This is a genomic window from Micromonospora sp. DT31 (assembly GCF_049841795.1).
Taxonomy (GTDB): domain Bacteria; phylum Actinomycetota; class Actinomycetes; order Mycobacteriales; family Micromonosporaceae; genus Micromonospora.
This window is the reverse complement of the sequence record NZ_JBNCKZ010000010.1, coordinates 55,964-171,306: the sequence shown is the minus strand read 5'-3', so window position 1 is coordinate 171,306 and position 115,343 is coordinate 55,964. Positions and strand designations below refer to the sequence as shown.

The 115,343-nt window shown below is 73.6% G+C and carries 101 protein-coding genes and 1 riboswitch (2 of these 102 running past the window's edge); of the genes, 28 read left to right on the top strand and 73 right to left on the bottom strand.

The annotated features are described in order from the left end of the window. The 4 genes from ACLQ2X_RS18695 to ACLQ2X_RS18680 all read right to left on the bottom strand — a co-directional run. Positions 1-776, bottom strand: partial view of a Na+/H+ antiporter subunit D gene (locus tag ACLQ2X_RS18695; RefSeq protein WP_425682319.1) — the 5' portion only. The gene continues 730 nt to the left of window position 1, outside the view; the window shows 776 of its 1,506 coding nt (coding positions 1-776); it begins with the start codon at positions 774-776; its stop codon lies off the left edge, out of view. 114 nt (positions 777-890) lie between these two features. Then, positions 891-1,370, bottom strand: coding sequence for a Na(+)/H(+) antiporter subunit C (locus ACLQ2X_RS18690; RefSeq protein ID WP_425682318.1), 480 nt, complete (start codon positions 1,368-1,370; stop codon positions 891-893). Further along, on the bottom strand, positions 1,367-4,204 hold the full coding sequence (locus ACLQ2X_RS18685) for a Na+/H+ antiporter subunit A (protein ID WP_425682317.1): 2,838 nt from the start codon (positions 4,202-4,204) through the stop codon (positions 1,367-1,369). The genes ACLQ2X_RS18690 and ACLQ2X_RS18685 overlap by 4 nt, the downstream gene beginning before the upstream one ends. Before the next feature lie 151 nt (positions 4,205-4,355). Then, positions 4,356-4,685, bottom strand: coding sequence for a hypothetical protein (locus ACLQ2X_RS18680; RefSeq protein WP_425682316.1), 330 nt, complete (start codon positions 4,683-4,685; stop codon positions 4,356-4,358). A gap of 179 nt (positions 4,686-4,864) precedes the next feature. On the opposite strand from ACLQ2X_RS18680, the gene ACLQ2X_RS18675 reads away from it, so the two are divergent. The 3 genes from ACLQ2X_RS18675 to ACLQ2X_RS18665 are packed head-to-tail and all read left to right on the top strand — an operon-like array spanning position 4,865 to position 10,865. Next, on the top strand, positions 4,865-9,667 hold the full coding sequence (locus tag ACLQ2X_RS18675) for an Lhr family helicase (RefSeq protein WP_425682315.1): 4,803 nt from the start codon (positions 4,865-4,867) through the stop codon (positions 9,665-9,667). 53 nt (positions 9,668-9,720) lie between these two features. After that, on the top strand, positions 9,721-10,008 hold the full coding sequence (locus tag ACLQ2X_RS18670) for a hypothetical protein (protein ID WP_425682314.1): 288 nt from the start codon (positions 9,721-9,723) through the stop codon (positions 10,006-10,008). Continuing rightward, positions 10,005-10,865: an SAM hydrolase/SAM-dependent halogenase family protein gene (locus ACLQ2X_RS18665; RefSeq protein ID WP_425682313.1), complete on the top strand. Its 861-nt coding sequence runs from the start codon at positions 10,005-10,007 to the stop codon at positions 10,863-10,865. Before ACLQ2X_RS18670 ends, ACLQ2X_RS18665 begins: the two co-directional genes overlap by 4 nt. 18 nt (positions 10,866-10,883) lie before the next feature. Here ACLQ2X_RS18665 and ACLQ2X_RS18660 read toward each other — a convergent pair whose 3' ends face one another. Then, positions 10,884-12,140 (bottom strand): hypothetical protein, encoded by a 1,257-nt coding sequence (locus ACLQ2X_RS18660; RefSeq protein ID WP_425682312.1) that lies wholly within the window; start codon positions 12,138-12,140, stop codon positions 10,884-10,886. 102 nt (positions 12,141-12,242) lie between these two features. Between ACLQ2X_RS18660 and ACLQ2X_RS18655 the strand changes: the two genes are divergently transcribed. Both ACLQ2X_RS18655 and ACLQ2X_RS18650 read left to right on the top strand, forming a co-directional pair. Next, positions 12,243-13,073, top strand: coding sequence for a DNA-formamidopyrimidine glycosylase family protein (locus ACLQ2X_RS18655; RefSeq protein ID WP_425682311.1), 831 nt, complete (start codon positions 12,243-12,245; stop codon positions 13,071-13,073). Between the two features lie 130 nt (positions 13,074-13,203). Further along, entirely contained in the window at positions 13,204-16,803 is a 3,600-nt protein-coding gene (locus ACLQ2X_RS18650; RefSeq protein WP_425682310.1) for a fibronectin type III domain-containing protein, read from the top strand. A gap of 92 nt (positions 16,804-16,895) precedes the next feature. Here ACLQ2X_RS18650 and pspM read toward each other — a convergent pair whose 3' ends face one another. From pspM to ACLQ2X_RS18615, 7 genes are all read right to left on the bottom strand, one after another. Beyond that, the gene (pspM, locus tag ACLQ2X_RS18645) at positions 16,896-17,660 is read right to left on the bottom strand and encodes a phage shock envelope stress response protein PspM (protein WP_425682309.1); all 765 of its coding nucleotides are present in this window, start codon (positions 17,658-17,660) and stop codon (positions 16,896-16,898) included. 16 nt (positions 17,661-17,676) lie between these two features. Further along, a complete protein-coding gene (locus tag ACLQ2X_RS18640; RefSeq protein WP_425682308.1) occupies positions 17,677-18,528 on the bottom strand; it encodes a PspA/IM30 family protein in 852 nt (283 codons plus the stop codon). A gap of 128 nt (positions 18,529-18,656) precedes the next feature. Beyond that, positions 18,657-19,091, bottom strand: coding sequence for a helix-turn-helix domain-containing protein (locus tag ACLQ2X_RS18635; RefSeq protein WP_425682307.1), 435 nt, complete (start codon positions 19,089-19,091; stop codon positions 18,657-18,659). A 205-nt stretch (positions 19,092-19,296) separates the two neighbouring features. After that, positions 19,297-19,842: a CinA family protein gene (locus ACLQ2X_RS18630; RefSeq protein ID WP_425682306.1), complete on the bottom strand. Its 546-nt coding sequence runs from the start codon at positions 19,840-19,842 to the stop codon at positions 19,297-19,299. Positions 19,843-19,892: 50 nt separating this feature from the next. Next, complete coding sequence (pgsA, locus tag ACLQ2X_RS18625; protein WP_425682305.1) at positions 19,893-20,474, bottom strand: CDP-diacylglycerol--glycerol-3-phosphate 3-phosphatidyltransferase; 582 nt, start codon at positions 20,472-20,474, stop codon at positions 19,893-19,895. Between the two features lie 47 nt (positions 20,475-20,521). Then, complete coding sequence (gene rimO / locus ACLQ2X_RS18620) at positions 20,522-22,024, bottom strand: 30S ribosomal protein S12 methylthiotransferase RimO (protein ID WP_425682304.1); 1,503 nt, start codon at positions 22,022-22,024, stop codon at positions 20,522-20,524. Between the two features lie 49 nt (positions 22,025-22,073). Next, positions 22,074-22,997 (bottom strand): ornithine cyclodeaminase family protein, encoded by a 924-nt coding sequence (locus ACLQ2X_RS18615; protein ID WP_425682303.1) that lies wholly within the window; start codon positions 22,995-22,997, stop codon positions 22,074-22,076. 101 nt (positions 22,998-23,098) lie between these two features. Beyond that, positions 23,099-23,158: riboswitch (guanidine-III (ykkC-III) riboswitch) on the top strand. 55 nt (positions 23,159-23,213) lie between these two features. Here ACLQ2X_RS18615 and ACLQ2X_RS18610 point away from each other — a divergent pair. After that, positions 23,214-23,528, top strand: coding sequence for a DMT family transporter (locus ACLQ2X_RS18610; RefSeq protein WP_425682302.1), 315 nt, complete (start codon positions 23,214-23,216; stop codon positions 23,526-23,528). An 83-nt stretch (positions 23,529-23,611) separates the two neighbouring features. Further along, the gene (locus tag ACLQ2X_RS18605) at positions 23,612-23,854 is read left to right on the top strand and encodes a hypothetical protein (protein ID WP_425682301.1); all 243 of its coding nucleotides are present in this window, start codon (positions 23,612-23,614) and stop codon (positions 23,852-23,854) included. Between the two features lie 64 nt (positions 23,855-23,918). Here ACLQ2X_RS18605 and ACLQ2X_RS18600 read toward each other — a convergent pair whose 3' ends face one another. Next, a complete protein-coding gene (locus tag ACLQ2X_RS18600; RefSeq protein ID WP_425682300.1) occupies positions 23,919-26,375 on the bottom strand; it encodes a DNA translocase FtsK in 2,457 nt (818 codons plus the stop codon). Positions 26,376-26,488: 113 nt separating this feature from the next. Between ACLQ2X_RS18600 and ACLQ2X_RS18595 the strand changes: the two genes are divergently transcribed. After that, positions 26,489-26,968 (top strand): YbjN domain-containing protein, encoded by a 480-nt coding sequence (locus tag ACLQ2X_RS18595; protein ID WP_425682299.1) that lies wholly within the window; start codon positions 26,489-26,491, stop codon positions 26,966-26,968. Next, the gene (locus tag ACLQ2X_RS18590; protein WP_425682298.1) at positions 26,965-28,545 is read left to right on the top strand and encodes a YbjN domain-containing protein; all 1,581 of its coding nucleotides are present in this window, start codon (positions 26,965-26,967) and stop codon (positions 28,543-28,545) included. The genes ACLQ2X_RS18595 and ACLQ2X_RS18590 overlap by 4 nt, the downstream gene beginning before the upstream one ends. 102 nt (positions 28,546-28,647) lie before the next feature. Here ACLQ2X_RS18590 and ACLQ2X_RS18585 read toward each other — a convergent pair whose 3' ends face one another. The 5 genes from ACLQ2X_RS18585 to ACLQ2X_RS18565 all read right to left on the bottom strand — a co-directional run bounded on the left by ACLQ2X_RS18585 (position 28,648) and on the right by ACLQ2X_RS18565 (position 34,363). Next, positions 28,648-30,336, bottom strand: coding sequence for a ribonuclease J (locus tag ACLQ2X_RS18585; protein ID WP_425682297.1), 1,689 nt, complete (start codon positions 30,334-30,336; stop codon positions 28,648-28,650). A 51-nt stretch (positions 30,337-30,387) separates the two neighbouring features. After that, positions 30,388-31,314, bottom strand: coding sequence for a 4-hydroxy-tetrahydrodipicolinate synthase (gene dapA, locus ACLQ2X_RS18580; RefSeq protein ID WP_425682296.1), 927 nt, complete (start codon positions 31,312-31,314; stop codon positions 30,388-30,390). Between the two features lie 52 nt (positions 31,315-31,366). After that, positions 31,367-32,104: an FAD-dependent thymidylate synthase gene (gene thyX / locus ACLQ2X_RS18575; RefSeq protein WP_425682374.1), complete on the bottom strand. Its 738-nt coding sequence runs from the start codon at positions 32,102-32,104 to the stop codon at positions 31,367-31,369. A gap of 380 nt (positions 32,105-32,484) precedes the next feature. Next, the gene (locus ACLQ2X_RS18570) at positions 32,485-33,144 is read right to left on the bottom strand and encodes a DUF2752 domain-containing protein (RefSeq protein WP_425682295.1); all 660 of its coding nucleotides are present in this window, start codon (positions 33,142-33,144) and stop codon (positions 32,485-32,487) included. Then, positions 33,134-34,363 (bottom strand): winged helix-turn-helix domain-containing protein, encoded by a 1,230-nt coding sequence (locus ACLQ2X_RS18565; RefSeq protein ID WP_425682294.1) that lies wholly within the window; start codon positions 34,361-34,363, stop codon positions 33,134-33,136. The genes ACLQ2X_RS18570 and ACLQ2X_RS18565 overlap by 11 nt, the downstream gene beginning before the upstream one ends. A 77-nt stretch (positions 34,364-34,440) precedes the next feature. Here ACLQ2X_RS18565 and ACLQ2X_RS18560 point away from each other — a divergent pair, with 77 nt between their 5' ends. After that, positions 34,441-34,992 (top strand): GNAT family N-acetyltransferase, encoded by a 552-nt coding sequence (locus ACLQ2X_RS18560; protein WP_425682293.1) that lies wholly within the window; start codon positions 34,441-34,443, stop codon positions 34,990-34,992. Here ACLQ2X_RS18560 and ACLQ2X_RS18555 read toward each other — a convergent pair. Then, positions 34,891-36,201: a glycosyltransferase family 87 protein gene (locus tag ACLQ2X_RS18555; RefSeq protein WP_425682292.1), complete on the bottom strand. Its 1,311-nt coding sequence runs from the start codon at positions 36,199-36,201 to the stop codon at positions 34,891-34,893. The genes ACLQ2X_RS18560 and ACLQ2X_RS18555 overlap by 102 nt on opposite strands. Before the next feature lie 35 nt (positions 36,202-36,236). On the opposite strand from ACLQ2X_RS18555, the gene ACLQ2X_RS18550 reads away from it, so the two are divergent. Further along, positions 36,237-36,821, top strand: coding sequence for a GNAT family N-acetyltransferase (locus ACLQ2X_RS18550; RefSeq protein ID WP_425682291.1), 585 nt, complete (start codon positions 36,237-36,239; stop codon positions 36,819-36,821). Positions 36,822-36,903: 82 nt separating this feature from the next. On the opposite strand, the gene ACLQ2X_RS18545 is transcribed toward ACLQ2X_RS18550, so the two are convergent. The 8 genes from ACLQ2X_RS18545 to ACLQ2X_RS18510 all read right to left on the bottom strand — a co-directional run bounded on the left by ACLQ2X_RS18545 (position 36,904) and on the right by ACLQ2X_RS18510 (position 45,122). Then, positions 36,904-37,371, bottom strand: coding sequence for a GNAT family N-acetyltransferase (locus ACLQ2X_RS18545; protein ID WP_425682290.1), 468 nt, complete (start codon positions 37,369-37,371; stop codon positions 36,904-36,906). A gap of 104 nt (positions 37,372-37,475) precedes the next feature. Continuing rightward, on the bottom strand, positions 37,476-38,258 hold the full coding sequence (gene dapB, locus ACLQ2X_RS18540) for a 4-hydroxy-tetrahydrodipicolinate reductase (protein ID WP_425682289.1): 783 nt from the start codon (positions 38,256-38,258) through the stop codon (positions 37,476-37,478). A 59-nt stretch (positions 38,259-38,317) separates the two neighbouring features. Beyond that, on the bottom strand, positions 38,318-39,655 hold the full coding sequence (locus ACLQ2X_RS18535; protein ID WP_425682288.1) for a M16 family metallopeptidase: 1,338 nt from the start codon (positions 39,653-39,655) through the stop codon (positions 38,318-38,320). Positions 39,656-39,773: 118 nt separating this feature from the next. Continuing rightward, complete coding sequence (locus ACLQ2X_RS18530; protein WP_425682287.1) at positions 39,774-42,203, bottom strand: polyribonucleotide nucleotidyltransferase; 2,430 nt, start codon at positions 42,201-42,203, stop codon at positions 39,774-39,776. Between the two features lie 219 nt (positions 42,204-42,422). Next, on the bottom strand, positions 42,423-42,692 hold the full coding sequence (gene rpsO / locus ACLQ2X_RS18525) for a 30S ribosomal protein S15 (RefSeq protein WP_184683203.1): 270 nt from the start codon (positions 42,690-42,692) through the stop codon (positions 42,423-42,425). A gap of 180 nt (positions 42,693-42,872) precedes the next feature. After that, the gene (locus ACLQ2X_RS18520) at positions 42,873-43,799 is read right to left on the bottom strand and encodes a bifunctional riboflavin kinase/FAD synthetase (RefSeq protein ID WP_425682286.1); all 927 of its coding nucleotides are present in this window, start codon (positions 43,797-43,799) and stop codon (positions 42,873-42,875) included. Between the two features lie 30 nt (positions 43,800-43,829). Next, complete coding sequence (truB, locus tag ACLQ2X_RS18515; RefSeq protein WP_425682285.1) at positions 43,830-44,798, bottom strand: tRNA pseudouridine(55) synthase TruB; 969 nt, start codon at positions 44,796-44,798, stop codon at positions 43,830-43,832. Positions 44,799-44,948: 150 nt separating this feature from the next. Then, on the bottom strand, positions 44,949-45,122 hold the full coding sequence (locus tag ACLQ2X_RS18510; RefSeq protein WP_425682284.1) for a hypothetical protein: 174 nt from the start codon (positions 45,120-45,122) through the stop codon (positions 44,949-44,951). 7 nt (positions 45,123-45,129) lie between these two features. On the opposite strand from ACLQ2X_RS18510, the gene ACLQ2X_RS18505 reads away from it, so the two are divergent. Then, positions 45,130-45,315 (top strand): hypothetical protein, encoded by a 186-nt coding sequence (locus tag ACLQ2X_RS18505; RefSeq protein WP_425682283.1) that lies wholly within the window; start codon positions 45,130-45,132, stop codon positions 45,313-45,315. 19 nt (positions 45,316-45,334) lie between these two features. Here ACLQ2X_RS18505 and ACLQ2X_RS18500 read toward each other — a convergent pair whose 3' ends face one another. The 12 genes from ACLQ2X_RS18500 to rimP form a co-directional block, all read right to left on the bottom strand. Then, a complete protein-coding gene (locus ACLQ2X_RS18500) occupies positions 45,335-46,657 on the bottom strand; it encodes an MATE family efflux transporter (RefSeq protein ID WP_425682282.1) in 1,323 nt (440 codons plus the stop codon). Between the two features lie 47 nt (positions 46,658-46,704). Then, a complete protein-coding gene (locus tag ACLQ2X_RS18495) occupies positions 46,705-47,214 on the bottom strand; it encodes an adenylate kinase (protein WP_425682281.1) in 510 nt (169 codons plus the stop codon). A gap of 578 nt (positions 47,215-47,792) precedes the next feature. Continuing rightward, positions 47,793-48,002 carry a DUF6186 family protein gene (locus ACLQ2X_RS18490; protein WP_282288781.1) on the bottom strand — a complete coding sequence of 70 codons (210 nt, stop codon included), beginning with the start codon at positions 48,000-48,002 and terminating at the stop codon, positions 47,793-47,795. After that, positions 48,002-48,409, bottom strand: coding sequence for a hypothetical protein (locus ACLQ2X_RS18485; RefSeq protein ID WP_425682280.1), 408 nt, complete (start codon positions 48,407-48,409; stop codon positions 48,002-48,004). Before ACLQ2X_RS18485 ends, ACLQ2X_RS18490 begins: the two co-directional genes overlap by 1 nt. A 163-nt stretch (positions 48,410-48,572) precedes the next feature. Beyond that, on the bottom strand, positions 48,573-49,598 hold the full coding sequence (locus tag ACLQ2X_RS18480; protein WP_425682279.1) for a DHH family phosphoesterase: 1,026 nt from the start codon (positions 49,596-49,598) through the stop codon (positions 48,573-48,575). After that, positions 49,595-50,089, bottom strand: a complete 495-nt coding sequence (rbfA, locus tag ACLQ2X_RS18475) for a 30S ribosome-binding factor RbfA (RefSeq protein WP_425682278.1) — start codon at positions 50,087-50,089, stop codon at positions 49,595-49,597. The genes ACLQ2X_RS18480 and rbfA overlap by 4 nt, the downstream gene beginning before the upstream one ends. A gap of 187 nt (positions 50,090-50,276) precedes the next feature. Further along, positions 50,277-50,570 carry a DUF503 domain-containing protein gene (locus ACLQ2X_RS18470; protein WP_425682277.1) on the bottom strand — a complete coding sequence of 98 codons (294 nt, stop codon included), beginning with the start codon at positions 50,568-50,570 and terminating at the stop codon, positions 50,277-50,279. 41 nt (positions 50,571-50,611) lie between these two features. After that, positions 50,612-51,655 (bottom strand): TRM11 family SAM-dependent methyltransferase, encoded by a 1,044-nt coding sequence (locus tag ACLQ2X_RS18465; RefSeq protein ID WP_425682276.1) that lies wholly within the window; start codon positions 51,653-51,655, stop codon positions 50,612-50,614. Positions 51,656-51,740: 85 nt separating this feature from the next. Further along, entirely contained in the window at positions 51,741-54,761 is a 3,021-nt protein-coding gene (gene infB, locus ACLQ2X_RS18460; RefSeq protein WP_425682275.1) for a translation initiation factor IF-2, read from the bottom strand. A gap of 93 nt (positions 54,762-54,854) precedes the next feature. Next, positions 54,855-55,190: a YlxR family protein gene (locus ACLQ2X_RS18455; RefSeq protein WP_425682274.1), complete on the bottom strand. Its 336-nt coding sequence runs from the start codon at positions 55,188-55,190 to the stop codon at positions 54,855-54,857. A 15-nt stretch (positions 55,191-55,205) separates the two neighbouring features. Then, entirely contained in the window at positions 55,206-56,240 is a 1,035-nt protein-coding gene (gene nusA / locus ACLQ2X_RS18450; protein ID WP_425682273.1) for a transcription termination factor NusA, read from the bottom strand. Further along, positions 56,237-56,902: a ribosome maturation factor RimP gene (gene rimP / locus ACLQ2X_RS18445; protein ID WP_425682272.1), complete on the bottom strand. Its 666-nt coding sequence runs from the start codon at positions 56,900-56,902 to the stop codon at positions 56,237-56,239. Before rimP ends, nusA begins: the two co-directional genes overlap by 4 nt. Before the next feature lie 262 nt (positions 56,903-57,164). Between rimP and ACLQ2X_RS18440 the strand changes: the two genes are divergently transcribed. The 6 genes from ACLQ2X_RS18440 to ACLQ2X_RS18415 all read left to right on the top strand — a co-directional run bounded on the left by ACLQ2X_RS18440 (position 57,165) and on the right by ACLQ2X_RS18415 (position 62,689). After that, entirely contained in the window at positions 57,165-57,620 is a 456-nt protein-coding gene (locus tag ACLQ2X_RS18440) for a hypothetical protein (RefSeq protein ID WP_425682373.1), read from the top strand. Next, positions 57,617-58,057: a ferritin-like domain-containing protein gene (locus tag ACLQ2X_RS18435; RefSeq protein ID WP_425682271.1), complete on the top strand. Its 441-nt coding sequence runs from the start codon at positions 57,617-57,619 to the stop codon at positions 58,055-58,057. Before ACLQ2X_RS18440 ends, ACLQ2X_RS18435 begins: the two co-directional genes overlap by 4 nt. Positions 58,058-58,126: 69 nt before the next feature. Beyond that, positions 58,127-58,708, top strand: coding sequence for a PadR family transcriptional regulator (locus tag ACLQ2X_RS18430; protein ID WP_425682270.1), 582 nt, complete (start codon positions 58,127-58,129; stop codon positions 58,706-58,708). Between the two features lie 19 nt (positions 58,709-58,727). Beyond that, positions 58,728-59,459, top strand: a complete 732-nt coding sequence (locus ACLQ2X_RS18425; RefSeq protein WP_425682269.1) for an ABC transporter ATP-binding protein — start codon at positions 58,728-58,730, stop codon at positions 59,457-59,459. Continuing rightward, on the top strand, positions 59,456-62,134 hold the full coding sequence (locus tag ACLQ2X_RS18420; RefSeq protein WP_425682268.1) for an FtsX-like permease family protein: 2,679 nt from the start codon (positions 59,456-59,458) through the stop codon (positions 62,132-62,134). The genes ACLQ2X_RS18425 and ACLQ2X_RS18420 overlap by 4 nt, the downstream gene beginning before the upstream one ends. Before the next feature lie 75 nt (positions 62,135-62,209). After that, positions 62,210-62,689: a nitroreductase family deazaflavin-dependent oxidoreductase gene (locus ACLQ2X_RS18415; protein WP_425682267.1), complete on the top strand. Its 480-nt coding sequence runs from the start codon at positions 62,210-62,212 to the stop codon at positions 62,687-62,689. A gap of 32 nt (positions 62,690-62,721) precedes the next feature. Here the strand turns inward: ACLQ2X_RS18415 and ACLQ2X_RS18410 are convergent, their stop codons facing one another. Both ACLQ2X_RS18410 and map read right to left on the bottom strand, forming a co-directional pair. Continuing rightward, complete coding sequence (locus ACLQ2X_RS18410) at positions 62,722-63,435, bottom strand: VIT1/CCC1 transporter family protein (protein WP_425682266.1); 714 nt, start codon at positions 63,433-63,435, stop codon at positions 62,722-62,724. Beyond that, positions 63,432-64,289, bottom strand: coding sequence for a type I methionyl aminopeptidase (gene map / locus ACLQ2X_RS18405; protein WP_425682265.1), 858 nt, complete (start codon positions 64,287-64,289; stop codon positions 63,432-63,434). Before map ends, ACLQ2X_RS18410 begins: the two co-directional genes overlap by 4 nt. Positions 64,290-64,385: 96 nt before the next feature. Here map and ACLQ2X_RS18400 point away from each other — a divergent pair, with 96 nt between their 5' ends. Then, complete coding sequence (locus ACLQ2X_RS18400) at positions 64,386-64,700, top strand: STAS domain-containing protein (RefSeq protein WP_425682264.1); 315 nt, start codon at positions 64,386-64,388, stop codon at positions 64,698-64,700. A 22-nt stretch (positions 64,701-64,722) separates the two neighbouring features. Here the strand turns inward: ACLQ2X_RS18400 and ACLQ2X_RS18395 are convergent, their stop codons facing one another. The 13 genes from ACLQ2X_RS18395 to pcaF form a co-directional block, all read right to left on the bottom strand. Then, positions 64,723-65,970: an FUSC family protein gene (locus tag ACLQ2X_RS18395; RefSeq protein ID WP_425682263.1), complete on the bottom strand. Its 1,248-nt coding sequence runs from the start codon at positions 65,968-65,970 to the stop codon at positions 64,723-64,725. Positions 65,971-66,036: 66 nt separating this feature from the next. Then, entirely contained in the window at positions 66,037-69,708 is a 3,672-nt protein-coding gene (locus ACLQ2X_RS18390) for a SpoIIE family protein phosphatase (RefSeq protein WP_425682262.1), read from the bottom strand. Between the two features lie 198 nt (positions 69,709-69,906). After that, positions 69,907-70,626 carry a gamma-glutamyl-gamma-aminobutyrate hydrolase family protein gene (locus tag ACLQ2X_RS18385; RefSeq protein WP_425682261.1) on the bottom strand — a complete coding sequence of 240 codons (720 nt, stop codon included), beginning with the start codon at positions 70,624-70,626 and terminating at the stop codon, positions 69,907-69,909. A 173-nt stretch (positions 70,627-70,799) separates the two neighbouring features. Beyond that, on the bottom strand, positions 70,800-71,567 hold the full coding sequence (locus ACLQ2X_RS18380) for a 3-oxoacyl-ACP reductase (RefSeq protein WP_425682260.1): 768 nt from the start codon (positions 71,565-71,567) through the stop codon (positions 70,800-70,802). Positions 71,568-71,572: 5 nt separating this feature from the next. Next, positions 71,573-72,928, bottom strand: a complete 1,356-nt coding sequence (locus ACLQ2X_RS18375; protein WP_425682259.1) for an aldehyde dehydrogenase family protein — start codon at positions 72,926-72,928, stop codon at positions 71,573-71,575. A gap of 50 nt (positions 72,929-72,978) precedes the next feature. After that, positions 72,979-74,343 (bottom strand): glutamine synthetase family protein, encoded by a 1,365-nt coding sequence (locus tag ACLQ2X_RS18370; RefSeq protein ID WP_425682258.1) that lies wholly within the window; start codon positions 74,341-74,343, stop codon positions 72,979-72,981. A gap of 144 nt (positions 74,344-74,487) precedes the next feature. Then, entirely contained in the window at positions 74,488-74,865 is a 378-nt protein-coding gene (locus tag ACLQ2X_RS18365) for a nuclear transport factor 2 family protein (RefSeq protein WP_425682257.1), read from the bottom strand. 31 nt (positions 74,866-74,896) lie between these two features. Then, entirely contained in the window at positions 74,897-76,471 is a 1,575-nt protein-coding gene (locus tag ACLQ2X_RS18360; RefSeq protein WP_425682256.1) for an amino acid permease, read from the bottom strand. A 328-nt stretch (positions 76,472-76,799) separates the two neighbouring features. Continuing rightward, on the bottom strand, positions 76,800-77,504 hold the full coding sequence (locus ACLQ2X_RS18355; protein WP_425682255.1) for a hypothetical protein: 705 nt from the start codon (positions 77,502-77,504) through the stop codon (positions 76,800-76,802). 44 nt (positions 77,505-77,548) lie between these two features. Beyond that, positions 77,549-78,052 (bottom strand): DUF456 domain-containing protein, encoded by a 504-nt coding sequence (locus ACLQ2X_RS18350; protein WP_425682254.1) that lies wholly within the window; start codon positions 78,050-78,052, stop codon positions 77,549-77,551. Between the two features lie 86 nt (positions 78,053-78,138). Further along, positions 78,139-80,289: a putative bifunctional diguanylate cyclase/phosphodiesterase gene (locus tag ACLQ2X_RS18345; protein ID WP_425682253.1), complete on the bottom strand. Its 2,151-nt coding sequence runs from the start codon at positions 80,287-80,289 to the stop codon at positions 78,139-78,141. Between the two features lie 4 nt (positions 80,290-80,293). Next, positions 80,294-81,112 carry an SAM-dependent methyltransferase gene (locus tag ACLQ2X_RS18340; protein ID WP_425682252.1) on the bottom strand — a complete coding sequence of 273 codons (819 nt, stop codon included), beginning with the start codon at positions 81,110-81,112 and terminating at the stop codon, positions 80,294-80,296. A gap of 115 nt (positions 81,113-81,227) precedes the next feature. Next, on the bottom strand, positions 81,228-82,433 hold the full coding sequence (gene pcaF, locus ACLQ2X_RS18335) for a 3-oxoadipyl-CoA thiolase (protein ID WP_425682251.1): 1,206 nt from the start codon (positions 82,431-82,433) through the stop codon (positions 81,228-81,230). A gap of 110 nt (positions 82,434-82,543) precedes the next feature. Between pcaF and ACLQ2X_RS18330 the strand changes: the two genes are divergently transcribed. From ACLQ2X_RS18330 to ACLQ2X_RS18315, 4 genes are all read left to right on the top strand, one after another. Then, complete coding sequence (locus tag ACLQ2X_RS18330; protein WP_425682250.1) at positions 82,544-83,509, top strand: glutathione S-transferase family protein; 966 nt, start codon at positions 82,544-82,546, stop codon at positions 83,507-83,509. Next, positions 83,502-84,200: a DUF998 domain-containing protein gene (locus ACLQ2X_RS18325; RefSeq protein WP_425682249.1), complete on the top strand. Its 699-nt coding sequence runs from the start codon at positions 83,502-83,504 to the stop codon at positions 84,198-84,200. Before ACLQ2X_RS18330 ends, ACLQ2X_RS18325 begins: the two co-directional genes overlap by 8 nt. Before the next feature lie 136 nt (positions 84,201-84,336). Further along, entirely contained in the window at positions 84,337-85,617 is a 1,281-nt protein-coding gene (locus ACLQ2X_RS18320; RefSeq protein WP_425682372.1) for a dicarboxylate/amino acid:cation symporter, read from the top strand. A gap of 64 nt (positions 85,618-85,681) precedes the next feature. Beyond that, a complete protein-coding gene (locus ACLQ2X_RS18315; RefSeq protein ID WP_425682248.1) occupies positions 85,682-86,749 on the top strand; it encodes an NADH:flavin oxidoreductase/NADH oxidase in 1,068 nt (355 codons plus the stop codon). A 17-nt stretch (positions 86,750-86,766) separates the two neighbouring features. On the opposite strand, the gene ACLQ2X_RS18310 is transcribed toward ACLQ2X_RS18315, so the two are convergent. The 5 genes from ACLQ2X_RS18310 to dxr all read right to left on the bottom strand — a co-directional run bounded on the left by ACLQ2X_RS18310 (position 86,767) and on the right by dxr (position 95,119). Beyond that, on the bottom strand, positions 86,767-90,261 hold the full coding sequence (locus tag ACLQ2X_RS18310; protein WP_425682247.1) for an ATP-binding cassette domain-containing protein: 3,495 nt from the start codon (positions 90,259-90,261) through the stop codon (positions 86,767-86,769). Between the two features lie 170 nt (positions 90,262-90,431). Beyond that, a complete protein-coding gene (locus tag ACLQ2X_RS18305) occupies positions 90,432-91,271 on the bottom strand; it encodes a GNAT family N-acetyltransferase (protein WP_425682246.1) in 840 nt (279 codons plus the stop codon). A gap of 207 nt (positions 91,272-91,478) precedes the next feature. Then, positions 91,479-92,651 (bottom strand): flavodoxin-dependent (E)-4-hydroxy-3-methylbut-2-enyl-diphosphate synthase, encoded by a 1,173-nt coding sequence (gene ispG, locus ACLQ2X_RS18300; RefSeq protein ID WP_425682245.1) that lies wholly within the window; start codon positions 92,649-92,651, stop codon positions 91,479-91,481. A 9-nt stretch (positions 92,652-92,660) separates the two neighbouring features. Next, complete coding sequence (locus ACLQ2X_RS18295; protein WP_425682244.1) at positions 92,661-93,908, bottom strand: M50 family metallopeptidase; 1,248 nt, start codon at positions 93,906-93,908, stop codon at positions 92,661-92,663. After that, a complete protein-coding gene (dxr, locus tag ACLQ2X_RS18290; RefSeq protein WP_425682243.1) occupies positions 93,905-95,119 on the bottom strand; it encodes a 1-deoxy-D-xylulose-5-phosphate reductoisomerase in 1,215 nt (404 codons plus the stop codon). Before dxr ends, ACLQ2X_RS18295 begins: the two co-directional genes overlap by 4 nt. 189 nt (positions 95,120-95,308) lie before the next feature. On the opposite strand from dxr, the gene ACLQ2X_RS18285 reads away from it, so the two are divergent. Next, positions 95,309-96,151 (top strand): YhjD/YihY/BrkB family envelope integrity protein, encoded by an 843-nt coding sequence (locus ACLQ2X_RS18285; RefSeq protein ID WP_425682242.1) that lies wholly within the window; start codon positions 95,309-95,311, stop codon positions 96,149-96,151. A gap of 12 nt (positions 96,152-96,163) precedes the next feature. Here ACLQ2X_RS18285 and ACLQ2X_RS18280 read toward each other — a convergent pair whose 3' ends face one another. Beyond that, complete coding sequence (locus tag ACLQ2X_RS18280) at positions 96,164-97,333, bottom strand: alkaline phosphatase PhoX (protein ID WP_425682241.1); 1,170 nt, start codon at positions 97,331-97,333, stop codon at positions 96,164-96,166. A 105-nt stretch (positions 97,334-97,438) separates the two neighbouring features. Continuing rightward, positions 97,439-97,864, bottom strand: a complete 426-nt coding sequence (locus ACLQ2X_RS18275) for a 50S ribosomal protein L7/L12 (protein ID WP_425682240.1) — start codon at positions 97,862-97,864, stop codon at positions 97,439-97,441. A 124-nt stretch (positions 97,865-97,988) separates the two neighbouring features. Here ACLQ2X_RS18275 and ACLQ2X_RS18270 point away from each other — a divergent pair, with 124 nt between their 5' ends. Beyond that, complete coding sequence (locus ACLQ2X_RS18270) at positions 97,989-99,605, top strand: phytoene desaturase family protein (protein ID WP_425682239.1); 1,617 nt, start codon at positions 97,989-97,991, stop codon at positions 99,603-99,605. 34 nt (positions 99,606-99,639) lie between these two features. On the opposite strand, the gene ACLQ2X_RS18265 is transcribed toward ACLQ2X_RS18270, so the two are convergent. Then, on the bottom strand, positions 99,640-101,190 hold the full coding sequence (locus ACLQ2X_RS18265) for a Rieske 2Fe-2S domain-containing protein (RefSeq protein WP_425682238.1): 1,551 nt from the start codon (positions 101,188-101,190) through the stop codon (positions 99,640-99,642). A gap of 255 nt (positions 101,191-101,445) precedes the next feature. On the opposite strand from ACLQ2X_RS18265, the gene ACLQ2X_RS18260 reads away from it, so the two are divergent. After that, the gene (locus tag ACLQ2X_RS18260) at positions 101,446-101,670 is read left to right on the top strand and encodes a hypothetical protein (protein ID WP_425682237.1); all 225 of its coding nucleotides are present in this window, start codon (positions 101,446-101,448) and stop codon (positions 101,668-101,670) included. Between the two features lie 76 nt (positions 101,671-101,746). On the opposite strand, the gene ACLQ2X_RS18255 is transcribed toward ACLQ2X_RS18260, so the two are convergent. From ACLQ2X_RS18255 to ACLQ2X_RS18205, 11 genes are all read right to left on the bottom strand, one after another. Next, positions 101,747-103,054 carry a DivIVA domain-containing protein gene (locus tag ACLQ2X_RS18255; RefSeq protein WP_425682236.1) on the bottom strand — a complete coding sequence of 436 codons (1,308 nt, stop codon included), beginning with the start codon at positions 103,052-103,054 and terminating at the stop codon, positions 101,747-101,749. Positions 103,055-103,076: 22 nt separating this feature from the next. Further along, complete coding sequence (gene rlmN / locus ACLQ2X_RS18250; protein WP_425682235.1) at positions 103,077-104,222, bottom strand: 23S rRNA (adenine(2503)-C(2))-methyltransferase RlmN; 1,146 nt, start codon at positions 104,220-104,222, stop codon at positions 103,077-103,079. Positions 104,223-104,326: 104 nt separating this feature from the next. After that, positions 104,327-105,592, bottom strand: coding sequence for a phosphatidate cytidylyltransferase (locus ACLQ2X_RS18245; protein ID WP_425682234.1), 1,266 nt, complete (start codon positions 105,590-105,592; stop codon positions 104,327-104,329). A 251-nt stretch (positions 105,593-105,843) separates the two neighbouring features. Continuing rightward, positions 105,844-106,401, bottom strand: a complete 558-nt coding sequence (frr, locus tag ACLQ2X_RS18240) for a ribosome recycling factor (protein ID WP_425682233.1) — start codon at positions 106,399-106,401, stop codon at positions 105,844-105,846. Positions 106,402-106,486: 85 nt separating this feature from the next. Further along, on the bottom strand, positions 106,487-107,254 hold the full coding sequence (gene pyrH, locus ACLQ2X_RS18235) for a UMP kinase (RefSeq protein WP_425682232.1): 768 nt from the start codon (positions 107,252-107,254) through the stop codon (positions 106,487-106,489). Between the two features lie 155 nt (positions 107,255-107,409). Further along, positions 107,410-108,237, bottom strand: coding sequence for a translation elongation factor Ts (tsf, locus tag ACLQ2X_RS18230; protein WP_425682231.1), 828 nt, complete (start codon positions 108,235-108,237; stop codon positions 107,410-107,412). A gap of 126 nt (positions 108,238-108,363) precedes the next feature. Then, entirely contained in the window at positions 108,364-109,323 is a 960-nt protein-coding gene (rpsB, locus tag ACLQ2X_RS18225) for a 30S ribosomal protein S2 (RefSeq protein ID WP_425682230.1), read from the bottom strand. Positions 109,324-109,660: 337 nt separating this feature from the next. Next, positions 109,661-110,740, bottom strand: coding sequence for a hypothetical protein (locus tag ACLQ2X_RS18220; RefSeq protein ID WP_425682229.1), 1,080 nt, complete (start codon positions 110,738-110,740; stop codon positions 109,661-109,663). Between the two features lie 340 nt (positions 110,741-111,080). Beyond that, positions 111,081-111,494, bottom strand: a complete 414-nt coding sequence (locus ACLQ2X_RS18215) for a hypothetical protein (RefSeq protein WP_425682228.1) — start codon at positions 111,492-111,494, stop codon at positions 111,081-111,083. Positions 111,495-111,711: 217 nt separating this feature from the next. Then, positions 111,712-112,158: a hypothetical protein gene (locus tag ACLQ2X_RS18210; protein ID WP_425682227.1), complete on the bottom strand. Its 447-nt coding sequence runs from the start codon at positions 112,156-112,158 to the stop codon at positions 111,712-111,714. Positions 112,159-112,286: 128 nt separating this feature from the next. After that, positions 112,287-113,078 (bottom strand): peptidoglycan DD-metalloendopeptidase family protein, encoded by a 792-nt coding sequence (locus ACLQ2X_RS18205; RefSeq protein ID WP_425682226.1) that lies wholly within the window; start codon positions 113,076-113,078, stop codon positions 112,287-112,289. 489 nt (positions 113,079-113,567) lie between these two features. Between ACLQ2X_RS18205 and ACLQ2X_RS18200 the strand changes: the two genes are divergently transcribed. After that, positions 113,568-113,927: a YraN family protein gene (locus ACLQ2X_RS18200; protein WP_425682225.1), complete on the top strand. Its 360-nt coding sequence runs from the start codon at positions 113,568-113,570 to the stop codon at positions 113,925-113,927. A 1-nt stretch (position 113,928) separates the two neighbouring features. Continuing rightward, positions 113,929-115,343: the 5' portion of a YifB family Mg chelatase-like AAA ATPase gene (locus tag ACLQ2X_RS18195; RefSeq protein ID WP_425682224.1), read on the top strand. Its footprint extends 106 nt past the window's final position; only the first 1,415 of its 1,521 coding nucleotides appear in the window; its start codon is at positions 113,929-113,931; its stop codon lies beyond the right edge, outside the window.

Below are 115,343 nucleotides of genomic sequence, written 5' to 3'. Positions count from 1 at the left end.
ATCGCGTACACGCCGACCTTGGTGAGCAGGCCGGCGAAGACCGCGGTCACCGGGGCCGGCGCCGTCGGATAACTGTCCGGCAACCAGGCCGACAACGGAAAGACCGCCGCCTTGATGCCGAACGCCAGCAGCAGCATCAGTTGCAGGGTCATCCGTACGCCGGACGGCAGCGCGTCCAGCCGGCCGGCGAGCTGCGCCATGTTCAATGTGCCGGTGGCCGCGTACACCAGACCCACCGCGGACAGGAACAGCATCGACGACAGGATGCTCACCACCACGTACGTCGAACCGGTGCGCAGCCGCACCTCGGTCCCGCCCAGCGTGATCAGCACGAAGCTCGCGGCCAGCAGGATCTCGAAACCGACGAACAGGTTGAACAGGTCCCCGGCGAGGAAGGCGTTCGTCACACCCGCGGTGAGCACCAGATAGGTGGGGTGGAAGATGCTGACCGGTGCCGTCTCCCCGGTCTCCCCCCGGCCCTGGCCGACCGAGTAGAGCAGCACGCACAGCGTCACCGCCGACGACACCACGAGCATCAGTGCCGCCAACTGGTCGGCCACCAGCACGATCCCCACCGGCGCCGGCCAGCCACCCACCTGCACCACCACCGGCCCGAACCGGTACGCCTGCACCAGCAGCACCGCCGCGACCACCAGCACGCTGCTCAGACAGAGCACGCTCACCGAACGCTGCAACCGGGGCCGGCCGGACAGCAGGAGGGTGAGCGCCGCCCCGAGCAGCGGCACCACCACCGGCAACGGCACCAGCGCACTCACTGCGTCTCCTCGGCTCGCGACTGCGGGGCTCGCAAAACCGGCTCACTCCTCGCACTCACTGCGTCTCCTCGGCTCGCGACTGCGGGGCTCGCAAAACCGGCTCACTCCTCGCACTCACTGGTCACCGTCCCGGTGGAGCCGACGCCGGGCCGGCGCCGGGTCGACCTGCTCGGGGTCGTCGTCCGGGCCCTCACCACCCAGGTCCGCGGTGGACACCTCGTTACGCTCGGCGAGCCGGACGATCTGCCGGTCCTCCAGGTCGTCCTGCACCTCGTCGTCGCCGCTGGTGAACCAACTGCGGTAGGCGACCGCCAGCAGGAACGCGGTCAGGCCGAACGTGATCACCACGGCGGTGAGCACCATCGCCTGCGGCAGCGCGTCGCTCAGCTCGTCGGTCGGCGCGGCCCCCGCCAGCGGGGCGGCGCCGGCCCGGCCGCCGAGCAGGATCAGCAGGTTCACCCCGTTGCCGAGCAGGATCACGCCGAGCAGGATGCGGGTCAGGCTGCGCTCCAGCAGCAGCGTGACGCCGGCCGCGACCAGCACCCCGACGGCCAGCACCAGCACCAGCGTCGGACCCGCCGCCCCCCGGTTCATGCGCGCCGCCCCTCGCGGCGGACGGCCAACCCGCGCCCCGGTTCCCCGGCCGCCTCCACGTGCCGGTCCACCTCGGTGCCCAGGCTGCGCAGGATGTCCAGCACCAGGCCGACCACCACCAGATAGACGCCGATGTCGAAGAACAGCGACGTGACCAGGTAGAAGTGGCCGACCAGGGGCAGCCACAGGTTCACCTTGACGCTCTGCAGCACCTCGCCGGTGAGCACCAGGCCGAGCACCCCGCTGCCGACCGCGATGCCCAGCCCCGCGCCGAGCACCGTGCCCGCGCCCACCGGCGCCGCCTCGGCCAGCTCGTACCGGCCGCCGGCCAGGTAGCGCAGCGTCAACGCCAGGCCCGCGACCAGGCCGCCGGAGAAGCCGCCGCCGGGCGCGTTGTGTCCGGAGAAGAGCAGGAACAGCGAGAAGAGCAGCATCGTGTGGAAGATCAGTCGGGTGACCACCTCGAAGACGATCGAGCGTCGCCGTTCGTGCAGGGTCGCCCCGCCGCGCAGCCACACGGTGCGCCGGTCGTCGGCGGGCCGCGCGACCGGTCGGGGCCGGCGGGGGCGCGGCCCGGTGCGGGACCGCTCGTAGATCAGGCTGGCCACCCCGGTCGCGGTCACCACCAGCACCGAGATCTCCCCCATCGTGTCCCAGGCCCGGATGTCCACCAGGGTCACGTTGACGACGTTGCGGCCGTACCCCTGGGTGACGGCGAGGTCCGGGAAGGCCGCGGAGATCGACGGCGCCCGCCGGGCCCCGGACGCGGCGAGCGCCAGGCCGGCCATCACCAGCCCGGCGGCCACCCCGACCCCACGCCGCACCCAGTGGCTGCGGCGCAGTGGCCTGGCCGAGAAGCGTTCCGGCAGCCGGCGCAGCACCAGCACGAAGACGGCGATGGTGGCGGTCTCCACCAGGAACTGGGTGAGTGCCACGTCCGGGGCGCCGTAGAGGACGAACATCATCGCGGTGCCGTAGCCGGTCACGCCCACCAGCAGCATGGCGGTCAGCCGGCGGCGCGCGCCGACCGCGAGCAGCGCGGCGACCGCGATGATCACGCAGACGACCAGTTGCGCCGGGTTGTCCCAGAGCGCCAACTCGACCCGCCAGGGCGCGGTTGACACCATCGCCGCGCCGGGCACGAACACCAGAGCGAGCAGCACGGTGCCGAGGTACTGCGGCAGCGACCCCCGCTGGGTGGCGCCGGTGACCTCGATGGCGAACCTGTCGAACTGGTGCGTGATCCACTCGTACCCCTGGTTGCCGGCCACCGGCGAGCGCAGCCGGCGGAGCACCGGGGCGAGCGGGCCGCGGGCCAGGTGCAGCCCCACACCGCCGGCCAGCACCACGGCGGACAGGCCGAGCGCCACGGTTGGCCCGTGCCACAGTGCCAGGTGCTCCTCGACCGGCCCGAACAGCTCGGCGTACGGCTCGAACAGGTCGCCCAGCCAGCCGGCCGCCGGGCCGCCGGCGAGCCCGGCGGCGGCGAGCAGCACCGGGGGTACGAGCATCACCGCGGGGGGCCGGGCCACCGCCGTGTCCGGGATGCCGGGGCGGGTGCCGAACGCACCCCACACGAAGCGGATGCTGTACGCCACGGTGAGCGCGCTGCCGGCCACCAGCACGGCGAGCACCAGCGGGTCGCCGGTGAACGCGGCGAACACCGATTCCTTCGCCACGAACCCGAGCAGTGGCGGCACACCCGCCATCGAGGCGGCGGCCAGGGCGGCGACCGTGGCCAGCATCGGGACGGACCGCCCCACCCCGGACAGTTCCCGCAGGTCCCGGGTGCCGGCCGCGTGGTCGAGGATGCCGACGACCAGGAACAGCGCCGCCTTGAACAGGGCGTGCCCGGCGAGCATCGCCGCACCGGCCAACGCCGCCGCCGGGGTGCCCGCTCCGAACACCACCGTGAGCAGGCCGAGCTGGCTGACCGTCCCGTACGCGAGCAGCAGTTTCAGGTCGGTCTGCCGCAGCGCCGCCCACCCGCCCACGACCAGCGAGACCAGCCCGGCGGTGACGGTCACCGGACGCCACGGCCCGGCCGCGGCGAGCGCCGGACCGAGCAGCCCGACCAGGAAGACGCCGGCCTTGACCATGGCGGCGGCGTGCAGATAGGCGCTGACCGGGGTGGGGGCGGCCATCGCCACCGGCAGCCAGGCGTTGAACGGGAACACCGCGGACTTGGCCAGCGCCCCGGCGAGGACGAGCAGGACCGCGCCGACCAGGTACGCGCCGCCGGGCAGCGGTGCGGCGGCCACCGCCGACCAGCGGTAGCCGCCGGCGTGGTGGCCGAGCATCAGGAACCCGACCAGCATGGCCAGGCCGCCCAGCGTGGTGACGGTCAGCGCCTGGGCGGCGGCCCACCGGCTGGAGCGGCGCTCGGCGCTGTGCCCGATCAGCAGGTAGGAGAAGACGGTGGTCAGCTCCCAGAACACGTAGAGCAGCAGCAGGTCGTCGGAGACGACGAGGCCGACCATCGCCCCGGCGAACGCGACCATGACGGCGGCGAACCGGGCCACGCCGGCCGAGTCGGACGCGAAGTAGCCGGCCGAGTAGACGAGCACCAGCGCGCCCACGCCGCCGACCAGCAACAGCATCAGCCACGGCAGCGTGGTGACGCGCAGCGCCACGTCGAGCTGCAACTGCGGGACCCAGCTGTACGTCTCGACGACCGCCCCGCCGTCGCGTACCGCCCCGGTGTGGGCCACCGCCCAGCCGGCGGTGGCGGCCGGCGCGAGCGCGAGCAGCAGGCAGGCGCGCGGACCCCACCGGCGGACCAGCAGCGGGGCGAGCAGCGCCGCCACCAGGTGCAGGATCAGCAGGACGAGCACGCGTACTCCCGGTCGAGGTGACGGCGCGCCGAGGCACGGGAACACGACCGATCACACGCCACATCAGTGTCGAACCGGGGCGTTTTCCGAAAACCCACCCATTCCACTCACCCGCGCCCGCGCCGCCCGGTCGCGACGCCGCGGACGGGGGTCAGGCCAGGGAGGCGGGGTCGGCGTGCCCGAGGCGGTGGGCCGCCCGGTCAGCCGCGCGCTGGGCGGCCGAGAGGGAACGCAACGGGAGCCGGGCGTCGCGGCTCCCGGGCCGCCTGACGAAGTAGTGCACCGCGGCCCGCACCAGCGCCCGATCAGCCGCGCTGGACCGGGCGGTGGCCACCACCATCTCGCGCAGCCGGCCGGCCAGTTCCTCGGCCAGGTCGAGGTCGGCGCCCCGCAGGCCGGTGCGCAGCGCGGCCAACCGGTTGTCGACCTGGCGGATGAGCACGTCGGTACCCAGCCCGGAGCCTCGCTCCTCGACGGCCATCCACGCCTCCCCATCACGCCACATCGTGAGTAAAGTTACTTTATGTTGCGGGTCGCAAGCAAGCAGTTAAGTAAGACTTAACGGAACAAAAACCCCAAGCACGCTCCGACCTCCCCAACCCGGGCCGCCGATCCGCCGGTGGCGGCCGGATGTCGTAGCGGCGGGGCAGGATTGGGGGCGTGACGGACGAGGCGACCCCGGCAGGCGGGGAGTCGGCAGGCGGGAAGTCGGCAGGCGGGAAGTCGGCAGGCAGGGCGCCGGCGGGCGGCGCTTCGACGGGCAAGGCGCTGACGGGCGGGGCGCTGACGGAATTCGGCGTGGCGACCCGGGAGTGGTTCACCGCGGCGTTCGCCGCGCCGACCGGCGCCCAGCAGGGAGCCTGGCGTTCGGTGGCCGCGGGGCGCAGCGCCCTGGTCGTCGCTCCGACCGGGTCCGGCAAGACGCTGGCGGCGTTCCTCTGGTCGCTCGACCGGCTGGCCAAGGATCCGGCGCCGGCCGATCCCCGGCGTCGCTGCCGGGTGCTCTATGTCAGCCCGCTCAAGGCGCTCGCCGTCGACGTGGAGCGCAACCTGCGCGCCCCGCTCACCGGCATCCGGCAGGCCGCCGCCCGGCTCGACCTGCCCCCGCCGGACATCACCGTCGGGATGCGGACCGGCGACACCCCGGCCGACGAACGTCGGGCGTTCGCCCGCACCCCGCCGGACATCCTCATCACCACCCCCGAGTCGCTGTTCCTGTTGCTCACCTCCGCCGCCCGGGAATCGCTGCGCGGCGTGGACACGGTGATCGTGGACGAGGTCCACGCGGTGGCCGGCACCAAGCGCGGCGCCCATCTGGCGCTGTCCTTGGAACGCCTCGACGCGCTGCTGGAACGGCCCGCCCAACGCATCGGGCTCTCCGCCACCGTGCGCCCGATCGACGTCTGCGCCCGCTTCCTCGGCGGCGCCCGCCCGGTCGACGTGGTGCAACCGCCGGCCGACAAGACCATCGAGGTGAGCGTCCAGGTCCCGGTGGAGGACATGACCCGCCTCGACGAGCAGGAGACGCCGGAGGACCAGCTCGGCGGGCTCGCCCCTCGCCGGCCCTCGATCTGGCCGGCGGTCGAGGAACGCGTGTTCGCGCTGATCCGCGCCCACCGGTCCACGATCGTGTTCACCAACTCCCGGCGCGGCGCCGAACGCCTCTGCGCCCGCCTCAACGAGCTCGCCGCCGAGGAGGTGGCGGCGGCGCCCGCACCGGAGGGCGGCGGCGTGGCCCGGGGCGGGGAGCCGGTGCGCGTATCCGATCTGCTGCCCGACGGCGACCGCCGGCCGGCCGGCGACGGCGGCCCGGGCGACGGGGCCGGGCCGGACGACACGGCGCGGCGGGAGGCGTTCGGTGGCCCGGCGGGGCCGGTCCGTGCCCCGCGACAGCCGTCCGAGGTGATGGCGCAGTCCGGTGCGGCGGCCGGGGCGCCGCCGGTGATCGCCCGGGCGCACCACGGCAGCGTCTCCCGGGAGGAGCGCAAGCAGACCGAAGAGGCGCTCAAGTCCGGCCGGCTGCCCGCCGTGGTGGCCACGTCCAGCCTGGAGCTGGGCATCGACATGGGCGCGGTCGATCTGGTGGTGCAGATCGAGGCGCCGCCCAGCGTCGCCGCCGGGCTGCAACGGGTCGGTCGGGCCGGGCACCAGGTCGGTGCGGTCTCCCGCGGCGTGGTCTTCCCCAAGCACCGCGGCGACCTGCTCTCCTGCACCGTCGTGGCGGAGCGGATGGGCGCCGGTGCGATCGAGGAGCTGCACTACCCGCGCAACCCCCTCGACGTGCTGGCCCAGCAGATCGTGGCGATGGTGGCGCTGGAGCCGTGGCGGCTCGGTGACCTGGCCGTGCTGGTCCGCCGCGCGGCGCCGTTCGCCGAGCTGCCCGACTCGGCGTTGCACGCGGTGCTCGACATGCTCTCCGGGCGTTACCCGTCCACCGCCTTCGCCGAGCTGCGGCCCCGCCTGGTCTGGGACCGCGCCACCGACGTGCTGACCGGCCGGCCCGGCGCGCAGCGGCTCGCGGTGACCAGCGGCGGCACCATTCCCGACCGGGGCCTGTTCGGGGTGTTCCTGGCCGGCGCGGAGCGGGCCGCCCGGGTCGGCGAGCTGGACGAGGAGATGGTCTACGAGTCCCGGGTGGGTGACGTGTTCCTGCTCGGCTCGTCGTCCTGGCGGATCGAGGAGATCACCCCCGACCGGGTGCTGGTCTCCCCCGCTCCCGGCCAGGCCGCCCGGATGCCGTTCTGGAAGGGCGACCAGCTCGGCCGTCCGGTCGAGCTGGGGCGCGCGATCGGCGCCCGGGTCCGCGCACTGGTGCGGCAGTCCGACGCCGACGCGGTGGCGACGTTGCGCGCCGGCGGGCTGGACGACTGGGCCGCCGGCAACCTGATGACCTACCTGCGGGAGCAGAAGGCGGCCACCCGCTCGCTGCCGGACGACCGGACGGTGGTGGTCGAACGGTTCCGCGACGAGCTGGGCGACTGGCGGCTCGCCGTGCACTCGGTGCTCGGCGCCCGGGTCAACGGGCCGTGGGCGCTCGCCATCGGCCGCCGCCTGGCCGAACGCTACGGCGTGGACGCCCAGGTCATGCCCTCCGACGACGGCATCGTGATCCGCCTGCCGGACACCGCCGACACCCCGCCCGGCGCCGACGTGGTGGTCTTCGAGCCGGACGAGATCACCCAACTGGTCGAGGAGTCGGTGGGCACGTCCGCGCTGTTCGCCTCCCGGTTCCGCGAGTGCGCGGCCCGGTCGCTGCTGCTGCCCCGCCGCGACCCCCGACGGCGACAGCCGCTGTGGCAGCAGCGTCAACGCGCCGCGCAGCTGCTCGACGTGGCCCGCGAGTACGCCGACTTCCCGGTCACGCTGGAAGCCGCCCGGGAGTGCCTGCAGGACGTGTTCGACCAGCCGGCCCTGGCCGGGCTGATGCGCGACCTGGCCGCCCGCAAGGTGCGCCTGGTCGAGGTGGAGTCCGAGCGCCCGTCGCCGTTCGCCAGGTCGCTGCTGTTCGGGTACGTCGGCGCGTTCCTCTACGAGGGCGACGCCCCGCTGGCCGAGCGGCGGGCCGCCGCGCTGGCCCTCGACTCCGGGCTGCTCGGCGACCTGCTCGGCCGGGTCGACCTGCGGGAACTGCTCGACCCGGCGGTGCTGGCCGAGACCACGCGTCAACTGCGCTGGCGCACCGAGCAGCGGCGACCCCGCGACCCGGAGGACGTGGTCGAGTTGCTGCGCGTGGTCGGCGACCTGAGCCCGGCCGAACTGGCCGAGCGGGGCGTGCCGGAATCCTGGACCGACGAGCTGGCGGCGGCCCGGCGGGTGCTGCGGGTCCGCGTCGCCGGGGAGGACCGCTGGGTGGTGGTCGAGGACGCCGCCCGGCTGCGCGACGCGCTCGGGGTGGCGCTGCCCGTCGGGGTGGCCGAGGCGTACCTGTCGCCGGTCGCCGACCCGCTCACCGACCTGGTGGCCCGGTACGCGCGCACGCACGGCCCGTTCGCCGCGGCCACCTGCGCGGCCCGGTTCGGGCTCGGGGTGTTCGTCGTCGAGCAGGCGCTGCGCCGGCTGGCGGCGAACGGCCGGGTGGTCTCCGGCGAGTTCGCCCCGGACACCGTGGGCACCCAATGGTGCGACGCGGAGGTGCTGCGCCTGCTGCGCCGCCGCTCGCTCGCGGCCCTGCGCCGGGAGATCGAGCCGGTGCCGCCGCGCGCGCTCGCCACGTTCCTGCCCCGCTGGCAGCAGGTCGGCTCGTCCGCCCGGGGTGTCGAGGCCGTCGCCGCCGTCGTCGAGCAGTTGCAGGGCGTGAGCGTGCCCGCGTCCGCGTTGGAACGCCTGGTGCTGCCCGCCCGGGTCGCCGACTACTCCCCCGCCCAACTCGACGAGCTGTGCGCCGGCGGCGAGGTGGTCTGGGCCGGCGCGGGTGCGATCTCCGGCGGCGACGGCTGGGTGACGCTCGCGTACGCCGACGTCGCGCCGCTTCTGCTCCCCCCACCGGACGAGGCGCTGACGCTGAGCCCGCTGCACGAGTCGGTGCTCGACGCGCTCGCCGACGGGCAGGCGCTGTTCTTCCGTTCGCTCTCCGACCGGGTCGGCGCCACCGACGACGCCGCCCTGTCGGGCGCGGTGTGGGACCTGGTGTGGGCCGGTCACCTGACCAACGACACGCTCGCCCCGCTGCGGGTCGCGCTCGGCGCGGGTGGGGCGCACCGGTCCCGGCCGTCGGCGCCACGCACCCGCTACCGCCGGCCCGGCCGGGTGGCGCTGCCCAGCCGGGGCGGCCCACCGACCATGGCCGGTCGCTGGTCCCGGCTGCCCGACCGCGACCTCGACCCCACCCGCCGCGCCGCCGCGCTTGCCGACCTGCTGCTGGAACGGCACGGCGTGGTGACCCGGGGCGCGGTCGTGGCCGAACAGATCACCGGCGGCTTCGCCGGGGTCTACCCGGTGCTGTCCGCGATGGAGGAACGCGGCGCGGCCCGGCGCGGCTACTTCGTCGAAGGGCTCGGCGCCGCCCAGTTCGCGGTGCCCGGCGCGGTCGACCGCATCCGGGCGCTCGCCGACGACAGCCAGAGCCGGGGCGGCCCGGCGGTGGTGCTCGCCGCCACCGATCCGGCGAACCCGTACGGTGCGGCGCTGCCCTGGCCCGAGCGCGTGGTCGACTCCGGCGACGGGGCCGCCCCGGCCACCGGCCACCGGGCGGGGCGCAAGGCGGGTGCCCTGGTCGTGCTGGTCGCCGGCGACCTGGTGCTCTATGTCGAGCGGGGTGGCCGGACGATCCTGTCGTTCACCGACGACACCGACACGCTGGCCGGCGCAGGCAAGGCGCTCGCCGACGCGGTGCACTCCGGGGCGCTCGGCGCGATCTCGGTGGAACGCGCCGACGGCGAGGCCGTGCACGCGTCCCCGCTGCGCGACGCGCTGACCGCCGCCGGTTTCCGCGCCACCCCGCGTGGCCTGCGGTTGCGCGGCTGACCGGCCGCCGTTGCGGTTAGGGTGTGCCGGACGCGAGCGGGGAGGAGGGGCCGGTGGCGCCGATCCGGGTGCACCAGGCGCGCGACGAGGACCGAGCCGCGCTGACGGCGTTGCACGAACGGGAGTGGGGCGGCCCGGTCGTGGTGGTCCACGACACCCGCTACGACCTGCGTGACCTGCACACGCTTGTGGCGGTCGACGACACCGGCATGTTCGCCGGGGCGCTGGCGTACCGGGTCGACGCCGACGGGCCGACGATCCCGCACGTCGGCGCCGACGGCATCCCGCTGCACGATGAGCTGCGCCTGTCGCGGCACCTGACCGGGGCGGACCAGCGATGAGCCGCCCGGACGGACCCGGCCCGGCCGCCGCCGGCGAGGGGCGCACGGCACCGGACGGCCTGCGGCCGACGGTCGGCGGGCCGCGTTGTGTCTCGCTGACCACTGACTACGGCCTGGTGGACGGGTTCGTGGCAGCGTGCCACGGGGTGCTGGCCCGGCTCGCCCCGGCGGTACGGGTGATCGATGTGACGCACCTGATCCCACCCGCCGACGTGCGCCGGGGCGCGGCGGTGCTCGCGCAGACAGTGCCGTACCTGCCGTGGGGCGTGCACGTGGCGGTGGTCGACCCGGGTGTCGGCACCGAACGGCGCGGCATCGCGCTCGCCACCCCCGGCGGGCTGCTGGTCGGGCCGGACAACGGGCTGCTGATCCCGGCCGCCGAGGCGCTCGGCGGGGTGACCGCCGCCGTGGAGCTGACAAACCCGGACCGGCTCGGCCCGGTCGTCTCCCACACGTTCCACGGGCGGGACGTGTTCGCGCCGGTGGCCGCCCGGCTGGCGCTCGGCGCGCCGCCGGCCGGGGCCGGGCCGCCGGTGGACCCGGGCACGCTGGTCCGGCTGCCGGAACCGGTGGTACGCGCCGAGCCCGGCGGCCTCACCGCCGAGGTGCTGACCGTCGACCACTTCGGCAACGTCCAGCTCGCCGCGCCGGGCACGCTGCTCGACGGGCTGCCGTCCCGGGTCCTGGTGAACGGGCGCGCGGCGGTGCACGGCCGCACGTTCGGCGACGCGCCGCCCGGCGCCCTGGTGGTCCTCGCCGACTCCGCCGGCCTGGCGGCGATCGCGGTGAACACCGGCCGCGCCGCCGACACCCTCGCCCTCGCCCCCGGGGATCTGGTCACCATCATGACCCGATGACCCCCGGGGGACGGCGGGTCAGCAGCGGGGGACCGTGCCGCCGAAGACGGAGGACAGGTACGCGTAGCTGACGTAGGTGCCGCCGACCAGGCGGTACCACCTCGTCGTGGTGCGGTACGTGCCGGCGATCCGCTGCCCGGTCACGTAGCACTGCACCGGCACCTGGGCGGTCGTGGCGGCCAGGCCCCGGCTCGCGTACGAGGTGGCGGCCCCGGCCCGCAGGTTCAGCGGCCCGGAGCCGATCACGGCCCGCGCCCCGCCACCGGTCCACAGCAGTGTCACGTTCACCCACGTGTTGTCGGTGAGTCGAAGCCCGTCCCAGAACGTCCCGTCGGCCAGGTCCAGCGCGGCGGGGTTGCGCACGGTGCGGCCGAACTGGTCGCGTCCGCCGTTGTAGTTGTCCTGGTACGCCGCCTGCGCCTCGGACCGCCCGCGCGGCAGGTCCGCCCAGTTCTCCCGTGTCGACGACGGGTTCCACCAGTCGTCGCGGGTGTTCCACGGCCCGACGTCCCAGACCGGGGCGTACTCGCAGCGGCTGCCGCCCGTGGTGCAGACCTTGACGGTGTAGTCACCGGTGTCGCGTGGGGACAGGCCGCGCCGGCTGGGCAGCGCCGCGAAGTGGTCCCGGGCGCGGACGGTGTGCCCGTTGGCGGTAACGCCGCCGACCAGCCCGATGCGGGTCGCGTACGCCCGGTAGGTGAGCGCGGCGGCCGGCCGCACGGCGGTGGTGGCGACCCGGTCCGCGCTGAGGGTCAGCGCGGACACGGTGGCCTGCGACGCGGCGCCCCGGGTGGTCAGCACGACCCGCGCCTGCACGCGGCTGACCGGTTGGTCGAAGACCGCGTCGGTGGCGTCGCGCCATTCGGTCCAGCCGTGGGACCGCCAGCCGCGGACCTGGGCCACGGCCGTGCCGCCGTCGCCGGTGCGGGCGGCGAGCCGGGCGCGTACGCGGGTGGCCGGCCGGTGCAGGGCGCGCGGCGCGGTGAGCAGGATGCCCTCGGCGATCGGGCCGGCCACGGCGGCGGGGCGGGTGCGGGCGGTGGGGCGCTGGTCGGTGAGGCGGAGGCGGCCGGAGCGCCAGGCGACGTTGACGTCGTCGCCGCCGGCCACGGTGAGGTCGGCGGACCACCGTTCGGGGTCGGGCGCGGTGGCGCGGGCCGGTGGCGCGGCGGCCGGTGGCGCGGCCGACGCGGCTGCGCCGGGCAGTCCGGTGGTCGCGCCGAGCAGGGCGGTCAGGGCGAGGACGGCACAGCGGCGGGTGCGGGTCATCGGCATTCTCCTCAGAACCCCCTGATCCTGTCTTTTATCCTGATCGGCAGGAAGTGCACTACAAATGGTGATACACACGAATTTCCTTCGATCGGGGACAATGGCGGGATGCCCGAAGGCGACACCGTCTGGAACACGGCCCGCGTGCTGCAACGCGCGTTGGGCGGGTCCCGGCTCACCGGCTCGGAGTTTCGCGTGCCGCAGCTGGCCACCACCGACCTGACCGGCTGGGCGGTACGCGAGTCGGCCAGTCGGGGCAAGCACCTGCTGCTGCGGCTGGCCGCTCCCGATGGTCGGGAGTGGACGCTGCACTCGCACCTGCGGATGGACGGTGCGTGGCGGGCGTACGCCCCGGGGGAGCGCTGGACGGCGCGGCCGGCGCACCTGATCCGGGTGGTGCTGCGCTCCCCCGCGGCGGTGGCGGTCGGCTATCACCTGCACGAGCTGGCGCTGGTGCCGACGGCCGACGAGGCGTCGCTGGTGGGGCACCTCGGCCCGGATCTGCTCGGCCCGGAATGGGACCCGCAGGAGGCGGTCCGCCGGCTGGCCGCGCATCCGGACGCCAGCATCGGCGAGGCGCTGCTCGACCAGCGCAACCTGGCCGGCGTGGGCAACCTCTACAAGTGCGAGGTGCTGTTCCTGCGTGGCGTGTCCCCGTGGACCCCGGTGGGCGCGGTGCCGGACCTGCCGGGCACGGTGGCGTTGGCGCAGCGGCTGCTCGCGGCGAACCGGGGCCGCTGGACGCAGAGCACGACCGGGGTGCTGCGCCGGGGCGGCACCAGTTACGTGTACGGCCGTCGGGCACAGCCGTGCCGGCGCTGCGGTACGGCGATCCGCAAGGAGGAGTTGGGCGAGCGGGTCACCTACTGGTGCCCGGTGTGCCAGCCCGACCGCGCCGACGTGGAACTTCCACGAACCGGGCAAGATCCCCCAAGATAGGGACGATTGGGTACTTCCGCCGCCACCCCGCGCCGTCGCATGCTGCGTGAAACCGCTCACGGATCGTCAGCAGCGCGCACGCCCGCCACGCCGGGGTGTCGGCCGGCGCGCCCCGACCCCGGGGAGAACCATGGTGCTGTTCCGCAGGCTCCGGGCCGGGCACCCGGACCCGGTCGCCGAGGCCCGACCACCCGCCGTCCCCACCGCCCGCGTCGCCGACCCCGAGCCGACCGGCCCGGCCGCGCTGGACCCGGCCGCCGCGCCACACCTGTTCGGCCAGGTGCCGAACACCGCCGCCAGCCCGCTGCCCACACCGGACGCGGACGGCCGCCCGGTGCCCGGCACCGGCATCCGCAAGTTCGTCGACCCGCTGCCGCTACCCGGGCGGGCGGCCACCGCCGGCCTCGGCGCCCGGCTGCCCGTAGCGGTGCCGGACACCATCACCTGGCCGGGCTGCGACTACTACGAGATCGGCCTCCAGGAGTACGCGCAACGCCTGCACCGGGATCTGCCCGCCACCCGGCTGCGCGGCTACCGGCAGCTCAACCTGGGCACCGACGCCGCCGGTCACAACACGGTGGGGCCACCCGAGCGGCCCTGGCACCTCGGTCCGATGATCATGGCTAGGCGGGGCCGCCCGGTGCGGATCAAGTTCATCAACCAACTTCCCACCGGACGGGCCGGTGAACTGTTCCTGCCGGTGGACGAGACAGTCGACGGGGCCGGCGTCGGGCCGCTGGACGGGCCGGCGCCGTACCCGCAGAACCGGGCGGTGCCGCACCTGGACGGGGCGCAGACCGGATGGACCAGCGCCGGCAACCCGTGGCGGTGGGTCACCCCCGCCGGTGAGATCACCCCGTACCCGACGGGGGTGGGGGTGACCCCGGTGCCGGACATGCCGCCGCCCGGCGCGGGCGCCACCACGCTCTACTTCCCGAACGAGCAGAGCGGCCGGCTGATGTGGTTGCACGACAACACCCTCGGCCTGTCCCGGCTCACCGTCTACGCCGGACAGCTCGCGCTCTACCTGCTCACCGACCCGGCCGAGGAACGGCTCGTCGACGACGGGGTGCTGCCCGCCGAACAGCTCCCGCTGGTGGTCGAGGACAAGACGTTCGTGCCCGACGACGCCCAACTCGCCGCCCAGGACCCGACCTGGGACCGGGAACGCTGGGGCGCCAAGGGCAACCTCTGGCACCCGCACGTCTACCAGCCCCGGCAGAACCCGTACCGGCTCAGCGGCGGCAACCCGACCGGCCGCTGGGACTACGGCCCGTGGACACACGACCCGGACCGCGGGGCCGACGCGTGGGTCGCCCCGGTGCCCAACCCGCACCACGACCCGGACACCGAGCCGGACGAGCCGCCGCTGGCACCCGCCGTGCCACACCCGTCGGCGGTGCCCGAGGCGTACGGGGACACCCCGCTCGTCAACGGCGTCGCCTACCCGTACCTGGAGGTCGCGCCGCGCGCGTACCGGTTCCGGATCCTGAACGCCTGCGCCGACCGGGCGCTCAACCTCCAGCTCTACCGGGCCGCCTCGGACGCGCCGATGTGGACACCGGACGGCACCCCGGCCGACCCGGACGCCGGCGAGGTCCCGATGGTCGACGCGGCGCGCGCGCCGGGGCGACCCGGGTACTGGCCGGTGGACGGACGCGACGGCGGGGTGCCCGACCCGGGGGCCGCCGGCCCCGAGCTGATCCAGATCGGCAACGAGGCCGGCCTGCTGCCCGCCCCGGTGGTGCTGACCAACCGGCCGGTGACCTACCGCTACGACAGGCAGGACCCGACCGTGCTCAACGTGGACGGACACGCGCTGCTGCTCGCCCCCGGCGAGCGGGCCGACGTGGTGGTCGACTTCTCCGCCGTGCCGCCGGGCGGCACGCTGATCCTCTACAACGACTGCCCGGCGCCGCTGCCCCGGTTCGACCCCCGCTACGACCACCACACCGGCGCACCGGACCGGACCGCCTCCGGGGGCCTGCCACCGACCCGCCCCGGCTACGGCCCGAACACCCGCACCCTGCTCCAGATCCGGGTCGCCGGCACCCCCGCCCAGCCGTACGACAGGCGTCGGCTCGCCGACCGGCTGCCCGGGGCGTACGCGGCGAGCCAACCGCCGCCGATCGTGCCCCAGCCGGCGTACGACGAGGCGTTCGGCACCCGTACCGCGCGGACCACGCTGGTGCCGGCGCGGACCGACGCGGTCACGTTCGTCCCGGCCGGCGCGGCGGCCCCGGTGACGCTGCCGTTGGCCGTGAAGTCGGTCGGGCAGGTGTTCGAGCCGCGGCACGGCCGGGCGGTGGGACGGCTCGGCGTCGGGCACCCGGTCGGCGCGCCGCCGACCCCGGCCACCCTGCCGTTGGGGCCGGCCGACCCGGCCACCGAGGTGTTGTTCGCCACCGACCCGACGGTGGCGGTGGGCGCGCCGACCGACGGCACGCAGCTCTGGCGGATCGTCGGCGACGCCCCGCGCACCCACCCGGTGCACATCGAGGGCTGCGACGTGCAGGTGGTCAACCGGGTCGGCTGGGACGGCACGCTGCGTCCCCCCGAGGCGGGCGAGTTGGGCTGGAAGGACACCGTGCGGGTCAACCCGCGCGAGGACGTGGTGGTGGCGTTGCGCCCGGTCCCGCCCACCCTGCCGTTCAAGCTGGGCGACAGCGTCCGGCTGCTCGACCCGACCCGACCGGCCGGCGCGCGCCTGGACGGCACCGGTGTCAGCCCGGTCGACGGACGACCCGCGACGGTGGTCAACCACCTGGTCGACCTGGGGTGGGAGTACCGCTGGCAGACCCGCTCGGCCGGGCTACGTGACCAGGGCATGAGCCGGCCGCTGGTGCTGCGGGTGACACCCCGGGCGCCGACCGGGCTGACCGCCGTACCGGTGCCCGGCTCGGCCACCGCACTCCCCGCCATCGCGCTCACCTGGACCGGCAACGGCGGGCGCCCGCCGGCCACCAGCCATCTGCTGCACCGCGCCACCGACAGTGCCTTCACCGCCGGGCTGACCGAGATCACCGTGGCCGCCACCGCGACCCGGTACACCGACGCGACGGTCACGCCCGGCGTCACCTACCACTACCGGATCCGGGCCGAGAACGCGGTGAGCTGCTCGGCCTGGTCGAACAGCGTGCCGGCGTCGGTGCACCTGGACGCGCCGGCCCGGTTGACCGCGGCCGTGTTGCCGGCCGCGCCGCTGCGGGTGGCGCTGCGCTGGGCCAACCACTCCTTCGCCACCGGGGTGGACGTGCAGCGGGCCACCAACCCGACGTTCACCAGCGGCCCCGGCACCACCGCGATCACCGTCGGCGAGGCCCACCTGGATGCCGCCGTCGCTCCGGACACCACCTACTACTACCGGGTCCGCACGACGTACCTGGGCGCCGCGTCACCCTGGTCGACGGTCGCCACGGTGACCACCCCGGCCCGACCGGCCGCACCGACCCGGCTGAGCGTCACCGCCGTCGCGCCGAACCCGGACACCGCCACGGTGACGCTGATCTGGTCGGCGGCGACACCGGCCGGCCCGGGGGCCGGTTTCCTGGTGCAGCGGGCCACCGATGCCGCCTTCACCCGGGAGCCGGCCACGTTCCGCGTCACCGGCCGGGGTTTCACCAACACCGGCCTGGCCCCCGGCGTCACCTACCACTACCGGGTACACGCGGCGAACGTCGTCGGCACCTCCCCGTGGACCCCCCCGATCCTCGTCACCACCCCCACCTGACCGGCACGCCGGGCGGCGTCGATCGTACGGCCGGCGGCGGGTCCGAGGCCGACGGCGCCGCCGGCCTCGTGGCCGACGCGGGGTGCGGCGGGTCAGGGGGTGCGCAGCGGGGTGCGGAGTTCGGCCAGGGCGGAGGCGACGCCGTGCAGCAGGTCGGTGGCCTCGGTGAGGCGGGTGGCGGCCGCGGGGTGCTCGATGTTCGGCCGGGTGTCCTCGGCCACGTAGCCGGCGGCGGCCACCACCAGCCGTTCGTAGGCGGACACGCCGTCCTCCAACTGGGCCACAAGCGCGGCGTGTACCTCACCGAGGGTGCTCTGCGGGGTCAGTTTCGCCGCGCGTTCCACCCCGGCGACCCGGTTCGCCAACTCCCGCAGGGAACGGTCGGCCTCGGCCGCCTCCCGCACCGCCGGCTCGGCCAGCCCGGTCAGCCGACCGGCCAGCCCCGCCAGGGTGAGCGCGGCCCGGTCCAGCCGGGCCCACGGCTCGGCCGCGGCGGTGCCGCGCAGCGCGAGGCGGGAACGGACCCGGCGCGCCTCGGCCAGCACGCCCGGCCCGATGGGCAGCCGCTCGACGGCGGCGACCATCCGGGCGCGGGAGCGGGCCGCGGCCTCCGCCGGGTCCAGCGCAGGCGGGGCCGGCACGGCCGCGAGGGCCCGGTGGTCGACCCAGCGCCAGGCGGCCACCGCGATGGCGCTGCCCGCGGCGCCGGCCCACGCCGCGTCCGGCAGGCCCAGCCCGGCGTACGGGGTGAGCACCGCGGCGGCACCGCCGAGCCCGCCGGCCAGCACGCTCCACCGCCGCGCAGAGCGGCGCAGCTTGCGCAGCCTGCGGAAGTGTCGGGCCCGATCGTCCGCCATGGTCTCTCCCCGTCCGTCAGCCGGTGGTGGTCTCCCCGGCGTCCTTCTCCCGGCTCATGCTGGCCCGCAGCTCGTCGAGCCGGGCGGTGGCGGCCGGATCGGTGGCCTGCCCCACCGCCGGACGCTCCTGCCGGTTGCCGAGCTGCTCGCCGGCCATGCTCGACCGGATCTGGTCCAGTCTCGACGAGCCGGCCGAGTCGAGGGTCGCCTTCTGGATCTCCAGCATCCGCCCCTCGACGGAGTTACCGGCCAGTTCGGCCCGACCCATCGCGGTGGCGTAGCGGCGCTCGATCCGGTCGCGCACCTCGTCCAGCGACGGGGTGTTGGCGGGCGCGGTGAGCGACGACATGGACTCCAGCGAGTGGGCCACGCTCTCCTGCATCTTGGCCTGCTCAAGCTGGCTGAGCAGCTTGGTGCGCTCGGCCAGCTTCTGCTGGAGGATCATCGAGTTGTTCTCGACCGCCTTGCGGGCCTGCGCCGCCGCACCGAGGGCCTGGTCGTGCAGGGTCTTGAGGTCCTCCAGCGCCTGCTCGCCGGAGACCAGCTGGGTGGCGAGCAACTGGGCGGACTGCTCGTAGCGCCCGGCCTCGGCCTCGTCACCCTTGCCCCGGGCCTGGTCGGCGAGCGTCAGCGCCTGCCGCGCGTTGCCCTGGAGCTGCTCCACCTCGGTCATCTGCCGGGACAGCTTCATCTCCAGTTGACGCTGGTTGCCGATCACCGCCGCCGCCTGCTGCACCAGCGCCTGGTGTTGCCGCTGGGCCTCCTCCACGGCCTGTTGGATCTGCACCTTCGGATCAGCGTGCTCGTCGATCTTCGCGCCGAAGAGCGCCATCAGGTATTTCCAACCCTTGACGAACGGGTTAGCCATTCTCCGCCTCGTCCCCTCAGTAGCGTCGCGTCTACATCGTTCCAGCCGGACGCCACTCCGGCACCCGTGCGCTCCTGATCAAGAGTACGACGCGGATGCCAGCAGCACCCACGACGCTTGTCGGCGGCTCAGGCGGCGCAGACCACGTCGCGCTCCGCGGGACGGACCCGGGTGCTGCGAAGCGTGGCCTTGAGCGGCGAGTCCTGCCGGACCTGGACCGCGACCCCGCCCTCGGTGGTGACCTGGCGCACGCCCCGGTCGGCGCCCTTGCGCCCGGCTGCCGAGGTCACCGGCTCGTCGACCACCGGCACCAGCACCTCGGGCATCTGCTCGGCCAGCGCGACCGTGTCGCTGACCTCGCGCAGCAGCTCCGACAGGCGGGCGCCGAGGGCGTCGCAGATGGCGGCCAGCAGCTCACTCGACGGCTCTTTCTGGCCGCGTTCGATCTCGGAGAGGTAGCCCAGGCTGACGTTCGCGGCGGACGAGACCTCGCGGAGGGTGCGGTGCTGCCCCTGCCGGCGTGCCCGCAGTGCGTCACCGATCACCCGGCGTAGCAGGACCATCGCACCTCCCCCTGAACGGGACCACCATCCCCGCCGGACGTGCCGCGCCGGATGCGGCGGACCGCCCCGGCGACCGCGGCGACCGCCGGAGCCTTCCCGCAACCGTACCCGTTGCCCGCCCGGACGACATCCCACCCCACCTGTCCAATCCTGTCGGACCGTCCGGTCCGGCGGGCCCGCGCCCGGGCCTGTCGGGCCGACGGGGTCACCGGCGGCCGGCCTGCGCCGGCTCGGCGGCGTCGGCCTCCTGCGCCGCCCGGATCCGGTCGGCGAGCAGGCGCAGCGCCTCGATCACCGCGGCGGAGCGGATGTGGTCCCGGCCGCCGTCGAGGTCGAGGCGGCGCACCTGCGTCCCGCCCGGGCCCGCGACCGCCACGTAGACCAGGCCGACCGGCTTGTCGTCCTGCGGTTCCGGCCCGGCGACGCCTGTGGTGGCCAGGCCCCAGTCGGCGCCGCACCGCTGCCGGCCGCCCTCGGCCAGGGCGGCGGCCACGTCCGGGTCGACCGGCCCGCGCTCGGCGAGCAGTTCCTCAGGTACGCCGGCGAGCGTCGCCTTGAGCTCGGTGGCGTAGACCACCAGGCCACCGCGGTACAGGGAGCTGACCCCGGCGATCTCCACGATCGCGGCGGCGAGCAGACCGCCGGTGAGCGACTCGACCGTGGCCAGCGTCTGGCCGCACTCGTGCAGCCGGTGCACCACGGCGGCCGCCGGGCTGCCGGCGGGCCGCTGATGTCTCGCGTCGGTGTTCATGCCCGCCTTTCCTTCCCGCGCCGTCGCGGCTTAGTCGTCGGCCGGCGGAGTCACCGGGCCGGGCGACGCAGTCGTACCGCCTGCGCGACGTAGTCGAACCCGGTGACCACGGTGACCACCACGGCGGCGCCCATGATCCACGGGCCGACCGGGGCCAGTGCGTCGGGCATCGGCCAGAGGTACCAGGTGATCGCGAGGATCTGCAACGCCGTCTTGATCTTGCCGCCCCGGCTGGCCGCGATCACCCCGTGCCGGATCACCCAGAAGCGTAGGGCGGTGATGCCCAACTCCCGCGCCAGGATCACCCCGGTCACCCACCAGGGCAGCCGGTCGTAGCAGGAGAGCAGCACCAGCGCCGCGCCGGTGAGCGCCTTGTCGGCGATCGGGTCCGCGACCTTGCCCAGCGGGGTGACCAGCTCGTAGCGCCGGGCGATCCAGCCGTCCACCAGATCCGTCGCCGAGGCCACCACGAAGATCACGCAGGCCGCCGTCCGCCACCCCGGATGCGTCATCCCCGACGCCACCACGGTGACCACGAACACCGGCACCAGCAGCAGGCGCGCCCCGGTCAGCAGGTTCGCCGCGTTGAGCAGCGGTACGGGAGCCACCACCGTCGACTCGGCCCCGGTCATGTCCGGCACCGCCCCCCGTGGCTTCCCCGCTCCGTCCGGACCCGCCGTCACCGTACCGCGCCGGGCGCCGCCGAGATCATTTCATCCGGCACGGCCACCAGGTCGACGCCCTCGGTGGCGGTCACCGTGGCCCGGACCAGGTCACCCGGGCGCAACGCGGCCAGGTCCACGCCGCCGGCAGCCGGGGCGACAAGGGTGGTCGAACCGTCGACCTCGGGCGCCTGGTGGGCGGCCCGGCCCTCCACCACGCCGTCGGCGATCGTGTCCACCAGCACCTCCACCGTCGCGCCGAGCCGCTCCTCGGCCCGCTGGGAGCAGAGTTCGTCGGCGAGCGCGCTGAGCCTGTCGTACCGCCGCTTGATCGTGGCGGCGGAGACCTTGCCGGGCAGCCCGACGGCCTCGGTGCCGTCCTCGTCGCTGTAGTCGAACATGCCGATCGCGTCCAGCCGGGCCTCGGTCAGGAAGCGGACCAGCTCGGCCACGTCCTGCTTCGTCTCGCCGGGGAAGCCGACGATGAAGTTGCTGCGCGCACCCGCCTGCGGGGCCAGCGCACGGGCCGAGGCGAGCAGGTCCAGGAACCGGTCGGTGGAGCCGAATCGACGCATCCGGCGCAGCACCGGCTCGCTGGAGTGCTGGAACGACAGGTCGAAGTACGCGGCCACGCCCGGCGTGGTGGCGATCACCTCGACCAGCCCCGGCCGGGTCTCGGCCGGCTGGAGGTAGCTGGCCCGCACCCGCACGATCCCGTCGACGGCGGCGAGCTGCGGCAACAGCTTCTCCAGCGCGCGGGGGTCGCCCAGGTCCTTGCCGTAGGACGTGGAGTTCTCGCTGACCAGCACCAGCTCCCGCACGCCGGTCTTGGCCAGCCACTCGGCCTCGGCCAGCAGTTCGTCCGGGGTACGCGAGACGAACGCCCCGCGGAACGCCGGGATGGCGCAGAACGCGCACCGCCTGTCGCAGCCGCTGGCCAGCTTCAGCGAGGCCACCGGGCCGGTGTCGAGCCGGTGCCGCAGCACCTGCCGCAGGTGGGCCGGGGTGTGCGCGTCGGTCTCCGGGGCGACCCGGGTCGGGGTGCCGTGCCCGGGCAGGGACACCGCCGCCGCCTGACGCTTCACCGGGGTCAGCGGGAGTAGCTCACGCCGGTCACGCGGGGTGTGCGCGTCGACCGCCTCACCGGCCAGCACCGCGTCCAGGCGGGCCGCGATGTCCGGGTAGTCGTCGAAGCTGAGCACCGCCTGCGCCTCGGGCAGGCTGTCGGCGAGTTCCCGGCCGTACCGCTCGGCCATGCACCCGGCGGCGACCACCTTGGCGCCGGTGTCGGCGGCGGCCAGCAGCGTCTGGATCGAGTCCTGCTTGGCCTTCTCGACGAACCCGCAGGTGTTCACCACCACCACGTCGGCGCCCTCGCCGTCGGTGGTCACCTGCCACCCGTCGGCGTGCAGCCGGGCGGCCAGTTCCTCCGAGTCGACCTCGTTGCGGGCGCAGCCCAGGGTCAGCAGGGCGACGCGGCGCCCGTCGGACGGTGGGGTGGAGGAGGTCGCAGACACCATCCGAGGGTACCGGGCCGTCGTGCGCCCGCCGCGCACCCGTCCGGCCCGGTCAGCGGGCGGGCGCGGCCACCCGGGCCAGGCGGTCCAGGAGGAACACCTCGGTGCCCGCCAGACCGGTCGAGCAGAACACCGAGATCTGGTCCGCGCCGGTGCGGCCGGGGACCGCGCCGGCCAGCACCGCGCCCAGGTCACGCAACCGTCCGGCGTACGGCTCGACGGCGGCGAGCATCGGCGGGACGTACGCGGCGGCCTGCCCGGGTGAGTCGGTGACCAGCAGGTCGGCGGCGTCGAGCAGGTCGGGGCCGAACTCGTGCCGGTCGGCCTGCTTGAAGCCGACCGTGTTGACGTGGGTGCCGGCGGACAGGTCGGCGGCGGCGAGCACCGGGACCGTGCTGGTGGTGGCGAGCACCACGACGTCGCGGTCGCGCACCGCGGCGGCGGCCGAGCCGACGGCCCGGGCCGGCACGTCCAGCTCGGCGCGGACCCGCGCGGCGAACGCCTCCCGCCGGGCGGCGGAGCGGCTGTGCACGGTGACCTCGCGCAGCGGCCGGACCGCCGCCGCGGCCCAGACCTGGGTCCACGCCTGCCGGCCCGAGCCCACCACGCCGAGCGTGGCGGCGTCCGCGCGGGCCAGCGCGTCCACGGCCACGCCACCGAGCCCCCCGGTACGCCGCGAGCCCAGTTCCTCGCCGACGGCGATGGCGCGCACCGCGCCTGTGGTGGCGTCGTGCAGCACGACGAGTTGTTCGCTCTGCGGGTGCCCGAACGTGTCGTACGAGCGGAAGCCGTACCACTCGCCGGTGAGGTGCCCGGCGGTGAGCACCATCCGACCCCCGCCGAGCGCGGCGGACGCCCGGGGCGGCGCGACGAGCCGGCCGGAGTGCGCGGCCAGCAGCGCGTCCCGCATGGCCGTGACGGTGAGCGGGGCGTCCACGGCGGCCGCGACGTCGTCGTCGGAGAAGAGCAGGGTCATACCCCGATCCTGCAACCTGAAGTTGACGTCAACTCCAGCGATGGTGGCGTTTCTCACCACGACGACGCGGCGACCCGCCCGGTGCTAGCGTCGGCCACGGCGGCCCGCGGACCGCCCCGGACGAGTGGTGGGCGTACCCGGTCAGGCCAAGACGCCCCGCGTGAACCGACCGCCGCCCGGCCGACCGCGCCGGGCCCGCCCGTCAGAGGTGACGTCATGGCCTGGATCGTGCTGGTGCTCTCCGGACTGCTGGAAACCGTGTGGGCGATCGCCCTGGACCGCAGCGCCGGCTTCACCCGGCCACTTCCCTCCACCGTCTTCGGCGTCTCACTCGTGGCCAGCATGGCCGGCCTGGCGTACGCGCTGCGCGACATCCCGGTCGGCACCGGTTACGCGGTATGGGTGGGTATCGGCGCGGTGGGCACCGCGCTCGTCGGCATGCTCGCCCTCGGCGAACCGGTGAACCTGCCCCGCGTCATCTGCCTGCTGCTGGTGGTGGCCGGCGTGATCGGGCTCAAACTGTTCGGCTGATCGACGATCTCCGGTTTGGACCCAGGGACGGCGGGGGTATCCGAGCTGCCGTTGACCGACACAGATCACATACGGAGGACCCCATGGCTGACATGCACGCCACCGCCCGTCCGCGCAGCAGCGCCGCCCGGATCTGCACCATCGTCGCGTTCGTCTTCGCGGTTCTCGCGATCTTCGTGTCCCCGCTGATCTTCGGCCTGCTCGGCGTGATCCTCGGCATCGTCGGCGCCGTCCTCGGCGACAAGCCGCTGGGCTGGTACGCCGCCATCGCCAGCGTCGTCGGCGCGGTGATCGGCGCCGTGCTCGTCGCCGCCCTGCTCAACTGAGCCCCGCAGCCCCGACGGCGGCTCCCACCACCACGGTGGGAGCCGCCGTCGCCCGTTTCCGGGGTCAGTCCCCGCCGCCGCGCAGGCCGGCCAGGACCTCCTCCAACTCGTCCGGCTTGACCAGCACGTCGCGGGCCTTGGAACCCTCCGAGGGGCCGACCACGCCCCGGGTCTCCATCAGGTCCATCAGCCGGCCCGCCTTGGCGAAACCGACCCGCAGCTTGCGCTGCAACATCGAGGTCGAGCCGAACTGCGAGGTGACCACCAGCTCGACCGCCTGCACCAGCAGGTCCAGGTCGTCGCCGATGTCCTCGTCGATCTTCTTCTTGCTGTCCTGCGCGGGGGCGAGCACGTCCGGGCGGAACTCCGGCTCTCGCTGGTCCTTGCAGAACTTGACCACGTCGGCGATCTCGCGCTCGGTGACCCACGCGCCCTGGATGCGCTGCGGCTTCGACGCGCCCATCGGCAGGAACAGGCCGTCGCCGCGACCGAGCAGCTTCTCCGCACCGGGCTGGTCCAGGATGACCCGGGAGTCGGCCAGCGACGAGGTGGCGAACGCCAGCCGGGACGGCACGTTCGCCTTGATCAGGCCGGTGACCACGTCGACCGAGGGCCGCTGGGTGGCCAGCACCAGGTGGATGCCGGCGGCCCGGGCCAACTGGGTGATCCGGACGATCGAGTCCTCCACGTCGCGCGGGGCGACCATCATCAGGTCGGCCAGCTCGTCCACGATCACCAGCAGGTACGGGTACGGCCGCATCTCCCGCTCACTGCCCGGCGGCGCGGTGATCTCGCCGTTGCGCACCTTGCGGTTGAAGTCGTCGATGTGCCGGACCCCGTTGGCCGCGAGGTCGTCGTACCGCATGTCCATCTCGCGCACGACCCACTCCAGCGAGTCGGCCGCCTTCTTCGGGTTGGTCACGATCGGCGTGACCAGGTGCGGGATGCCCTCGTAGCCGGTCATCTCGACCCGCTTCGGGTCGATCAGGAGCAGCCGCACCTCGTCCGGCGTGGCCCGGGTCAGGATGGACACCAGCAACGAGTTGAGGCAGGAACTCTTGCCCGCGCCGGTGGCCCCCGCGATCAGGATGTGCGGCATCTTCGCGAGGTTGGCCACCACGAAGCCGCCCTCGATGTCCTTGCCCAGCGCCGCCACCATCGGATGGTGGTCGCTGGTCGCCGCCCGCGAGCGCAGCACGTCGCCGAGCGACACGTTCTCCGGGTCGGTGTTCGGGATCTCCACGCCGACCGCGCTCTTGCCCGGGATCGGGCTGAGGATGCGTACGTCCGGCGACTTCACCGCGTACGCGATGTTGCGGGACAGCTGCGTGATCCGCTCCACCTTGACGCCCGGCCCCAGCTCCACCTCGTAGCGGGTGACGGTCGGGCCCCGGGTGAAGCCGGTGACCGCGGCGTCCACGTCGAACTGCTCGAAGACGCCGGTCAGCGCGGCGATCACCTCGTCGTTGGCCTTGCTCCGGGTCTTCGGCGCGGCGCCGCCGCTGAGCAGGTTCGCCGGCGGCAACGTGTAGTCACCGGCCAGCCCTGTCAACGCCAACTGCTCGGCGCGGGTGGGCAACGGTGAGTGCTCCGGCGGCTCGACAGGCTTGCGGTTCGCCGGCACCTTCGGCATCTTGCGCGGCAGCACGATGGTGTCCTGCAGGTCGACGCCGGCCAGCTCGTCGTCCGGGTCCAGCGGCTCCAGCGGCGGCGGGAGCCGCTTCGCCGGCCGCTTCCGGGCCGGCTTGACCGGCACCTCCACGACCTCCACCGCGTCGAGCTCCTCGTCGACGTCGGGCACGAGCCGGTCCGCGCGCAGGCCCAGCCGCTCCGGAATCCTGTTGATCGGCGTCGCGGTGACCACCAGCAGGCCGAACACCAGCAGCAGGAGCAGCAGCGGCATCGCCACCCACGCGGTCACCGCCGACTTCAACAGGTCGCCCACGCCGGCGCCGAGCAGACCACCGGCGAAGTCACGTTGCACGTCGTCGACCGGGTTCTGCCCGATGTGCAGCATCGCGGCCGTGGCCAGCAGCATCGAACCCCACCCGACCAGACCCCGGCCCCGATGCTCCGGATCGGCAGGGGTGCGCATCAACCGCCACGCGCCGACCATGAACAGCACCGGCAGCACGATGGAGATCGCGCCGACGAACAGGCGCACGGTGTCCGCCAGGTGCCGGCCCACCGGCCCCGCCCCACCGCCCCAGATGCCCACCGCGCTGAGGATGGCCAGGCCGAACAGCAGCAGGCCCCCGCCGTCGCGGCGGTGCTCCGGATCCAGGTCCCGGGTGGACGCGCCGGCGGCCCGGAACGACCAGCCGACGGTGTGCGCCAAACCCATCCACACCGCGTTGACGGCGCGGCCGACGAACGCGGCCGGGCTCGGCCCGGCCGCCGACCGCCGCCGCGCCGGTCTGCGCGCCGCGGCCTTCTTCGCCGGCTTGCGGGCGCGGTTGTTCGTGGTGCCACGCGGCGACGCGCCGCGCCGCCGGCTCGCCTGAGAGGTACGGCCCGCCATAGAGTCACGGTAACGGCGGTACGCAGCGGAACGCCGCTTTTCGGGGTCGTGTCCGCGCGTCGCAGCGCGGATCGGACCGTCGTTTGTGTTATTCGCCTCAGAAGGGATGCCCGATGGCGTCGCCGGAGATCGAGGACGGTCCGGACGGTCCCCTGGCCGGGCACCCGCAGGAACTACGCCCGTTGACCGGGGAGCTGATCGCCGCCGTGCTCACCCACCGGGGGTACGCGGTGGCCGAGGAACCCGACGGCGCGCTCGTGGGCCGCTGGGAACGGAACCTGATCTGGTTCCACCGCCGGGGCGCGGCCGGTGAACTGCTCCAGGTACGCACCGTCGTGGCATACCGCTTCGGCATCGAACAGGTGCCCGAGCTGCACGCCTTCTGCAACACCTGGAACCACGACCGGCTCTGGCCGAAGGCGTACGTGCACGTCGCCGACGACGGCACCGCGCAGGTCTGCGGCGAGGTCACCACCGACCTGGAACGCGGCGTCACCCCGCACCAGCTCGACCTGCTCGTCGACTGTGGCGTCACCACCGGCTGCCAACTCGCCGCCGCGGTCGCCGACCTGGCCGGCGGGCCGCTCCGGTGACCACCTCCCGCGACCAGGGGCTGGCCGCCGCGCTCGCCGACGCCCGGGACCGGCCCGACGACGCGCAGCGCTGCGCCGAACTGGAACGGATCGCCGGCCGGGCCGACGCCACCGACGACCCCCGGGTTGCCCTGGCGGCGCGGTTCGCGCTCGTCGAGACGTACCTGCACGGGGGCGAGCGCTGGCGGATCGTGGAGCCGGTCCGCCGGATGAGGGCCACGCTGGCCGGGCACCCGGAGCTGCTCGACGCCCGCCCCGACGAGCTGGCCCGGCTGCACCGGCACCAGCGGCAGGCCGTGGAGGCGCTGTTCGGCACCCCACGGATCGGGCTGGACCAGGTCGGGCCCCTGCTGGAGACGCTCGCCGGGGAACTGGGCGACGACGCCGGCCCGGTCGCCGAGCTGCGCTGCCGGCTCGCCGACCACCTGGGCGACGAGTCGGCCGCCCGGCAGGCGTACGAGCGGTGGTCGGCCGAAGACACCACGGTGGGCGGCTGCCCCGGCTGCGCGCCGGCGCGCCGGGCCGAACTGCTGGCCGGCTGGGGTGAGCCGGACGCCGCCCTCGGGGCGCTCGCGCCCGCGCTGACCGGTCCACCCGGCTGCACCGACCAGCCGGAACGGGCCCTCGCCGCCGGGCTGCTGCCGTGGCTGCGCACCGGCGCGGTCACCGAGGCCGCCCAGGCGCACGTACGCGCGTACCGCCGGCACCGCCGGGAACGGACCGCGTTCCCGCTGCTCGCCGCGCACCTGCGCTTCTGCGCGGTGGGCGGCTACCTGCACCGAGGGCTGGAGGTGCTGGGCGAGCAGCTGCCCCGGCTCGACCAGCCGGCCGACGACCTGTCCGCGATGGAGTTCGCCGCGGCCGGCGCGCTGCTGTGCGGGCTGGCCGCCGACGCCGGGCTCGGCGGCCGCCGGATCCACCGCCCCGGGCACGGTTCCCGGCCGGCCGCCGAGGTGGACGTGGCGACGCTCGGCGCGCAGCTCCAAGCGCTGGCCACCGCGCTGGCCGGCAGCTTCGACGCCCGCAACGGCACCGGGCACCAGTCCGGGCGGATCGCCTCCTGGCTGGCCGAACGGCCGATCGCCGCGCCGGTGCCGCTGACTGTCGAGAGCGAACTGGACCGGGAACCGGAAGCCGATCCCGCCGAACCCGGCCCGCCCGGGCCGGAGGAACCGGCGCCCCTCGACGCGACGCTGCTCGCCGCCGCGCTCGACGCCCACGGTGCGGCGTACACGGTGGAGCCGGACGGCACGCTCGTCGGCAGGTGGGGCGCGGCGACGATCCAGTTCCGCCGGCTCGGCCGGCGGGGCGAGGTGTTGCACGCGCGGATGGTGGCCGAGCGTCGACTGCCGACCGACCGGCGCGTCGAGGCGTACGCCTTCTGCAACGCCTGGAACCACGACCGGCTGTTGCCCGCCGCGTACGTGCACGAACCCGGCGACGGGACACTGGTGCTGGCCGCCGGGATCTCCACGGACCTGTCCTGCGGGGTGGCCCCGGCCCAACTGGCGGTGCTGGTGGCCGCCGCGGTCCGCACCGGGACGGCGTACGCCGACGCGGCCGACGCGCTCGCCTGAGCAGGCGGCACGGCCGGTGGCACGGGCGGCGCGCCGGGCCGTACCCGGAACGCGACGACGCCGGCCCACCGCGGACGGTGGACCGGCGTGCGGCGCCCGCTGTCAGACCTCGACGACGGTCGGGACGATCATCGGACGACGGCGGTACGCGTCGTTCACCCACCGTCCCACGGTGCGGCGGACGATCTGCTGGAGCTGGTGCGGGTCGGTGATGCCGTCCGCGGCGGCCCGGTTCAGCGCCTCGGTGACCAGCGGAATTACCGGGTTGAACGCGGCCGGGTCCTCGGAGAAGCCCTTCGCCGAGAGGGTCGGCCCGGCCACCACCTTGCCGGTGACCGAGTCGACCACCACGGTGGTCGCGATGAAACCGCCGTCGCCGAGGATCCGGCGCTCGGTGAGCAGCGACTCGCTGACGTCGCCGACGGCGAGACCGTCGACGTAGACGTACCGGCTCTTCACCCGCCCGACCAGGCTGGCCCGGCCCTCCACCAGGTCGACCACGTCGCCGTCCTCGCAGAGCACCACCCGGTCCGGCGCGACGCCGGACTCGATGCCGAGCCGGGCGTGCGCCCGCAGGTGCCGCCACTCGCCGTGCACCGGCATCAGGTTGCTCGGGCGGACGACGTTGAGCAGGTAGAGCAGCTCGCCGGCCGGGGCGTGGCCCGAGACGTGGACCTTGGCCACGTCCTTGTGCACCACCACGGCGCCGGCACGGGCCAGCCGGTTGATCACCCGGTAGACCGACGTCTCGTTGCCGGGTACCAGCGAGGACGCCAGCACCACGGTGTCGCCGGGGGCGATGGTGATGTGCCGGTGGTCGCCGCTTGCCATCCGGCCCAGCGCGCTCATCGGCTCGCCCTGCGAACCTGTGGACATCAGCACGATCTGCTCGGGCGGCAGGTTGGTGGCCTCCTCGATCCCGACCACCAGGCCGGGCGGGATGTTGAGCAGGCCCAGGTCCCGGGCGATGCCCATGTTGCGAACCATGGACCGGCCGATCAGCGCCACCTTGCGGCCGTGCTCGGCCGCGGAGTCGAAGACCTGCTGCACCCGGTGCACGTGCGAGGCGAACGAGGCGACGATGATCCGCCCCTTGGCCTTCGCGAAGATCGAGTCGAGGACCGGGCCGATCTCCCGTTCCGGGGTGACGAAGCCGGGGATCTCCGCGTTCGTGGAGTCCGACAGCAGCAGGTCGACGCCCTCGGCGCCGAGCCGGGCGAACCCGGCCAGGTCGGTGATCCGACCGTCCAGCGGAAGCTGGTCCATCTTGAAGTCGCCGGTGTGCAGCACCAGACCGGCCGGGGTGCGGATGGCCACCGCCAGCGCGTCGGGAATCGAGTGGTTCACCGCGAAGAACTCGCACTCGAACGGGCCGAGTCGTTCCCGGCCGCCCTCCCGCACGGTGAGCGTGTACGGCTGGATCCGCCGCTCGGCCAGCTTCGCCTCCACCAGGGCCAGCGTGAACTGGGAGCCGACCAGCGGAATGTCCGGTTTGTGGGCGAGCAGGTACGGCACCGCGCCGATGTGGTCCTCGTGGCCGTGGGTGAGCACGATCGCCTGCACGTCGGCCAGCCGGTCCAGGATCGGACCGAAATCGGGCAGGATCAGATCCACACCCGGCTGCTCGACGTCGGGGAAGAGCACCCCGCAGTCGACGACGAGCAGCTTGCCGTCGTACTCGAAGACGGTCATGTTCCGGCCGATGGCGCCGAGTCCGCCGAGCGGGATGATCCGCAGGCCGCCCTCCGGCAGCGGCGGGGGGAGCTCAGCCTCGATGTGCGCCTCGGTCACACGTCACCTCATTCTGCGACGCCGTCGCGCGGCGTCTGTCGTATCGTCGAATCATTCGGGCAGGGGCAGGCCCGCCGCCGCGCAGTCGGCGCGCAGCTGGACCAGTTCGTCGCCGGTCGCGTCGACCAGCGGCGGTCGCACCGGGCCGGCCGGCAGGCCCTGGGCGGTCAGCCCGGCCTTGACCAGGATCGTGCCCTGGGTGCGGAAGATACCGGTGTAGAGCGGCAGCAGCCGCCGGTGCAGCGCGAGCGCGGCGGCGTTGTCGCCGGACTCGAACGCCTCGATCATCTGCTTGGTCTGCACACCGGTGAAGTGGGTGGAGGTGCCGACCACGCCGGCCGCGCCGACCGACAGCAGTGGAAGGGTGAGCGCGTCCTCGCCGCTGTAGTAGGCCAGGTCGGTGCGGCTGAGCACCTCGGAGGTCGCGAGCACGTCGCCCTTGGCGTCCTTGACCGCGACGATCCGGCCGTGTTCGGCGAGCTTCACCAGCGTCTCGGTGGCGATCGCGACCCCGGACCGGTGCGGGATGTCGTAGAGCATCACCGGCAGGCCGGTGGCGTCCGCGACGGTGGTGAAGTGGCGCAGCAGCCCGGCCTGCGGCGGCTTGTTGTAGTAGGGCGTCACCACGAGCAGCCCGTGCGCGCCGGCCTTCTCCGCCTGCGCGGCCAGTTCGACGGTGTGCCGGGTGTCGTTGGTGCCCACTCCGGCGATGATCCGGGCCCGGTCGCCGACCGCCTCGACGACGGTGCGGATCAACGCCTCCTTCTCCTCGTCCGTGGTGGTCGGGGACTCACCCGTGGTGCCGTTGAGCACCAGCGCGTCGTTGCCCTGCTCGTCCACGAGGTGTCGGGCCAGTTGGGCGGCGCCGTCGGAGTCGAGCCCGCCGTCCGGGGCGAACGGGGTCACCATGGCCGTGATCAGTCGCCCGAACGGGCGCGAGGGGCCCCGGTTCGGCGCGGCAGGGTGGTCGTGCGTCATGTTCACAACCTAGCGGACGGCCACCGGGCGCCCGGCGGCGAAGGGCGACGAGTCACTCGGGATGCGGCGACGCCGCCACCTCGGTGCCGTCGGGCAGGGTGGAGACGACGAAGTCGGCGAAGACGTTCGGCGCGACGCCGCGCAACTGCCGGAGGCACTCCACGGCCAGCTCGCGGATCTCGACGTCGGCGTGCTCGGTGGCGCGCATCTTGATGAAGTGCCGCCAGGCCCGGTAGTTGCCTGTCACCACGATGCGCGTCTCGGTGGCGTTGGGCAGCACCGCCCGGGCCGCCTGGCGGGCCTGCTTGCGGCGCAGCGTCGGGTTGGGCTCGTCGGTGAAGCGGGCCTCCAGCCCCTCCAACAACTCGGTGTACGCCCGGACCGCCGCGTCGGTGGCCTCGACGAACTTCTTGTGCAGTTCCGGGTCGTCGGCGATCACCGACGGCGCGACCATGGCCGCGTCCCGCTCCGGCACGTACCGCTGGGACAGCTGCGAGTAGGAGAAGTGCCGGTGCCGGATCAGCTCGTGCGTGAACGACCGGGACACGCCGCTGAAGTAGAAGCTCACCGAACCGTGCTCCAGCACGCTGAGGTGGCCGACCTCAAGGATGTGCGCCAGATAGCCGGCATTCGTCGCGGTGGCCGGGTTGGGCTTCTTCCAGCTCTGGTAGCAGGCCCGACCGGCGAACTCGGCGAGCGCCTGGCCGCCCTCGGCGTCGGTGGACCACGGCACCTCGTCGGGGGCCTGGAACTGGGTCCACGCGATCAGCTTGACCTGGGGCTGCACCATCTCCGGCATTCCTGGGACTGTAGTTGGCCCCGCCGGGCGGGGGAAATCGGGCACGCGGCCGACCAGGGGCGTCGTACCCGCACGTGTCATACGTCTCGCCGCCCCCGGGTTGCCCGCTGAGCGCCTGTCGAGCTGAGTCGCCGGTGAGATCACCGGCAGGCGCGCCCGGGGCGCGCTCGCACGACACGTGCGCCGGGCACGCCCAGCCCGGCGGGGTACCGCCACGAGTGGCGCCGATGGTCGCGAGAGCATCGGCGACTCAGCTCGACAGCGTCACCGGGAGTGGGCCGTCCACCCGCCGGGCAGGGACAGCGGGCACCGCGCGGCCACGGCGACGACGCTGATGAGCCGGGTGGGCATGCGCCCTTCAGAGGTGACCGTCAGACGTAGAGCGAGGTGAACGGCGCCCAGGGCAGGTTGCGGGCCACCGAGAAGACCAGCCATGCGGCCAGGAACCAGCCGATCACCTTCGGGCTGAACTGCAGCTCCGGCAGCTTCCAACCGAACGCCTGCCGGCCGGCCCAGACGACGAAGAGCCAGGTCAGGAACGGCAGCGCGAAGATGAACAGGAAGTGGTGCCGGGCGGCGGCCGGCAGGTCGCCGTGCAGCACATACCAGAGCGCGCGGGTGCCCCCGCAACCCGGGCAGTCCAGGCCGGTGGTCAGCTTGAGCAGGCAGCTCGGCGCGGCGTCCGGGTCGCTGCGGGTCGGGTCGCTGATCAGCGCGTACGCGATGCCCAGGCCGACGCAGCCGAGGGCGGCCAGCGGCACCGCCCAGCGCGGGGCGCGGGCGTGCAGACGCAGCACCATCCGGGTGAAGCGATCGGTTTCGACCGGCTGGTAGGCCACCTGACCCGGCCACGGCGCCCCGGGCGCACCCGGATACGGCTCTGCGTGCACATGGGGGCCGGCGTGGGCGTCTGGGCCGGCGTGGGCGTCGGGGCCGGCGTACACATGCGGGTCGGCGTGTGGGGCCGGCTCGGCGTGCGGGTCGGGCGCGGTGGCAGGCCGGTCAACGCTCGTCACGCGCTCACCGTACACCCGCCACGCCCACGAGCGCGGCGGCCAGCGGGGCCGCCAGGTCGCCGGCGGCCGGCGGGGCGACCGAGTCCAGACCCAGCCAGCCGGCGAGCCGGTACAGCTCGGCGGCGAGCGCCACCGCGGTCTCCCCCGGGTCGGCGCCGGGCTCGACCCAGGCGGCCGGCACCAGCAGCACCCCGGCCTTCCGGTCGGCCTTGAGGTCGACCCGGGCGGTGAAGCGCTCGCCCTGCCGGAACGGCAGGACGTAGTAGCCGTACACCCGCTGGGGCGCGGGCACGTAGATCTCGATCCGGTAGGTGAAGCCGAACAGCCGCTCGGTGCGCGCCCGCTCCCACACCAGCGGGTCGAACGGGCTGACCAGGGTGTTGCCGCGCACCCAGCGGGGCAGCCGCGCGCCGGCGTGCAGGTAGGCCGGTTGCCGCCAGCCCTGCACGGTGACCGGGATCAGGTCCCCCGCCTCGACCAGCTCGGCCACCGCCTGCCGCGCCCCGGCCACCGGCAGCCGGAAGTAGTCGCGCAGCTCCTGCTCGGCGGCGACCCCGAGGGACCGGGCGGAGATCGCCACCAGGGCCCGGTGCGCCTCGGCCTCGGCCGGGGTGGGTGCGTCGAGCACGGCGGCCGGCAGCACCCGCTCGGGCAGGTCGTAGCGGCGGGCGAACGAGTTGGTGCGCTCGGCGGCGGTGACCTCGCCGGCCCAGAACAGAAACTCCAGCGCCCGTTTCACCGCCGACCAGTTCCAGCCCCAGTTGCCGGTCTCCCGGGGCGCGTCGTGCTCGAACTCCGCCGCGGTCAGCGGCCCTCGGGCGGCAAGCTCGTCGCGGACCCAGGCCACCAGGCCGGGGTGCTCCTCGGCGATGCGACGCATCCCGCCCCACGCCTCGTCGCGGGCCCGCGCCATCCGCCACCGCAACATCGGGTGCAGCCCCACCGGGACCAGCGACGCCTCGTGCGCCCAGTATTCGAACAGCTCGCGGGGGCGGCGGTAGGCGGCGGCGTCGAGCAGGGCCGTCGGGTAGGGCCCGAGCCGGCTGTAGAGCGGCATGTAGTGCGCCCGCTGGAGCACGTTCACCGAGTCCATCTGGATCAACCCGACCCGGTCCAGCACCCGTCGCAGGTGCCGCCGGGTGGGCACGCCGGTGGGCGCCGGGTCGGCGAAGCCCTGGGCCGCCAGCGCAACCCGCCGGGCCTGGGCGAGGGAGAGAGATTCCGGTACGGCCATAGCGGGCGACCCTATTGCACGGGTACGACAAGGAGTGGCGGCTGGACCGAACGCCCGGCGGGGCATAGAACGGACAGGTGCTCACCATCCGCCGGGAGGAGCCCGACGACGCCGACGCGATCGCCCGGGTGCACGTCCACGGTTGGCAGGCCGGGTACGCCGGGATCATGCCGGACGAGGTGCTGCGTCGACTGAATCCGCTCGCCTGGGCGCAGCGCCGCCGCGACCTGGGCACCGCCGACCCCGAGCACCCGTTCACCACCCTGGTCGCCGAGGACGGCGGGGCGATCGTCGGCTTCACCACGTTCGGGCCGTACCGGAACAACCAGGACCGCGGCGACCTCGACCCCGCGCACGGCGAGCTGGTGGCCATCTACCTGGAGCCGGCGCGCTGGGGCTCGGGCGCCGGGGCGGCGCTGCTCGCGGCCGCCCGGGCCGGCCTGGCCGAACGCGGCTGGACCGGCTACCGGCTGTGGGTGCTCGCCGACAACACCCGCGCCCGCCGGTTCTACGAGCGGGCCGGGCACTCACCGGACGGCGAGGAGTCCACCTATCCGGTGCCGCTGTCCGGCGGGCAGGCCCCGCTGCTGCTCCGTGAGCTGCGCTACACCGCCCGTCTCGACCGCTGACCCGGCCGGGCCGTCCCCACCTGAGCGACCCGCGCCGGTGGGTGCGGCCCACCGGCGGACCGGCAACCCGAGCAGCAACGCCAGGCTGATCCACACGTACGTGTTGCTGCCCAGGAACCCGCCCACGCCGGTGAAGTCCTTCTCCCAGGACCAGACGATCCGGCTGCACAGCAGCGCGTACCCGACCAGCGCGGCGGCCAGCAGCAGACGGCGTCGCCGGCTGCGTGCGGGCGCCGCCATGCCGTTGTCGACGAGCAGGATCAGCCCCGGCAGCAGCCAGACCAGGTGGTGCACCCAGGTGACCGGGCTGACCAGGCACATCACCGCACCGGTCAGGGCCAGGCCGGTGGCCTCGTCGCCGGCCGCCACCGCGGCCCGGGACCGCCACCCCCAGATCACGAGCGTGACGACCACGAGCAGCAGCCAGACGACCGTGCTCGGGTGTTGCGGGTCGAACCGGGCCACCACCCCGCGCAGCGACTGGTTGGAGACGAACGCCAGCTCGCCCACCCGGTCGGTGTTCCACAGCGCCTCGGTCCAGAACTCCCGGGAGGCGTCCGGGAACAGCGCGGCGGCCACCAGCGTGGCGACGGCCGTGGTGCCGACCGCGGTGAGCGCGGCCCGCCAACGGCCGGTGACCAGCAGGTAGACGATGAAGATGCCCGGGGTCAGCTTGATCGCGGTGGCCAGGCCGATGCCCACGCCCGCCCACCGGCTGCGCGCCGGCAGCAACCACAGCAGGTCCACCGCCACCAGGAAGAGCAGCAGCATGTTGACCTGGCCGAAGTTGACCGTCTCACGCATCGGCTCGTACGCGGCGGCCAGGCAGAGCGCGACGGCCAGGGTGAACCAGCGACTCCAGCCGCAGCGGCGGGCGACCGGGTCCAGCAGCCACCAGATCACCACCGCGCTTGTCACCACCGTCGCGGTCACGCTCACCACGATCGCCGCGTTCCACGGCAGGTACGCCATCGGCAGCATGACCAGCGCGGCGAACGGCGGGTAGGTGAAGCCGTACTGGGTGCCGGGCCGCAGGAAGTCGTAGATCTCCCCGCCGTCACGCGCCCAGTAGGTGAGCGCCCCGTAGTAGACCTGAAGGTCGAAGAAGCCGTGCCGGACCGCCGCCACGGACAGGAACACGGTGACCGCCGCGGCCAGCGCCGCCACGGCGACGACCCGCGTGATCGTCCGCCCGGCACCCTGCGCCACCGTCACCCTCCTCGCCCTGCGTAGGCTCACGTGCCATGGCTGCAGGCTACGTCCGGCCCGCGCGTCCCGAGGACGCCGGCGAGATCGCACGCATCCAACTCGCGACCTGGCGGGCTGCGTACCGCCGGATCCTGCCCCGACACGTGCTCGACAACCTGGACGAGGCGTACCTCGCCCGGCGGTGGGGCGCGGCGGTGCAGGAACCGCCCTCGGGCGCGCACCGGGTGCTGGTCGCCGTCGAACAGGCGGCGCAATCCTATCTGGTGGGGTTCGTCGCATCCGGGCCGGCCGACGAAGACGCGCTGGCTCCAGGCGAGCCCGCCGAGGCGCTCGCGACCGGGGTGGCCGCGGTGACGGACCTGCTCGTCGAGCCCCGCTGGGGCCGGCGCGGGCACGGCAGCCGGCTGCTCACCGCGGCGGTCGACCACTGGCGGACCGACGGTCTGACCCGGGCGGTGGCGTGGGCGTTCGACGCCGACGCCGCGACCCGCGCCTTCCTCGGCTCGACCGGCTGGGAGCCGGACGGCGCGACCCGCGCCCTGGACGTGGACGACATGCTGGTCCCCCAGCTCCGCCTGCACGTGGCCGTCCCGGAGGAGAACGTTCCGCCGCAGCGATGAGTTCCCCCCGGTTCGCCGGTCCACCCTCCGTGGGTGGGCCGGCGGTCCCGGCACGGGGCAGGACCGCCTCCACCCCCGGCCGTCAGGCCGGAGAGAGTTCGGCCACCAGCTCGTCGTCCTCGACGGCGCCCGTGGGGCGGAAGCCCAGGGAGGTGTAGAGGGCCGCGGCGGGCTCGTTGTCGGGGTGGTAGCTGAGGCGGATCGGCTGGCCCGCCCCGGCCAGCCAGTCGGTGAGCGTGCGCACCGTGGCGCGGCCCAGGCCCCGGCCCTGCTCGGCGGCGTCGATCACCATGCCGCCGATCCAGCGCGACCCGTCGTCGTCCACACCCCACATGACGTGCCCCACCACCGTCTCGTCGGCGTGCACGGCCAACGAGGTCCAGACGTCCGAGCGCGTGGTGAGCAGCAGGTAGCGGGCGGCCAACGCGGCCACGAAGGCACGCTGGTCGTCGCGGGGCGCCACGTCCGCCACCGCCCGCCAGTTGTCATCGTCCACCGGGCGCAGCGTCACCCGACGGCCGGTCCGGTCGGAGTGTCCGAAATCGATCATGAAGGACAGCGTAGGTCGGTGCCGGCGACCAGGCCAACGGTTTACCGCCGCCGCCGGCCGGCGCTCGGCGCCCGATCGGGTTCAGTCCAGCAGCCCGATCGGGTTCAGTCCAGCAGGGCGTCCAGGCCGACGGTGAGGCCCGGACGGCGGCCCACCTCGCGGACCGCCAGCAGCACGCCGGGCATGAACGACACCCGGTCGTACGAGTCGTGCCGGATGGTGAGCGTCTCCCCCGTGGTGCCGAACAGCACCTCCTGGTGCGCGACCAGGCCGGTGGCGCGCACCGCGTGCACGCGTACCCCGTCGATGTCGGCGCCGCGGGCCCCGGCCACCTCGTCGCGGGTGGCGTCCGGCGCGGGGCCCAGACCGGCGTCCGCGCGGGCGGTGGCGACCAGCCGGGCGGTGTGCGTGGCGGTGCCGCTGGGCGCGTCCAGCTTGCGCGGATGGTGCTGCTCGATGATCTCGACCGACTCGAAGTGGCGGGCGGCCCGCGCCGCGAACTGCATCATCAGCACCGCGCCGATGCCGAAGTTCGGGGCGATCACCACGCCCACCTCGGGACGGTCGGCGAGCCAGCCACGGACCTCGGCGAGCCGCTGCTCGGTGAAGCCTGTGGTGCCCACCACCGCGTGGATGCCGTGCTCGACGCACCAGCGCAGGTTGCCCATGACCGCGTCGGGCGTGGTGAAGTCGACGACCACCCGGGCGCCCGCGTCGGCGACCACGTCCAGGGCGTCGCCCTGGTCGACGGCCGCGACCAGAGCCAGGTCCGCGGCGGACTCCACCGCCCGGCAGACCTCCGCGCCCATCCGGCCCCGGGCACCCAGCACGCCGACCCGGGCCGACTCGGCCGGGCCCCTCTCCCGCACGTCAGTCACGGGGCACAACCTATCCCAATCAGGACGCCCGCCAACCGGCGGATCGGAGATCGGGAGGCGGCGGAACCTCAGCGCGCGATGTCGAACGCGCCGGAGTCGAACGGGCCCACCACGGCCAGCGACATGGGCCGGCCGAGCAGTTCGGCGGCGAGCTTGTTCACCTCCGCCAGGGTCACCGCGTCCACCCGGGCCAGCAGTTCGTCCACAGGCATCAGGTTGCCGTAGAGCAGCTCCCCCTTGCCCAGCCGGCTCATCCGCGAACCGGTGTCCTCCAGACCCAGCACGAACGAGCCCTTGCTCATGCCCCGGCCCCGCACCAGCTCCGCCTCGGTGATCCCGTCGGCGGCCACCCGGGCCAGTTCCGCCCGGATCAGGTCCAGCACCTCGTCCACCTTGCCCGGCGCGCAACCGGCGTAGACGGCGAACACACCGCTGTCGGCGTACTGACCGGCGTAGGAGTAGACCGAGTACGCCAGCCCGCGCTGCTCCCGGATCTCCTGGAACAGCCGGCTGGACATGCCGCCGCCGAGCACGTTGTTGAGCACGCCGAGGGCGAACCGCCGCTCGTCGGTCCGGCCGATGCCGGGGCAGCCGAGGACGACGTGCGCCTGCTCGGTCTCCTTCGGCTCGACAAGTGTGGTGGCCGGCTTCGTGCGGACCCGCGGGGTGACCGGGCGGTGCGGCGCCGGCGCCGCCGGGTCGGTGTCCAGCGGGGTGCCCCGCAGCGCCTGCCGGACCAGCTTGACCACCGTGGTGTGGTCGAGGTTCCCGGCGGCGGCGATCACGATCTGCGGCGCGGTGTAGCGGCGGCGGTAGAAGTTCTGGATCTGCCGCCGGGTCATCGCCGTGACCGTCTCCTCGGTGCCGGAGATGAGCCGGCCCAGCGGGTGGTCGCCGTAGACGGCGCCGGTGAACAGGTCGTGCACCTCGTCGCCGGGCTCGTCGTCGTGCATGGCGATCTCTTCGAGGATGACGCCGCGTTCGGTCTCCACGTCGGCGGCGGTCAGCACCGAGTCGGCGACCGCGTCGCACATCACGTCGATGGCCAGCGGGAGGTCCTCGTCCAGCACCCGGGCGTAGTAGCAGGTGTATTCCTTGGTGGTGAAGGCGTTCGTCTCGCCGCCCACCGCCTCGATCTCGGCGGAGATCTCCAACGCGCTGCGCTTGTTGGTGCCTTTGAAGAGCAGGTGTTCCAGGAAGTGCGCGGCACCGGCCTGCGAACCGGTCTCGTCGCGCGACCCGACCGCCACCCAGATGCCGAACGAGACGCTGCGCATCGCCGGGATCGCCTCGGTGAGCACCCGCAGCCCGTTGGGAAGCACGGTGCGGCGGATGGTGCCGCCGAGCGGGTCGTCGCTGAGGGTGCGGGTGACCGCGCGTCCCGACGCAGGGGAAGACGAACTCACAGGGGACCTGCTCTCCGTACGGCGAAGGGTGGAACGAACGACGGCCCCAGCGCGCGGGCGCGACTGGAGCCGTGGGCCGGCCCGGGCGACGCGCACGTCACCCGGGCCGGTCGGTGGATCAGCTGTGCCGGGTCCGGCGACGCGGGCGGGAATCGCCGCCGCCCTCGCCGCCCTCGCCACCCTCGGGGCGGCGCTCGCCACCCTCGGCGCGGCGCTCGCCACCCTCGGCGCGGCGCTCGCCACCCTCGGCGCGGCGCTCGCCGCGGTCCCGGTCACCGCGGTCCCGGTCGCCGCCGCGGTCACGCGGGCCACGGTCGCCGCCGCGGTCCCGGCCGGCCGGCCGCTCGTCACCGGCGGCCGGCGCCTCGGCGCCCTCCGGACGGATCTTGTCCAGGTAGATCTTGCCGCGGGCGTCGATGTCCGCGATCTCCACCTCGACCTTGTCACCGACGTTGAGGAAGTCCTCGACCTTGTCGACCCGCTTGCCGTCGCCCACCTTGGAGATGTGCAGCAGGCCGTCACGGCCCGGCAGCAGCGAGATGAAGGCGCCGAACGCGGCGGTCTTCACCACCGTGCCGAGGAACCGCTCCCCGGTCTTGGGCAGCGTCGGGTTGGCGATCCCGTTGATCCGGTCCACCGCGGCCTGGGCCGACGGCCCGTTGGTCGCGCCGACGTAGATCGTGCCGTCGTCCTCGATGGAGATCTCGGCGCCGGTCTCGTCCTGGATCGCGTTGATGGTCTGCCCCTTCGGGCCGATCACCATGCCGATCTTGTCGACCGGGATCTTGACGGTGGTGACCCGCGGCGCGTAGTCCGACATCTCGGCCGGCGCCTCGATGGCCCGCTGCATCACGTCGAGGATGGTCTGCCGGGCCTCGTGCGCCTGCTGGAGCGCGGCGGCCAGCACGTCCGACGGGATGCCGTCCAGCTTGGTGTCGAGCTGGAGCGCGGTGACGAAGTCCCGGGTGCCGGCGACCTTGAAGTCCATGTCGCCGAACGCGTCCTCGGCGCCGAGGATGTCGGTCAGCGTCACGTACTGGGTCTTGCCGTCGACCTCGTCGGAGATCAGACCCATGGCGATGCCGGCGACCGGCGCCTTCAGCGGCACACCGGCCGAGAGCAGGCCCAGCGTCGAGGCGCAGACCGAACCCATCGAGGTGGAGCCGTTGGAGCTGAGCGCCTCGGAGACCTGCCGGATGGCGTAGGGGAACTCCTCGCGCGGGGGCAGCACCGGGATCAGCGCCCGCTCGGCGAGCGCGCCGTGGCCGATCTCGCGCCGCTTCGGCGAACCGACCCGGCCGGTCTCACCGGTCGAGTACGGCGGGAAGTTGTAGTTGTGCATGTAGCGCTTGCGGTTCTCCGGGGACAGCGTGTCCACCATCTGCTCCATGCGCAGCATGTTCAGCGTGGTGACACCCAGGATCTGGGTCTCGCCGCGCTCGAACAGCGCCGAGCCGTGCACCCGCGGCAGCACGCCGACCTCGGCGGACAGCGGACGGATGTCACGCGGGCCGCGGCCGTCGATGCGGACCTGCTCGCGCAGCACCCGGTTGCGGACCTCGGACTTGGTCAGCGACCGGAACGCCGCGGACAGCTCCTTCTCGCGGCCCTCGAAGCGGCCGGACAGCTCCTCGGCGACCTTGGCCTTGATCCGGTCCAGGGCCTCCTCGCGGTCGGCCTTGCCGGCGATCTTCAGCGCCTCGGCGACGTCGGCGCGGGCCACCCCGGCCACCGCCTCGTAGGCGTCGTCGGAGTAGTCCAGGAAGACCGGGAACTCGGCGACCGGCTTGGCGGCGACCTCGGCCAGCTCGCTCTGCGCCCGGCACAGCTCGCGGATGGCCGGCTTGGCGGCCTCCAGGCCGCTGGCCACGATCTCCTCGGTCGGCGCGGTGGCGCCGTCGGAGATCAGGGCCACCGCGTTCGGGGTGGCCTCGGCCTCGACCATCATGATGGCCACCTCGCCGTCGGCCAGGGTGCGGCCGGCCACGACCATGTCGAAGGTGGCCCGGGCCAGCTCCTCCAGGGTCGGGAAGGCGACCCACTGGCCGTCGACGTGCGCGACCCGGGTCGCCCCGATCGGGCCGGAGAACGGCAGGCCGGAGAGCTTGGTCGACATCGAGGCGGCGTTGATCGCCACCACGTCGTACGGGTGCTGCGGGTCGAGCGCGAGGATGGTCTCGACGACCTGCACCTCGTTGCGCAGGCCCTTGACGAACGACGGGCGCAGCGGCCGGTCGATGAGCCGGCAGGTGAGGATGGCGTCCTCGCTGGGCCGACCCTCACGGCGGAAGAACGAGCCGGGGATGCGGCCCGCGGCGTACATCCGCTCCTCGACGTCGACGGTCAGCGGGAAGAAGTCGAACGACTCCCGGGGCTGCTTGCCGGCCGTGGTGGCGGACAGGACGACCGTCTCGCCCAGTTGGGCGACGACGGAACCGGCGGCCTGACGGGCCAGCCGGCCGGTGGAGAAGGTGATCTCCCGGGTGCCGAAGGCCCCGTTGTCGATCACGGCGGTGCGGGATTCGGTGCCGAGTCTGGTCTCGGTCATGTGCTGTGGTGCTCCTTCGCGTCGTCGGCCGACGACACGGGAACTGCTCAGGCGGCCGGTCTTCGATCGAAGCGCCCGGGATGGCCGGCATCATGCCGGGATTCCCGGGGGCCACTACCGGAGACCGGTGCTGACCGGCTCCCTCTCGGGTGTCGCGCGGCCGGGTTCTTCGGTGGTACCGGAACGGGGGAGCGGCCGAGTGGCCACTCCCCCGTCAGGTCATCGGCGCAGGCCGAGCCGCTCGATGAGCGACCGGTAACGACTGATGTCCTTCTTCTGGACGTAGTTGAGCAGCCGGCGGCGCCGGCCGACCAGCAGCAGCAGCCCACGGCGGCTGTGGTGGTCGTGCTTGTGCACCTTCAGGTGCTCGGTGAGCTCCGCGATCCGCTTGGTCAGGACCGCGACCTGCACCTCGGGCGAACCGGTGTCGCCCTCCGCGGTCGCGTACTCCTGGCGGATCTTGGCCTTTGCTTCCTGGTCGAGCGCCATGTTCTCCCTGTTTCGTGGGTCATTCGATGAGGTCCGGAGCGGTCGTGGTGACCGGTGCAACGGACCGGTTCCTCGCACCCGCGGCGTCGTGCAGGCACGCGAGGCCCCCGTCGGTCAGCCGACGTCTCCGCCAGACTACCAGCCTCCGGCCGGGTCGGCCGGGCAAGGTCGCCGAGGTGGTCAGGACACCGCCCGCCGGGTGCGCTCCACGTCCTCGGCCATCTGCGCCAACAACGGCTCGACCGCGTCGTACGTCCGCTGTTCCCGCAGGTGCGCCACGAAGTCCAGGGCCAGCCGCTCGCCGTACAGGTCGCCGGTGAAGTCCAGCGCGTACGCCTCCACCCGGCGCTCCCGGCCGGAGAACGTCGGGTTGGTGCCGATCGACACCGCCGCCGCCAACGGCTCCCCGTCGCGGCGCACCATGCGGGCCGCGTACACGCCGTCGGCGGGCACCGCCGCGTACCTGTGGGTGAGCAGGTTCGCGGTGGGGTAGCCCAGCTCACGCCCCCGCTGGTCGCCCCGGACCACCACGCCCTCGAGCCGGTGCGGTCGGCCCAGCGCCGCGGCCGCCGCCCGCACGTCCCCGGCGTCGACGCAGGACCGGATGTAGGTGGAGGAGAACACCGTGCCCGCCTCGGACACCAGCGGGGCGTCCTCCACGGCGAAGCCGAAGGTGCGGCCGAGCCGCTCCAGCAGGGGCACGTCACCGGCCGCCCGGTGCCCGAAGCGGAAGTTGTCGCCGACCACCACGAGCGCGGCGTGCAGGTGCGCGACCAGCACGTCGTGCACGAACGCCTCGGCCGGCAGCCGGGAGAACTCGGCGGTGAACGGCACCACGCAGAGCACGTCCGCGCCGAGCGCCTCGATCAACTCGGCCTTGCGGGCCGGCTCGGTGAGCACCGCCGGGTGCGAGCCCGGGCGCACCACCTCGGCCGGGTGCGGGTCGAACGTCACCACCACCGACGCGACGCCCAGCTCGCGGGCGCGTGCCACGGCGTGGCCGATGGTGGCCTGGTGCCCCTTGTGCACGCCGTCGAAGACGCCGATGGTGACGACGGACCGCCCCCAGCCGCCGGGCGCCGCCTCGTACCCCCGCCACCGCTGCATGCGCTACCTCCCTTGTCCGTCGGCGCCCGGTCAGGCCGGGGCCAGCACGATCTCCGCGCGGGCCCGCCCGTCCCGCTCGCTGACGATAGCGATCAGCCCGCCCGTCGGGTCGAACACCGCGTACGGTCCGGCGATCCCGGCCGGGGCCAGCGGCCCGCCGTGGGAGAGCACCCGGGCCTCGTCGCCGGTGACCTCCCGGCGCGGGAAGAACCGGTCGGCGGCGGCGTCGAGGGGCAGCGTCACCACGTCCGGCGCGCGCTGTTCGAGCTGGTCCAGCGTCGCGGCCTCGGCCAGGGTGAAGCCGCCGACCGCGGTACGGCGCAGCGCGGTGAGATGCCCACCGACCCCGAGCACCGCGCCCGCGTCCCGGGCGATCGCCCGGATGTACGTCCCGGAGGAGCAGGTCACGTCCACGTCCACGTCCACCACGTCCGGGGTGTCCCGGCGGACGGCCCGCACGTCCAGCCGGGACACGGTCACCCGACGGGCGGGCAGCTCGACCGCCTCCCCGTCGCGGACCCGCTTGTACGCCCGCTGTCCGTTGATCTTGATGGCGCTGACCGCGCTCGGCACCTGGTCGATCTCGCCGGTGAGCGCGGCCAGCGCGGCGCGTACCGCGTCGTCGGTCACCGTGCCGGTCGGCGCGCTCGCCACCACGTCGCCCTCGGCGTCGTCGGTGACGGTGGACTGGCCAAGCCGAATCGTCGCGGCGTAGCCCTTGCCGGCCCCGATCACGTAGGTGAGCAGCCGGGTCGCCCGTCCCACCCCGATCACCAGCACACCGGTGGCCATCGGGTCCAGCGTGCCGCCGTGCCCGACCCGGCGGGTGCGGGCCAGCCGCCGGATGCGCGCCACCACGTCGTGCGACGTCATGCCGCCGGGCTTGTCGACCACGATCAGACCGTCTGCGCTCACGACCGCCAAGCCTGCCAGACGGCGGTGCTCGGCCCCGCGGGGGATACCGCCCGGCTTCGGCCGGGTGTCAAGATCGCGCCCCATCGCTGCGTCTGCCCGGGAAGTCCGATGACCGATCACCGTCCCACGCCCGCCCACCACGTCACCGACCGCCCGTCGGAGGACACCCTGGGACAGGTGCCCGAGTGGCTGCGCGAGCCCGCGCGCCAGATCCCGCCCGGTCGCGCCGAGCGCCTACGGATCGCACTCGGCGCGCACTCCGGCAAGCTGCTCGGCGCCGTGGCCGCGCTGCTGGTGCTCGGCTTCTTCGGGCTCGTCGCAGGCGTCGGTTACCAGGGCTTCCAGCGCTGGGGCGAGCCGGCGGCGCCCCAGCACACCGTCGGCCTGCCGCCCGGCGAACAGGCACACCTCCGACGTGACCCGCGCGTCCCGGGGGCTCTGGATCGAGAAGTCGAACTCGTACGCCTACAACATCGACTGTGCCGCCTTCACCAAGGGGCTGCTCGCGCTCGGCGGGCCGGCGGTCGGCGGGCCCGCCGGGCCGGACCCGGAGGCCGTCTTCGATCCGGACAAGCCGGTGGACCTGCCGGACACCTGCTGACCCACCCCGCCGACAGGCGTCAGCGCACCGCGCCGACCACCGCCCATGCCCCGGAGCGCATCCGCAGCAGCAGCCCGACCAGCCGCAGCACCACGAACAGCGTCAGCCCCGCCCAGATGCCGCCCAGCCCGAGGTCGAGCCCGTAGGCCAGCCAGATCGCCGGCAGGAACCCGCCGAACGCGGCCACGATGGTGAGGTTGCGCAGGTAGCGCACGTCACCGGCACCGATCAGCACCCCGTCGAGGGCGAACACCACGCCCCCGATCGGCTGGAGCGCGACGAACCAGGGCCAGGCGGTCATGGCCTGCTCGCGTACCTGCGGATCGGAGCTGAACCAGGACGGCACCAGGCCGGCGCCCGCGGCGATCAGCACCGCGAACGCCACGCCGCACAGCCCGCCGAGCAGCGCGACGCGACGGGCCAGGAACCGGGCGCCGGCCGCGTCACCGGCGCCGAGCGCGGCGCCGACGAGCGACTGCGCGGCGATGGCCAGCGCGTCGAGCACCAGCACGGTGAAGAACCACAGTTGCAGGGCGATCTGGTGGGCGCCGACCGCGGCGGCGCCGAAGCGGGCCGCGACCGCGGTCGCGGACAGGAAGCTGGCCTGGAACGCCACGCCCCGCACCAGCAGGTCCCGGCTGAGCACGAGCTGCTGCCCGATCACCCGGGGTCGGGGCCGCAGCGAGACCCGTTCCCGCACCAGCGCCGCCGCGAACAGGACCCCGGAGAGCGTCTGCGCCACCGCGTTCGCCACCGCGGAGCCGACCAGGCCGAGCCCGGCCGGATAGACGAGCAGCGGGCAGAGCAGCGCGGAGAGCAGGTTGGGGCCGAGCACGAACAGCAGCGGCCGGCGGGTGTCCTGGATGCCGCGCAGCCAGCCGTTGCCGGCGGCGGCCAGCAGCAGGCCTGGTGCGCCGAGCGCCGCGATCCGCAGCCATCCGGCGGCGGCGTCGGCGACCTCGCCGGGGCCGCCGACGAGGGTACGCGCCAACGCGCCCGCGCCGATGCCGAGAGCGACCGCCACCAGCACCCCGGTGGCCAGCGCGAGCCAGGACGCCTGGACGCCCTCGGCCACGGCGGCGGCCCGGTCCCCCGCCCCGAAGCGGCGGGCCGACCGTCCCGTGGTGCCGTACGCGACGACGGTGCCGATCCAGGCGGTGAGCGTCATGACCGTGCCGCCGACGGCGAGCGCGGCCAGCGGCACCCGGCCGAGGTGCCCCACCACGGCGGTGTCGACCAGGATGTAGAGCGGCTCGGCGGCCAGCACCACCAAGGCGGGCAGCGCGAGCGCGGCGATCCGCCGGGGTGAGGCGGCGCCGGTGGGGGTGACGGTCGTGCTCATCGCCGCCGATCCTGGCACGCGCCCGGTAAGGCACGCAAACGCAGCGACTACTTACCGAGCTCGGCCAGGAACCGGGCGGTGTCACGCCACCCCCGCAGCCGGCGCACCGGCAGCGCCGGGGTGTACGTGGCGTGCGCGGCCAACACCCGTGGGCGGGAGGCACGCGGGTGACGCCAGACGAGAGACACGAAGTCGAGATCGAGCCGCTCCGGGCAGCCCTCGGGCAGATCCGGTCGGGGCGCGCCCCGGTGCGCCCACCGGCGGCGGACGACGCGGACCAGACAGCGTGTTCGGGGGGTGTCGCAGAGCACCAGCAGGTCGGCGCGGGGCAGCCGCAGATCGAGGGTGCTGGCGTAGTTGCCGTCCATGACCCAGGCCGGGCCGGCGGCGAGCGCGGCCACCTCGGCGCGGAAGTCGTCCGCCGTGGGGGCGGACCAGCCGGGGCGCCAGTAGTGCCGGTCGAGGTGGATCAGCGGCAGGTCGAGCCGCCGGGCCACCTCACCGGCGAGGGTGCTCTTGCCGGCGCCGGAGCCGCCGACGACCAGGATGCGACGCACCGGACGACGGTAGCGCCGCCGGGCGCACCGTGCGGAGCCCGGTCACCCGTGGCGGTGCCGGCGCAGGGTGGTGCCGGCGCTGCGGCACGCGCCCCGGCCGGCGTCACCGCCGGACGGCCCGGATCACTGCCGGGTGTCCATGGAGGTCTGCAGCGCGCGACGCATCTGCTCACGCGCCTCGTCGGTGGTGTTCTCGGTCCGCGGCTTGCGCTTGCTCGACATGGGATGTCCTTCCAGGGTGCGGGCCACCGGACACGGCGGCCCTACGGGCGCCCGGCGCTCGGGGCCGGGCGCGACGAGGGTCGCGCCGCGACCGGAGTCGTCGGCGGCTGAGCGCCGGCAGCGGTCCGGGATCACCGGAGCGGCTCGCCTGGCAGCGTGAGCCCGGGTCGGTCTGACCCTGGAGGGAGGCGAAGCCGGGTGTGGCACCACCGCCCGTGACCAGCACCACGAAAGCGCCGGTCCACACCCAAATTAACGTTCACTTTCCAGATGTTGCTCGCGGTTCCCGACATGCGGACACCTGACGTCGACGCCGGGCCGGCCGACCGGGTCCGCCGGCGCCTCGGGCGGGACCGTCAACGGGCCAGGAAGTGCCAGCCCAGCCACCACCAGAAACCGAACAACCCGATCCGGCCGACCGGCACCGGCCCCACCTCGTACCGCATCACGAAGGCGCAGACGTCGGCCAGGGACGGGATCCGGGAGCCCTCCCGGCGCGCGGCCCACTCGACGACCGCGAACAGCAGCAGCGCGGCCAGGAAACCGCCGATGGCAAGTGCGCGCATCATCGACGCACCAGCCCCCAGAACGCGGCCAGCCAGGCTAACCAGGCCGTCGAACGGAGCAGGTGCTCCTCCAACAGCGGATCGGCCAGCCGGGACAGCGTCGGGAACTCGTCGCCCATGGAGAGCACGAAGGTCGCCCCCTCGAAGACCACGAAGATCGTCGCCGGCAGCAGCCACCACAGCGCCGCCCGGTGCAGCCGGCGCGGCGCCGGGCGCCGGGGCACCCGGTTGCTCAGGCCGACCCAGATCAACCCGCCGCCGGTGGTCAGGATGTAGAGGTTGGCCGCGGTCGAGAAGGACGGCAGTTGACCGCCGACCAGAGACAGGCAGATCAGCACCGGCACGGAGACGACCGGGCGGTCCCAGACCCGGGGCGCCTCGACGGTGAGCTCACGGGGGTGATCCATCACCTGATTGTCCCCAGCGCCACGCACGGCGGAAAGGCCGCCGCGCGCCGGGAACCTGGGAAAAGCCGCCGATCAGCTCACACTCGCGGCCACCCGCGCACCGGGCAAACCGACATATCGCCCGGCAGGGCTTTTCCCGTCGGGACGCGGCGGCAACGGATGGTCACACCGGCGCGGCGACGGTGGCGAGTTCGGCGCGGATCTGACCGACCACCTCGTCGATGGCTCCCCGCCCGGTGAAGCCGGCCGCGAACCGGTGCCCGCCACCACCCAGCGCCACCGCTACCCGGCTCACGTCGACCGCGCCCTTGCTGCGCAGGGAGACCGCCCACTCGGCCTCACCCGCCTGCTTCACCACGCAGCTCACGTCCGCCTCGGCGGTGCAGCGCACCGAGTCGATGAGCGCCTCCAGCACGTACGCCGGCTGGTCGTGGCGAGCCAGGTCGGCCCAGGTGGCGTACGTCCAGACGAGGCCGTTGCCGGCGGCGGCCGCCGGCTCCAGCGTGGCCCGGCCCAGCACCTCGCCGAAGAGCCGGACGGCGCCGAACGGGCGGGTGTCGAAGACCCGGCGGGAGATGTCACCCGGGCGCAGGCCGGTGGCCAGCAGGCGGGCCGCCGTCTCGTGCACGGCCGGGGTGGTCGCCTCGAAGCGGAACGAGCCGGTGTCCGTGGTCAACGCCACGTACAGGCCGGCGGCGATCGACGCGTCCAACGGCACGCCGAGGCGGTCCAGCAGGCGCAACGCGACCACGGAGGTGGCAGCGGCGTGCGGGTCGACCAGGTTGACGTCGGCGAAGCCGACGTTGGAGGCGTGATGGTCGAGCATCAGCGACCTGCCCGCCCGGTCCAGCCGGTCGGCCAGCTCCCCGAGCCGGGACGCGCTCGCCGCGTCGAAACAGATCACCAGCTCCGGATCGGGGTACGCGTCATCCGGTGGCACCAGCAGGTCCATCCCGGGCAACCAGGCCAGCGGCTCGGGCACCACCGGCGGGCCGGGAAAGGTGGCCTGGAGCCGGCGCACGCCGAGCCGGCGCAGACCCAGCCCGAAACCGAGCATGCTGCCCAGCGCGTCCCCGTCCGGATTCACGTGGCAGATCATCAGCACCCGAGCGTCGGGCGGCAGGTCGCGTACCGCCGCGACGGCCGCCGCCCACTGGGCCTCGGTGGGACCCGCGGCGACCGCGCTCACGGCCGGTCGCCGCCGCGCGGCTCCTCGTCGGTGTCCGAGCCGCCGTCGGCCGGGGAGTCCTCGTCCTCGTCGTCCTCGTCGACGCGGTACGGCTGGGCCTCGCCTGCGTACGCGGCCTGCGCGGCCAGCCGCTGCACCTCCGCGTCGGCGTTGCGGGCCGCCGCGAGCAGATCGTCGATGTGCTTGACCTGGTCCTGCACGTCGTCGAGGACGAACGTCAGGGTCGGCGAGTGTCGCAGCCCGAGGGCCTTGCCGACGGTGCTGCGCAGCATCCCGTTGGCGCTCTCCAGCGCGGCCGCGGTGCTCGCCTGGGCCGTCGCGTCACCGAGCACCGTGTAGAAGACGGTGGCGTCCCGCAGATCGGCGGTGATCCGGGCGTCCGTGATCGTGATCATGCCGAGCCGGGGATCCTTGATCTGGCTCCGCACCACCGACGCGACCAGTTCCCGGACACGCTCCGCGTGCCGGCGTACCTTGGCCGGATCCGTCATGTCCCCCCACCTCCAGGATCACCCTGCGCCCACCACGGCGCCGGATCCACACGCGAACCGGCACCGCCGGCCGGAGACGGCGCGCCGGCGCCGCCGGACCCGACCGCCCAACGCTGAAGAACACTACCCGCGCCGCACCGGCCGCCGCGCGGCACCGCCGGTGTGCCGCACGACGCGCCGGCACCGGTCAGTCGTCCTCCCCGTGCAGGCGACGGCGTACCGACAGCAGTTCGGTCTCCGGGCGGGCGGCGACCACCCGCTCGCACGAGTCGAGCACCTCACGGACGTGGGCCGGTTCGGCGGCCACCACGGCCACCCCGATCTCCGCCCGGCCGTGCAGGTCGAGCGCCCCCACCTCGGCGGCGGAGACCTCGAACTTGCGCAGCGCGGCGACGATCGGGCGGACGTAGGACCGCTTGGCCTTCAGGGACCGGGAGTCACCCGGCAGCAACAGGTCGAACAGCGCGGTTCCGGTATACACGGCGAGCAACGGTACGCCGACGGCCGGCGCGCGGCATCCGGTTATGGGGCGACCGCCACCAGCACGTCCCGTTCGATGGCCTGGTCGACCCGGTGGGCGAGATCACCCCAGCCCGGCCCGTCGAGGACCCGCAGCCCGGCGCCGGTGAGCACCGCCCCGGCCGCCGCCCGCGGGGCGACGTGGGTGTTCCAGGACAGGCCGAGCGCCCCGCCCGGACGCAGCAGTTCCCGCCACACCGGTACGGCGGCGGTGAGCAGCTCCAGCGGGCTGCGGGACAGGCCCTGCCCGGTGCGGCTGCCGTGCGCCACCCCGTACGGGGCGTCGGTGACGATCACGTCGGCGCACCGGGCGCGCAACGCCTCCCGGGCCCGGGTGGTGTCGGTGTTCAGCACCGTGACCCGCTGCGTGGCGCCGGCCCGGTGCTCGTCCCGTGACGGTGCCACAACGGCCTCGAAGCGGCGGGCGACCAACTTGCGGTCCCGGCGCACCGACGTGGTCTCCGCGGTGTGTTTGAGCCGCTTGCGGCGCAGCCAGGTACGCAGGAACGCCGCGTACGCCTCCACGTCCTGACTGTCGCGTTCGACGCCGATGCCGTCGTAGCCGTACATGAGCGCCTGGTTGAGCGTGGTGCCCCGGCCGCAGAGCGGGTCCAGCACCACGACCGGCCCGTCGAGCATCCGCGGCGCGGCCGCGGAGGCGAGCACTGTGACGTTGAGCAGCAGACGGGTGAACTGTTCGTTGGTCTTGCCGGCGTACTTCGGGATGGTGATCAGATCCGAGTCGTAGCGGGCCAGCGGGCTCAGCGCGACCGGCCGGAGCAGGTCGCCACCGACCCGTTCGAAGAGGGCGTACGCCGCCGACAGGTTCGCCAGGTGCGCCAGGTCCCGGGCGCCGAGCCCGGGTTCCGGGGCGGTGAACGTGAGGTAGTCCACCCCGGCGATCCGGGTCGTCCCCGCGTCGGCCGGTACGACGCCGAGCACCCCCGAGCCGGCGAACGCGGCCAGTTCGGCGCGGGCCAGCCGGGGCGCCGCGTCGGCGTAGACGCGGTTGGCGGAGGGGGCGAGGAGCAGCGCGTACCCGATCACGTCGCAGATTGTCGCAGCCCGCGCGGACGGCGACGGCCGGGGCCCGAAGGCCCCGGCCGTCAACCGGTCACACACGTGACATCGCTCAGGCGCGGGGCTTCTCCCGCATCTCGAACGTCTCGATGACGTCGCCGACCTGGACGTTGTTGTAGCCGCTCAGCGTCAGACCACACTCGAAGCCCTCGCGGACCTCGGTGGCGTCGTCCTTGAACCGCTTCAGGGAGCTGATCGTGAGGTTGTCCGCCACGACCGCCCCGTCCCGCAGCAGCCGCGCCTTGGCGTTGCGGCGGATGAGGCCGGACCGGACGATACAGCCGGAGATGTTGCCGATCTTGGACGAGCGGAAGACGTCGCGGATCTCCGCGGTGCCCAGCTCGACCTCCTCGTACTCCGGCTTGAGCAGACCCTTGAGCGCGGCGTCGATCTCCTCGATGGCCTGGTAGATGACGGCGTAGTACCGGATCTCCACACCCTCGCGGTCGGCCATCTCGCGGACCTTGTTGGAGGCCCGCACGTTGAAGCCGATGATCGTGACCGCCTCGGACGAGGCGCTCGCGAGCATGACGTCGCTCTCGGTGATCGCACCCACGCCCCGGTGGATGATCCGAAGCTGGACCTCCTCCGGGATGTCCAGGTTGAACAGCGCGTCCTCGAGCGCCTCCACGGAACCGGAGACGTCGCCCTTGAGCACCAGGTTGAGCGAGGTCTTCTCGCCCTCCTTGAGCTGCTCCATGAGCGTTTCGAGGGTGGCCCGGCCACGGGAGTTGGCGAAGGACGCCGCCCGTCGCCGCGCCTGACGCTGCTCGGCGATCTGCCGCACGGTCCGGTCGTCCGCGGCGGCCAGGAAGGTGTCACCCGCACCCGGCACCGTGGTCAGACCCAGCACCATGACCGGACGCGCCGGACCGGCCGAATCGACCGGCTTGCCGTTCTCGTCCAGCATGGCCCGGACCCGGCCGTGCGCCCCACCGGCGACGATCGAGTCGCCGGCCCGCAGGGTGCCCTTCTGCACCAGCACGGTCGCCACCGCGCCACGGCCCTTGTCCAGGTGCGCCTCGATGGCCACACCCTGCGCCGGCCCGTCGATCGCAGCGGTCAGCTCCAGCGACGCGTCGGCGGTCAGCAGCACGGCCTCGAGCAGTTCCTCGATGCCGATACCGGGCTTGGCCGCCACGTTGACGAACATGGTCTCGCCGCCGTACTCCTCGGCGACCAGGCCGTACTCGGTCAGCTGCTGGCGGACCTTGTCCGGGTTCGCCTCGGGCTTGTCGACCTTGTTCACCGCGACCACGATCGGCACGTCCGCCGCCTTGGCGTGGTTGAGCGCCTCGATGGTCTGCGGCATCACGCCGTCGTCCGCCGCCACGACCAGGATCACGATGTCCGTGACCTGGGCGCCACGGGCACGCATGGCGGTGAACGCCTCGTGACCCGGAGTGTCGATGAACGTCACCGCGCGGTCTACGCCCTCGTGCGGGACGTGGACCTGATAGGCGCCGATGTGCTGGGTGATGCCACCCGCCTCGCCGGCCACCACGTTCGCCTTGCGGATCGCGTCGAGCAGCTTGGTCTTACCGTGGTCGACGTGACCCATGACGGTCACCACCGGCGCACGGCTGACCAGGCGGTCGGCCGCGACCGCGGCGTCGAGGTCGATGTTGAACTGCGCGAGCAGCTCACGGTCCTCGTCCTCCGGGCTGACGATCTGCACGTCGAAGCCGAGGTGCTCACCCAGCAGCTGCAGGGTCTCGTCGGAACACGACTGGGTCGCGGTCACCATCTCGCCCAGGTTGAACATCTCCTGGACCAGCGAACCCGGGTTGGCGTTGATCCGGTCGGCGAAGTCCGACAGCGAGGCGCCACGGGACAACCGGACGACCTGACCCTGACCGCGGGGGGCACCCGAGGACATGGTCGGGGCCGACAGGTTGTCGAACTCCTGTCTGCGCTGCTTCTTGGACTTGCGACCGCGGGTCGGCCGGCCACCCGGACGCCCGAAGGCACCCGCGGCGCCGCCGCCACGGCCACGACCGCCACCACCCGGACGGCCACCGCCGACCGGGCCACCCGGGCGGAAACCACCGCCGGGTGCGCCGCCGCCACCACCGGGACCACCGCGGTAGCCACCGCCACCGCCGGCGCCACCACCGGGACCACCGCGGTAGCCACCGCCACCGCCGGCGCCACCACCGGGACCGCCGCGGTAGCCACCGCCACCGCCGGCGCCACCACCGGGGCGACCCGCGCCGCCACCGGGGCCGCCACGACCGCCACCGGGGCCGCCTGGGCGGCCGGTGGTCGGGCGCTGGCTCGGCATGGACGCCGGGCTGGGCCGCGGCGGCATGGACGCCGGGCTGGGCCGCGGCGGCATGCCGGCCGGGCTGGGCCGGGGACCGGCCGCACCGGCGGCCGGCGGCCGCTGCTGACCGCCCTGGATACCGAACGGGTTGTTACCGGCGCCGCGCGCCGGCGGACGACCGCCGGGACGGGCACCGGGGCCCTGGCCCTGACCCGGACCGCCGGGCCGACCGGCGGCCGGGGAACCCGGACGCGGCGGCATGGCGTTGGGGCCGGGACGCGGACCGGGACGGGCACCGCCCTCGGCCGGAGGTTCCCGGCGGGGCGCCTCCCGCTGCTGCTGGCGGGCGGCCTGGGCGGCCTTGACCGCGGCCTCCTGCTCAGCCTTCAGCGCGGCGGCGCGCGCCTCGGCGGCCGCCACTTCGATGTCGTGCGCGCTCGCCGGCTTGGCGACCGGGGTCGCCGGCTGCGGCGGGCCGGGGACCGGGCCCTTGGGCTTCGGTCCAGGGGTCGGGCCGGACGGACGCCGCGGCGGCATCGGCCTGGCCGAGACCCGGGGTGCGCCCGGGGTCGGGTTGGGCGTCGGGGTCGGTGCCGGGCCGCTGGGAGCGGCTGCCGGCGGGGCGGCGGGCGCCGGGGAACCGGCGGACGCCACGAACGCGTTACGCAGCCGTCGGGCGACAGGCGCCTCGACGGTGCTGGACGCGGACTTCACGAACTCGCCCATCTCCTTGAGCTTGGCGAGAACGGTCTTGCTTTCGACCCCGAGCTCTTTGGCAAGCTCGTGTACGCGGGCCTTTCCTGCCACTGCACTCCTCACTCCGAGGTCGTGCGGGCAGCACCCGCAGCGACCTCACTCGTGCACTTGAAGCCTGGTCATTTCTGCGACTTCATCGTGTGCTCATGTCGGTCGTCCTACCTTGCTAGCGACCCTCGACCGGTCGGGTTGACCGGTCGTCGGGGGTTGCGCGTCGACGTGCTCCGCGAGCGCGCCGTGGTCCGGGACCGCGGTGATGCGCAGAGCTCGCCCGAAGGCGCGGCGCCGCACCGCCTGCGCGAAGCAGGCCGGATCAGGGTGCATGTTCGCTCCCCGACCCGGCAGTCTGCGGGCCGGATCCGGCCGAAGGCTGGTCTGACCAGCCTCGTCATCGACCGCGACAACCCGCAACAACTCGCTGGCCGGCGCTCGTTTCCGGCAGCCCACACAGGTGCGCTCCGGTAGCGCGCGTCGTACCACTGAGAAAGTCTACCCCTAGCTGCCCGAGATCGCTCCGCCCGGCTCGGGTACGTGATCAGATCCGCCCCGGCCGGCGGTCTCCGCGTCCGACCGGATATCGATCCGCCAACCGGTCAACCGGGCGGCGAGCCGGGCGTTCTGCCCCTCCCGGCCGATCGCCAGGGAGAGCTGGAAGTCCGGCACGGTGACCCGGGCGGCGCGGGTGGCCAGGTCGACCACATCGACCCGCAGGGCCTTGGCCGGCGAGAGCGCGTTGCCGACGAAGGTGGCCGGATCGTCCGACCAGTCGATGATGTCGATCTTCTCGCCGTGCAGCTCGCTCATCACGGCCCGGACCCGCTGCCCCATCGGCCCGATGCAGGCGCCCTTGGCGTTGACGCCGGGCACCGTCGAACGCACGGCGATCTTCGTGCGGTGACCTGCCTCACGCGCGATGGCACCGATCTCCACGGTGCCGTCGGCGATCTCCGGCACCTCCAGCGCGAACAACTTCTTCACCAGCGCCGGATGCGACCGGGACAACGTGATCTGCGGCCCGCGCATGCCCTTGGCCACGTGCACCACCACGCAGCGGATCCGCTCGCCGTGCTGCGGATCCTCACCCGGGACCTGCTCGGACTGGGGCAGGACGCCCTCCAGCTTGCCCAGGTCGACGGTGATGATGCCCTTCTCCCGGCGGGCCTCGTGGGCCTGCACCACGCCGGTGACCAGGTCACCGTCGCGCCCGGCGTACTCGCCGAAGTGCACCTCGTCGGTGGCCTCCCGCAGCCGCTGGAGGATGACCTGCTTGGCGGTCATCGCGGCGATCCGCCCGAAGTCGTGGGGGGTGTCGTCCCACTCCCGGGCCACCGTGCCGTCGGCGTCCATCTCCTGCGCGTAGACCGAGGCGGTCCCGCTCTTACGGTCGATCTCCACCCGGGCGTGCGGCTCGGCGCCGTCGGTGTGCCGGTAGGCGGTCAGCAACGCGGTCTCGATCGCCGCGAGGATCGTGTCGAACGGGATCTCCCGCTCGCGCTCCAGGGCGCGCAGCGCCGCGAGGTCGATGTTCACCTCTCCTCGTCCTCCAGATCTTCGTCGTCAGTTTCGGTGTCGGTGTCGGTGTCGTCACCGAAGTCCTCGTCGGCCAGGTCGTCCAGGCGGTTGAACTCCACCTGGACGCGGCCGGGGCCGAGGTCGGCATACGGGTGTGCGGCGGGGCCGGCGTCGGTCTCCAGCACCACACGCTCGTCGTCGGCGGCCGTGATCCGGCCGGTGAGCTGGCGGTCGCCGGCCTCCCCGCGAACGGTGACCTTGACCAGTCGGCCCGCGTTACGTCGCCAGTGCCGGGGCAGCGTGAGCGGACGGTCCACGCCTGGCGAGCTGACCTCCAACTGGTACTCGCCGGCCACGATGTCCCCGCCGGCCTCCTCGGCCGCGTCCAGCGCCGCCGAGACCGCCCGGGAGATGTCCGCCACGGCGTCCAGGTTGATCCCGCCGTCGGCGTCCACGACCACGCGGACCACGTGTCGCCGCCCGGCCCGGGAGACGGAAAGGTCCTCCAGGTCGTAGCCGGCGGCGGCGACCACCGGGTCGATCACCTCGCGCAGCCGGGCACGGCGGTTGGCGAGATCGCCGCGGGGTGCGCCGCCCCGGTCTGCGCCGCCGGGGCCGTCGGACCGGCGAGGCCGCCCCGCGGGCCCCGACGACCGGGTGGTACGGCCACGCTGCGTCATGGGGCGCACCTCTCCTGCTGTTGCCACGGTCGGTGACCGTGTCGTCCACTCCCGGCGTGGGCGGCGGACCGCCATGCCGGCACGCCCCCGGGGCGTCCGCGCCCGGTGGCTGCGCAGAGCGTAACGCTTGCCGTCGTGGGCGGCCCCGGCGGCGCACCGACGACCCTGCCCCACGAGGGGGCGCCGATGGTGTTGACTCTGTCGGGTGGGGACCGGCAGAACACCATCCGACCAGGCCAGAGCGGGGCATTCCCGGCGCCGGCTGCTGCGCGCCGGGGCGCTCGCGGCACTCGGCGGCGCGACCGCGCCGTTGACCGGGTGTGACCTTCTCGATCGGGACGACGAACCGCCGACGCCGGACGCGCTGGAGCCGCTGGTGGCCGAGGCGCTGGCGTTGGAGGCCCGCCACCGGGCGGCGGCCACCGCCGCGCCGACGCTGGCCGGCCGGTTGACCCCGATCGCCGACGCGCACCGGGCGCACGCCGAGGAGTTGCGCCGGGTCATCGGCCGGCCCGCGCCCTCCGGCACACCGACCGTCGACCCGACCACCGCCCCGCCCGCCACCGCACCGGCCGCGGTGCTGACCGAGCTGCGCCGGGTGGAGCAACAGGGCCGGACGAACGCGGCGAAGGCCTGCGCCGCCGCACCGGCCGAGCGTGCCGCGCTGCTCGGCTCCATCGCCGCGGCCCGGGCCACCCACGTGGAGGCACTGAAGTGAACCCGAGCAGCGGCCCGGCCGACGCGCTCGCCGACGTGCTCGCGGCCGAGTACGCGGCGGTCTGGGCGTACGGGGTGATCGGCGTGCACCTGACCGACGCGGCCCGCACCGCCGCCCGCGCCGCCGAGGCGGCTCACCGGTCCCGGCGTGACGCGTTGCTGGTCCAACTCGCGCAGGGCTCCGGGCAGGTGCCGGCCGACCGGGCCGGTTATGCGCTGCCCTACCCGGTGACCGACCGGGCCAGCGCGTTGCGACTGGCGGTGGAGATCGAGGAGCGCACCGCCGGCCACTGGCGGGCCGCGCTGCCGCACAGCACCGGAACCGACCGGAACACCGCGCTCGCCGCGCTCACCGACTGCGCGTTGCGCGCCACCCGCTGGCGGCGGACGGCCGGGGCGAACCCGGTCACCGTGCCGTTCCCGGGCCGCCCCGCCTGACCGTGGCAGCGGTCACCGGGTGGAGCGCTGCGGTTGCGCAGCGCATACCAGGTATGCATACTCGTCCCCATGTCCATCCGCCACGGTCTCCTCGCGCTGCTCGAACGCGGCCAGATGTACGGCTACCAGCTGCGTGCCGCGTTCGAGGAGTCCACCGGGTCCACCTGGCCGCTGAACATCGGACAGGTCTACACCACGCTGGCCCGGCTGGAACGCGACGGGCTGGTGCGCCCGCTGCCGGAGAACGAGAGCGGGCAGCGGCCGTACGAGATCACCGACACCGGGCGGGCGGACCTGGCGCTGTGGTTCGCCACCCCGATCAGCCGCGGCGACCGCCCCCGCGACGAGTTGGCGATCAAGTTGGCGCTGGCGTTGACCACCCCGGGCGTCGACGTACGCGCGGTGGTGCAGAACCAGCGCACCGCCACCATGCGGGCCCTGCAGGAGTACACCCGCCTGAAATACTCCAGCGACAAGCCGGAGGACCTGCCCTGGCGGCTGGTGCTGGACGCGATGATCTTCCAGGCCGAGGCCGAGGTCCGATGGCTCGACCACTGCGAGACGAGCCTGGTTCGACACCGCCCGCCGCCGGCCCGGCCGGTCGAGCACCCCGAGGCGGTGGACCGGGCCGGCGACGAGGCCCGCCGGTGACCCGGCACGGGAGGCACGGATGAACCCCACCGACGCGGTGCTGGAACTGCGGGACGTGCGCCGGACCCACGGCGCCGGTGCGGCCGCCGTGCACGCGCTGCGTGGCGTGAGCCTGACCGTGCGGGCCGGCGAGCTGATCGCGGTGATGGGTCCCTCCGGGTCCGGCAAGTCCACCCTGCTGGCCCTGGCCGGCGGGCTGGACCGGCCCAGCGGCGGCGAGGTGCTGGTCGAGGGCGAGGCGCTCGGCGGACGGTCGGCCCGCGAGCTGGCCCGACTGCGCCGCCGCCGCATCGGGTACGTCTTCCAGGACCTCAACCTGCTCAGCAGCCTCACCGCGGTGGAGAACGTGGCACTGCCCCTGGAACTGGACGGCACCGGGGTGCGCGCGGCCCGCCAACTGGCCATGGCCGCACTGCGCGAGGTGGAGGTCGCCGACCTGGCCGACCGGTTCCCCGACCAGATGTCCGGCGGCCAGCAGCAGCGGGTGGCGATCGCCCGGGCGCTCGTCGGCGAGCGGCGGCTGGTCCTCGCCGACGAGCCGACCGGCGCGCTCGACTCCCAGGCCGGCGAGGCGGTGCTGCACCTGCTGCGCCGCCGGGTGGACGAGGGCGCGGCCGGGGTGCTGGTCACCCACGAGGCCCGGCACGCCGGCTGGGCCGACCGGGTGGTCTTCCTGCGCGACGGGGTGATGGTCGACTCGACCGCCCCGCTGGTCGGCGTCGAGCACCTGCTCAGCGGCAGCGGGCGGTGAGCGGCGGCCGCCTCGCCACCGCCTACGGGTCGTGGCGGACCGCGCTGCGGATCGCCCGCCGGGAGGCCGGGCGGTCCCGCCGACGCACCCTGCTCGTGCTGGCGCTCATCGCGCTGCCGGTGCTCGGCCTGAGCTTCGTCGCGGTCAGCTACGACATGGGCAGGCTGTCCCCCGCGGAACGCGTCGAACGCCGGCTCGGCGGCGCCGACATCGAGCTGCGCTGGAACAGCCTCGCGCCGGTGACGCAGGACGCCTGGGGTGAGGGGGCCTGGCCGGCCGGCGGCAACGACATCCCCCGGACCCGTCCGGCCACCGCCGAGGATCTGCGCCCGCTGCTGCCGGCCGGCAGCCGGCTCACCCGGGTCCGGTGGTGGATGCCGTTCGAGGCGCGGATCGACCGCCGCACCACCACCTTCGACGCGCGCGCCCTCGACCTGACCGACCCGCTGGTCCGGCCGCTGGCCAACATACGCGAGGGCCGGCCGCCCACCCGCCCCGACGAGATCGGCGTCAGCCCGGCCGCGCTGCGAAAGCTGGGCACCCGCATCGATGCGCCGGTACGCAGCGTGGACGGCTCCACGTACCGGGTGGTCGGGGTGATCGAGTATCCGGACAACCTGGGTGAGGTCGTGACGCTGGCCGCGACCGCCGCGGAGCGGGACGGCGCCGAGCAGCGCTGGCTGGTGGACCTGCCCGGGCCACTGGAACCGGCGCTCGCCGACCGGCTGAACCAGCAGGGCATCCAGGTCACCAGCCGTGACCAGCTGCCCGGCCGGGAGGTGTTCCCGCACGGCGTGGCGATGCCCGACGCCGAGGGGGCCGGCATCGGACTGCTGGTCGGCGGGCTGGGGCTGCTGGAGGTGGTGCTGCTGGTCGGCCCGGCCTTCGCGGTCGGCGTGCGCCGCCGTCGGCGGGACCTCGCACTCGTCGCGGTCGCCGGTGGCGACGCCGCGCACCTGCGCCGGATCGTCCTCGCCGACGGGGTGGTGCTCGGCGCCGCCGGGGCCGCCGCCGGGGTGCTGCTCGGTATCGCCACGGCGTTCGCCGGCCGGCCGCTGGCCGAGCAGTATCTGGTCGAGGAGCGCTTCGGCGCGTACCGGGTCTTCCCGGCCGCGCTGGCGGCGATCGCCGCCACCGCCGTGCTGGCCGGGGTCCTGGCCGCCCTCACGCCGGCCTGGACGGTGGCCCGGCAGGACGTGGTGGCCGGACTGGCCGGCAGGCGGGAGGCGGCCCGGCCGCGCCGACGCTGGCCGCTACTCGGGGTGCTGCTCATTATGGCCGGCATCGCGCTCGCCGCGTTCGCCGCCGACCGCACCTCGCCGACCGGGGTGCTGGCCGGCGTCGTCCTGGGCGAACTCGGCCTGGTGTTCTGCACGCCGACGCTCGTGGCCGGGCTGGCCCGGACCGGACGGCTGCTGCCGCTGACACCCCGGCTGGCGTTGCGCGACGCCAGCCGCAACCGGTCCGCCACGGCACCGGCCATCTCCGCGGTCATGGCCGCGGTCGCCGGCAGCGTCGCGATCGGCGTCTACGTGGCGAGCGACGACGCCCGCGCCCGCGCGATGTGGCAGCCAGGGCTGCCGCCGGGGAACATGCTGCTGCTGGACGCCGGCCCGGCCGGCAAGGGCCTGCCGGCGGCGGAGGTGGTCGCCGAGCGGGTGCGCGCGGTGCTGCCGGGCGCGACCGTGGCGGCGGTCGCCACGCCCGACTGCGCCCGCCCCGCCGGCCCGGACGAATCCTGCGCCCCGGTCGCGGTGCGCCCGCCCGAGGAGCGCTGCCCGTACGACCTGTTCGACACCGGTCCCGTCTCGGCCCGGCAGGACCCCCGCTGCGTGCGCCCGTTCCGGAACCCGGTCGACGTCTCCGTGCCGACACTCGTCGACGACGGCAGCGCTCTGCCGGCGCTCACCGGCGCCCCCGCCGACGAACTGGCCGCCGCACGTCGGACGCTCGCCGCAGGCGGCGTGGTCGTCACCGACCCCCGGGAGATGGTCGACGGGCACGTCCGGGTGGAGATCAACGACGGCTCCGGCATCCCGAGCCGGACGCGGCTGCTGCCCGGCCACGTCCTGCGCGGCGGCCTCGCGGTGGACCGACTGGTCCTCTCCCCCGCCGCCGCCGACGCGCTCGGCCTGGCGCCGGTGCCGTTGGGCTACCTGGTGGACAACCCGGGCACACCCACCGACCGGCAGGGTGAACTGCTCACCGACGAGCTGCACGAGATCGGGCCGCTGACGGTGCGGACGGCCAGCGCCGCACCGCCGTCGGACCAGCGCCCGCTACTGATCCTGCTGGCCGCCGCCTCGGCGGTGATCACGCTGGGCGCCGCCGCGGTCGCCACCGGCCTCGCCGCCGCCGAGGGCCGCCGGGACATGTCCACCCTCGCCGCGGTCGGCGCCGACCCCCGGGTGCGCCGACTGCTGTCACTCTCGCAGGCGGGGGTCATCGCGGTGCTCGGCTCGGTGCTCGGCATCGCCGCCGGGCTCGGCTCCGCGGTGGTCATCCTCGCCTCGCTCAACCAGCGGTACGCGCAGTCCTGGCCGGTGCAGCCGCCGTACCCGGTGACCGTGCCCGGCCTGACGCTCGTCGTGCTGGTGGTGGTGCCCCTGGTGGCGATGGGCGGCGCGGCCCTGCTCACCCGCTCCCGCCTGCCGGTCGAGCGCCGGCTCGACTGACCCGGGGCGGGCGACCTGCGGTCGACTGGCCGTCCGGCGGGTGACGGGACGCGGCACGGGCGGCACACTTGGCGGATGTCCGCCCTGGGATCCCTCACCCGCCGCCTCGGTCACCAACAGTGGTTCGGCGCCGCCATGCGCCTGCTCGTCCCCGCCGACCGGCTCGTCGGCCGGTTGACGAAGGGCCGGGTGGTCGCCTTCGGGCTGGTGCCCACGCTGGTGCTCACCTCCACCGGTCGCCGGTCCGGCAAGCCCCGCAGCAATCCGCTGGTCTACGTCCCCGACGGCGACGCCTACGTGGTGATCGGCTCCAACTGGGGGCAGAAGCAGCAGCCCTCCTGGACGTTCAACCTGATGGCCCACCCGGACGCCGAGGTGGACGTGAAGGGACGCCGGATCCCGGTCAACGCCGCGCAGGTCACCGGCGAGGAACGGGAGCGGCTGTTCCGCCGCCTGGTCGAGGAGTGGCCGGCCTACCGCACGTACGTCGAGCGGGCCGGCGGGCGCGAGATCCGGGTGTTCCGGCTGGCCCCGAACGGCGACCGGGGCACCTGAGTCACCGCGGCGCACGCCTCGACGGCCGACGGTCAGCCGATGCCGCCGACACCGATCAGCGCGCCGATCAGGTAGGTGGCGCCGGCCGCCAGCGCGCCGAGCAGCAGTTGCCGCAGGCCGCTGCTCCACCAGGCGCGGCGGGTGAACCGGGCCACGATCACCCCGGCGAGGAACAGGCCCACCCCGCCCACGGCGAGCGCCAGCCACAGGCTGGTGAATCCGAGCAGGTACGGCAGCAGCGGCACCAACGCGCCGACCGAGAAGCAGACGAACGAGGAGATGGCGGCCGCCCACGGGCTGGGCTGGTCGTCGGGGTCGACGCCCAACTCCTCCCGCACGTGCACCCGCAGCGCCTCCTCCGGGTTGGCGCGCACCGCCTCGGCGACCTGGGTCGCCAGGTCACGGGGCAGCCCGCGGGCCACCCACGCGTCGGCCAGCTCGCGGGCCTCGGCCTCCGGGTGGCGTTCCAGCTCGCGCCGTTCCTTGGCCACCTCCGCGGCGACCTGCTCGTTTGCCGACCGGACGCTTGTGTACTCGCCGAGGCCCATCGAGATGGCGCCGGCCACCAGGCCGGCCGTGCCGGTGAGCACCACGTTGCGCGGGGACACCCCGCCGCCGCCCACGCCGGCGATCAGCGCGATGTTGGTGACCAGCCCGTCCATCGCGCCGAAGACCGCCGGCCGCAGCCAGCCGCCGGACACGTCCGCGTGGTGCGCCTCCCGCAGCGCCGCCGGGGTGTCGGTCACGGCAGCGTCAGGATCTCGTAGCCGTCGTCGGTCACCAGCACGGTGTGCTCGAACTGCGCCGTCCAGCGGCGGTCCTTGGTGACCACCGTCCAGCCGTCGTCCCACATGTCGTACTGGTAGGTGCCCAGGGTGATCATCGGCTCGACCGTGAACGTCATCCCGGGCTCCATCACGTCGGTGGGGCGCGGGCTGTCGTAGTGCGGCACGTACAGGCCACTGTGGAACGCCTCGCCGATGCCGTGGCCGGTGAAGTCGCGCACCACGCCGTAGCCGAACCGCTTGGCGTACGACTCGATGACCCGGCCGATGACGTTGATCTGCCGGCCCGGGACGATCGCCTTGATGCCCCGCATCATCGCCGTGTGGGTCCGCTCGACCAGCAGGCGGGCCTCCTCGCTCACCTCGCCCACGCAGAAGGTGGCGTCGGTGTCGCCGTGCACGCCGTTCAGGTACGCGGTGACGTCGACGTTGATGATGTCGCCGGCGGCGAGCACTGTGGAGTCGGGGATGCCGTGGCAGATCACCTCGTTGATGCTGGTGCAGCAGGACTTGGGGAAGCCCCGGTAGCCCAGCGTCGACGGGTAGGCGCCGTGGTCGCAGAGGAACTCGTGCACCACCCGGTCGATCTCGTCCGTGGTCACACCAGGCTTGCAGTGCTCACCGGCGAGCTGGGTGGCCTGCGCGGCGAGACGGCTGGCCACCCGCATCTTCTCGATGGTCTCCGGTGTCTGCACGTGCGAGCCGCGCCACTGTCGGGGCTGCTTCTTGCCCACGTACTCCGGGCGCGGGATGTGGGCGGGGACCGCTCGCCACGGGGAGAGCGTGCCGGGGGTCAGCGGCGCACGGACGGTCATGCGCTCAGCCTATCGCCGCAGGCCGGTGTGCTCCCCGCCACAGCCACGCCCTGGGAGGTTGTTGCCGTGCCGCAAACGCTGTGCCATTGTTGCTGCGTGGATCAAGGGGGCGCACCGCCCGTCTTCTCCGTGACGGCGGAGGGCGACGACGACCGGGTACACGTAGCGGTCACCGGCGAGGTCGACATGGCCACCGCGGACACCATGTTCCAGACCGCGCTCCGCGAGCCCACCCGGGCGCTCACGCTCGACCTGCGGGCGGTCACCTTTTTCGACTCGGCCGCCATCCACGCGGTGGTGCGGCTGTCCCAGCGGTTCCCGGCGACGTTGACCGTGCTGCCGTCCGCGCAGGTCCGGCGGGTGCTGGAAGTGTCCGGCCTGGGCGAGCAGGACTGGCTGGCCGGCCGCTGACCCCACCCCGGCGGCACCCGCCCTAGCCGGAATCCCCGAGGGACGGCGGCATGGGCGGATCGGGTTCCCGATGTCCGCGCTCCGGCTCGTGGCGCCGGTCCGTCGGCTCCCCGGCGGTGTCCGGGGCGAGGCTGCGACGCAACGACTCCGCGTCGCGCTTGCTGACCCCGCCGGCCCGGATCGTGTTCACCGCGATGATGGTGACGTCGTTCGCCACGTTGATGCCGCTGACGCGCAGGCCGCTGCTCAACGCCGCCTGGGCCAGGCGCAGCGCCGACATCGCGGCCCGCTGGGAACGGGTCGGCCCGCCTGTGGAGAGCCCTCGGCCCGTACCGACGTAGCGCACGGCGTCGGCGAGACACTGCGCGGCCTCGGCGAGCGGCTGCGGAACGGGCTCGTCGGCCCGGATCGCCCGTTCGAGGTTCAGCGCCACGTCGCGGTTCTGCAGCAGGGACCGCATCATCAACCGGGCACCGCGCTGCCAGCCCTCCACCGAGCTGCGGTGGTGCCACCGCAGCGGCGAGATCTGCACGACCTCGACAGCCGCCGACATCGCGGTCTCCACGTCCGACGTGTCGAGGTGGCGCAGCGTGTCGAGGACCTGCTTGGCCAGGTCGGCGTCGCGCCGCCGGGCCGCGTCGGCGACCCGCTCCAGCTGGGTGGCCGTCTGGTTGAGCAGGGGCCGGCCGGCCCGCCGGATGCGGTAGACCGGGTTCAGGGGCAGCACCACGACCGCGACCAGGACGCCCACCGCCCCGCCGACGACGCCGTCGACGAAGCGGGGCAGCGCGACGTGGCTGCTGGCGGGGAACAGGACCGCGATCACCATCGCGCTGCCGCCGACCTGGGTGATGAACGAGCCCTCACCGCTGAGGAAGACGGCGAAGAGGATGGAGACGGCCACCACGACGCCGATCTGCACGTACCCCTGCCCGAGCCAGGAGACCAGCAGGTCACCCAGGGTGATACCGACCGCCACGCCGGCGATCAGCAGCAGCGTGCGGCGGAAGCGCTGGTTCACCGAACTGGCGATGGTGCCGACCGCGACGGCGGGCGCGAACAGCGGCTGCGGGTTGTTGATCAGATCCTTCGCGACCCACCACGCCAGGGCGGCGGCCACCCCGCACTGCACCGCCACGAGCACGCTCAACCGCAGTCGCAGCAGCCGCTGGCGGACAGTGGCTTGGCCGGTGCGGCGCATCGCCGCCCACGCCGTACCGACGGGATCGCGGTCGCTGCGCCGAGAGCCGCGAAACGACTCACGGTCCATGAGGCGATCCTACTGGCCTTGCCCCATTTGCGAAGCTTTACCGCCGGCAACCCGGACCGGTCGGCCTCAGTCCGGGTCCACCAGCCGGCGACGCAGGGTCAGCTCGGTGCCCTCCGCGGTGCGGTTCACGCTCATCTCCCCGAGCGCCTGGATCAACGCCAGGCCACGCCCCCGGAAACTGGACCCGTTCGACTCCCGCCAGCGTCCGCTGTCCCGGACCGTCGCGGTCACCGTACGGTCGGCGATGGTGACCTCGACCTCGATCGTCGGGTCGACCGGGTCGACCGGGTGCTCGATCGCGTTCGCCGCCGCCTCGGAGATCGCCACGGTCAGGTCGAACAGGTCGGTCTCACCTACCTGGTGGGCGACGAGAAAGGCCTCCAGCCGCTTACGCAACACGCTGAGCCGGGTCGGATCGGCCGGCAGACGCAACGCGAAGCGGTTCGGCTGGGCCGCCTCCAGCGCGAGCACCGCCACGTCGTCGTGCCGGGACCGGCCGGCGACCCGGGCCATCACGGCGTCGACCAGATCCGCGACGTGCCCGCGGCTGCCCGCCGCGTCCGCCCGCAACTGGCCGAGCCCGGCGTCGATGCCCGCCGACCGGTCCTCGATCAGACCGTCGGTGTAGAGCAGCAGCCGGCCGCCGGGGCTCAGTGCACCCTCGGCGGTCGGGTAGCCGGCGCCCGGGATGGCCCCGATCGGCGGTCCGAGGGCCCGATCGTGCAGGAACGCCACATCGTCTCCTCGGATCAGCAGCGGTGACGGGTGACCCGCGCTGGCGTACCGGATACGGCCGGTGCGCGGGGAGAAGCCGAGGCAGACCACGGTGGCGAAGGAACCACTGCCGACGGAATGGACCAGCCGGTTCAGCCGGGTCAGCGACTCGCCGGGGTCGTAGCCCTCCAGGACGTACGCCCGCAGCGCGTTGCGGAGCTGACCCATCGCCGCGGCGGCCCGCACACCCTTGCCGACCACGTCGCCGATGACCAGCACCAGATCGTCGTCGCTCGTGCCCATCACGTCGTACCAGTCGCCGCCGACCTCCACCTCGGCGCTGCCGGGCAGGTAGCGGCTGGCCACCACCGCGCCGGGCAACTGCGGCAGGGTACGCGGCAGCAGGCTGTGCTGGAGCGTGGTGGCGATCCGCTGCTCGGCCTCGTACAGCCGGGCGTTCTCCAGCCGCACGCCGACCAGCCGCGCCAACTCGGTCAGGGCCGCCTGTTCGGCGCCGCCGTCCTCGCGACGCCACACCCGCAACTCGCCGAGCTGCTCGCCTGTGGTGCCGGTGAGCGGCAGCACCGCGGACGGCTCGGCGGGCAGGTCACCGCCGGCGTCCTCCTCGTGGCGGGCCCCGGCCGTGGTGACCAGGACCCGGCCGGCCTCGGCGAGGCGCAGCGCGTGCTCGGCGGCCACCCGCACCACCTCGGCGGTGGACCGGGCCGTGTTGATCGCCACGGCGGCGTCGGCGAGCGTCCGCAGCCGGCGGATGATCTGCCCACGCAACTGACCCAGCTCCACGTTGGCCCGGACCCGGGCCACGAGTTCCTGACTGGAGAAGGGCTTGGTCAGGTAGTCGTCCGCCCCGGCGGACAGGCCCTCCACCTCCTCGGCCGCGCCCGCGCGGGCGGAGAGCAGCACGATCGGCACGTGCCGCGTCACCGGGTCGGCGCGCAGCGCGGCGACCAACCCGAAGCCGTCCAGCTGCGGCATCATCACGTCGGCCAGCACCAGGTCGAAGGGGGTGTCGGCGGCCAGTCGCAGCGCCTCCGCGCCGTCCGACACCGCCACCACCTCGTACGCCGGGGAGAGCAGCCGGCTGACGTGCTCCCGCAGGTCCGCGTTGTCGTCGGCGAGCAGGATGCGCCCGGCGCCGCCGGGCGTGCCGGACGCCTCCGGGAGCCCGGTGGGGCGGGCCACCTCGTCGGTCCACAGCGCCGTCTCGGCGACGTAGAGGCGGGCCTGCTCCGACTCGGTCAGCGGCACCGGGGAGAGCGCGGCGACCCGGTCGGCGGGCAGGTGGGCGTACCCGAACGGCACGGTCACGGCGAAGGTGGTGCCCCCCTCGACGACGCTGCGCGCGGTCACCGTGCCGCCGTGCATCTCGACCAGCTCGCGGACCAGCGCGAGGCCGATGCCGGTGCCCTCGTGGGTACGCGAGCGGGCCCCCGGCACCCGGTGGAACCGCTCGAAGACCTGCGGCAACTCGTCGGCCGCGATGCCGACACCCGTGTCGCTCACCTCCAGCACGGCGCCGCCGTCACCATCACGCACCCGCACCCGGATCTCGCCGTCGAAGGTGAACTTGACCGCGTTCGAGATCAGGTTGAGCACGATCTTCTCCCACATGTCCCGGTCGACGTAGACCGGCGCGGGCAGCGGCGGACAGTCCACCACCAGGCGCAACCCGGCCCGCTCGGTGGCGGATCGGAACGTGCTGGCCAGCCGTGCGGTGTAGTCGGACAGGTCGGTGGGCTGGTGGCGGGCCGCCAGCCGGCCGGACTCCAGGCGGGAGAAGTCGAGCACCGTGTTGACCAGTTTCAGTAACCGCAGGGCGTTGCGATGCGTGACGGTCAGCCGCTCCAGGTAGCGCTCCGGCAGCTCCCGGTCGGCGAGCATTTCCTCCAGCGGCCCGAGGACCAGGGTGAGCGGGGTGCGGAACTCGTGACTCACGTTGGCGAAGAAGTTGGTCTTGGCGCGGTCGAGCGCGGCCAGCTCGGCGGCGCGGGCGCGCTCCTGCTCGTACGCCCGCTGCTTGGCCGCCGCCCGGGACACCTGCGCCGCGACCAGGTCGACGAAGTCGCGGTAGTCGTCGGTGAACGTCAGCCGGCGGGACACGCCCACCAGCAGCACGCCGGCCGGCTCGTTGGTGGCGGACAGCGGCAGCAGCAGCGCCCGACCGGCGGCATCCGACGGCACCGCCCCGGGCAGCTCGGCGGTGGCGATCCAGCGCGCCCCGGTCAGCGGCCCGCCCTCGGGCAGCCCCGGCGGCGGGCCGGCCACCGTGGCCGGGTCCACCCCCGTGCAGCCGGCCGGCACCAGGGCCCCGTCGTCGTCGTAGAGCCAGATCGCGCTGAACGGCACGTCGGCGCGGTAGGCGTCGAGGACCCGGGCGACGGCCCGGCCCAGCTCCACGGTGCTCGGCACGTCGCCCAGCTCGTTGCCCAACTCGGCCAGGGCACGCAGCCGGCGCTCGCCCAACACCCGGCCGGTGGTCTCGTTGACGAAGCAGAACACGCCGCTGACGGTGCCGTCGACGTCCCGGATCGGGTCGTAGGAGACGTCGAAGTAGACGTCCTCCAGGTAGCCGTGCCGGTTGAGCACGAAGGGGTGGTTCTCCCCCCGGTAGGGCACGCCGCTGCCGCGTACCCCGTCGAGCAGCGGGCCGAGCGCGTCCCAGGTCTCCGCCCAGTGCAGCCGGGCGGACTGCCCGATCACCGCCGGGTGCTTGGCGCCGATCGTCGGCCGGTAGGCGTCGTTGTAGAAGGCCAGGTGCTCCTCGCCCCAGAAGACGACGATCTGCGCGCGGGACGCCAGCATCGTGCTCAACGTGTGGCAGAGCGCGGTGGGCCAGCGGTCCGGCGTGCCGATCGGAGTGGTCGACCAGTCGAAGCCGCGCAGCCGCTCACCCATCTCGCCGCCGGCGGTGAACGCCGCGGCCAACAACGGTGGGAGTGACGTCGCGTCGGCTGCCGCCGGAGACGACCGGCCGTCGCCCCCGCCCCCCTGGGCCGAGCCCATGCAGCCTCCCGCTCCGGCCATGTCCACGACGGCCGGCGCCATTACGCCGACCGTCCCCGCCTACTACCCGGGCGGAGGAGCAACGTAACGCACCCGCTCACGTCGACGCTGGTTACCTCCACCTCATCCTCGCGTAACCGGCGCGCCAGGGCGACCCGGGCGATCATCCACCGTTCGCCGACGGGCCCCAGGCCGCTGTCACCTGTCGGCACACGTGGCGGTGTGATCCTGACTACATGCCGCCCGCACCAGCGCGGCGACCGGCCGCGGATCGTCGTCGTTCTCCGGATGCCACTGCACCCCGAGCACGAACCGGCGCGCCGGGTCCTCCACCGCCTCCACCACCCCGTCGTCGGCCCAGCCGGTCACCGCCAGGCCGCCGGGGTCGGCCACCGCCTGATGGTGGTAAGAGTTGACCCGCTCCACCCCGGCCATCACCCGTCCGGCCAGACTGCCTGCGGCGAAGCGCACCGGATGCGACCCGTACACGCCCGGCGCCGGCCGGTGCCCGTCGTGCCCGACCACGTCCGGCACGTGCTGGTGCAGCCGCCCGCCGTACGCCACCGCCAGCAACTGCATGCCCCGGCACACACCAAGCACCGGCAGGTCGACCGCGAGCGCGGCGGTCAGCAGGGTCAACTCCCCGGCGTCGCGCTCCGGCCGACTCTCGGTACGCGGATCCGGCGGCTCGCCGTACCGTTCCGGGCCGAGGTCCGCCCCGCCGGCCAGCACCAGCCCGTCCAGCAGCCCCAGCACGTCGGCGTCGACGTCGTCCGGGGGCAGCACCACGGCCCGCCCGCCGGCCGCGGTCACCGACCGGACGTACGCGTGCGGCACCAGGGTCGCCGGCACGTCCCGCCACACCGCCCAGCCGGCCGGCTCGACGTACGCGGTGATGCCGATGACCGGCCTTCTCACGGTGCCACTCCGGTTCGCGACTGCGGGGCTCGCAAAACCGGCTCACTCCTCGCGCTCACAGTGCCACTCCGGTTCGCGACTGCGGGGCTCGCAAAACCGGCTCACTCCTCGCGCTCACAGTGCCACTCCGGTTCGCGACTGCGGGGCTCGCAAAACCGGCTCACTCCTCGCGCTCACAGGGGAGTCACGTAGGCGCCGGTGATGCCGCCGTCCACCACGAACTGCGCGGCCGTCATGAACGAGGCGTCGTCGCTGGCCAGGAACGCCACCGCGGCGGCGATCTCGGTCGGGTCGCCGAACCGGCCCATCGGCACGTGCACCAGCCGGCGGGCCGCCCGCTCCGGGTCCTTGGCGAACAACTCCAGCAGCAGCGGGGTGGCCACCGGCCCGGGGCACAGCGCGTTGACCCGGATGCCCTCGCGGGCGAACTGCACGCCCAACTCCCGGGTCATCGCCAGCACCCCGCCCTTGCTCGCCGTGTACGCGATCTGCGACGTGGCCGCCCCCATCAGCGCCACGAACGAGGCGGTGTTGATGATCGAGCCCTTGCCCTGTCGGCGCATGTGCGGGATGACGTGCTTGCAGCACAGGTAGACGCTCGTGGTGTTGACCCGCAGCACCCGCTCCCAGGCGTCCAGCCCCGTCTCCAGGATCGAGTCGTCGTCCGGCGGCGAGATCCCGGCGTTGTGGAACGACACGTCGACCCGGCCGTGGCGTGCCACCACCCCGTCGAACAGGTCGCGGACCGCCGCCTCGTCGGCCACGTCGGCGGCGACGAACTCCCCGCCGACCTCCCGCGCCGCCCGGTCACCGGCGTCGGCGTCGATGTCGACGCACACCACCCGCGCCCCCTCGGCGGCGAAGCGCCGCACGGTCGCCAGCCCGATGCCACTGCCCGCGCCGGTCACCACGGCGACCCGGTCGGAAAGCCGTCCCTGCACTGCGATCACTCCTCGGTGCCGATGAACACGTTCTTGACGTCGGTGAAGGCGTGCAGCGCGTCCGGACCCAACTCCCGGCCCAGGCCGGAACGTTTCATCCCGCCGAACGGGGTCCAGTACCGCACCGAGGAGTGCGAGTTGACGCTCAGGTTGCCCGCCTCGACCGCCCGGGCCACCCGCACCGCCCGCCCCACGTCCCGGGTCCAGATCGAGCCGGACAGGCCGTACTCGGTGTCGTTGGCCAGCCGGACCGCGTCCGCCTCGTCGTCGAACGGCAACACCGAGACGACCGGGCCGAACACCTCCTCCCGCCAGTGCCGGTCCGCCGGGGAGTCGGCGAGCAGCACCGTCGGGGCGTACCAGAAACCGGGGCCGTCCGGGCGGGAGCCGGTGAAGGCCACGTCCGCGCCGTCGACGTACCCGGCGACCCGGTCGCGGTGCGCGGCGGAGATCAGGGGGCCCATCTCGGCGGTCTCCCGGGCGGGGTCCTCCACCCGCAACGCCCGCACGGCCGGTTCGAGCAGTTCCAGGAAGCGGTCGTACACCCGGCGTTGGACCAGGACGCGGGAGCGGGCGCAGCAGTCCTGGCCGGCGTTGTCGAAGACCGCGTACGGCGCGGTGGCCGCCGCCCGGTCCAGGTCGGCGTCGGCGAAGACGATGTTCGCCGACTTGCCGCCCAGCTCCAGCGTCACCCGTTTCACCTGGGCCGCGCAGCCGGCCATGATCCGGGTGCCGACCTCGGTGGAGCCGGTGAAGCAGACCTTGCGGACCGCCGGGTGGGTGACGAACCGTTCGCCGACCACGTCGCCGCGGCCGGGCAGCACGGTGAACACGCCCTCCGGCAGGCCGGCGTCGCGCGCCAACTCCGCCAGGCGCAGCGCGGTCAGCGGGGTCAGCTCGGCCGGTTTGAGCACCACCGTGTTGCCGGCGGCGAGCGCCGGGGCGAACCCCCAGCCGGCGATCGGCATCGGGAAGTTCCACGGCACGATCACCCCGACCACGCCCAGCGGTTCGTGGAACGTGACGTCCAGGCCGCCGGGCACCGGGATCTGCCGCCCGGTGAGCCGTTCCGGCGCGCCCGCGTAGTAGTCGAGCACGTCCCGGACGTTGCCCGCCTCCCAACGCGCGTTGCCGATGGTGTGCCCGGCGTTGCGCACCTCCAGCTGCGCCAGCTCCTCCAGGTGCGTGTCGACCTCGGCGGCGAACCGGCGCAGCAGCCGCGCCCGGTCCCCCGGCGCCACGTCCCGCCAGGTCCGGAACGCCGCGTCCGCCCGCTCGACGGCGGCGTCCACGTCCGCCGCCGAGCAGCCCGCCACGACGCCGATCCCCCGCCCGTCGACCGGCGAGATCACCTCACCCACGCGCGTCTCCCTTCCCGTCCCCCGCCCCGAGGGTTGCGTCGCGCCGAGCGTCAGAGGCGCTCGAAACCACGGGTCAGCTCCCAGTCCGTCACCGCGGCGTCGAAGGCCGTCAGCTCGACCCGGGCCTGGTTGGCGTAGTGGGCGACCACCTCGTCGCCGAACGCCTCGGGGGCGACACCGGAGCCCTGCCAGAGGTCGAGCGCCTCACGCAGCGTCGTCGGAACCCGCTCGGCCTGCGGGTCGTCGTACGCGCTGCCGGTGCACTCGTCCGCCAACTCCAGCTCGTTCTCGATGCCGTGCACCGCCCCGGCCACCAGCGCGGCGATCGCCAGGTACGGGTTGACGTCCGCCCCCGGCACCCGGTTCTCCACCCGCATCCCCTGCCCGTGCCCGACCAGCCGCAGCGCGCAGGTGCGGTTGTCGGTGCCCCACCGCAACGCGGTCGGCGCGAACGAGCCGGGTTGGTAACGCTTGTAGGAGTTGATGTTCGGCGCGAAGAACAGGCTGAACTCGCGCATGGTGGCCAGCAGCCCGGCCAGCACCCGCTGCCCGGTCACGCTCAGGTGCGCCGGCCCGTCGCCGAGCATCGCCGACGAGCCGGAGGCGTCGCGCAGCGAGAAGTGGATGTGGCAGGAGTTGCCCTCCCGCTCGTTCGGCTTGGCCATGAACGTGATCGCCATGCCCTCCTGGGCGGCGATCTCCTTGGTCCCGTTCTTGTAGATGACGTGGTGGTCGGCGCACCGCACCGCCTCGTCGTAGCGGAAGGCGATCTCGTGTTGGCCGAGGTTGCACTCGCCCTTCGCGCTCTCCGGGGTGAGCCCGGCACCGGCCATCTCGGTGCGGATGCGGCGCAGCAGCGGCTCCACCCGTGCGGTGCCGAGCAGCGAGTAGTCCACGTTGTACTGGTTTGCCGGGGTCAGGTCCCGGTAGCCACGCGACCAGGCCTGCTCGTACGAGTCGCGGTAGAGCACGAACTCCAGCTCCGTGCCCGCGTACGCGGTCAGCCCGTGCGCGGCGAGCCGGTCGAGCTGCCGGCGCAGGATCTGCCGGGGCGAGGCGACCACCGGCCCGGAGCCGTCCAGCCACTCCAGGTCGGCCAGCAGCAGCGCCGACCCGGGCTGCCACGGCGTCCGGCGCAGCGTGTCCAGGTCGGGGCGCATGGCGAAGTCGCCGTAGCCGCGCTCCCAGCTCGACATCGCATAGCCGTCGACGGTGTTCATGTCCACGTCGACGGCGAGCAGGTAGTTGCAGCCCTCACTGCCGTTGTCGACGACCTGGTCGAGGAAGTAGGGCGCGTGGAAACGCTTGCCCTGGAGGCGACCCTGCATGTCGGTGAGGGCGAGCACCACCGTGTCGATCTCACCCTCGTTGACCGCGACGCGCAGCTGTTCCAGCGTGAGCGGCGTTCGTTTCATCGGGGGGCCTCCATCACCAAGGTCTACTGGCAAACCGGACCACCGTCAATGCCCCGTGGAGGCCGGCCGCGAAACCGTGCGGGGCACATGGGTCGTCGGACCGGCGCGCCGGTCGGAGCCGCCCGCTGACCGGACGCCGTGGCGTCACATCGGCTGGACGTAGGCGGACCGCCACGGCGGGGACGGGTCCGCGCCGAGGCTCGTCCAGTATTCACGGCCGTCGACGATCTTCCCGTCACGCACGGTCCAGAACGACGCCACCCGGAACACGCCCATCGTCTCGTGCGGCACCTCCACCTCGGAGACCACCGCCTCCCCGGCCACCACGACCCGCAGCACGCGGATGGACCAGCCGTCCGGATATTCGGCGTTGACCGCCACGTAGTTGTCGCGGCCCACGATCCGCTCGGCGCTCACCGGCCACTCCACCACCACGTCGTCGGCCAGCAACGCGCCCACCCCGGCCCAGTCGCGAGCCTGCACCCGATCCCACAACGCGCGAACCACAATCCCGTTCTCCATGCCGGTGATCATGGCAGGACCCACCGACACGTCAGGACGGCTCGACGGACTCGGACTCGGACTCGGACTGGTCGACCGTGCGGCGCGGGCCGGTGAACCACGTGCGGGCCGAGGCGTACCACCAGATCGCCACGCCGAGCAGCACGCCGCCGACGGCGAGCGGCGCGTAGTTCACCGCCGTCCAACTGAAGTCGGGGTTGCCCGGCACACCCGCCGGGACGATGGGCAGCACGAAGTAGACCGCGATGACGGCGATCTCCACCACCGCGATCCAGCCGAGCAGCCGGTAGCGACGGCCCAGCGTCCACGGCCCCGGGGTGAACCGGTCGCCCATCCGCAGCCGCAGGAAGATCGGGATGATGAAGGACAGGTAGAGCCCGATCACCGCCACCGACACCACCGCGTAGAACGCGACCGGGATGCCGCCGCGCTGGTAGAGCGCCGGCAGGGTGAGCACCAGCCCGGCCAGCGTGGCCCCGATGATCGCGTTGACCGGGGTGCCGTTACGGTCCACCCGGGACCACAGCCGCCAGCCGGGGACCGCCCGGTCGCGGCTGAACGCGTACGCCATCCGCGACATCGAGGTCACACAGCTCATCCCGCAGAAGAACTGCCCGATGGTGGAGATGATGATGACGGCCTTGAAGAAGAACGGCGTCAGCGCGGTCTCGAAGATCGCCCCGGAGAAGCCGCCCGCCTCGTTTATCGCGTCCACGTCGGTGGCCGCGAACAGGAACGCCAGCAGCAGGATCCAGCCGCCGACCGCCGAATAGAAGATCGACCGCCACAGCCCCTGCGCGGCGGCCTTGGACGCGCCCCGGGTCTCCTCCGAGACGTGCGCGCAGGCGTCGAAGCCGGTGATCGTGTACTGCGTGAGCAGGAAACCCAGCGGCAGCACGTAGAACCAGAACGCCAACCCGCCGGTGTCACCGTCACCGAAGCCGGAGTTGTTGAACCGTTCGGTGAAGACGAACCGGAAGCTCTGGTGGTCGTCCGGGACCAGGACCAGGATCAGCACCACGACGGCCGCGCCGGCCACGTGCCACCACACCGAGACGTTCTGGAGTACGTCGATGACGCGGTGGCCGTAGATGTTGATCAGACCGTGCAGGGCGAGGATCACCACGAACAGGCCGAACGTCTGGTGCCCGGTGCCGGCCCAGCCGTCGACGAGCGCGGACAGCGTCAGGTTGAGGAAGGTGGCGCAGCCGTAGTCGACCGAGGCGGTCACCGCGACCAGCCCGATCAGGTTGAGCCAGCCGGTGAACCAGCCGTGCACCGGCCGGCCCATGGTCGCCGCCCACCAGTAGATCCCGCCCGCCGTCGGGTATGCCGACACCAGCTCGGCCAGGCAGAACCCGATGATCAGGATGAACAGCGAGATCAGCGGCCAGCCCCAGGACACCGCCACCGGGCCGCCGTTGTTCCACGCCTGGCCGAACGTGGTGAAGCAGCCGGCCAGGATCGAGATGATGGAGAACGAGATGGCGAAGTTGGAGAAGCCGCTCCACTTGCGACGCAGCTCCTGCTTGTAGCCGAGTTCGGCGAGTCGTCGGGCGTCGTCGTCCATCGGCTGCTCGGCGGTCGGCGCGGGCGTGGTGGCCACTGCACACCTCCTCGAGGAGGACCTCGTACGAGTGCTCGCAGTCTCCTCCCGGCCGATCAAGGTGGTCAATACGTGTCCCGGTAATTGCGTTGTCCCCAGGTCCCGCCGGGGGCATCCTTGAAGCCGTGACCAGGCCCGACCCGACGGGCCGGTGCCGGGCGCTCGGCAACGCCCGGTCCGCGGCGACGCGCGGCGTCCACCTCTCTCTCACTGATGTACGGCTTCGGCCGTACCCTCCGGACGCCCCGCGTCGCCGCACCCCACCCGCGCTCGCCGCACCCCGCCTGAGGCCGCTCTGCCGATCTTTGACGCGGACAGCCCGTGGCAGCTACGGACAATCGACGCCGAGCACGTTCGCTTCACGGCGGTAGGCGGCGAGAACGGCCCTCAGAAACAGTGCGAGGACCTCATCGGCGGGCCGAGGGCTGTCGAGCCCGAGCCGGAACCAGCCGATGTCACAGGCCTCGGCATAGCGGACGCCGGCCTCGGCCTCCAGGATCCCGCCGACCCAGGCGTCGAAGTCGTTCCAGTCCACGCCGTGCGTCCACGTCGACTCCTCGGGCCAGGACAGATGCCACGTCGGGACGAGGCGGCCCTCCGAGCCGAGGTCGGGTGCGCCGTCCGGCGTGAACTCCGCGAGGCCGACCTCCAGGCCGACAGTGCCGTCCGCCAGCAGGGCCTCGCGCAGACGCGCGGGCGGCCGGTCCGCATCAGCAGGCCGGGACCGTTCAGCGCCGGGAAGGACGGGTAGGGACTCGGGTATCGCGGCCAGCGCCTCCGCGACGAGCGGCCGTCGGGCCAGGTCGCGAACGGCATAGCTGAACCGGTCGTCGTCGATGCTGACCGGCGGTGGGCCGGGAACCAGGCATGCCAGCAGCCACGCTCGCCGCAGCGGTTCCTCGTGCGCGCGTTCGCGGTCGGCTGCGGCAAGGCTCCAGGCGAGCGTCTCCCGGACCGCCGCCGCGCGGGCCGTCGGATCGTGCTCGGCGTTCTCCCACGCCGCGAGGATCTCGGGCAACCGCGGGTCGGCCATGGGCCACATGGTAACGACCGTCGAGGCGGGCGGCGCTAGCCGTGTCAGGAGCCGACGAGCAGGCCGCCGACCCAGAGCGCGGCGATCATCAGGCCGGCCGTGAACTCCAGGACCATCGACAGCCCGGCCGCCTTGAGCGCCTGCACGGTGGCCGGCCAGGCCAGGCGGGTGTCGCCCAGCCGCAGCCGTTCCGCGCCGAAGATGCCGCCGACGAAACCGATCGGCAGCCCGACCACCGGGATGACGAAGAAGCCGACCACGCCGAGCAGCCCGCCGGCCAGCAGCGACGTGGCGGGCACCCCGGTCCGTTTCAGGTTCCGCCCCGGCCACAGGTACTTCACCACGGTGCCCGTGACGGCGATCGCGGTGGCGGCGGCGAGCACCGCCCAGCGGACCGGCCCGGCGTCGCCGAACAGCGCCCACACCAGCACGCCGCCCCAGCACAGTGGCAGCGCCGGCAGACCGGGCACCACCACCCCGGCCAGGCCGGCCACGATCGCCAGCGCGGTGACCACGGACACGACCGCCTGCGAATCGGTCAGGTTCACCGTTCTCCTTTCTTGCCCGCCGCACGAGCGGGAGGTGTTAAGCAGGGGCCCCTTCTCTACCGGAGACGTTAATAAGGGGCCCTTCCTTACCCGCCCAGGCGGGTGCGGATGGCGTCGGCGGGCATGGGCGCGCCGAACAGGCGGCCCTGGCCGGTGTCGCAGCGCAACGCGCGCAGCCGCTCGGCCTGCACCTCGGTCTCCACCGCCTCGGCCGTCACCGACAGCCCCAGCGCGTGCGCCAACCGGACCAGCGCGTCCACGATTTGCTCGTCCCGGTGGTCGGCGACCTCGTCCCCGCCGTCGCCCCGGATCCCCTCCACGAACGGGCCGGCCAGCTTCACACAGTGGATCGGCAGCCGACGCAGGTACGCCAGGTTCGAGTAGCCGGTGCCGAAGTCGTCGATGGCCAGCCGCGGCCCCAGCTCGGCGAGTTGGTGCAGCGTACGCAGCGGCTCCCCGGCGCTGCCCATCACCGCGCTCTCGGTCAGCTCCAACTGCAGCAGCTCGGCGGGCAGGCCGGTGTGCTGCAACGCCTCGGCCACCGTCTCCACGATCGCCGGGTCGTCGGCCTGCCGCGCGGCCAGGTTGACGCTGACCACAGGCGTCGTGTCCGGGTACGCCCGCCGCCACGACTCGCCGTCCCGGCACGCCTGGCGCAACACCCAGGCGCCGAGCCGGACGATCAGCCCGGTCTCCTCGGCCAGCCCGATGAACCGGTCCGGCCCGAGCAGACCCAGCTCCGGGTGCTGCCAGCGCACCAACGCCTCCACCGCCACCATCGTGCCGTCCACAAGCGACACGATCGGCTGGTAGTGCAGCACGAACTCGCCCCGGTCCAGCGCGGCGGGCAGGTTGGCGGCCAGCGCGGACCGGGCGATGTCGGCGGCGCTGCGTTCCGGGTCGTACACCGCCCAGCGGCCACGCCCCTCGGCCTTGGCCCAGTAGAGCGTGGTGTCGGCGGCCTTCATCAGGTCGGCCACGCTGGTCTCCGCCGCCGGGCACTCCACGACGCCGATGCTCGCCGACACGGCGAGTTGCTGGTCACCGACGTGCACCGGCGCGGAGACGGCGGCAAGCGCCAGCTCCGCCACCTCCACCGCGTCGTCGATGCCGCCGTCGGAGTCGACCAGGATGACGAACTCGTCGCCGCCCATCCGGGCCACCAGGTGACCCCGCCCGGCCACGCAGTCGCTCAGCCGGCGGGCGATCACCTGGAGCAGCCGGTCGCCCAGGTCGTGGCCGAGGCTGTCGTTCACCGACTTGAAGCCGTCCAGGTCGATGAAGCAGAGCCCGAGACGCTGCTCCGGGCCGGCGACGGCGAAGACCTCGCCGAGCGTCTCGAAGAACAGCGTCCGGTTGGGCAGGTCGGTCAGCGGGTCGTGCAGCGCCTGGAAGCGCAGTCGCTGCTGCAACTCGTAGCGTTGGGTGATGTCCTCGACCATGGCGACGGTGAACCGGGGCCGACCGTCGTCGTGCCGGATCAGCGAGACGGCCAGGTCGGTCCGGACCGTGCTGCCGTCCCTGCGGTAGTAGCGCTTCTCCACCCGCGCGCTGTCCCGCTTGCCCTCGATCAGCTCCTGGTACAGCTCCCACATGCCGGCCGCGTCGTCCGCGTGGAACAACGCGGTCACGTTCAACCGCCGCATCTCGGCCACCGAATAGCCGAGCATGTCCGCGAAGGACTGGTTGACCTCCATGATCTGCCCGTCCACCCCGGCGATGCCGATGCCGATCACCGCACTACTGAAGACCGCCCGGAAGCGCGCCTCGCTGTCGCGCAGCGCCTGCTCGACGGTGTCGCGGGCCTGCCAGGCGGACCTGGCGATCCGCTCCTGCTGGCTGAACACCCGGTCGCGCAGGGCCCGGGTGAACCCGCCGGCGAACGCGCCCTGGAGCGCGGCGACCCGCTCGCGCAACTCGGGTGACTCCGCCCGGCCCGGCAGCACCCACGGCAGGAACCGGTCGCCGAGCGCCTGGACCGACCAGTCCAGCACACCCGGCTCGGTGAGGTGCGCCGCCACCAGGGCGCGCCCCACCACCTCCGCCGGCCGGGCGGAGAAGGTGGGGGCCAGCAGGGCCCGACCGAGGCGCTCGACGTACGGCATCAGCAGGCGTTCGGTCTCGGTCGCGCTCATCGGCACGAAACCGAGGCGGCGTACCGCCCGGGCCCACTCGGCGGCGTACGTGGCGGCGCCGGGCCGGCTCACGTCTCCCCCGTCGGCCTCCGGGGCGCGCATGGGCTCAGCCGGCTGCGCGGTCGTGCCGGGCGACGCCGCCGAAGGCACCGAACCGTTCCGGGTGTTCGTCCACGTCCGACGGGGAGTCGGGCCGCCACAGCGGCATGTGCACCACGCCCGGTTCGAGGATCGTCCAGTCGCCGAAGAATCCGGTGATCTCGGCCCGGGAACGCAGCGTGATCTCGGTGGCGGTACGCGCCGACAACCGCTGTGCGTCAAGCATCTCCTGCGGCTGGTCCTCGAACGTGGAGTGGGAGATGACCAGGAAGCTTCCGGGCGCGGCGGCGGCCCGCAGGGTGGCCAGGATGTCCGCCGGCCGGTCGGTGTCCGGCACGAAGTGCACCACGCCGGCGAGCAGGATGCCCAACGGCCGGTCGAAGTCGATCAGGCCGCTGGACCGGGCGTGCTCCAGGATCAGCTTCGGCTCGCGCAGGTCGGCCAGGACCGCGGTGGCCCGGTCGTTGCCGGCGAGCAGCTCGTGGCTGTGCGCCACGGCGACCGGGTCGATGTCGACGTACACGATGCGGGCCTGCGGGTCGGCGGCCTGGGCGACCTCGTGCACGTTGCCGACGGTGGGGATGCCGGAGCCGATGTCGAGGAACTGGTCGATGCCGGCGTCGAGCAGCACCCGGACGGCCCGGCGCAGGAACTCCCGCCCGGAACGCATGGTGGCCGCCAGGTTGGGCGTCATGGCGGCGATCTGCTCGGCGAGCTGCCGGTCGATCTCGAAGTTGTGCGCGCCGCCGAGGAAGTAGTCGTAGACCCGGGCGGCGCTCGGCCGGCTCAGGTCGATCTCGGTGGGCAGGCCGTCCGGCGTCTGCATCGCTCGGTCCCCCCAGGTCGTCGCCCGCCGTGTGGCGGGATCATGTGGTCCAGCCCACTCTATGCGGGGACGGCCGGGTACGGGAGATCCACCGGAGGCGATGCCAGCCCAGGTGTCAGGCAGCCGACTCCAGCAGCAGCGAGATGCCCTGCCCGACGCCGATGCACATGGTGGCGAGCGCCCGCCGGCCGCCCCGGCGGCGCAACTCCAGCGCGGCGGTCAACGCCAGTCGGGCGCCGCTGGCGCCGAGCGGATGGCCGAGCGCGATCGCGCCGCCGTTCGGGTTGACGTGCTCGGCGTCCTCCGGCAGGCCCAGCTCCCGCAGCACCGCCACGGACTGCGCGGCGAACGCCTCGTTCAGCTCGATCACGTCGACGTCGGCCAGCGCCACCGCCTGGCGGTCCAGCAGCTTCCGGGTGGCCGGCACCGGCCCGATACCCATGATCCGTGGCGGCACCCCGGCCGACGCCGCGCCGCGTACCCGGGCCAGCGGGGTGAGGCCGTAACGGTCGACGGCGGCCGCGGAGGCCACCAGCAGCGCCACCGCGCCGTCGTTGACGCCGGAGGAGTTGCCGGCGGTCACCGTGCCGCCGTCGCGGAACGGGGTGGGCAGCGCGGCCAGCTTCTCCAGCGACGTCTCCCGGGGGTGCTCGTCGGCCTCCACGAGCTTCGTCTCGCGCCGGCCCGCCGGCGCGGTCACCGGCACGATCTCCTCGGCCAGCCGGCCGTCGGCCTGTGCCTTGGCGGCCCGCTGCTGCGACCGGTACGCGAAGGCGTCCTGCGCGGCCCGGTCCACCCCGAACTCGGCGGCCACGTTCTCCGCCGTCTCCGGCATCGAGTCGACGCCCCACCCGTTCTTCATCAGCGGGTTGACCAGCCGCCACCCGATGGTGGTGTCGTGCACCTCGGCGGTGCGGGCGAACGGCGTGGCCGCCTTCGGCATGACGAACGGCGCGCGGCTCATGCTCTCCACCCCGCCGGCCACCATGAGGTCGGCCTCCCCGGCGACGATGGCGCGGGCGGCACCGGCGAGCGCGTCCAGGCCGGAGCCGCAGAGCCGGTTGACGGTGCTGCCGGGCACCTCCTGCGGCAGGCCGGCGAGCAGCGCGGCCATCCGCGCCACGTTGCGGTTGTCCTCGCCGGCCTGGTTGGCGCAGCCGAGGATCACGTCGTCGGTGCGGGCCCAGTCGACCGACGGGTGGCGCGTGACGAGTTCCCGGACGACGTGCGCGGCCAGGTCGTCGGGGCGCACCCCGGCGAGGGCGCCGGCGTACCGGCCGATCGGGGTGCGGACTCCGGCAACGAGGTAGGCCACGGTCATCGCGCGCACGTCCTTCGGGGGTGGAAGGGGTCGGTCGGCGGGTCACCCACCGGATCGGCGGGGGCACCCGGCGCCAGGATATCCGCGCACCGACCGGATAGGTTTGCCGCATGTCCGGGGCCCAGTTCAGCGCAGAAACCAGCGGGGGCGGCGCGTTCGTCCGCCAGCCCAACCGGTTCACCGGTCGGGTCACCGCCGACTCCACCGCCCCGGCCGGCGCCGGACCGGACGAGCAGGGCCGCTGGCCGCTGGAGGCGGGCCGCTACCGGCTGGTCTGGTGCCGGGCCTGCCCGTGGGCGCACCGGGCGCGGATCGTGCGCGGCCTGCTCGGCCTCGACGAGGTGATCTCGTTAGGCACCGTCGACCCGATCCGCGACGAGCGGGGCTGGCGGTTCGCGCTCGACCCGGACGGCGTGGACCCGGTGCTGGGCATCGGCTTCCTCTCCGAGGCGTACCTGGCCACCGACGACGACTACACCGGGCGGATGACCGTGCCGGCGCTCGTCGACACGGTCACCGGCCGGGTGGTCACCAACGACTACCCGCAGCTCACCCTCGACCTGTCCACGCAGTGGCGGCGGTTCCACGCACCGGACGCGCCGGACCTCTACCCGGTGCGGCTGCGCCCCGAGATGGACGCGTTGATGGCGGAGATCCACCGGGACGTGAACAACGGCGTCTACCGGTGCGGCTTCGCCACCTCCCAGGTCGCCTACGACGAGGCGTACCGGGCGCTGTTCGCCCGGCTGGACGCGCTCGGCGAGCGACTGGCCGGTCGGCGCTACCTGATGGGCGACTCGATCACCGAGGCGGACGTGCGGCTGTTCACCACGCTGGTCCGCTTCGACGTCGCCTACCACGGGCACTTCAAGTGCAACGAGCGCAAGCTGACCGAGATGCCGGTGCTGTGGGCGTACGCGCGGGACCTGTTCCAGACGCCCGGCTTCGGCGAGACGGTGGACTTCGACCACATCAAACGGCACTACTACGCCACCCACGACATGATCAACCCGTCCCGGATCGTGCCGCTCGGCCCCGACGAGTCCGGCTGGACCACCCCGCACGGGCGTGGCTGAGCGCGAGCCCCGCCGGATCGCCGCCGCGGCCGCCGCCGTCTGCCTGAGCGCCGGTGTGACCGCGGTGACCGTCGCCGTGGTCGCCGGTCCCGGTCCCGGCCTGACCGGGTACGTCAGCGAGGCCGGCATCACGGACAGCGGGTACGCCGGGGCGTACCGGATGGGAATCTTCGCGTTGGCGGCGGCGCTGCTGCTGCTCGCCGGGGCGCTGCCACCGGGGCTGCGCGCGGCCTCCCGGCTGCTCGCCGCCGGTTGCGCCGCCACCGTGCTCTCCGGGGCGGTGACGTGCAGCGCCGGCTGCCCGCTGCCGCCGTTCGAGGCCACCACGGTGGCCGACCTGGTGCACGGCGGGGCCAGCATCGCGGCGACCGGCGCGGTGGTCCTCGCCATGGTGGTGGTGCTGTTATCCCCGGCGGCGGACGGGGCGCTGCGGCGCGTCGCGGCGGGCGGGGCGACGCTGGCGCTGCCGTTGTCCGGCGCGGTCGCGTTCGCCCTGCTGCTGGTGGGCCGGGGCACCCTGCTCGGGGTGCTGGAGCGGCTGCTGCTGGCGGTGGCCGTCGGGTGGGGGTTGGCGACCGCGGTGTGCCTGGCGGTGGGGCGGGGCGCTCGCCGACCATCGGGGTGTAAGGAGCTTCACCGGCGGCGGTCCTTCCGTCGGGCAGGGCGCGAGAGTATCGTCGACCGACGATGACCAATGTCTGGTGCCTCACCGAACGCCTGTACGTCGATCTGCGACGGCAGGCCAGCGGCGTCTGTCCGGCATAGCTCCACCGCCCGCGCCCGCCTTCCCTCCCCAGACGCTTGGACCCGTCACCATGACCTCAGCCCTGCGCAGAGTCCCCTTCTCCGTCCAGATCCTGCTCGGCCTCGTCCTCGGCGTGGCGTTGGGTTTCCTCGCCCGCGCCAACGACCTGGCCTGGCTGACCAGCACCCTCGACACCGTCGGGGGTCTCTTCGTCCAACTGCTCAAGCTGGCCGTGCCGCCGCTGGTCTTCACCGCCATCGTGGTCAGCGTGGTCAGCCTGCGCGGCGTCGCCAACGCGGCCCGGCTGGCCGTCAAGACGCTGCTCTGGTTCGGCCTCACCGCCCTGATCGCGGTCACCATCGGCATCGGCCTCGGCCTGCTCACCGACCCCGGCCGAGGGGTCGACCTGAACCCGGCCGGGGCCACCGCGCCGAAGAACACCGGATCCTGGATCGACTTCCTCACCGGCATCGTGCCGACCAACCCGGTGGGCGCCTTCGTCGAGGGCAACGTCCTGCAGATCGTCTTCCTCGCCCTGGTGGTGGGTGCCGCCGCGTTGCTGGTCGGCGAGGCCGCCGAACCGTTCGTCGAGTTGAACCGCTCGCTGCTGTCGATCGTGCAGAAGGCGCTCTGGTGGGTCATCCGGCTCGCCCCGATCGGCACACTCGGCCTGATCGGCAACGCCGTCGCCTCCTACGGCTGGGACCTGCTGGCCCCGCTGGCCAAGTTCACCACCGCCGTGTACGTCGGCTGCGCGCTGGTGCTGTTCGTGGTCTACCCGACGCTGCTGGCCGTGGCCGGCAAGCTCAACCCGCTGCGCTTCTTCGCCGGCGCCTGGCCCGCCATCGAGCTGGCGTTCGTGTCCCGCTCCTCGGTGGGCACCATGCCGGTGACCCAGCGCTCGGTGGAGCGCCTCGGCGTCCCCCGCGAGTACGCCTCCTTCGCCGTCCCGTTCGGCGCCACCACCAAGATGGACGGCTGCGCCGCCGTCTACCCGGCACTGGCCGCGATCTTCGTGGCGCAGGTGTTCGGCGTGCACCTCGGCGTCACCGACTACCTGCTCATCGCGTTCGTCTCGGTGGTCGGCTCGGCCGCCACCGCCGGCCTCACCGGCGCGATCGTGATGCTGACGCTGACCCTGAGCACGCTCGGCCTGCCGCTTGCCGGCGCCGGCCTGCTGCTGGCCATCGACCCGATCCTGGACATGATCCGCACCGCGACCAACGTGGCCGGGCAGGCCGTGGTCCCGACAATCGTGGCCGCCCGGGAGGGCACCCTCGACCGGGCCGCGTACGACTCGGCCGGCAAGCGCGACCTGATCGACCCGGTCGAGACCGAGCGGCTCGACCCCGTACCCGCCTGATACACGCCCTTCGGGTGCGTCTCCCACCGGAGGCGCACCCGAAGTCATGACCGGAGGACCCCGAATGAGCGCCCTGTTCACCCCGCTCTCCCTGCGCGGCGTCACCCTGCCCAACCGGATCGCGCTGGCACCCATGTGCCAGTACAGCGCCGGACCCGACGGCCTGCCCACGGACTGGCACCGGGTACACCTGGGCGCCCGTGCCGTCGGCGGGGTGGGGCTGGTGCTCACCGAGGCGACCGCCGTGGTGCCCGAGGGCCGGATCAGCCCGCAGGACACCGGGCTCTGGTCCGACGCGCACGTGGACGCGTGGCGACCGATCACCGCGTTCGTCGCCGGCCAGGGCGCGGTGCCGGCCGTGCAGCTCGCCCACGCCGGGTTCAAGGCCTCCACCTACCGGCCGTGGGCGCCCCACCGCGGCGGCGTGCCGGACGCGGAGGGCGGCTGGACCCCGGTCGGCCCGGGTGACCAGCCGTTCGTCCCCGACTACCGCACCCCGACGGCACTGGACTCCACGGGCATCGCGGCGGTGGTGGACGCCTTCGCCACAGGTGCGGCCCGGGCACTGGACGCCGGCTTCGCCGCCGTGGAGATCCACGCCGCGCACGGCTACCTGCTGCACGAGTTCCTGTCTCCGCTGACCAACAGGCGCACCGACGCCTACGGCGGCGACCGGGCCGCCCGGATGCGGCTCACCCTGGAGGTGGCCCGCGCGGTCCGCGCCGCGGTCGGCGAGACCGTGCCGGTGCTGACCCGGATCTCCGCCACCGACTGGGCCGACGGCGGCTGGACCGTCGAGGACAGCGTGGTGCTCGCCGGGGAACTGGCCGCCGCCGGGGTGGACCTGGTCGACGCCTCCTCCGGCGGCGCGGCCGTCCGGGCGTCCATCCCGGTCGGCCCCGGCTACCAGGTGCCGCTGGCCGCCCGGATCCGCCGCGACGCCGGGGTGCCCACCGGCGCGGTCGGCCTGATCGTGGAACCCGAGCAGGCCGAGCAGATCGTGGCCGGCGGCGAGGCGGACCTGGTGCTGCTGGGCCGGGAACTGCTGCGCGACCCGTACTGGCCGCGCCGCGCCGCCGCCAAGCTCGGCGCCGACCCCTCCTGGCCCCACCAGTACGCCCGCGCGTCCTGACCGGAGGGCGGGCGGCGTCAGCCGGCCAGGTGGTTCCAGCGGGGCTCCAGATCGGCCCAGGTGCCCTGGTCGGCGACCGTACCGTCGATCAGCACCACCACCTTGTCGGCGCGCACCAGCGCGGCCCGCTTCGCGGTCGAGCCGACCACGGTGACCCCGTGCTCGCGCAACGCCGCCCACAACGCCAGCTCGGTGCTGACGTCCAGCGCCGAGGACACGTCGTCGGCGACAAGCAGCTCGGTACGCGGGGCGAGCGCCCGGGCCAGCGCCAGCCGCTGGAGCTGGCCGCCGGACAGTCGGGTGCCCTTGTGCCCGATCACCAGCCCGAGCCCGCCACCGGCGGCCGACAGGTCGTGATCGAGCTGGGCGGTGGAGACCGCACCGACGGCGTCGACCTGGTGGCCGAGCGCGATGTTCTCGGCCACCGTGCCGGAGAGCACCCGGGGCAGCTGCCCCACGTACCCGACCTGGTTGGGGCGCAGGAACAGCTCCGGTTCGGTGACCGGCTCACCGTTCCAGCGCAGCGCGCCGACGTGGTGCACGATGCCGGCGAGCGCACGCAGCAGCGACGACTTGCCGGACCCCACCGGCCCGACCACAAGCACCAGTTGGCCGCGTTCGACCACCAGGTCGACGTCGCGTGCGGCAAGCGTGCCGTCGGAGTGCAGCGCGCCGAACCCGGCCAGTTCGAGGCGGCGCAGCGGGCGGCGGGGCGGCGGCTCGGGCGCGGGCGCGGTGCCGGCGGCCAGATCCAGCCCGGGCACCGACGCGGAGTAGGCGGCCACCCCCGCCATCGCCACGGTCCGCCGGGTCCACACCCGGGCCGACGGGTACTGCGACACCAGTGACGCGGTGGTCCAGGCGAACCAGCGGGCCGCGCCCAGGGTGGACACGGCAACCAGGGTGGCGCCGGCGGACAGCCCGCCGGACAGGTAGAGCGCCCACGCCCCGATCGGCAACAGGCCACTGGCGACCGACGGGGTGGACCGGGCCCACACCTGCATGGCGATCTCCCGCCGCTGCCGTTCGCTGCGCACCTCGTCGAGACGGGCGAGGTGGCGCAGCACCGGGCGGGTGGCGCCGGCCAGCTTGACCGTGCGGGCGGCGGACAACGACGAGACGAGCGCGGTGGCGAACGCGGCGCGAGCCCTGACGGTGCCCGCCGCGGTGCGTTCCAGCCGCGGCCCGAACAGGGTGGCGGCCAGGCCGGAGACCACCATCGTGCCGACGAAGAACAGCCCCGGTACGACGCTGCCGGTGACGAGCGTCATGGTGAGCACGATCGCCAGCGAGATGAGGTGGTCCATCAGGTTGTCGGCGAGGTGCACCACCCGGTCGGTGTCGCCGCCCTGGGCCACCACCTCGGCCGGGGTGTGCGTGCTGACCCGGCGCGCGCCGGTCTGCCCGTGCACCAACCGGGCGCTGATCCGCAGCATCTGCCGGATCCACCACTGCGGGAACCACAGGTTGGTCAGATAGGGCAGGGGCAGCACCAGCAGCAGCGCGACCGAGATGCCCAGCGCCGGCAGCCACGGGTCGCCGCCGGAGACCAGGCCGGCCCAGAGCCAGGGCAGCACCGCGCCGTCCAGCCCGAGCAGCGCCAGCACGATGAACAGCGCGATCGAGACCAGGCCGTACCGCGGGTCGTTGAGGCCCAGCCGCAGGATCTCCCGCATGGTCCGTACCGGTGGGGTCGCGGGCGCCGGTGGCGGGTCGTGGCGCGGCACGGCGACCGGACGCGACGCGACGGCCGGATCGGGATCCACGGCGGCCGGCTCGTCGGCCCAGCCGGGCGCGTCGAGCAGTTCCACCCCGCCGCGACGGGCACCGGACCCGGCGTACGCCCCCGCGTGGCTGGTGGCGAGCAGCTCGGCGAAGCGGGCCGACTCGCGCAGCGGGCCGGCCTCCAGCACCGCGCCGTCGGCCATGACCACGACCTCGTCGCAGCGGCGCACCGAGGAGAGCCGGTGCGCGATGACGATGCCGATCCGGTCGGTGAGCAGGCGTTCGGTGGCCTGGCGTACCCGGTTCTCGGTGACCGGGTCGAGTCGGGCGGTGGCCTCGTCGAGGATCACCACCCGGGGGTCACGGACCAGGATGCGGGCGAACGCGACGAGCTGCTCCTGCCCGGCGGAGAGCACGTGCCCGCCCTCGCCGAGCCGGGTGTGCACCCCGTCGGGCAGCTCGGCGATCCAACCGGCCAGGCCCAGCTCGGTGAGCGCCCGTTCGGCGGCGTCGACCAGCGCCGGGTCGAACAGCGCCACGTTCTCGGCGAGCGTGCCGGCGAGGATCTCGGTGCGTTGGGGCACCACGGCGACCCACCGGCGCAGCTCCTCGACGTCCAGGTCGACCAGGTCCACCTCGCCGAGGAACACCGTGCCGCGTGGCACGTCCACCGCCCGGGTGAGCACCTTGGTCAACGTGGACTTTCCCGAGCCGGTGCGCCCGACAAGCGCGTACGAGCGACCGCGGTGGAAGTCCAGGCACACGTCGCGCAGCGCCGGGCCGCGGCCCTCGCCGGCGGCCGGGTAGCGGTAGGTGAGCCCGCGCACGGCGAGGTCACCGTCGCTGGGGGCGACGCCGCCCTCGGGTTCCTGCGCGGCGTCGGCCAGCAACTGCACCCGCCCCCACGCGCCGAACGCCTGTTGCAGGTGCGGCACCCACCGCGCGATGTGTTCGACGGTGGCGCCGAACGCGATGACGAGCAGCCAGATCGCGGTGAGCCGGGCGGCGTCCACCCGCCCGGTGGTCAGCGCCCACGCGCCGGCCAGCACGACACCGACGATGCCGACCCGCACCCCGCCGGTGGCGACCGCGGTGACCCGCGCGGAGAGGCGGAACACCCGGCCGCCGGTGGCGATCACCTGGGCGGCGCGGCGGGCGTAGAGGCGCAGCACGTACGGTCGGGCGAGGCTCGTGCGGACGTCGTCCTGTCCGTGCACCGCCTCCTCCATCACGGCCGCGAGGTCGGACCACGCCTCCTCCTCCACCATCCGGGCCGGGGCGATGCGGGCGGTGGGGCGGCGCAGCGCCGCCGTGAGCAGGGCGGTCAGCACCACCATCGCGAGCCCGGCCGGCCACCACACGATCAAGGCGCTGACCGTGGCGAGCACGCAGACGGCCAGGCCCTGCGCCACCCGTACGCCTGTGTTCCGCATCTCGGCGGCGACCTGGTAGACGTCGTTGTCGATCCGGTCGAGCAGCTCACCCACAGGCGTGGTCTCCAGGGTGGGCAGGTCCTGCCCGAGCGCGACCCGGCAGAGCCGGCGGCGCACGTCGGCGGACCAGTCGGCGGTGAGCCGGGCCATCAGCAGACCGATGAGCAGGTCGGTGACGACGGCCGCGACGAGCGCCGCGGCCAGCGCGACGAACAGGCTGGACGAGCGGTGCACGAGCACCGGTCCGGCCAGCGCCGAGGCGGCGGCCTGACCGCCCGCCCCGAGCACGATCAGCAGCAGCACCGTCGCCATCCGCCGGGGTGCCGTCGTCCAGAGGTCACGGAGCAGGCGCATGGAAGTCCTCCGGACTCGGATCGGTGGGGGCGGTACCTCCACCCTTGCCGCCGCGGGCGACGGGCTCAAACGAATTACCGCGCCGGCGGGGTCGGCCGGGGCTCAGGTCCGGGCCCCCGGGCGGACGACGCCGGACCGGCGGTACGTCAGGCAGGTGGGCGCGAGGATGCTCAGAACAGCACGGTGGCCAGCGTGCCGACCGCGCGGAAGCCGCAGCGTTCGTAGACCCGGCGGGCGGGCTGGTTGAAGTCGTTGACGTAGAGGCTGACGGTGGGGGCGACCCGGGCAAGCGCGTCGCGGACCACCGCGGCCATGGCGGCGGTCGCGATCCCCCGGCCCCGCCACTCCGGCGCCACCCACACGCCCTGCACCTGCGCGGTACGCCGGGTCACCACCGCCAACTCCGCCTTGAACACCACCCGGCCGTCGACGAAGCGGGCGTAGGCCCGGCCGGCGCGGACCAGGTCGGTCACCCGCCTGCGGTAACCACGCCCACCGTCCTCGGCCAGCGGCGACGCGCCGACCTCCTCGGTGTACATCGCCACCGCCGCCGGGAAGAGCATGTCGACCTCACCGGCGCGGACCCGCCGCACGTGCGGGTCGGGTACCACCGGCGGCTCGGCGTCCGTGGCCAGCAACGGCTGGTTCGGGCGAACGTCGCGAGCCGGCCCCCAGTGCGCGCCGAGGTGCTCCCAGAGCCCCAGCACCGCGTCGGCCCGGCCGACGATCGAGGAGCAGAGCCGGTCCTCGCCGCTCAACTGCTCGGCGAACGCGGTCACCGCGTGCCCGGAGGCGAGCACCGGGGTCAGATTGCCGCCCAGCCAGCAGATCGACTCCAGGTTGCGGCGGGTGCCGTAGCCGAGGATCCGCGCCTCGGCCCGCCACCACGCCAGTCCCCGCGCGGCCACCCGCTCGGCGACCTGCGCACCGGCGTACGGGTCGAGGTCGAGCAACCGCTCGACCGCGCGGCGCTCCGACTCTCCCAGTTGGCGTACGGGCATGGTGAGCACGGGTACCAGCCTGCCAGATCCCCCCGGGCACGCGCGGGCCGACCGGGGAGCACGGCCCCGCCGGGAGACACCCCCTCGGCACCGCCGCGGCGCATCGTCGTGCCGCCGTCGACAGCACAACCGGGTGGCCGGGAAGGCACGCCCCCCGCAGACGAACGTGCGGCCGTCCCCGGGGTGGGGACGGCCGCACGTGCGACACGGGATCGGTCAGTGCACGGTGACCGTGGCGCCCGGCACCAGGTCGCGCAGCTCCTCGGGAATCTCGGCGCCCATCTCGTCGGCGATCCGCAGCGCCTCCTCGATCAGCGTCTCCACGATCTGCGCCTCCGGCACGGTCTTGACGACCTTGCCCTTGACGAAGATCTGGCCCTTGCCGTTGCCGGAGGCGACGCCCAGGTCGGCCTCGCGGGCCTCGCCGGGGCCGTTCACCACGCAGCCCATGACCGCCACTCGCAGCGGCACCGGCAGCCCTTCCAGGCCGGCGGTGACCTCCTCGGCGAGCTTGTAGACGTCGACCTGGGCCCGGCCGCAGGACGGGCAGGAGACGATCTCCAGACCGCGCTCGCGCAGCCCGAGTGACTCCAGGATCTGGTTGCCGACCTTGATCTCCTCCACCGGCGGGGCCGACAGGGACACCCGGATCGTGTCGCCGATCCCCTCGGCCAGCAGCGCGCCGAAGGCGACCGCCGACTTGATCGTGCCCTGGAACGCCGGCCCGGCCTCGGTGACACCCAGGTGCAGTGGGTAGTCGCACTGCTCCGCGAGCTGCCGGTAGGCGCGGACCATCACCACCGGGTCGTTGTGCTTGACCGAGATCTTGATGTCCCGGAAGCCGTGCTCCTCGAACAGCGAGCACTCCCACAACGCCGACTCGACGAGCGCCTCGGCGGTGGCCCTGCCGTATTTGGCCAGGAGCCGCTTGTCCAGCGAACCTGCGTTCACGCCGATCCGGATCGGCACGCCCGCGTCGCCGGCGGCCCGGGCGATCTCCTTGACCTTGTCGTCGAACTGCCGGATGTTGCCCGGGTTCACCCGCACCGCCGCGCAGCCGGCGTCGATCGCCGCGAAGACGTACTTCGGCTGGAAGTGGATGTCGGCGATCACCGGGATCTGCGACTTGCGGGCGATCGCGGGGAGCGCCTCCACGTCGTCCTGCGACGGCACCGCGACCCGGACGATCTGACAGCCGGACGCGGTCAGCTCGGCGATCTGCTGGAGCGTGGCGTTGACGTCGGCGGTGAGGGTGGTGGTCATGGACTGCACCGAGACCGGTGCGCCGCCGCCGACCGGCACCGACCCGACCATGATCTGGCGGCTGGCCCGGCGCGGGGCCAGCGGCGGCGGCGGTACGGGGGGCATACCGAGACTGACAGCGGTCACTTCAGGCACTCACCTTGAGAAGAGCGTGATGGGGTTGACGACGTCCGCGGTGACGGTCAGCAGCGTGAACGCGCCACCGATCAGGATCACCGCGTACGTGAAGGGCATGAGCTTGAGATAGTCGACGCGGCCGGGGTCGGCGCGGCCGATGCGTGCGTAGACCCAGGACCGGGCCCGCTCGAACCAGGCGATGGCGATGTGGCCGCCGTCCAGCGGGAGCAGCGGCAACAGGTTGAACACGCCGATGAAGAAGTTCAGCGACACGAAGAGCATGAAGAACACCAGCCAGGCGTTGTTCTCCACGGCCTCGCCACCGAGGCGGGTGGCGCCGACCACGCTGATCGGGGTGTCCATGTCCCGCTCGCTGCCGGTGATCGCGCTCCACAGCGCGGGCACCTTCTGCGGGATGCGCTTCATCGCCTCCGCGGTCTGCACGGCCATGGTGCCGGTGAAGTCGGCGGTGGCGCCGAACGCAGCCACCGGCCCGTACTCCACCCGCGGTGGGGTGCTGGGTTGCAACGCCACACCCAGCGCGGAGACCGACGAGGTCGCACCCTTCGGGTCGCCCAGTGGCGGGCGCTGCACCGCGGCCAGGTCGACCCTGGCCTCCTGCGACCTGTCGTCGCGCACGTAGGTGACGGTGGCGGTGCCGGGCGGGGTGGCGCGGACCACGTCGAGCATGTCGCCCCAGGTGGACACCGGCCGGCCGTTCACCGCGGTGATCCGGTCGCCGTCCTGGAGCTGGGCCTTGGCGGCCGGGCTGGCCGGGTCGTCGGCCTGGCAGGCGCGGGCCGCGTTCTCCACCACCACGCACGGGGCCAGCGCGATCACGGCCGGCTCCGCCTTGAATCCCGCCTCCGTGGAGGGGAACTTCGGGTTGGGCAGGCCGGCGCTGACCGCGATGATCCAGAGCGCGATCAGGGCCAGCGCGAAGTGGGTGATCGAGCCGGCGGACATCACGATCGTCCGCTTCCAGACCGGGTAGCGCCACATGGCGCGCTTCTCGTCCTCGGGCTCGACGTCGTCGTCCTGCGGGGTCATCCCGACGATCTTGCAGAAGCCGCCGAGCGGGATGCCCTTGACGCCGTATTCGGTCTCACCCCGCTTGAACGACCACAGGGTCGGGCCGAAGCCGACGAAGTAGCGGGTCACCTTCATCCCGAACGCCTTGGCGGTCAGCATGTGACCGGCCTCGTGCAGGCTCACCGAGATGAGAATTGCCAGGGCGAACAGCACCACCCCGAGCAGATAGCTCATCGAGCTCCTTCCACCGACCCGACGATGATCTCCTGGGCGTGCGCCCGTGCCCACGACTCGGCGGCGAGCACGTCCTCGACGGTACCTGGTTCGTCGAAGTCGGGAGCGTCCTCCAGCACCCGCTGGAGGGTGTCGACGATGCCGAGGAACGGCAGCCGTCCGGCGACGAACGCGGCCACGCACTCCTCGTTCGCCGCGTTGTAGATCGCCGGCCGGCACCGCCCGGCCTCGCCGGCCGCCTTGGCCAGCGCGACCGCCGGGAACGCCGCGTCGTCCAGCGGGAGGAACTCCCAGGTGTGCGCGCTGGTCCAGTCGACCGCGCCGGCCGCCCCGGGCACCCGGTCCGGCCAGCCGATCCCCAGCGCGATGGGCAGCCGCATGTCCGGCGGGCTGGCCTGTGCCAGCGTGGAGCCGTCGACGAACTCGACCATCGAGTGGATGACCGACTGCGGGTGGACCGTCACCTCGATGTCGGCGTACGGCACGTCGAACAGCTCGTGCGCCTCGATCACCTCCAGCGCCTTGTTCACCATCGTGGCGGAGTTGATCGTGACCACCGGGCCCATGTTCCAGGTCGGGTGCGCCAGCGCCTGCTCCGGGGTGACCTCGGTCAACTCGTCGCGCCGCCGACCCCGGAACGGGCCGCCGCTGGCGGTGACCACGAGCCGCCGCACCTCGCCCCGGGCGCCGCCGCGCAGGCACTGCGCCAGCGCCGAGTGCTCGGAGTCCACCGGCACGATCTGCTCCGGGCGGGCGAGCGCGGCCCGGACCAGCGGGCCGCCGGCCACCAGGGACTCCTTGTTGGCAAGCGCGAGGGTGTGCCCGGCGCGCAGCGCGGCAAGCGTCGGCGGCAGGCCCAGCGAACCGACCACGCCGTTGAGCACCACGTCGCACGGCCACTGCGCCAGCTCGGCCATCGCGTCCGGCCCGGCCACGATCCTGGGGAGCTTGAAGTCGCCGGTGGCCCACCCGCGCCGGCTCGCCTCAGCGTAGAACGCGAGCTGGAGGTCCTGCGCGGCGGACGCCCGCGCCACCCCGACCGCCGCCACGCCCAACTCCAGCGCCTGCGTGGCGAGCAGCTGGACGTTGCCGCCACCCGCGCCGAGGGCGACCACCCGGAACCGGTCCGGGTTGCGCTTGACGATGTCGACGGCCTGGGTGCCGATCGAGCCTGTCGAACCGAGCAGCACGAGGTCTCGGGGTGAGGTCACCGACCCATTGTTCCCCAGCGCCCCCTACCGCCCCGCCCCGGCGTCCCCCCTCGCCGCCGACCTCGTGATCGCGGGCGGGACCGGTCACCCGGGGCGTTCCAGCCGGAGCACCGATCGCCGCGTGGTGGCGATGGTCCTGACGCCGGATCGTAATGCGTGCCGAACGGTCGGACGGGGAACGACAGGGCGATGGGCCACGGGTGGGAACGGACGAGGCGGATCACGGCTGCGGCGTTCCGGCCAGTCCGGGGTCGGGACCTGTCCCTGCACGCCGCCGCGATCACGTTCTACGGCGCGATCGCCGTGGTGCCGGTGGCGCTGCTGGCGATCTGGCTGACCGGCCTGCTCACCGGGGCGGACCGGGTACGCCGGCTCACCGGGTACGCCGTCGACACCCTGCCCACCGAGATCGGCGCGCACCGGGCGGTGGCCGCGCTTGTCGAGGCCGGCCTGGGGCTGACCCCGCTGCTGGCCCTGGCCTCGCTGCTGCCCGCCTCGCTGTACGGCGAAGGGCTGCGCCGCGCGTTCGTCTCGGTGGCCGAACCGCGGGCCGAGTCCGGTGCGCTGGTCGGCTGGCGGGGCCGGTTGCTGCTGCTTCCGCTGCTCGCCCCCGCCCCGGCACTGCTGCTGTCGATCCTGCTGGCGCTGCCGCTGACCACCCGGCTGGTACGCCAGGGCGGCTGGATCGGCGCGCTCGGCATCGTACTGTCGTTCCTGGCGGTGTGGCTGGTGCTCACGCCGGTGCTGGTGTGGGTGTTCCGCGTGGTCGGCCCGGCCTCCCCGGACTGGCTGGTCACCGTGGGCATGGGCTCGTTCACCGCGGCGAACCTGTCCGGTTTCCTGCACGGCTTCGTGCTGTTCTGCTCGCTGCCGCTGGACCTGGGCGTGCCGTTCGGCGGCTTCGACGAGATCGGCGCCGGCGTGGCGGTGCTGCTCTGGCTCTACCTGTTCCACGTGATCGTGCTGTCCGGCTATTCGGCCACGCTGGCGGCGAGCCGGTGGCGGGCCACCCGGGTGGCGGCCCGCGCCTGACGGCTGCGGGGGTCAGCGCCGGAAGGGACCACGCACCTCGTACGTGACGCCGCCGGTGCCGGTTCGGGCGCCGCTGGTGCCGCGTTGCGAGGAGAAGTAGAGCCGGCTGCCGTCCGGCGAGAACGCCGGTCCGGTGATCTCCGAGGCGGACTGCCCGAGCAGCCGGGCGAACGGGGTCACCACACCGGCCGGGGTGATCATGTTGATCTCCATGTCGCCGCCGTCCTCGGCCACGTAGAGGTCACCGCCCGCGGTGCCGGTGATGTTGTCGACGCCGGTCAGCGGCGCGGCCCCGGCCGGCACCAACGAGTCGTCGTAGGCGAGGTCGAGCCGCTGGTTGACCGCGTCGTACGCCCATACCCGGTTGTCCCCCTTCGTGGTGAACCAGCAGGTGTCCTCTGCGTACCAGCAGCCCTCGCCGCCGTCGAACGTCTGCGCGGCGCCCACCTGGTAGCGGGTGGGCACCGGGAACCCGTCGCGGTCCGGCAGGTCCCGCCAGGTGACCGGCCCGGTCACCTGGCCGTCCGGGGCGCAGAGCACCTGCACCCGGCCGGTGCGCAGGTCACCCCAGGTGTCCGGGACGAACCGGTAGAAGCAGCCGTCGCTCTCGTCCTCGGTCAGGTAGACCACCCGCCGCCGCGGGTCGCACGCCGCCGCCTCGTGCTTGAAGCGACCCATCCGGGTCCGTTCCTCGCCGGACCGGCCGCCCTCGGGCCAGGTCTCGAACACCCGGCCCAGCGGCACCTCCTCGCAGGACAGCCAGGTCCCCCACGGGGTGGGCCCACCGGCGCAGTTGACGTTCGTGCCGCCGAGGATCCGGTAGGCCGCGGCGATCGTCCCGCCGGCGGCGAACCGCACCGCCGAGGCGCCGCCGACGAGCGGGACCTCCGAGTTGGAGACGTAGATCCAGCCGTCGCCGGCCGCGAAGCAGGCGCCGCCGTCCGGCGCCGGGTGCCAGGTGTACGAGGTGCCGGCGACCCGCTGCCCGGAACGTGCGATCACCCGGCTGGTGAAGCCGGCCGGCAACCTCAGCCCGTTGGCGTCGGCGTCCAGCAGGTCGCCGTACGGGCCGGGGCCGGGCTGGGCGGGCCTGGCGGGTGCGGCGGCGGCGGCCCAGAGACCGCCGGCGACGGCCGCGGCGCCACCGGCGGCGGTGGCGCGCAGGACGGTACGACGATCCATCGGGGGTGACCTTCCCGGAGGCGGTGGGTGTCCCTTCGACGGTAGGCCACAAAACCATCGACCGCTGCCGCTGTCCGGTGAACGCCGGGTGACCGCCGGCCCGTGTCAGAGGCGGTCGACGTACCGCTTGGCGTCGGCCAGCGACCAGTGGGTGTGCTCCCGCACCACCTTGACCGCCTCGATCTTCCTGCCCCGGTGCAGCAGCCGCGCGGCTTCGGCACGTACCGCGTCGTCGACGCCGGTGATCGTGCCCGGCGCCGGGACGCCGGGCGACCACGTTCCGCCGGCCGCCAACAGGTCGATTACCCGCTTCGCGTCCAGCAGCGACAGCCCGGTCTGCTCGCGCAGTACCTTGATCGCCTCGACCGTACGCCCCGCGCGGGCCAGCCGGAGCACCTCGGCCTGCCCGTCGCCGGCCGGGCGGTCCGGGGCGACCAGGTCCTGGGGCCGGTCGCGCCGCAGCACGAGCAGGAGAAGGACCAACACCACGACGAGCGCCACCGCGAGCGCGATCTGGACAGCCGGGGACATGCCGGGAACGGTAGCGCCCCGCCGCGAACCCTCCCGCCGCGCACCCGCCACGGCTAGGCTCCGCTGGCATGAGCGAACGCACCGAGCGCAGCGAGGGCCGTGAGCACATGCCCGGCGGCACCGCATGAGCGACGCGGGTGAGCTGCCGGCCCGCGCGGACGTCGTGGTGGTCGGCGCCGGGCACAACGGCCTGGTCTCGGCGACCCTGCTGGCCGCCGCCGGCCGCGACGTGCTGGTGCTGGAGGCGGCCGGGGTGGTCGGCGGGGCGGCGCGCACCGAGAGCCCGTTCCCGCGGGTGCCCGGCCTGCGCCACTCCACCGGGTCGTACCTGCTCGGACTGATGCCGCCGGAACTGCTGGCCACGCTCGACGTGACCATCCCGGTGCTGCGCCGCGACCCGCACTACTTCCTGCCCACTCCGGGCGGGCCCGGCTCGCCGTACCTGCTGGCCGGCAGCGACGCCGCGGCGACACGGCGGCAGCTCACGGAGATGTTCTCCCCCGCCGACGTGGCCGCCGACGACGCGCTCCAGGCCGAACTGGCCCAGCTGCGGGAGGATCTCGCCCCGGCGTGGCTGGCCGAGCCACTGCCGGTCGAGGAGACCGCCGAGCGCTACATCCGGCCGGCGCTGCGGCAGGTCTTCGTCGACCTGGTCCGCGGCTCGGTCGCCGACCACCTGGCCCGCTTCGAGTTCCGCTCCGAGCTGCTGGTCAGCATGTACGCGGTCACCGACGGCCTGTCCGGGCTCAACGCCGGCCCGGACGACCCGGGCACCGGGCACAACTTCCTGGCGCACAACATGTGCCGGCTGCCCGGCGCGGACGGCACCTGGATGATCGTCCAGGGTGGGATGGGCACGGTGTCGCGCACGTTCGCCGAGGCCGCCCGCGGTGCGGGGGCACGGATCGTCACGGACGCGCCGGTCACCGCGATCACCGTGGCCGGGGGCGCCGCGGCCGGCGTGGTGCTGGCCGACGGCCGGGAGGTCGCCGCGTCCGTGGTGTTGGGCGCCTGCGACCCGTACCGGCTGATGGAGCTGGTGCCCGACGGCGCGCTCCCGGCGGAGCTGGCCGCGCGGATGACGGCGGTCCGCCGCCCCGGCACCACGCTGAAGGTCAACCTGGCGCTGACCGGGCTGCCCCGCTTTTCCTGCCTGCCGGCGGACGCGCCGAGCCCGTTCGGCTCGACCATCCACCTGCTGCCCGGCTCGGCCTCGCTGGTCGGCGCGGGCGGCGAACCGCCGATGGCGGCGCTGCGCGGCATGTGGGCGGACGTGCGGGCCGGGCGGCTGCCGGACGAGCCGACAATCGAGTGGTACCTGCACACCACAGTCGACCCGTCGCTGTCCGACGCCGCCGGACACCACTCGTCGGCGCTGTTCGTGCAGTCGGTGCCCTACGAGGTGGCCGGCACCACCTGGGACGCGGCGCTGCCCGGCTACGTCGAGCGGCTGATCGCGATCTGCGAGCGGTACGCCCCGGGCACCGGCGACCTGGTCGCGGACGCGGTGCCGCTGCCGCCGCCCCGCATCGAGGCCCACTTCGGCATCACCGGCGGGCACATCCACCACGTCGACAACACGGTGTCGTTCACCGACCGGATGCCGTATGCCACAGGCATCGACGGCGTGTACGCCGGCAGCGCCGGCTGCCACCCGGCCGGCAGCGTCATCGGCGCCGCCGGGCACAACGCCGCCCGCCGCATCCTCGCCGACCTCGGGCGGGGTGGGCCCCCCGCCTGACCCGTCCGGTCGCGGCGGGCGGTGCCCACAGCCGTCAGCCCGCCTCCGCCCGGTGGGCGCGGACCTTGTGGCCGACGCTGGTCAGGCACCGGCCGCTGGGCAGGTCGAACTTCCAGCCGTGCAGCTGGCAGGTGAGCTGGTCGCCGTCGACGATGCCGAACCGGCTCAGGTCCGCCTTCAGGTGCGGGCAGCGCCGCTGCACCACCCAGCCGTCGAGCGTGATGTCCTCGGCGTCGACCGCCCGCTCGTGCTCGTCGTACCAGCCCTCGGCGTACTGGAGGCGCTCCTGGGAGAGGCACTTGAAGAACGCGTAGACGAACTCGTTGTACTGGCCGATGCGGGCCGCCGAGAAACGGCAGGACAGGAAGAGCGAGTTGACCCAGTCCACCTCGCCGATGTGCAGCAGGTGCTCGATCAGCGCCCGCTCGGTGCGGAACCGGTAGCGCACCTTCTCGTCCGCGTACGGCCGGACCTGCTTGCCCGGGAAGTCCACCACGATGGATTCGACACCCACCCCGTCGTAGCCGACCAGGTCGAAGCGGACCGGGCCGCCCACGCCCTTCGCCAGGTAGATCGACTCGTCGAGCAGCGGTTCGATCCGGCGCTTCAACTCCGCCAGCACGTCGATCTCCGGGTGCCGCCAGGACGCCTTCTCGGCCTCGATGACGCCGCGCTTGCGCTCCCGCATCTCCTCCAGGTGGGCGACCTTGTTCGCGAAGAACTCCTCGATCGGCTGCGGGTGCGTGGTGGTCGCCCCGGAGGTGGTCACCTCGGTGACGCTGCCCGGCAGCAGCACGATGCCGTTGGTGCCGCCGACCTTGGCGTACTCGGCCAGGAAGACCGACTGGTCGGGGAAGATGTTGCCCTCGTCGCCGAAGATGTCGTTGAACTGCCACAGCTCGTCGTCGAGGAAGCACGGCGGGCCGGCGATCGGGAAGACGTGGTCGGCCTTCAGGTCGTCGATGTAACGCCAGGTGCGGTCGAACTGCCGGTCCCGCTTCTGCTTGCCGAACGCGGTCTTCGCCGCCTGCGGCAGCTCGTAGACCATCGGGTACCAGATCGCGCCGGAGAACTGGAGCATGTGCGCGTGCACGTGACCCAGCTCGGCGAAGACGGTCAGGTCGGTCGGGCGCGCGTCGTTCTGGTTGAGCAGCCGCACCCCGTCGTACTCGACCCAGAGCGACGAGTCGCCGATCGGGCCGTCGGTCGGACTGGTCAACGCCTGAATCATGATCTTCAGGCCGCCGGGCAGCTCCACCACCTGCTCGTTCGGGGCCTTGAGGAACTTGGTGAAGCCCAACTCCCGGAACTCGTCCTCCATCTCCGAGGTGGGGAACTCGGGCAGCAGGACGGTGGCGTCCTTCGACACGAAGTCACGCAGGTGCTTGGCGTCGAAGTGGTCGCGGTGCAGGTGCGACACGTACAGGTAGTCGACCTGCCCGAGGGTGTTCCAGTCGAGTTGGGAGTTGTCCGGGAAGGGGAACCACGAGGCGAAGTAGGCCGGGTTGACCCACGGGTCGCACAGGATGCTGCCCGCAGCCGTGTCGATCCGCATGCTGGCGTGGCCCGTACCGGTCACTCGCACCGCAGTCCCCCTCGAAAAGGCATCAGGTGTACGTCAAGACGCTACCGGAGGCAGTGTGCTCGCCGTCCCGCGACGCCGGTAGTGCCCATCCGCCCCGACCGGGACGGTCCAACGACCCGGGCCGGCCGGCGGGCGACGCACCGGCCCCCGTCGCCCACCCGGGTCATCCCAGGCCGGGAGGTCGGACCCTGCGCCGAGCACGGTTCGTGACATGCCAGACTGAGCGGAGATCCGATCGCGAGGGAAGGACCGACAGTGGCAGGAGACGAGCCGGTAACCGCGCCAGATCAGCACAAGCCCGGGCACCGCAAGTCCGGACGGATCGGTGCGGTGGTGTCGGCGCTGGCTTTGGTGTTGATGGCGTTCTGCGGCATCGAGGAGGGCCGGGTGGAGCACCTCTGGCTGTTCGGTATCGCCGGGCTGCTGATCGCCATCGTCATCGGCGACGCCGTGCTGCGCCGCAACGGTCTGCGGTCCTGACGCACGGCGCCCACGGCACCGTCAAGAGCCCGCCCCCACGCCGGGGGCGGGCTCTTGACCGTCGTACGCCTGCCGGTCAGCGACCGAGCACGATGTCCTGCACGTCCTTGAGCGCGGCGTCGACCTCCGCCTCGAAGTAGCCGCCGGGAACCAGCCCGAAGCGCAGCGTGTCGAGGTCCTTCGGGTTCACCGGCATCGGGTTGCGTCCCTGCATCCCGCCGAGCAGCGCCTCGAAGAACCGGTCGACCTGATCGGGGTCGTATCCGCTGCCGAACCGGCGGACCTGGAAGCCCCGCCGGATCTGGTCGATCCGGTGCAGGTCGCTTCCGGGCGGGCCGGCCATCGGCGGCCCCACCATCGGCGGCCCGGCGGCCGGCTGGCTCACCAGCGGCGGCCCGGTCATCGACGGACCCGGGCCGTAGCCGTCGTCCGGCCGCCCGTAACCGCCACGGTCCGGTGGGCCGTAGCCCGGTTCCGGGGCGCCGTAGCCGGGCTCCGGGGCGCCGAAGCCACGGTCCGGGGCGCCGTAGCCGGGCTCCGGGGCGCCGTAGCCGGGGTCCGGAGGGCCGTAGCCGCGGTCCGGAGGGCCGTAACCGGGGTCCGGAGGGCCGTAACCGGGGTCCGGGCCACCGTAGCCGGGCTCCGGGCCGCCGTAGGCCGGCTGCTGCGGAAGCGCGGGCGGCCCGGCCGGGCCACGACCGCGTGGCTCCCGGTCGGGCATCCGGATCTCGGCGGTCATGTCGGTGCGACCGTGCCGGCCGGCCTCGAACCCGTCGAAGCGCTCCTCCGGGCCGAACCCACTGTCCGGGCCGGGGCCGTAACCACTCGGGCCCGCGGGCAGCCCACGCGGCGGCGGGCCGCCGTGCCCGATCGGCGCCCCCGGCCCCATCGGGCCGGGACCCGCCGGGCCGCGGGGCGCGTCGTAGCCGCCGCGAGAGTTGTCGTAGCCGCCGGCGAACGCGCCTGTCGGCTCGTCGTAACCCCGGCTGTAGCGGTCCGCCGGCGGACCGGGTTGGGCCGGCATCGGCCGGGGCGGCATCGGGGGCTGCGGCACCGGCGACAGGCCACGGTCGTCGCGCGCCGGCGGGCCGAGCCGGTCGGCCGTCCGGGGTTCACCGCCCCGACCGGCCGGTACGCCGCCGCGCTCCTCCAACTCGGCGAGCTGCCGCTCGACCCGGTCGAGGTGCAGGTCGACCTGCCACTCGTCGTAGCCGTTGAACCGGACCCGGAAGACGACGTCGTGGACCTCCTGGGACGCCACGGGAGCGCCCACCGGCTGGCCGTCCAGGGTCGCCTCGACCCGGTCCAGGAAGGCGTCGACCTCGTCGACCTTGTATCCCCGGCGGAGCGCCTTACGCCGGAAACGCTGACCCTGACTCGCCACTATGTCTCCTGGTCTCGTACCGCTACGGCGTTGCCGCGCGTGAGTCGCCGTCCGTGTCCTCGGCGGCGGCCAGCTGCCCACATGCCCCGTCGATCTCGCGCCCCCGGGTGTCCCGCACCGTGGTGGACACACCGGCGTCGCGCAACCGCCGGACGAACTCCCGCTCCACCGGCTTCGGGCTGGCGTCCCAGCGACTGCCCGGGGTCGGGTTGAGCGGGATCAGGTTCACGTGGACCAACTTGCCGGCCAACAACCGCCCGAGCAGATCGGCCCTCCACGGCTGGTCGTTCACGTCCCTGATCATGGCGTATTCGATGGACACGCGCCGCCCCGTCGTGGCCGCGTAGTCCCACACCGCGTCCAGCACCTCGGACACCTTCCAGCGCTGGTTGACCGGGACGAGTTCGTCGCGCAGCTCATCATCGGGGGCGTGCAGCGACAACGCAAGGGTCACCGAGAGGTCCTCGCTGGCCAGCCTGCGGATCGCCGGGACCAGCCCGACCGTGGACACGGTGATGTGCCGCTGGGACAGGCCCAGCCCTTCCGGTGCCGGCGCGACCAGCCGCCGGATCGCCGCCACCACCCGCGAGTAGTTGGCCAGGGGCTCGCCCATGCCCATGAACACCACGTGCGACAACCGCGGCGGCGAACCGGCCACCGCCCCGGAGGCGGCCACCCCGGCCAGGTAGACGGCCTGGTCGACGATCTCGGCGGTGGACAGGTTCCGGGTCAGCCCGGCCTGGCCGGTGGCGCAGAACGGGCAGGCCATGCCGCAGCCGGCCTGGCTGGAGATGCACACGGTCACCCGGTCCGGGTAGCCCATCAGCACGCTCTCCACCAGCGAGCCGTCGTGCAGTCGCCAGAGCGCCTTGCGGGTGGCGCCGTCGTCGCAGGCCATCTCGCGTACCGGGGTGAGCAGGGTGGGCAGCAGCGTGCCGGCCAGCCGCTCCCGGGTCGCCGCCGGCAGGTCGGTCATCTGCTCCGGGTCACGCACGAGGCGCCCGAAGTAGTGGTTCGAGACCTGCTTGGCACGGAACGCGGGCTCACCCAGCTCGGTGACGAGCGACTGCCGGCCCGGCAGGTCCAGGTCGGCGAGGTGGCGGGGCGGCATCGAGGGCCGGCGGCCGCGGGCGTCGGGGTCTACGGAGATCAGTGGCAGGCTCGTCATGGCGCGTCCAGTCTGACACGCGTCGGGCCGGACACACCCGTCCGGCCGTGTCGAATCGCCCCCGGACGGCTGGCCCGACGCGGGTCGCCGCCGTGATTCATCCCTCAGCCCACCACCGGAACGAACACTGCCAGCAGCAGATAGGCCGTCGGCACCGCGAACAGGACCGAGTCCAGCCGGTCCATCAGGCCGCCGTGCCCGGGCAGCAGGTTGCTCATGTCCTTGACGCCCAGATCCCGCTTGATCATCGACTCGGCGAGGTCGCCGAGCACCGCCGTGCAGGAGATCGCCATCCCGAACAGCGCCCCCCACCAGGGAGCCACGTCGAGCAGCGCCCACAGCAGCACGGCGCTGCCCACCGCCGCGGCCGTGACCGAGCCGACGAAGCCCTCCCAGGACTTCTTCGGGCTGATCATGGGCGCCATCGGGTGCTTTCCGAAGTGCACCCCGGCGGCGTACCCACCGGTGTCGGAGAGCACCACCGCCACGAGCGTGACCAGCACCCGCAGGCGCCCGTCGCCGGGTGCCGCCGCGAGCATGGCGGCGAAGCCGGCGAGGAACGGCACGTAGACGGCGATCAGGGTGGCCGCGGTCAGGTCACGCTGGTAGTCGCCGGGCCCGTCGCCCAGCCGCCAGATCATCATGCCCAGCACGGTCACCAGCAGCCCGAGGCACAGCGCGTCCGGGCCGGCGAACCAGCCCAGCCCCACCATGAGCACCCCACCGGCGACAAGCGGCACCAGCGGCGGGTGTGCGCCGCTGCGGCGCACCGCGCGGGCCATCTCCCAGCAGCCGATCGCCACCGCGACGGCCAGCACCGCGAGGAACGCCGGCAGGAAGAAGAACAGCGGCACCACGACCGCGGCGCCCAACGCCACACCGACACCGATCGCGGCCGGCAGGTTGCGTCCCGCCCGGGAGGTCCTCGGCGCGGCGTTCGGGGGGCGTCCGGCTCCGGCCCGGCGGCGACCCCGGCCCCGGCGGCCGGACGGCGGCGCGGGCTCGTCGGCCGGCACGAGGACGTGGTCGGTGGGCTCGTCGCGCACCGGCGCGATCTGCGCGGTCGGGTACTCGTCGTCCCCCCGCGGGCCGCCGCCGGTGTCGGCCCCGAAGTCGTCGCGCGGCCCGTCCGGCCGGCGGGCGGGGTACGGCTCGACCGCTGGCGAGGTGTACGTCGGCGGGGGCGCAGCCGGCGGCGCGTACGTCTCCGACGCGGCGTATCCCTCACGGTCGGCGGGGTGCGCTCCGGCGTCCGGACCGGTGTGCCGCCACGGGCCGGGTTCCAGGTCGGCGTCCGGCCAGGGCAGGGCGGCGGGTTGGCGCTCCCAGCCGCGCGGCTCGGCGTTGCCGTAGGGGTCGGGGTGGGACATCACGCACCGGCAGACGGTGCGGGAGTCACCACATGACACAAGAACAAAACCATCCCCTACGGCGTGAGACTCTTCCTGTTGACCGGCCGAGGGCCGGACGACTCCCGCCGTTCACCCCGTGGTGGCCGGAATCGTGCCGAGCCTACTGCACCCGCCGCAGCGCCGAGGGCGTGCGCCGCCGGGCACGACGACGGCACCGGCCGCCGCCCGGGTGGGTGGCAGCGCGGTGCCGTGACGGGTGCGTCCGCGGCTCAGACTTCGAGCAGCTCGCTCTCCTTGTGCTTGACCAGTTCGTCGACGCCGGCGACGAAGCGCTGGGTCAGGTCGTCCAGTTCCTTCTCCGCGCGCCGGCCCTCGTCCTCGCCGACCTCGCCGTCCTTGACCAGGCGGTCCAGCTCCTCCTTGGCCTTGCGGCGGATGTTGCGGACGGCGACCTTGGCCTCCTCGCCCTTCTGCCGGGCGACCTTGATCATGTCGCGGCGCCGCTCCTCGGTCATCTGCGGCAGGACGATGCGCAGCTGGTTGCCCTCGTTGTTCGGGTTGGCCCCGAGGTCCGAGTCGCGGATCGCCTTTTCCATGGCGGCCAGTTGCGAGTTGTCGTACGGCTTGATGATCACCATGCGCGGCTCGGGTACCGCGATGGATGCCATCTGCGGCAGCGGGGTCGGGCTGCCGTAGTAATCGATCATGATGCGGGAGAACATGGCGGCGTTGGCGCGACCGGTACGGATCCCGCCGAACTCCTCCTTGGCGTGCTCGGTGGCACGCTCCATCTTCTCCTCCGCCTCGAGGAGGGTGTCGTCGATCACCGGTCTCCTCGCCTCCTTCTGTCGCTCGTCATGGGTGGTGCGGATGCTGCTGGGCAGAGGGGCCGCTGCCGGTGGCGGCGGGCCGTCAGGCGGTGATCAGCGTGCCGATCTTCTCACCGCCGACGGCGCGGACGATGGTGTCGTCACCCTGGGCGCCGAAGACCAGCATCGGCAGCCCGTTCTCCATGCAGAGACTGAACGCGGCGGCGTCGGCCACCCGCAGGTTACGACGCAGCACCTCGGAGAAGGTGATCGAGTCGAGCTTGTTCGCGGTCGGGTCGATCCGGGGGTCGGCGGTGTAGACCGCGTCCACGCCGTTCTTGCTCATCAGCACCACGTCCGCGCGGATCTCCAGCGCCCGCTGGGCGGCCACGGTGTCGGTGGAGAAGTACGGCATGCCGGCGCCCGCACCGAAGATGACCACGCGGCCCTTCTCCAGGTGCCGGATCGCCCGCAGCGGAATGTACGGCTCGGCGACCTGCGCCATCGTGATGGCGGTCTGCACCCGGGTCTCGATGCCCTCCTTCTCCAGGAAGTCCTGGAGGGCGAGGCAGTTCATCACGGTGCCCAGCATGCCCATGTAGTCGGCGCGGGCCCGGTCCATGCCGCGCTTCTGCAACTCGGCGCCGCGGAAGAAGTTGCCGCCGCCGACCACCACGGAGACCTGCACGCCGAGACGCACCACGGTGGCGATCTGCCGGGCGATGCCCTGCACGACGTCGGGGTCGACGCCGATCGCGCCGCCGCCGAAGACCTCACCGGAGAGCTTCAGCACCACCCGGCGGGCCCGACCGGACGGAGGGGCGGTCGGATCATCCGCCGCCAGGCTCCGGTCACTCACAACCTGCGTCATCCGCCCCGCCCCTTCTCCTCGCGCACCGCGCGAGCGTCGCATACCTGCCCTTGCCGACCCTATGTGACGAGGAGGCCGCGGTGCCTGTCACGTACACCGGCGGCCTCCTCGTCGACGTTCCCCTACGCCCGGACGCGACGTCCCGGCGCGGCGGCTCAGGCCTGGCCGACCTCGAACCGCAGGAAGTCGGTCACCTCGATGCCGGCGTTGGCCAGCACCTGCTTGACGGTCTTCTTGTTGTCGGCGACCGACGACTGCTCCAGCAGGACGAAGTCCTTGAAGAAGGAGTTCACCCGGCCCTCGACGATCTTCGGCAGCGCCGCCTCGGGCTTGTTCTCCTCCCGGGCGGTCTGCTCGGCGATGCGCCGCTCCGACTCGACGATCTCCGCCGGGACCTGGTCCCGGGTGAGGTACTTCGGCCGCATCGCGGCGATCTGCATGGCGACACCACGGGCGTCGGCGTCCGCCGCCTCGTCGGTCTTGCCGGTGTACCGCACCAGCACGCCGACCGCGGGGGGCAGATCCTGGCTCTTGCGGTGCAGGTAGACCGCGGTGGTGCCGTCCAGCTTGGCGAAGCGGTTCAGCACCAGCTTCTCGCCGATCTTGGCGGACTGCTCCTGGATCAGGTCGGCCACGGTCTTGCCGTCGACGGTGCTGGCGAGCAGCTCCTCGGCGTTGCCGGCGCCGCTGGCCACGCCGTGCTCGACGAGCTGCTGGGCCAGCGTGATGAAGGCGTCGTTCTTGGCGACGAAGTCGGTCTCGCAGTTGAGCTCGAGCAGCGCCTGGCCGGAGTGGGCGACGAGGCCGTTGGCGGCGGTGCGGCCGGCCCGCTTGCCGACGTCCTTGGCGCCCTTGACGCGCAGGATCTCGACGGCCTTGTCGAAGTCGCCCTCGGCCTCGGTCAGCGCCTTCTTGGAGTCCATCATGCCGGCGCCGGTGAGGTCGCGGAGCTTCTTGACGTCCGCGGCGGTGAAGTTGGACATGACTCTCTCTTCGGTGTCAGTGAGACGGTCTGGTTGCCGGTTACCCGGATCCGGGCCGGTTCTGCCCGGCGTACCCGTCGCGCCCCACCGACCGGGAAACCGGACGGTGGGGACGCGACGGCGAGATCACTCCGCGGCGGCAGTCGCCGGCTGCTCGGCCCCGGTGGCGGCGGCCGGCTGCTCGACCGGAGCGGTCGCCGGCTGCTCGGTGGCGGCCGGCTGCTCGGCAGCGGCGGCGGCCGGCTGCTCGGTGGTGGCGGTGGTGGCGGTGGGGGCGGTCGGCTGCTCGTCGGCCTTCTTCGGCTCCTCGAGCAGCTCCCGCTCCCACTCGGCCAGCGGCTCGTCGGCGCCGACCTGGCCGGCCTCCGGCTTGTCGTCGGCCCCCCGGTTACGGCCGGAGCGGGCGATCAGACCGTCGGCGACGGCGGCGGCGACGACCCGGGTCAGCAGCTCGGCCGAGCGAATGGCGTCGTCGTTGCCCGGGATCGGGAAGTCGACCTCGTCCGGGTCGCAGTTGGTGTCGAGGACGGCGATCACCGGGATGCCCAGCTTGCGGGCCTCGTCGACCGCGATGTGCTCCTTCTTGGTGTCCACGATCCAGACCGCGGCCGGGAGCTTCTGCATGTCCCGCAGACCACCGAGGGTCTTGGTCAGCTTGATCTTCTCGCGGGAGAGCTGGAGCGTCTCCTTCTTGGTGTAACCGGCGGCGGTGCCGCTCAGGTCACCCAGGGCCTCCAGCTCCTTCATCCGCTGCAGCCGCTTGTACACGGTCTGGAAGTTGGTCAGCATGCCACCGAGCCAGCGGTGGTTGACGTACGGCTGGCCGACCCGGGTCGCCTGCTCGGCGATGGCCTCCTGAGCCTGCTTCTTGGTGCCGACGAACAGGATGCTGCCGCCACCGGCGACGGTGGTGCGGATGAACTCGTACGCCTTCTCGATGTAGTCGAGCGTCTGGCGCAGGTCGATGATGTAGATGCCATTGCGCTCGGTGAAGATGAAGCGCTTCATCTTCGGGTTCCAGCGCCGGGTCTGGTGCCCGAAGTGCACACCGCTTTCCAGCAGCTGACGCATGGTCACGACGGCCATGGTGGGTACTCCTACTTTTGTCCCTGGTTGTCCATCCGGCCGGCGGCCGGACGCCTGGTGCCCGATCGCCGGCCAGGGTGGGCCCGGCATTCAGGACCGGGACCAGGGAGGCCGTCGCTCCACGGCAACGACCGTGGAGAGGGCACGCGAGGTCGACCGCGCGAGGCGGTCGCCAGTCGACAAGTGTACGCGCCTGCCCCGCCCCCCGGCCCCGGGGTGCGGGACACCCGCCTTTCGCGCTCCCGCGCTCGATCGACTCGATGACGGCGACGTGGCGGCATCAACCTTTCGGTGACACCGCCACGCCGGCGTACGGGATCAGTGGAGGCTCACCCGCTCAGCGGGCCGCGAGGGCGGCGGCGAGGAAGAGGACCAGCCCGACGGTCAGGTAGGCCGTCGGCGGGCGCAGCCAGCCCCGGCCGCCGTCGGCGAGCGCCAGGCCACCGGTACGCAGCCCGTACAGGCCGGTGCCGAAGATCGGCAGCCCGACCACCAGGAACATGCCCACCACGACGTGCGAGGTCGACACCGGGTCGCCGAACAGGCCGTGCAGCAACACCCGTACCGCGGGCACCTCCAGCACCAACACCATCAGCGCCAGCAGCACCGCGAGCGCCGGCCGCCGGGTCCGGTAGACACCGTCACCGGGCGGCGGACCCTCCGGTCGGGGCATGAGCGCCGGCATCGGGCCGGTCGGCATCTCCAGCGGGTTCGGGCCCACCGCCGGTCCCGGCGGACCGCCCGGACGCTCGCCGATCCGCAGCGGCGTCGCCTCGCCCGGGTTCAGCCGTCCCGCCGCCGACGGGTCGACCCCGCCCGCCGCCGGCGGCTCGGCCCCCCGGCCGGCATCGACGACCGGGTAGCCGCCGAGCGGACCCGGACGGGACTGGTCGACCGCGCCGAGGGCGAGGGCGTTACCGCCGCTGTGGGCCTCGCCGCCGTGGGCCGCGAGGCCGTACGGATCGCCGCCAGCACGGGACGTACCGGCCAGCGGGTCCGGTGCCGGGGCCCCGAGCGGGCCCGCCGGGGCGGCGCCGAGCGGGTTGCCGTGCGCGGCGGTGCCGAGCGCGTCGACACCGCTGCGGGACACCGCGCTCAGCGGGTCGTCGCCGTGCGCGCCCGCCGACTCACGCGCCGCCCGCCGGGCCGCCCGTCCGGGCAGCTCGCCGGAGACCTCCGGGTCGTCCGGACGCTGGGACCGCCAGCCGCTGGTGTCGTCCACCAGGGGGTCGGCGGCGGGGTACCGGCCCGGCTCGGCGTACCGGCTCTCACCGGCGCGTTGCTCCGGCGTGCGGTAGTCGTCGTCGCGGTAGCGGGACTCACCCGCTGCGCGCCAGTCCGACTCGTATCCGCGGTCGCCCCATCGCGACCCCTGTTCATCCTCGGGATAGCTCCGTCGTCCGTCCACGACCGGCACGGTATGCGACCGGCCCCAGCCGCGCCATCCGGGCCCGCCAGGGACGTTGCCCCAGCTCGGACGGACTTTGTCAGGTCATCAACCGATCACTTTCGGTGACGCCGACGGCTTCGGCCACCGGGGCCGTCCGTCGCGGGACCCGACGCAGACGAGCTCCGAGGGCACCCGCACGGCCGACTGTGCCGGTGCCCTGCCCGCCGCCCTCGGACGCAGAAACAGGGAAAGAGGTGCTGTCCGAGGCGGAATAGCCCCTCTTTCCCGGAAGCTGACGGGCAGAGCGCGGCGGGGGAACGTTTCGGTGTCCCGGTTCGCCGGAGGGCGAACCGGGACACCGACCCGGTCAGTAGTAGATCCGGGCGCGGATCGCTCGGTGAGAGGAGTAGTGCAGGTCAGCGTTATCGGTGCCGGTGTAGTAGTCGTCGGCCGCGTCAGCCTCGTTGAACGTGACGGTGTGCTCGTAGCCCATGTTGGCCGGGCCGGCCGGGCGCCGGGCGAAGAGGTAGTCGAACCGGTGGTCGCCGCCACTGTGCGTCCAGTGCTTGCTCAGCGTGCAGTCGAAGATGGTGCCCGGCTGCCCGGGCTCCTCACAGTCGTCGTACGCGGCGTCGCTGTAGCCGTGTCCGTCGGCTGCGGTGGAACGCATGGTGCCGTACCAGCCCCGCCACGAGCCACCGTCGCGGTCCTGCTGGTTGGTGTCGCCGCCGATGATGGAGAGCGCGGTGCCGGTGAACGCCTTCATCTTGTTGGCCGTCATCGCCGCGTTCTGCTTCGGACACGTGGCGGTGGTGTTGCCGGATCCGTGCCACGGCCAGTGGATGGAGCTGACCGCGATCTCCTTACCGGAGATCTGGTCGTAGAGGCGCTGCGCGACGTTGATCGAGCGGGACAGCTTCGCCAGGCCGGTGCAGTTGGTGGAATTCGGTTGGTAGGACTGCCAGATTGACTTGGCCCCGCGCAGATCGAACCGGCCCTCACGGTAGATGATGGCGTTGGTCTGGTAGCCCTTCTCGATGGTGCCCGCCGCCGTGCACGGGGGTCGCGTCGAAGACGGGGTTGGTCTCCGCCACCACGGCCTTGAACACCCCGGCGAGCTCGGTGTTCATCTTCTCCAACAGCTTGGGAAGCTCCCGCTGCGGATCGATCTGCTGGACCAGGAAGAGATCCGGGCTGAATTCCTGCCGCTTCATGTAGTAGACGAGGTCCTGCCAGTCACCTGGGCACTTCTCGCCCGACGTCAGCAGATTCTCCACGTTGTTGACGTAGACCTGGACGAAGTTGGTGTTGGTGTTGGTGTTGACCGACGATGCCGAGGCGGGGGCGGGGTTGACCACAGCACCGGTGACGACGGCCAGCAGCGTGACGGCTGCCGCCGACCACCGCCGCCGGGCACCTGCCCGGTGGATGTTGAGTGTCTTCAAGGTCTTCCTTTCGTGCATGCTGTCGGAAGGGCGGAACGTTATGAGTCCCCGTGTGGTGCGACGGGAATCGGGTGGCACGCGAATCGACGCTAATCAATCAGTTTATTAAGGGGTGGGATGGGGATGGCTCAGCAGCGGGGTACGCCGGGGATGAAGCCGTCGGAGCCGGTGTAGACGTAGGCGTCGGAGATGAACCGGCCGGCGCCGATGCGGTCCCAGATGGTGCTGGTGCCGTAGGTGCCGGTGACGCTGGTGCCTGTGGTCTGGCAGGAGATGGTGACTCGGGTGCCGTCGGTGACGGTGCCGACGGAGGTGTAGCCGGTGCCGGGTCCGGAGCGGACGGTCAGGGGTGCGCTGGCGGTGTTGACGGTGCCGGTGGCGGTGCCGGGCTCGGTGGGGGTGGAGCAGCCGTTGTCGCTGGTGTAGGTGCGGGTGCCCCAGTAGAGGGCGAGGGTGCCGTTGAAGCGGACCTTGATGTCGCTGCCGTTGAGGCGCTGTTCATAGTGCAGGTGCGCGCCGGAGGAGTTGCCGCTGGTGCCGACGTAGCCGATGACCTGCCCGTGCTGCACGCTCTGGCCGACGGAGACGTTGAAGCCGCTGAGGTGTGCGTAGTAGGTGGTGTAGCCGCCGCCGTGGTTGATCCGTACGTAGCGGCCGTAGCTGGTGTCACCCAGGTTCTTCACCACGTCGACCGTGCCGGGCGCACTCGCGACGACCGGGTCGCCGGCGTCGTCGGTGCGGTTGAAGTCGACCGCGTTCGCGGGGCTGTGGTTGGTGCGGGTCTGCCCGGACCAGGCCTGCCCACAGGGGAACGGCACCTTGAACGTGGGCGCGGCCAACGCTGGCGAGCTGGGAGCGGCGAGCCCACCGAATGTGGCAAGGAGCGTGGCGACGAGAATGCGCAGTGCACGTGCCCTCATGTGACTCCCTCCAACTCCGTGCGGGTCGGTCAACTGCGAGCTCAATTGACTGAATCGACGGGCGTCTTACAGGAGTCAATGCAGCTAGCGAAAGTGGGCGCGGAATGTGCTCATAATGTTCGCTTGAAAACGGCAGGCGACAGTTTTCTCCGCCACGAGACGCCGCGCCGCCGGAGCCGGTTCAGCTGATGTGGTGCACAGGGCCCCGGCAAAGTCCTCAGGTGATGCCGAGTAGGGCCAGGGGGCCGGGTGCTGTCGCGGGCGTGATGCCGGTTCGCTGCGGCGATGTTGGTGACGTCGGCGATGCGGAGTGCGCCGATCGCGGCGTTGCCGAGTGCGGCCATGACTCCACCCGGTGTCGTGGCTGGCGGTCAGCATCTCTACCACGCCGACCCGATGATCGCGACCTCGTCCACAATCGCCTGTCCATCCACAGGCAGCCACCTCTGCCCCGCCGCCCTGGGCCACCCCGGGCGCATCCTGGCCGGCATGACGAACCGGAACCGAGCCGTCGGGGCGTACGGCGAGCGGTGCGCGCTGCGGCACCTGATCGAGACCGGCCTGCGCCCGGTCGCCCGCAACTGGCGCTGTCGCGAGGGCGAGATCGACATCATCGCCTGGGAGGGCCCCGTCCTGGCCATCTGCGAGGTCAAGACCCGCCGTACCGAGGAGTTCGGCTCCCCGGCCGAGGCCGTCGTCCGGGCCAAGGCCCGCCGGCTGCGCGGCCTGGCCGCGCGCTGGCTCGCCGAGACCGGCACCACCGCGGACGAGATCCGCTTCGACGTCCTCTCCGTCCGGCTCCCGGTCACCGGCAGGGCCCGGGTCGAGCACCTCCGCGGCGCGTTCTGACATGGGATACGCGAAAGTGCTCAGCGTCGGCCTGGCCGGGGTCGCCGGGCACCTGGTCGAGGTCGAGGCCGACCTCGCCCCCGGACTGCCCGCCGTGGTCATTTCCGGGCTGCCGGACACCGCACTGCACGAGGCCCGCGACCGGGTCCGCGCCGCGATCGTCAACTCGGGTCAGAAGTGGCCGAACCGGCGCATCACCCTCAACCTGCTGCCCGCCACCCTGCCGAAGTACGGCTCGGCGTTCGACCTCGCCATCGCCGTCGCCGTCCTGGCCGGCTCCGGTGAGCTGCCACCGGTCGCGCTCGACGCCGTCGTCGTGCTCGGCGAACTCGGCCTCGACGGTGCCGTACGCCCGGTCCGGGGCACCCTGCCGATGGTCGCCGCCGCGGCCCGCGCCGGCCACACCCGGGTCGTCGTGCCGGCCGGCAACGCCGCCGAGGCGGCCGTCATCCCCGGCATCCGGGTGCACGCGGTCGACACCCTGCACCGGCTCGTCGCCCACATCCGCGACGGCACCCCACTGCTCACCCCGCCCGCCCAGGTCCCGGCCGACGGCCCGGCCGGGCCCGACCTCGCCGACGTGGCCGGCCAGCCACTGGGCCGCCGCGCCGTGGAGATCGCCGCCGCCGGCGGTCACCACCTCGCGCTGCTCGGCCCGCCCGGAGCCGGCAAGACGATGCTGGCCGAGCGACTGCCGTCGGTGCTGCCCGAACTGGACGACGAAGCCGCCCTGGAGGTGACCGCGCTGCACTCGATCGCCGGCCTGCTGCCGCCCGGTGGCGGGCTGCTGCGCCGCCCCCCGTTCCAGTCGCCGCACCACACCGCCACCGTGCCGGCCCTCGTCGGAGGCGGCTCCGGCCTGGCCCGGCCGGGCGCGGTGTCCCTGGCCCACCGTGGGGTGTTGTTCCTGGACGAGGCACCCGAGTTCAGCAAGGGCGCCCTGGAGGCGTTGCGGCAGCCGCTGGAGAGCGGCCGGGTCCGGCTGGCGCGCTCCCGGGGCGCCACCGAATACCCGGCCCGCACCCAACTGGTGCTGGCCGCCAACCCCTGCCCCTGCGCGAAGCCGTCCGGTGACGTCGACTGCGAGTGCACACCGCTGGCCCGGCGGCGTTACCTCGGGCGGTTGTCGGGGCCGCTGCTCGACCGGGTGGACGTGCAGGTCGGGCTGACGGCGCTACGCGCTGCGGAACTGCTGCGCACCGACGCCGGGCACGAGTCCTCGGCCACGGTGGCCGCCCGGGTCGTCGCCGCGCGGCAGGCGGCCGCCGGGCGCTGGGCGGCCACCGGGCACCGGGTGAACGCCGACGTGCCCGGCCCCTACCTGCGCCGGCCGCCGTGGCACCTGCCGGCGGCCGTCACCCGGGATCTGCGCCACCGGCTCGACGCCGGTTCGCTGTCGGCGCGCGGCTACGACCG

Excerpts from the sequence above, each read along its gene's own strand:
- ACLQ2X_RS18690 (WP_425682318.1), bottom strand. The coding sequence starts at position 1,370 with ATGAACCGGGGGGCGGCGGGTCCGACGCTGGTGCTGGTGCTGGCCGTC.
- ACLQ2X_RS18680 (WP_425682316.1), bottom strand. The coding sequence starts at position 4,685 with ATGGCCGTCGAGGAGCGAGGCTCCGGGCTGGGTACCGACGTGCTCATC.
- ACLQ2X_RS18665 (WP_425682313.1), top strand. The coding sequence starts at position 10,005 with ATGAGCCGCCCGGACGGACCCGGCCCGGCCGCCGCCGGCGAGGGGCGC.
- ACLQ2X_RS18660 (WP_425682312.1), bottom strand. The coding sequence starts at position 12,140 with ATGCCGATGACCCGCACCCGCCGCTGTGCCGTCCTCGCCCTGACCGCC.
- ACLQ2X_RS18655 (WP_425682311.1), top strand. The coding sequence starts at position 12,243 with ATGCCCGAAGGCGACACCGTCTGGAACACGGCCCGCGTGCTGCAACGC.
- ACLQ2X_RS18650 (WP_425682310.1), top strand. The coding sequence starts at position 13,204 with ATGGTGCTGTTCCGCAGGCTCCGGGCCGGGCACCCGGACCCGGTCGCC.
- pspM (WP_425682309.1), bottom strand. The coding sequence starts at position 17,660 with ATGGCGGACGATCGGGCCCGACACTTCCGCAGGCTGCGCAAGCTGCGC.
- ACLQ2X_RS18640 (WP_425682308.1), bottom strand. The coding sequence starts at position 18,528 with ATGGCTAACCCGTTCGTCAAGGGTTGGAAATACCTGATGGCGCTCTTC.
- ACLQ2X_RS18635 (WP_425682307.1), bottom strand. The coding sequence starts at position 19,091 with ATGGTCCTGCTACGCCGGGTGATCGGTGACGCACTGCGGGCACGCCGG.
- ACLQ2X_RS18630 (WP_425682306.1), bottom strand. The coding sequence starts at position 19,842 with ATGAACACCGACGCGAGACATCAGCGGCCCGCCGGCAGCCCGGCGGCC.
- pgsA (WP_425682305.1), bottom strand. The coding sequence starts at position 20,474 with ATGACCGGGGCCGAGTCGACGGTGGTGGCTCCCGTACCGCTGCTCAAC.
- rimO (WP_425682304.1), bottom strand. The coding sequence starts at position 22,024 with ATGGTGTCTGCGACCTCCTCCACCCCACCGTCCGACGGGCGCCGCGTC.
- ACLQ2X_RS18615 (WP_425682303.1), bottom strand. The coding sequence starts at position 22,997 with ATGACCCTGCTCTTCTCCGACGACGACGTCGCGGCCGCCGTGGACGCC.
- ACLQ2X_RS18610 (WP_425682302.1), top strand. The coding sequence starts at position 23,214 with ATGGCCTGGATCGTGCTGGTGCTCTCCGGACTGCTGGAAACCGTGTGG.
- ACLQ2X_RS18605 (WP_425682301.1), top strand. The coding sequence starts at position 23,612 with ATGGCTGACATGCACGCCACCGCCCGTCCGCGCAGCAGCGCCGCCCGG.
- ACLQ2X_RS18600 (WP_425682300.1), bottom strand. The coding sequence starts at position 26,375 with ATGGCGGGCCGTACCTCTCAGGCGAGCCGGCGGCGCGGCGCGTCGCCG.
- ACLQ2X_RS18595 (WP_425682299.1), top strand. The coding sequence starts at position 26,489 with ATGGCGTCGCCGGAGATCGAGGACGGTCCGGACGGTCCCCTGGCCGGG.
- dapA (WP_425682296.1), bottom strand. The coding sequence starts at position 31,314 with ATGACGCACGACCACCCTGCCGCGCCGAACCGGGGCCCCTCGCGCCCG.
- thyX (WP_425682374.1), bottom strand. The coding sequence starts at position 32,104 with ATGGTGCAGCCCCAGGTCAAGCTGATCGCGTGGACCCAGTTCCAGGCC.
- ACLQ2X_RS18565 (WP_425682294.1), bottom strand. The coding sequence starts at position 34,363 with ATGGCCGTACCGGAATCTCTCTCCCTCGCCCAGGCCCGGCGGGTTGCG.
- ACLQ2X_RS18550 (WP_425682291.1), top strand. The coding sequence starts at position 36,237 with ATGGCTGCAGGCTACGTCCGGCCCGCGCGTCCCGAGGACGCCGGCGAG.
- ACLQ2X_RS18545 (WP_425682290.1), bottom strand. The coding sequence starts at position 37,371 with ATGATCGATTTCGGACACTCCGACCGGACCGGCCGTCGGGTGACGCTG.
- ACLQ2X_RS18530 (WP_425682287.1), bottom strand. The coding sequence starts at position 42,203 with ATGACCGAGACCAGACTCGGCACCGAATCCCGCACCGCCGTGATCGAC.
- rpsO (WP_184683203.1), bottom strand. The coding sequence starts at position 42,692 with ATGGCGCTCGACCAGGAAGCAAAGGCCAAGATCCGCCAGGAGTACGCG.
- ACLQ2X_RS18520 (WP_425682286.1), bottom strand. The coding sequence starts at position 43,799 with ATGCAGCGGTGGCGGGGGTACGAGGCGGCGCCCGGCGGCTGGGGGCGG.
- truB (WP_425682285.1), bottom strand. The coding sequence starts at position 44,798 with ATGGGGCGCGATCTTGACACCCGGCCGAAGCCGGGCGGTATCCCCCGC.
- ACLQ2X_RS18500 (WP_425682282.1), bottom strand. The coding sequence starts at position 46,657 with ATGAGCACGACCGTCACCCCCACCGGCGCCGCCTCACCCCGGCGGATC.
- ACLQ2X_RS18490 (WP_282288781.1), bottom strand. The coding sequence starts at position 48,002 with ATGCGCGCACTTGCCATCGGCGGTTTCCTGGCCGCGCTGCTGCTGTTC.
- ACLQ2X_RS18485 (WP_425682280.1), bottom strand. The coding sequence starts at position 48,409 with ATGGATCACCCCCGTGAGCTCACCGTCGAGGCGCCCCGGGTCTGGGAC.
- rbfA (WP_425682278.1), bottom strand. The coding sequence starts at position 50,089 with ATGACGGATCCGGCCAAGGTACGCCGGCACGCGGAGCGTGTCCGGGAA.
- rimP (WP_425682272.1), bottom strand. The coding sequence starts at position 56,902 with ATGACGCAGCGTGGCCGTACCACCCGGTCGTCGGGGCCCGCGGGGCGG.
- ACLQ2X_RS18430 (WP_425682270.1), top strand. The coding sequence starts at position 58,127 with ATGTCCATCCGCCACGGTCTCCTCGCGCTGCTCGAACGCGGCCAGATG.
- ACLQ2X_RS18425 (WP_425682269.1), top strand. The coding sequence starts at position 58,728 with ATGAACCCCACCGACGCGGTGCTGGAACTGCGGGACGTGCGCCGGACC.
- ACLQ2X_RS18415 (WP_425682267.1), top strand. The coding sequence starts at position 62,210 with ATGTCCGCCCTGGGATCCCTCACCCGCCGCCTCGGTCACCAACAGTGG.
- map (WP_425682265.1), bottom strand. The coding sequence starts at position 64,289 with ATGACCGTCCGTGCGCCGCTGACCCCCGGCACGCTCTCCCCGTGGCGA.
- ACLQ2X_RS18395 (WP_425682263.1), bottom strand. The coding sequence starts at position 65,970 with ATGGACCGTGAGTCGTTTCGCGGCTCTCGGCGCAGCGACCGCGATCCC.
- ACLQ2X_RS18390 (WP_425682262.1), bottom strand. The coding sequence starts at position 69,708 with ATGGGCTCGGCCCAGGGGGGCGGGGGCGACGGCCGGTCGTCTCCGGCG.
- ACLQ2X_RS18370 (WP_425682258.1), bottom strand. The coding sequence starts at position 74,343 with ATGAAACGAACGCCGCTCACGCTGGAACAGCTGCGCGTCGCGGTCAAC.
- ACLQ2X_RS18365 (WP_425682257.1), bottom strand. The coding sequence starts at position 74,865 with ATGGAGAACGGGATTGTGGTTCGCGCGTTGTGGGATCGGGTGCAGGCT.
- ACLQ2X_RS18355 (WP_425682255.1), bottom strand. The coding sequence starts at position 77,504 with ATGGCCGACCCGCGGTTGCCCGAGATCCTCGCGGCGTGGGAGAACGCC.
- ACLQ2X_RS18345 (WP_425682253.1), bottom strand. The coding sequence starts at position 80,289 with ATGCGCGCCCCGGAGGCCGACGGGGGAGACGTGAGCCGGCCCGGCGCC.
- ACLQ2X_RS18340 (WP_425682252.1), bottom strand. The coding sequence starts at position 81,112 with ATGCAGACGCCGGACGGCCTGCCCACCGAGATCGACCTGAGCCGGCCG.
- pcaF (WP_425682251.1), bottom strand. The coding sequence starts at position 82,433 with ATGACCGTGGCCTACCTCGTTGCCGGAGTCCGCACCCCGATCGGCCGG.
- ACLQ2X_RS18330 (WP_425682250.1), top strand. The coding sequence starts at position 82,544 with ATGTCCGGGGCCCAGTTCAGCGCAGAAACCAGCGGGGGCGGCGCGTTC.
- ACLQ2X_RS18315 (WP_425682248.1), top strand. The coding sequence starts at position 85,682 with ATGAGCGCCCTGTTCACCCCGCTCTCCCTGCGCGGCGTCACCCTGCCC.
- ACLQ2X_RS18310 (WP_425682247.1), bottom strand. The coding sequence starts at position 90,261 with ATGCGCCTGCTCCGTGACCTCTGGACGACGGCACCCCGGCGGATGGCG.
- ACLQ2X_RS18295 (WP_425682244.1), bottom strand. The coding sequence starts at position 93,908 with ATGAGCTATCTGCTCGGGGTGGTGCTGTTCGCCCTGGCAATTCTCATC.
- ACLQ2X_RS18285 (WP_425682242.1), top strand. The coding sequence starts at position 95,309 with ATGGGCCACGGGTGGGAACGGACGAGGCGGATCACGGCTGCGGCGTTC.
- ACLQ2X_RS18280 (WP_425682241.1), bottom strand. The coding sequence starts at position 97,333 with ATGGATCGTCGTACCGTCCTGCGCGCCACCGCCGCCGGTGGCGCCGCG.
- ACLQ2X_RS18275 (WP_425682240.1), bottom strand. The coding sequence starts at position 97,864 with ATGTCCCCGGCTGTCCAGATCGCGCTCGCGGTGGCGCTCGTCGTGGTG.
- ACLQ2X_RS18270 (WP_425682239.1), top strand. The coding sequence starts at position 97,989 with ATGAGCGACGCGGGTGAGCTGCCGGCCCGCGCGGACGTCGTGGTGGTC.
- rlmN (WP_425682235.1), bottom strand. The coding sequence starts at position 104,222 with ATGACGAGCCTGCCACTGATCTCCGTAGACCCCGACGCCCGCGGCCGC.
- ACLQ2X_RS18245 (WP_425682234.1), bottom strand. The coding sequence starts at position 105,592 with ATGTCCCACCCCGACCCCTACGGCAACGCCGAGCCGCGCGGCTGGGAG.
- pyrH (WP_425682232.1), bottom strand. The coding sequence starts at position 107,254 with ATGACGCAGGTTGTGAGTGACCGGAGCCTGGCGGCGGATGATCCGACC.
- tsf (WP_425682231.1), bottom strand. The coding sequence starts at position 108,237 with ATGTCCAACTTCACCGCCGCGGACGTCAAGAAGCTCCGCGACCTCACC.
- rpsB (WP_425682230.1), bottom strand. The coding sequence starts at position 109,323 with ATGGCCGTCGTGACCATGCGTCAGCTGCTGGAAAGCGGTGTGCACTTC.
- ACLQ2X_RS18215 (WP_425682228.1), bottom strand. The coding sequence starts at position 111,494 with ATGACGGCCAACAAGATGAAGGCGTTCACCGGCACCGCGCTCTCCATC.
- ACLQ2X_RS18205 (WP_425682226.1), bottom strand. The coding sequence starts at position 113,078 with ATGAGGGCACGTGCACTGCGCATTCTCGTCGCCACGCTCCTTGCCACA.
- ACLQ2X_RS18200 (WP_425682225.1), top strand. The coding sequence starts at position 113,568 with ATGACGAACCGGAACCGAGCCGTCGGGGCGTACGGCGAGCGGTGCGCG.